Source organism: Rhodococcus sp. 66b, assembly GCF_002076325.1.
Lineage (GTDB): Bacteria > Actinomycetota > Actinomycetes > Mycobacteriales > Mycobacteriaceae > Rhodococcus_F > Rhodococcus_F erythropolis.
The window spans coordinates 288358-403700 of record NZ_MUZB01000001.1; the positions used below are offsets into that span (position 1 = coordinate 288358).

Annotated in this window: 108 protein-coding genes and 1 pseudogene (1 of these 109 running past the window's edge); 49 read left to right on the plus strand and 60 right to left on the minus strand. The window is 62.4% G+C overall.

What is annotated here, in order from left to right; translation table 11 throughout:
* Positions 1-149 precede the first annotated feature (149 nt).
* On the minus strand, positions 150-608 hold the full coding sequence (locus tag B0E55_RS01315; RefSeq protein WP_003945940.1) for a PaaI family thioesterase: 459 nt from the start codon (positions 606-608) through the stop codon (positions 150-152).
* 85 nt (positions 609-693) lie between these two features.
* On the opposite strand from B0E55_RS01315, the gene B0E55_RS01320 reads away from it, so the two are divergent.
* The 3 genes from B0E55_RS01320 (at position 694) to B0E55_RS01330 (ending at position 3124) form a co-directional block, all read left to right on the plus strand.
* Positions 694-1269, plus strand: a complete 576-nt coding sequence (locus B0E55_RS01320) for a TetR/AcrR family transcriptional regulator (RefSeq protein ID WP_007734151.1) — start codon at positions 694-696, stop codon at positions 1267-1269.
* A gap of 72 nt (positions 1270-1341) precedes the next feature.
* Positions 1342-1845: an SRPBCC family protein gene (locus tag B0E55_RS01325; RefSeq protein ID WP_046377947.1), complete on the plus strand. Its 504-nt coding sequence runs from the start codon at positions 1342-1344 to the stop codon at positions 1843-1845.
* 28 nt (positions 1846-1873) lie between these two features.
* Positions 1874-3124, plus strand: coding sequence for an NADH:flavin oxidoreductase/NADH oxidase family protein (locus tag B0E55_RS01330; RefSeq protein WP_080909050.1), 1251 nt, complete (start codon positions 1874-1876; stop codon positions 3122-3124).
* On the opposite strand, the gene B0E55_RS01335 is transcribed toward B0E55_RS01330, so the two are convergent.
* Both B0E55_RS01335 and ald read right to left on the minus strand, forming a co-directional pair.
* Positions 3125-4000 carry an aldo/keto reductase gene (locus tag B0E55_RS01335; protein WP_080908935.1) on the minus strand — a complete coding sequence of 292 codons (876 nt, stop codon included), beginning with the start codon at positions 3998-4000 and terminating at the stop codon, positions 3125-3127.
* A gap of 53 nt (positions 4001-4053) precedes the next feature.
* Positions 4054-5154, minus strand: a complete 1101-nt coding sequence (ald, locus tag B0E55_RS01340; protein ID WP_019746935.1) for an alanine dehydrogenase — start codon at positions 5152-5154, stop codon at positions 4054-4056.
* Positions 5155-5263: 109 nt separating this feature from the next.
* On the opposite strand from ald, the gene B0E55_RS01345 reads away from it, so the two are divergent.
* Positions 5264-5785, plus strand: coding sequence for an Lrp/AsnC family transcriptional regulator (locus tag B0E55_RS01345; protein WP_019746936.1), 522 nt, complete (start codon positions 5264-5266; stop codon positions 5783-5785).
* A 7-nt stretch (positions 5786-5792) separates the two neighbouring features.
* Here B0E55_RS01345 and B0E55_RS01350 read toward each other — a convergent pair whose 3' ends face one another.
* Genes B0E55_RS01350 through B0E55_RS01360 form a run of 3 tightly spaced genes read right to left on the minus strand, consistent with a single transcriptional unit; the run spans position 5793 to position 8200 of the window.
* Entirely contained in the window at positions 5793-6857 is a 1065-nt protein-coding gene (locus B0E55_RS01350; protein WP_080908936.1) for a maleylacetate reductase, read from the minus strand.
* 1 nt (position 6858) lies between these two features.
* Positions 6859-7647 (minus strand): pirin family protein, encoded by a 789-nt coding sequence (locus B0E55_RS01355; protein ID WP_080908937.1) that lies wholly within the window; start codon positions 7645-7647, stop codon positions 6859-6861.
* A gap of 37 nt (positions 7648-7684) precedes the next feature.
* On the minus strand, positions 7685-8200 hold the full coding sequence (locus B0E55_RS01360) for a VOC family protein (RefSeq protein ID WP_020906268.1): 516 nt from the start codon (positions 8198-8200) through the stop codon (positions 7685-7687).
* Between the two features lie 111 nt (positions 8201-8311).
* Between B0E55_RS01360 and B0E55_RS01365 the strand changes: the two genes are divergently transcribed.
* Together B0E55_RS01365 and B0E55_RS01370 are read left to right on the plus strand one after the other, a co-directional pair.
* Complete coding sequence (locus B0E55_RS01365; RefSeq protein ID WP_080908938.1) at positions 8312-8782, plus strand: MarR family winged helix-turn-helix transcriptional regulator; 471 nt, start codon at positions 8312-8314, stop codon at positions 8780-8782.
* A gap of 62 nt (positions 8783-8844) precedes the next feature.
* A complete protein-coding gene (locus tag B0E55_RS01370) occupies positions 8845-9663 on the plus strand; it encodes an HAD family hydrolase (RefSeq protein ID WP_020906270.1) in 819 nt (272 codons plus the stop codon).
* A 1-nt stretch (position 9664) separates the two neighbouring features.
* Here the strand turns inward: B0E55_RS01370 and B0E55_RS01375 are convergent, their stop codons facing one another.
* The 8 genes from B0E55_RS01375 to B0E55_RS01410 all read right to left on the minus strand — a co-directional run bounded on the left by B0E55_RS01375 (position 9665) and on the right by B0E55_RS01410 (position 18058).
* Complete coding sequence (locus B0E55_RS01375; protein WP_003945464.1) at positions 9665-10552, minus strand: alpha/beta fold hydrolase; 888 nt, start codon at positions 10550-10552, stop codon at positions 9665-9667.
* A gap of 225 nt (positions 10553-10777) precedes the next feature.
* Entirely contained in the window at positions 10778-11443 is a 666-nt protein-coding gene (locus tag B0E55_RS01380) for a hypothetical protein (RefSeq protein WP_080908939.1), read from the minus strand.
* A 122-nt stretch (positions 11444-11565) separates the two neighbouring features.
* Positions 11566-12330, minus strand: coding sequence for an SDR family NAD(P)-dependent oxidoreductase (locus B0E55_RS01385; protein WP_046379772.1), 765 nt, complete (start codon positions 12328-12330; stop codon positions 11566-11568).
* Between the two features lie 146 nt (positions 12331-12476).
* Positions 12477-13529, minus strand: a complete 1053-nt coding sequence (locus tag B0E55_RS01390) for an acyl-CoA dehydrogenase family protein (protein WP_080908940.1) — start codon at positions 13527-13529, stop codon at positions 12477-12479.
* Positions 13526-14491 carry an acyl-CoA dehydrogenase family protein gene (locus tag B0E55_RS01395; protein WP_020906274.1) on the minus strand — a complete coding sequence of 322 codons (966 nt, stop codon included), beginning with the start codon at positions 14489-14491 and terminating at the stop codon, positions 13526-13528. Before B0E55_RS01395 ends, B0E55_RS01390 begins: the two co-directional genes overlap by 4 nt.
* Positions 14488-15648, minus strand: coding sequence for an acyl-CoA dehydrogenase family protein (locus B0E55_RS01400; protein ID WP_007734181.1), 1161 nt, complete (start codon positions 15646-15648; stop codon positions 14488-14490). The genes B0E55_RS01395 and B0E55_RS01400 overlap by 4 nt, the downstream gene beginning before the upstream one ends.
* Positions 15648-16520, minus strand: a complete 873-nt coding sequence (locus B0E55_RS01405) for an enoyl-CoA hydratase (RefSeq protein ID WP_080908941.1) — start codon at positions 16518-16520, stop codon at positions 15648-15650. Before B0E55_RS01405 ends, B0E55_RS01400 begins: the two co-directional genes overlap by 1 nt.
* The gene (locus B0E55_RS01410; protein ID WP_080908942.1) at positions 16517-18058 is read right to left on the minus strand and encodes a FadD3 family acyl-CoA ligase; all 1542 of its coding nucleotides are present in this window, start codon (positions 18056-18058) and stop codon (positions 16517-16519) included. Before B0E55_RS01410 ends, B0E55_RS01405 begins: the two co-directional genes overlap by 4 nt.
* Before the next feature lie 55 nt (positions 18059-18113).
* On the opposite strand from B0E55_RS01410, the gene B0E55_RS01415 reads away from it, so the two are divergent.
* From B0E55_RS01415 to B0E55_RS01430, 4 genes are all read left to right on the plus strand, one after another.
* Positions 18114-19343, plus strand: coding sequence for an acyl-CoA dehydrogenase family protein (locus B0E55_RS01415; protein ID WP_080908943.1), 1230 nt, complete (start codon positions 18114-18116; stop codon positions 19341-19343).
* Complete coding sequence (locus B0E55_RS01420) at positions 19343-20155, plus strand: SDR family oxidoreductase (RefSeq protein WP_003945582.1); 813 nt, start codon at positions 19343-19345, stop codon at positions 20153-20155. The genes B0E55_RS01415 and B0E55_RS01420 overlap by 1 nt, the downstream gene beginning before the upstream one ends.
* 76 nt (positions 20156-20231) lie before the next feature.
* Positions 20232-20903 carry a TetR/AcrR family transcriptional regulator gene (locus B0E55_RS01425; protein WP_003945807.1) on the plus strand — a complete coding sequence of 224 codons (672 nt, stop codon included), beginning with the start codon at positions 20232-20234 and terminating at the stop codon, positions 20901-20903.
* Positions 20904-20914: 11 nt separating this feature from the next.
* Positions 20915-22063: an acetyl-CoA C-acetyltransferase gene (locus B0E55_RS01430; protein WP_003945727.1), complete on the plus strand. Its 1149-nt coding sequence runs from the start codon at positions 20915-20917 to the stop codon at positions 22061-22063.
* Between the two features lie 54 nt (positions 22064-22117).
* Here B0E55_RS01430 and B0E55_RS01435 read toward each other — a convergent pair whose 3' ends face one another.
* Both B0E55_RS01435 and B0E55_RS01440 read right to left on the minus strand, forming a co-directional pair.
* Positions 22118-22435: a DUF4333 domain-containing protein gene (locus B0E55_RS01435; protein WP_020906277.1), complete on the minus strand. Its 318-nt coding sequence runs from the start codon at positions 22433-22435 to the stop codon at positions 22118-22120.
* Between the two features lie 97 nt (positions 22436-22532).
* Entirely contained in the window at positions 22533-23933 is a 1401-nt protein-coding gene (locus tag B0E55_RS01440; protein ID WP_080908944.1) for a cytochrome P450, read from the minus strand.
* A gap of 95 nt (positions 23934-24028) precedes the next feature.
* Here B0E55_RS01440 and B0E55_RS01445 point away from each other — a divergent pair, with 95 nt between their 5' ends.
* Positions 24029-24616 carry a TetR/AcrR family transcriptional regulator gene (locus B0E55_RS01445; RefSeq protein WP_020906279.1) on the plus strand — a complete coding sequence of 196 codons (588 nt, stop codon included), beginning with the start codon at positions 24029-24031 and terminating at the stop codon, positions 24614-24616.
* Between the two features lie 47 nt (positions 24617-24663).
* On the opposite strand, the gene B0E55_RS01450 is transcribed toward B0E55_RS01445, so the two are convergent.
* Together B0E55_RS01450 and B0E55_RS01455 are read right to left on the minus strand one after the other, a co-directional pair.
* Positions 24664-25674 (minus strand): ABC transporter substrate-binding protein, encoded by a 1011-nt coding sequence (locus B0E55_RS01450; RefSeq protein WP_080908945.1) that lies wholly within the window; start codon positions 25672-25674, stop codon positions 24664-24666.
* A gap of 81 nt (positions 25675-25755) precedes the next feature.
* Positions 25756-26634 (minus strand): bile acid:sodium symporter family protein, encoded by an 879-nt coding sequence (locus B0E55_RS01455; RefSeq protein ID WP_020968475.1) that lies wholly within the window; start codon positions 26632-26634, stop codon positions 25756-25758.
* A 132-nt stretch (positions 26635-26766) separates the two neighbouring features.
* On the opposite strand from B0E55_RS01455, the gene B0E55_RS01460 reads away from it, so the two are divergent.
* The 3 genes from B0E55_RS01460 to B0E55_RS01470 are packed head-to-tail and all read left to right on the plus strand — an operon-like array spanning position 26767 to position 29001.
* Positions 26767-27039 (plus strand): DUF2277 domain-containing protein, encoded by a 273-nt coding sequence (locus B0E55_RS01460; protein ID WP_003945457.1) that lies wholly within the window; start codon positions 26767-26769, stop codon positions 27037-27039.
* A gap of 5 nt (positions 27040-27044) precedes the next feature.
* Positions 27045-28466, plus strand: coding sequence for an alpha/beta hydrolase (locus tag B0E55_RS01465; RefSeq protein WP_029254493.1), 1422 nt, complete (start codon positions 27045-27047; stop codon positions 28464-28466).
* Positions 28363-29001, plus strand: coding sequence for an NUDIX domain-containing protein (locus tag B0E55_RS01470; protein WP_241895981.1), 639 nt, complete (start codon positions 28363-28365; stop codon positions 28999-29001). The genes B0E55_RS01465 and B0E55_RS01470 overlap by 104 nt, the downstream gene beginning before the upstream one ends.
* 204 nt (positions 29002-29205) lie before the next feature.
* On the opposite strand, the pseudogene B0E55_RS01475 reads toward B0E55_RS01470, so the two are convergent.
* The 11 genes and pseudogenes from B0E55_RS01475 to B0E55_RS01525 form a co-directional block, all read right to left on the minus strand.
* Positions 29206-29532: pseudogene (locus B0E55_RS01475) on the minus strand (transglycosylase family protein); the annotation flags it as partial.
* A 483-nt stretch (positions 29533-30015) separates the two neighbouring features.
* Entirely contained in the window at positions 30016-30921 is a 906-nt protein-coding gene (locus tag B0E55_RS01480) for an oxygenase MpaB family protein (protein ID WP_080908946.1), read from the minus strand.
* Positions 30922-30945: 24 nt separating this feature from the next.
* Positions 30946-31503 carry a mce associated protein mas1a gene (locus tag B0E55_RS01485; RefSeq protein ID WP_080908947.1) on the minus strand — a complete coding sequence of 186 codons (558 nt, stop codon included), beginning with the start codon at positions 31501-31503 and terminating at the stop codon, positions 30946-30948.
* Positions 31490-32710 (minus strand): MlaD family protein, encoded by a 1221-nt coding sequence (locus B0E55_RS01490; protein ID WP_029254497.1) that lies wholly within the window; start codon positions 32708-32710, stop codon positions 31490-31492. Before B0E55_RS01490 ends, B0E55_RS01485 begins: the two co-directional genes overlap by 14 nt.
* A complete protein-coding gene (locus B0E55_RS01495; RefSeq protein WP_069147007.1) occupies positions 32707-33771 on the minus strand; it encodes an MCE family protein in 1065 nt (354 codons plus the stop codon). The genes B0E55_RS01490 and B0E55_RS01495 overlap by 4 nt, the downstream gene beginning before the upstream one ends.
* Positions 33768-34865 carry an MCE family protein gene (locus B0E55_RS01500; RefSeq protein ID WP_030534720.1) on the minus strand — a complete coding sequence of 366 codons (1098 nt, stop codon included), beginning with the start codon at positions 34863-34865 and terminating at the stop codon, positions 33768-33770. The genes B0E55_RS01495 and B0E55_RS01500 overlap by 4 nt, the downstream gene beginning before the upstream one ends.
* Entirely contained in the window at positions 34862-35917 is a 1056-nt protein-coding gene (locus tag B0E55_RS01505; RefSeq protein ID WP_080909051.1) for an MCE family protein, read from the minus strand. Before B0E55_RS01505 ends, B0E55_RS01500 begins: the two co-directional genes overlap by 4 nt.
* Positions 35917-36948: an MCE family protein gene (locus tag B0E55_RS01510; protein ID WP_020906290.1), complete on the minus strand. Its 1032-nt coding sequence runs from the start codon at positions 36946-36948 to the stop codon at positions 35917-35919. Before B0E55_RS01510 ends, B0E55_RS01505 begins: the two co-directional genes overlap by 1 nt.
* Positions 36945-38138 carry an MCE family protein gene (locus tag B0E55_RS01515; RefSeq protein ID WP_241895982.1) on the minus strand — a complete coding sequence of 398 codons (1194 nt, stop codon included), beginning with the start codon at positions 38136-38138 and terminating at the stop codon, positions 36945-36947. Before B0E55_RS01515 ends, B0E55_RS01510 begins: the two co-directional genes overlap by 4 nt.
* A gap of 33 nt (positions 38139-38171) precedes the next feature.
* The gene (locus B0E55_RS01520; RefSeq protein WP_003945491.1) at positions 38172-39029 is read right to left on the minus strand and encodes an MlaE family ABC transporter permease; all 858 of its coding nucleotides are present in this window, start codon (positions 39027-39029) and stop codon (positions 38172-38174) included.
* Positions 39029-39838, minus strand: a complete 810-nt coding sequence (locus tag B0E55_RS01525) for an MlaE family ABC transporter permease (RefSeq protein WP_019746964.1) — start codon at positions 39836-39838, stop codon at positions 39029-39031. The genes B0E55_RS01520 and B0E55_RS01525 overlap by 1 nt, the downstream gene beginning before the upstream one ends.
* Before the next feature lie 531 nt (positions 39839-40369).
* On the opposite strand from B0E55_RS01525, the gene B0E55_RS01530 reads away from it, so the two are divergent.
* Positions 40370-41644, plus strand: a complete 1275-nt coding sequence (locus B0E55_RS01530) for a TetR/AcrR family transcriptional regulator (protein WP_053062059.1) — start codon at positions 40370-40372, stop codon at positions 41642-41644.
* A gap of 68 nt (positions 41645-41712) precedes the next feature.
* Complete coding sequence (locus tag B0E55_RS01535; RefSeq protein WP_021332418.1) at positions 41713-42948, plus strand: winged helix-turn-helix domain-containing protein; 1236 nt, start codon at positions 41713-41715, stop codon at positions 42946-42948.
* Positions 42949-43170: 222 nt separating this feature from the next.
* On the opposite strand, the gene B0E55_RS01545 is transcribed toward B0E55_RS01535, so the two are convergent.
* A complete protein-coding gene (locus tag B0E55_RS01545) occupies positions 43171-44280 on the minus strand; it encodes a Rieske 2Fe-2S domain-containing protein (RefSeq protein WP_047889546.1) in 1110 nt (369 codons plus the stop codon).
* A gap of 323 nt (positions 44281-44603) precedes the next feature.
* Here B0E55_RS01545 and B0E55_RS01550 point away from each other — a divergent pair, with 323 nt between their 5' ends.
* Positions 44604-45284, plus strand: a complete 681-nt coding sequence (locus B0E55_RS01550) for an IclR family transcriptional regulator (protein WP_223257971.1) — start codon at positions 44604-44606, stop codon at positions 45282-45284.
* Between the two features lie 77 nt (positions 45285-45361).
* On the opposite strand, the gene B0E55_RS01555 is transcribed toward B0E55_RS01550, so the two are convergent.
* The 4 genes from B0E55_RS01555 to echA20 are packed head-to-tail and all read right to left on the minus strand — an operon-like array spanning position 45362 to position 48864.
* Positions 45362-46423: an NAD(P)H-dependent flavin oxidoreductase gene (locus B0E55_RS01555; protein ID WP_080908950.1), complete on the minus strand. Its 1062-nt coding sequence runs from the start codon at positions 46421-46423 to the stop codon at positions 45362-45364.
* On the minus strand, positions 46420-47175 hold the full coding sequence (locus tag B0E55_RS01560) for a CoA-transferase subunit beta (RefSeq protein ID WP_019746968.1): 756 nt from the start codon (positions 47173-47175) through the stop codon (positions 46420-46422). Before B0E55_RS01560 ends, B0E55_RS01555 begins: the two co-directional genes overlap by 4 nt.
* On the minus strand, positions 47172-48080 hold the full coding sequence (gene ipdA, locus B0E55_RS01565) for a cholesterol ring-cleaving hydrolase subunit IpdA (RefSeq protein WP_019746969.1): 909 nt from the start codon (positions 48078-48080) through the stop codon (positions 47172-47174). The genes B0E55_RS01560 and ipdA overlap by 4 nt, the downstream gene beginning before the upstream one ends.
* Positions 48081-48087: 7 nt before the next feature.
* On the minus strand, positions 48088-48864 hold the full coding sequence (gene echA20, locus B0E55_RS01570; RefSeq protein WP_003945611.1) for a (7aS)-7a-methyl-1,5-dioxo-2,3,5,6,7,7a-hexahydro-1H-indene-carboxyl-CoA hydrolase: 777 nt from the start codon (positions 48862-48864) through the stop codon (positions 48088-48090).
* Between the two features lie 102 nt (positions 48865-48966).
* Between echA20 and B0E55_RS01575 the strand changes: the two genes are divergently transcribed.
* Positions 48967-49881: an SDR family oxidoreductase gene (locus B0E55_RS01575; protein ID WP_020906294.1), complete on the plus strand. Its 915-nt coding sequence runs from the start codon at positions 48967-48969 to the stop codon at positions 49879-49881.
* Positions 49882-49948: 67 nt separating this feature from the next.
* Here B0E55_RS01575 and B0E55_RS01580 read toward each other — a convergent pair whose 3' ends face one another.
* The 4 genes from B0E55_RS01580 to B0E55_RS01595 form a co-directional block, all read right to left on the minus strand.
* A complete protein-coding gene (locus tag B0E55_RS01580) occupies positions 49949-50620 on the minus strand; it encodes a GNAT family N-acetyltransferase (RefSeq protein ID WP_019746972.1) in 672 nt (223 codons plus the stop codon).
* Between the two features lie 94 nt (positions 50621-50714).
* On the minus strand, positions 50715-51128 hold the full coding sequence (locus tag B0E55_RS01585) for a hypothetical protein (protein WP_021342917.1): 414 nt from the start codon (positions 51126-51128) through the stop codon (positions 50715-50717).
* 57 nt (positions 51129-51185) lie between these two features.
* Positions 51186-51674: a nitroreductase family deazaflavin-dependent oxidoreductase gene (locus B0E55_RS01590; protein ID WP_029254509.1), complete on the minus strand. Its 489-nt coding sequence runs from the start codon at positions 51672-51674 to the stop codon at positions 51186-51188.
* A gap of 1 nt (position 51675) precedes the next feature.
* A complete protein-coding gene (locus tag B0E55_RS01595) occupies positions 51676-52839 on the minus strand; it encodes a steroid 3-ketoacyl-CoA thiolase (RefSeq protein ID WP_019746975.1) in 1164 nt (387 codons plus the stop codon).
* Positions 52840-53013: 174 nt separating this feature from the next.
* On the opposite strand from B0E55_RS01595, the gene B0E55_RS01600 reads away from it, so the two are divergent.
* Positions 53014-54264, plus strand: a complete 1251-nt coding sequence (locus B0E55_RS01600) for a cytochrome P450 (protein ID WP_080908951.1) — start codon at positions 53014-53016, stop codon at positions 54262-54264.
* A gap of 194 nt (positions 54265-54458) precedes the next feature.
* Here the strand turns inward: B0E55_RS01600 and B0E55_RS01605 are convergent, their stop codons facing one another.
* The 6 genes from B0E55_RS01605 to B0E55_RS01630 form a co-directional block, all read right to left on the minus strand.
* Positions 54459-54839: a VOC family protein gene (locus B0E55_RS01605; RefSeq protein ID WP_020906296.1), complete on the minus strand. Its 381-nt coding sequence runs from the start codon at positions 54837-54839 to the stop codon at positions 54459-54461.
* A 173-nt stretch (positions 54840-55012) separates the two neighbouring features.
* Complete coding sequence (locus tag B0E55_RS01610; RefSeq protein ID WP_019746977.1) at positions 55013-55423, minus strand: nuclear transport factor 2 family protein; 411 nt, start codon at positions 55421-55423, stop codon at positions 55013-55015.
* 9 nt (positions 55424-55432) lie between these two features.
* Entirely contained in the window at positions 55433-56296 is an 864-nt protein-coding gene (locus tag B0E55_RS01615; RefSeq protein ID WP_019746978.1) for a TIGR03619 family F420-dependent LLM class oxidoreductase, read from the minus strand.
* Positions 56297-56331: 35 nt separating this feature from the next.
* Positions 56332-57513, minus strand: coding sequence for a thiolase domain-containing protein (locus B0E55_RS01620; RefSeq protein WP_080908952.1), 1182 nt, complete (start codon positions 57511-57513; stop codon positions 56332-56334).
* Positions 57513-58583: a thiolase domain-containing protein gene (locus B0E55_RS01625; RefSeq protein ID WP_003945801.1), complete on the minus strand. Its 1071-nt coding sequence runs from the start codon at positions 58581-58583 to the stop codon at positions 57513-57515. The genes B0E55_RS01620 and B0E55_RS01625 overlap by 1 nt, the downstream gene beginning before the upstream one ends.
* Before the next feature lie 10 nt (positions 58584-58593).
* The gene (locus B0E55_RS01630) at positions 58594-59571 is read right to left on the minus strand and encodes a Zn-ribbon domain-containing OB-fold protein (RefSeq protein ID WP_198538382.1); all 978 of its coding nucleotides are present in this window, start codon (positions 59569-59571) and stop codon (positions 58594-58596) included.
* A 73-nt stretch (positions 59572-59644) separates the two neighbouring features.
* On the opposite strand from B0E55_RS01630, the gene B0E55_RS01635 reads away from it, so the two are divergent.
* Both B0E55_RS01635 and B0E55_RS01640 read left to right on the plus strand, forming a co-directional pair.
* Positions 59645-60682: an LLM class F420-dependent oxidoreductase gene (locus tag B0E55_RS01635; protein ID WP_080908953.1), complete on the plus strand. Its 1038-nt coding sequence runs from the start codon at positions 59645-59647 to the stop codon at positions 60680-60682.
* 171 nt (positions 60683-60853) lie between these two features.
* A complete protein-coding gene (locus B0E55_RS01640) occupies positions 60854-61828 on the plus strand; it encodes a hypothetical protein (RefSeq protein WP_020968491.1) in 975 nt (324 codons plus the stop codon).
* A 123-nt stretch (positions 61829-61951) separates the two neighbouring features.
* Here B0E55_RS01640 and B0E55_RS01645 read toward each other — a convergent pair whose 3' ends face one another.
* Complete coding sequence (locus B0E55_RS01645) at positions 61952-62776, minus strand: crotonase/enoyl-CoA hydratase family protein (RefSeq protein WP_080908954.1); 825 nt, start codon at positions 62774-62776, stop codon at positions 61952-61954.
* A 79-nt stretch (positions 62777-62855) separates the two neighbouring features.
* On the opposite strand from B0E55_RS01645, the gene B0E55_RS01650 reads away from it, so the two are divergent.
* Positions 62856-64529 carry an acyl-CoA synthetase gene (locus tag B0E55_RS01650; RefSeq protein ID WP_080909053.1) on the plus strand — a complete coding sequence of 558 codons (1674 nt, stop codon included), beginning with the start codon at positions 62856-62858 and terminating at the stop codon, positions 64527-64529.
* Complete coding sequence (locus B0E55_RS01655; RefSeq protein WP_080908955.1) at positions 64529-65644, plus strand: NAD(P)H-dependent flavin oxidoreductase; 1116 nt, start codon at positions 64529-64531, stop codon at positions 65642-65644. Before B0E55_RS01650 ends, B0E55_RS01655 begins: the two co-directional genes overlap by 1 nt.
* Positions 65645-65699: 55 nt before the next feature.
* Here B0E55_RS01655 and B0E55_RS31810 read toward each other — a convergent pair whose 3' ends face one another.
* The 6 genes from B0E55_RS31810 to B0E55_RS01680 all read right to left on the minus strand — a co-directional run bounded on the left by B0E55_RS31810 (position 65700) and on the right by B0E55_RS01680 (position 72242).
* Positions 65700-65855: a hypothetical protein gene (locus tag B0E55_RS31810; RefSeq protein WP_019746984.1), complete on the minus strand. Its 156-nt coding sequence runs from the start codon at positions 65853-65855 to the stop codon at positions 65700-65702.
* 67 nt (positions 65856-65922) lie between these two features.
* The gene (locus B0E55_RS01660; RefSeq protein ID WP_024487763.1) at positions 65923-66660 is read right to left on the minus strand and encodes a FadR/GntR family transcriptional regulator; all 738 of its coding nucleotides are present in this window, start codon (positions 66658-66660) and stop codon (positions 65923-65925) included.
* Positions 66661-66720: 60 nt separating this feature from the next.
* Positions 66721-67539, minus strand: a complete 819-nt coding sequence (locus tag B0E55_RS01665) for an ABC transporter ATP-binding protein (RefSeq protein ID WP_020906302.1) — start codon at positions 67537-67539, stop codon at positions 66721-66723.
* Positions 67536-69614 (minus strand): dipeptide/oligopeptide/nickel ABC transporter permease/ATP-binding protein, encoded by a 2079-nt coding sequence (locus B0E55_RS01670; RefSeq protein WP_046377966.1) that lies wholly within the window; start codon positions 69612-69614, stop codon positions 67536-67538. Before B0E55_RS01670 ends, B0E55_RS01665 begins: the two co-directional genes overlap by 4 nt.
* Positions 69614-70573, minus strand: coding sequence for an ABC transporter permease (locus B0E55_RS01675; protein ID WP_020906304.1), 960 nt, complete (start codon positions 70571-70573; stop codon positions 69614-69616). The genes B0E55_RS01670 and B0E55_RS01675 overlap by 1 nt, the downstream gene beginning before the upstream one ends.
* A 43-nt stretch (positions 70574-70616) precedes the next feature.
* Positions 70617-72242 (minus strand): ABC transporter substrate-binding protein, encoded by a 1626-nt coding sequence (locus B0E55_RS01680; RefSeq protein WP_030534712.1) that lies wholly within the window; start codon positions 72240-72242, stop codon positions 70617-70619.
* A gap of 274 nt (positions 72243-72516) precedes the next feature.
* Between B0E55_RS01680 and B0E55_RS01685 the strand changes: the two genes are divergently transcribed.
* From B0E55_RS01685 to nagB, 9 genes are read left to right on the plus strand one after another with little or no spacing between them, the layout of a single operon-like run.
* Positions 72517-73575 (plus strand): Gfo/Idh/MocA family protein, encoded by a 1059-nt coding sequence (locus B0E55_RS01685; protein WP_030534711.1) that lies wholly within the window; start codon positions 72517-72519, stop codon positions 73573-73575.
* Complete coding sequence (locus tag B0E55_RS01690; protein WP_080908956.1) at positions 73572-74567, plus strand: Gfo/Idh/MocA family protein; 996 nt, start codon at positions 73572-73574, stop codon at positions 74565-74567. Before B0E55_RS01685 ends, B0E55_RS01690 begins: the two co-directional genes overlap by 4 nt.
* A complete protein-coding gene (locus B0E55_RS01695) occupies positions 74564-75622 on the plus strand; it encodes a Gfo/Idh/MocA family protein (protein WP_080908957.1) in 1059 nt (352 codons plus the stop codon). The genes B0E55_RS01690 and B0E55_RS01695 overlap by 4 nt, the downstream gene beginning before the upstream one ends.
* 46 nt (positions 75623-75668) lie before the next feature.
* Complete coding sequence (locus B0E55_RS01700; protein WP_080908958.1) at positions 75669-76598, plus strand: dihydrodipicolinate synthase family protein; 930 nt, start codon at positions 75669-75671, stop codon at positions 76596-76598.
* 1 nt (position 76599) lies between these two features.
* Positions 76600-77529, plus strand: coding sequence for an ROK family protein (locus B0E55_RS01705; protein ID WP_080908959.1), 930 nt, complete (start codon positions 76600-76602; stop codon positions 77527-77529).
* Positions 77526-78233: an N-acetylmannosamine-6-phosphate 2-epimerase gene (locus B0E55_RS01710; protein ID WP_047889266.1), complete on the plus strand. Its 708-nt coding sequence runs from the start codon at positions 77526-77528 to the stop codon at positions 78231-78233. The genes B0E55_RS01705 and B0E55_RS01710 overlap by 4 nt, the downstream gene beginning before the upstream one ends.
* Positions 78230-78922 carry an SGNH/GDSL hydrolase family protein gene (locus B0E55_RS01715; protein WP_046377970.1) on the plus strand — a complete coding sequence of 231 codons (693 nt, stop codon included), beginning with the start codon at positions 78230-78232 and terminating at the stop codon, positions 78920-78922. Before B0E55_RS01710 ends, B0E55_RS01715 begins: the two co-directional genes overlap by 4 nt.
* A complete protein-coding gene (locus B0E55_RS01720; RefSeq protein WP_029254522.1) occupies positions 78919-80103 on the plus strand; it encodes an N-acetylglucosamine-6-phosphate deacetylase in 1185 nt (394 codons plus the stop codon). The genes B0E55_RS01715 and B0E55_RS01720 overlap by 4 nt, the downstream gene beginning before the upstream one ends.
* An 11-nt stretch (positions 80104-80114) precedes the next feature.
* On the plus strand, positions 80115-80894 hold the full coding sequence (gene nagB, locus B0E55_RS01725; RefSeq protein ID WP_080908960.1) for a glucosamine-6-phosphate deaminase: 780 nt from the start codon (positions 80115-80117) through the stop codon (positions 80892-80894).
* Positions 80895-80903: 9 nt separating this feature from the next.
* Here nagB and B0E55_RS01730 read toward each other — a convergent pair whose 3' ends face one another.
* The 3 genes from B0E55_RS01730 to B0E55_RS01740 all read right to left on the minus strand — a co-directional run bounded on the left by B0E55_RS01730 (position 80904) and on the right by B0E55_RS01740 (position 84912).
* Positions 80904-82535 (minus strand): long-chain-fatty-acid--CoA ligase, encoded by a 1632-nt coding sequence (locus B0E55_RS01730; RefSeq protein WP_020906314.1) that lies wholly within the window; start codon positions 82533-82535, stop codon positions 80904-80906.
* Between the two features lie 61 nt (positions 82536-82596).
* Positions 82597-83718 carry an acyl-CoA dehydrogenase family protein gene (locus B0E55_RS01735; RefSeq protein ID WP_020968503.1) on the minus strand — a complete coding sequence of 374 codons (1122 nt, stop codon included), beginning with the start codon at positions 83716-83718 and terminating at the stop codon, positions 82597-82599.
* Between the two features lie 12 nt (positions 83719-83730).
* Positions 83731-84912: an acyl-CoA dehydrogenase family protein gene (locus B0E55_RS01740; protein ID WP_003945878.1), complete on the minus strand. Its 1182-nt coding sequence runs from the start codon at positions 84910-84912 to the stop codon at positions 83731-83733.
* 265 nt (positions 84913-85177) lie between these two features.
* Between B0E55_RS01740 and B0E55_RS01745 the strand changes: the two genes are divergently transcribed.
* From B0E55_RS01745 to B0E55_RS01800, 12 genes are all read left to right on the plus strand, one after another.
* The gene (locus B0E55_RS01745; RefSeq protein ID WP_007734330.1) at positions 85178-85369 is read left to right on the plus strand and encodes a ferredoxin; all 192 of its coding nucleotides are present in this window, start codon (positions 85178-85180) and stop codon (positions 85367-85369) included.
* Positions 85370-85478: 109 nt separating this feature from the next.
* Positions 85479-86396 (plus strand): 3-oxoacyl-ACP reductase, encoded by a 918-nt coding sequence (locus tag B0E55_RS01750; protein ID WP_007734334.1) that lies wholly within the window; start codon positions 85479-85481, stop codon positions 86394-86396.
* A gap of 502 nt (positions 86397-86898) precedes the next feature.
* A complete protein-coding gene (locus tag B0E55_RS01755; protein WP_003945687.1) occupies positions 86899-87663 on the plus strand; it encodes an MlaE family ABC transporter permease in 765 nt (254 codons plus the stop codon).
* A 64-nt stretch (positions 87664-87727) separates the two neighbouring features.
* The gene (locus tag B0E55_RS01760) at positions 87728-88579 is read left to right on the plus strand and encodes an MlaE family ABC transporter permease (RefSeq protein ID WP_003945759.1); all 852 of its coding nucleotides are present in this window, start codon (positions 87728-87730) and stop codon (positions 88577-88579) included.
* Positions 88580-88590: 11 nt separating this feature from the next.
* Positions 88591-89775: an MCE family protein gene (locus tag B0E55_RS01765; protein WP_003945815.1), complete on the plus strand. Its 1185-nt coding sequence runs from the start codon at positions 88591-88593 to the stop codon at positions 89773-89775.
* A complete protein-coding gene (locus tag B0E55_RS01770) occupies positions 89775-90794 on the plus strand; it encodes an MCE family protein (protein ID WP_019746999.1) in 1020 nt (339 codons plus the stop codon). Before B0E55_RS01765 ends, B0E55_RS01770 begins: the two co-directional genes overlap by 1 nt.
* A complete protein-coding gene (locus tag B0E55_RS01775; protein ID WP_021332433.1) occupies positions 90791-91849 on the plus strand; it encodes an MCE family protein in 1059 nt (352 codons plus the stop codon). Before B0E55_RS01770 ends, B0E55_RS01775 begins: the two co-directional genes overlap by 4 nt.
* The gene (locus B0E55_RS01780; RefSeq protein ID WP_019747000.1) at positions 91846-93150 is read left to right on the plus strand and encodes an MCE family protein; all 1305 of its coding nucleotides are present in this window, start codon (positions 91846-91848) and stop codon (positions 93148-93150) included. The genes B0E55_RS01775 and B0E55_RS01780 overlap by 4 nt, the downstream gene beginning before the upstream one ends.
* Entirely contained in the window at positions 93150-94397 is a 1248-nt protein-coding gene (locus B0E55_RS01785) for an MCE family protein (RefSeq protein ID WP_020968506.1), read from the plus strand. Before B0E55_RS01780 ends, B0E55_RS01785 begins: the two co-directional genes overlap by 1 nt.
* On the plus strand, positions 94394-95788 hold the full coding sequence (locus tag B0E55_RS01790) for an MCE family protein (RefSeq protein WP_019747002.1): 1395 nt from the start codon (positions 94394-94396) through the stop codon (positions 95786-95788). The genes B0E55_RS01785 and B0E55_RS01790 overlap by 4 nt, the downstream gene beginning before the upstream one ends.
* Positions 95788-96606: a hypothetical protein gene (locus B0E55_RS01795; RefSeq protein WP_080908961.1), complete on the plus strand. Its 819-nt coding sequence runs from the start codon at positions 95788-95790 to the stop codon at positions 96604-96606. Before B0E55_RS01790 ends, B0E55_RS01795 begins: the two co-directional genes overlap by 1 nt.
* The gene (locus B0E55_RS01800; RefSeq protein ID WP_019747004.1) at positions 96603-97136 is read left to right on the plus strand and encodes a twin-arginine translocation pathway signal; all 534 of its coding nucleotides are present in this window, start codon (positions 96603-96605) and stop codon (positions 97134-97136) included. Before B0E55_RS01795 ends, B0E55_RS01800 begins: the two co-directional genes overlap by 4 nt.
* A 65-nt stretch (positions 97137-97201) precedes the next feature.
* Here B0E55_RS01800 and B0E55_RS01805 read toward each other — a convergent pair whose 3' ends face one another.
* Both B0E55_RS01805 and B0E55_RS31815 read right to left on the minus strand, forming a co-directional pair.
* Complete coding sequence (locus tag B0E55_RS01805; protein WP_020906320.1) at positions 97202-98665, minus strand: alpha,alpha-trehalose-phosphate synthase (UDP-forming); 1464 nt, start codon at positions 98663-98665, stop codon at positions 97202-97204.
* Between the two features lie 103 nt (positions 98666-98768).
* Complete coding sequence (locus tag B0E55_RS31815) at positions 98769-98942, minus strand: hypothetical protein (protein WP_020968508.1); 174 nt, start codon at positions 98940-98942, stop codon at positions 98769-98771.
* A 156-nt stretch (positions 98943-99098) separates the two neighbouring features.
* Here B0E55_RS31815 and B0E55_RS01810 point away from each other — a divergent pair, with 156 nt between their 5' ends.
* Both B0E55_RS01810 and B0E55_RS01815 read left to right on the plus strand, forming a co-directional pair.
* A complete protein-coding gene (locus tag B0E55_RS01810; RefSeq protein WP_080908962.1) occupies positions 99099-100853 on the plus strand; it encodes an ABC transporter ATP-binding protein in 1755 nt (584 codons plus the stop codon).
* Between the two features lie 11 nt (positions 100854-100864).
* On the plus strand, positions 100865-102652 hold the full coding sequence (locus tag B0E55_RS01815; protein ID WP_443216801.1) for an ABC transporter ATP-binding protein: 1788 nt from the start codon (positions 100865-100867) through the stop codon (positions 102650-102652).
* Between the two features lie 44 nt (positions 102653-102696).
* Here B0E55_RS01815 and B0E55_RS01820 read toward each other — a convergent pair whose 3' ends face one another.
* Positions 102697-103632 carry a methionyl-tRNA formyltransferase gene (locus B0E55_RS01820; RefSeq protein ID WP_007734348.1) on the minus strand — a complete coding sequence of 312 codons (936 nt, stop codon included), beginning with the start codon at positions 103630-103632 and terminating at the stop codon, positions 102697-102699.
* Positions 103633-103742: 110 nt separating this feature from the next.
* On the opposite strand from B0E55_RS01820, the gene B0E55_RS01825 reads away from it, so the two are divergent.
* Positions 103743-104546, plus strand: a complete 804-nt coding sequence (locus tag B0E55_RS01825) for an alpha/beta fold hydrolase (RefSeq protein WP_020906324.1) — start codon at positions 103743-103745, stop codon at positions 104544-104546.
* Positions 104547-104605: 59 nt separating this feature from the next.
* On the opposite strand, the gene B0E55_RS01830 is transcribed toward B0E55_RS01825, so the two are convergent.
* The 3 genes from B0E55_RS01830 to B0E55_RS01840 all read right to left on the minus strand — a co-directional run bounded on the left by B0E55_RS01830 (position 104606) and on the right by B0E55_RS01840 (position 107641).
* Positions 104606-104875 (minus strand): metal-sensitive transcriptional regulator, encoded by a 270-nt coding sequence (locus B0E55_RS01830; RefSeq protein ID WP_007734349.1) that lies wholly within the window; start codon positions 104873-104875, stop codon positions 104606-104608.
* A 90-nt stretch (positions 104876-104965) separates the two neighbouring features.
* Positions 104966-105376 carry a DUF302 domain-containing protein gene (locus tag B0E55_RS01835; RefSeq protein ID WP_041815625.1) on the minus strand — a complete coding sequence of 137 codons (411 nt, stop codon included), beginning with the start codon at positions 105374-105376 and terminating at the stop codon, positions 104966-104968.
* A 117-nt stretch (positions 105377-105493) separates the two neighbouring features.
* The gene (locus B0E55_RS01840; protein ID WP_080908963.1) at positions 105494-107641 is read right to left on the minus strand and encodes an MMPL family transporter; all 2148 of its coding nucleotides are present in this window, start codon (positions 107639-107641) and stop codon (positions 105494-105496) included.
* Positions 107642-107802: 161 nt separating this feature from the next.
* On the opposite strand from B0E55_RS01840, the gene B0E55_RS01845 reads away from it, so the two are divergent.
* Positions 107803-108387, plus strand: coding sequence for a class I SAM-dependent methyltransferase (locus B0E55_RS01845; protein WP_070796441.1), 585 nt, complete (start codon positions 107803-107805; stop codon positions 108385-108387).
* Positions 108388-108488: 101 nt separating this feature from the next.
* Positions 108489-115343, plus strand: partial view of a non-ribosomal peptide synthetase gene (locus B0E55_RS01850; RefSeq protein ID WP_080908964.1) — the start only. 9840 nt of this gene lie beyond the right edge of the window; the window shows 6855 of its 16695 coding nt (coding positions 1-6855); the start codon lies at positions 108489-108491; its stop codon lies off the right edge, out of view.

Sequence of the window (115343 nt, forward strand, 5' to 3'; positions counted from 1 at the left end):
ACCGTCAGCGGTCGGGCCACCAGAGGTGCGCAGTGAGCAGGGTCACGAGCCGATCGTACATCGGTACTCGCACCCTGCTCACGTCGGGCGCGGCTACATTTTCGCCATCCTCCGTCGGCTCAGCGACATTTTCGCCATCCTCCGTCGGCTCAGCGGAAAATCATGCACGTCGTAGTTCCGTGCGCCACCAACTTGCCGTTCTTGTCCAAGACCTTGCCCTCTGCGGTCGCGGTACGCCCGCCCACGTGAATGACACTGCCGTGGGCTGTCAGTTCGTCACCGTCGAGAGGCACCGTGCGGATGTAGTTGAGCTTGAGTTCGAGGGTCGTGTAGCCGACGCCGGCCGGAAGCATCGTGTGTACCGCGCAGCCCATGACCGAGTCGAGCAGCGTTGCGCAGATTCCGCCGTGGACAGTGCCGAGCGGGTTGCTGAAATCGGCACGCGGGGTCAGGGCGAAGCTCACCGATCCCTCGTTGACCTCGCGCATCTCCATGCCGAGGAGGCGTCCGATGCTGGGGCGGTCGTTGACCTGCGTTCCCATCCAGCGGAGAAGTTCGAGGCCTGTCATCTGCGCCGGATCGACGGTTGCGGTTGTCTCGTCACTCATTGTTTCATCCCATCACTATGTAGGTCGTCATACATAACGTAGCGTATGAGTCGACAGGTGTACCGACGGCCGAAGGATCTGTGACATGGCAGAGCTGAGCTCACGTGATCGCATGATTCGTAGTGCGGTCGAACTGATCAGCCGCAACGGTGTCGATGCGACATCCTTCAGCGACGTCATCAAGCACAGCGGCGCGCCCCGTGGGTCGATTTACCATCACTTCCCCGGCGGCAAGACCGAGCTGATGGTCGAAGCCGTGCGCGCGGCTGGTGCGATCATCACCAGACGAATCAGCTCGGCTGCGGCCACCGGTTCCACTGCCGACGTGATCGAAGCGGTCGGAGACATCTGGCGACTCAATCTCACGCGCTCGGACTTCGCGATCGGCTGCCCGGTGATTGCCGGCGGGTTGGCACGCGCCAGTGAGCCAGAAGTCGCGGAAGTATCGGCTGAGGTCATGCTGGGATGGCAGAAGTTGATCGAATCGCAACTCGAAACTGCGGGTTATCCTGCAGTGCAAGCAAAGTCGATGGCAAACCTGACGATCACGTCGGTCGAAGGTGCAGTGGCGGTGTGCCAGACGACTCGAAGTATCGAGCCGCTCGAGCAGGTCATCGCTTCACTGCAGGGGCTCTCTCGTTCTGAGGCTTGGTCCCGCTGAGCCTTCGGGGGTTGACTTCGGCCATCAAGTATCCGTAACTTCATGTAACGGCTAATTAGGCAGGAGTAGGCGATGACACATTGGTTCGACCTCGAACCGGTCGGTGTGGATTTCTTCGACACGGCGCCGCATATCTTCACGTACTCGATCGACCTCGCCGCCGAACCTGATGTCGTCTGGGCCGGTCTGACCGCCGACGAGCCTTTGTCGTGGTGCCGACTGCTCACAAAAGTGCACTACACCTCGCCGCGCCCCTACGGCGTCGGCACGCGCCGAATCGCGGAGGTGGGCGGTGGTGCGATGCAGATGCGCGAAAAGTTCATCACCTGGGACGACGAAACGCGTCGGCACTCGTTTTACGTCGAACAGTCCAATGTCCCGCTGTTCCAATCCTTCGCGGAGGACTACCGCGTCGACGAGCTCGCAGTGGGTTCGAGATTGCAGTGGGATTTTGCATTCTCGCCGCGTCCGAAGCTGTCGCTCGCGGTGCGCGGCGGGCTACCGGTCAACTCACTGATCTTCTCGAGCTTCGTGCGCGATACCAAGCGGCACTTCGGTTCTGCGCCACGCCATTGACTTTCTTCCCTTCATGCGAGAGGCATCCATGACCACGCTCGGAGAATCGTTGACTTTGCCCTGTGGGCAGATACTGCGGAATCGCACGATGAAAGCTGCGCTCAGCGAGGCTCTGGGTGACCGGACTCATGGACCGTCCACTCGCTTGGAAACGCTGTACGGTCGTTGGGGCAGTGGCGGGTTCGGATTGCTCGTCACCGGCAATGTCATGGTCGATCGATCGCAGATCGCCGAACCGGGCAACGTCGTCGTCGACGACGATCGTGATGCCGAAGCGCTGACTGCCTGGGCCAAGACTGCCAAGAACGGCGGCGCCGAGATCTGGATGCAGCTGAACCACCCAGGGCGGCAATCCAACCCGATCGCCAGCAGAGGTCGACCGGTCGCACCGAGCGCGATTGCGCTGAAGATTCCGGGAATGGCGACGCCGCGAGAACTCTCGACTGCTGAGATCGAAGAGATCGTCGACAAGTTCGCGGAAACCGCTCGCGTCGCCGAGTCCTCCGGATTCGGAGGCGTGCAGATACATGCCGCGCACGGTTATCTTGTTGCGCAGTTCCTTTCGCCGTTGTCCAATCAGCGGACGGACGAGTGGGGTGGAGATCCCGAGCGTCGACGACGCTTTCTGATCGAAATCGTTCGGCGCATACGCTCTACCGTTGCTCCGGGATTCGCGGTGTCGGTCAAACTCAACTCGGCTGATTTCCAGCGCGGCGGATTCTCGGAAGACGAGTCGCGAGAAGTAGTACGCGCGCTGACCGAAGAGTCGGTCGACCTCATCGAGATCAGCGGTGGCAGTTACGAATCGCCGGCCATGATGGGTAAAGCGCAGAAGCAGAGCACTCGCGATCGAGAGGCATATTTCCTCGAGTATGCCGAGACGGTTCGAGCGATTGCCGGCGACATTCCCTTGGCGGTCACCGGCGGCTTCCGCTCGCGGTCGGCGATGGTCGAGGCACTCGCTTCCGGCGCGTGCGATGTTATCGGTCTCGGCCGGCCGACGATCACGATTCCCGACGCGGCAACCGTTCTCCTGGAATCGGATCGGGAACGATTGAACGTCCCGACTGTTGAGTTCGGAGCGCGGAAGTTGTTGGGGAAGGTTGCCGACATCTCGATGCTCGACGGTGCACTCGACCTGCAGTGGCACACTGATCAATTGCATCTGATGGGCGACGGCAACGAGCCGGATCCGGCTCGGCCGTGGTGGAAGACCCTCGGAACGATGGTGAGGCGAAACGGATTCGATGCGCTTCGCCCCACCAAACGAGCGGCTTGATCAGTTCGGTGCACCGATGTTGAGTTCATCGGGATGCGCGCCGACGCGGGTACCGTCGTCGAGAGTGTCGATTTCGCTCAGATCGAGATCAGTGAGTTCGAAGTCGAATACGTCGATGTTCTGAGCGATCCGGGCGTCATGCACTGATTTCGGGATGACGATCAGGCCGTTCTGCAGGTGCCAACGGATCAGGACCTGCGCGGCAGTCTTGCTGTGGCGGTCACCGATTCGAGTGATGATCGGCTCGGTGAGCAGCGTGTTGGGCTTCGATGCCTTACCCCAACCCGCGTTGCTGGTACCGCCGAGTGGGCTCCACGATTCGACCTTGATTCCGTGCTCGGCGGCCTTGTCGCGGATCGCGTGCTGCGTGAGGTGCGGATGCAGTTCCACTTGATCGACTGCCGGCAACAATCCGCCGCGATCGACGAGAAGCTGCAGATGATGCGGCTCGAAGTTGCACACCCCGATTGCCTTCGCGCGGCCCGATTCCGCGATCTTTTCGAGCGCGTCCCAAGTGCGGAGGAGTCGGTCGTTGTCCTGCAGTGGCCAGTGGATCAGATACAGATCGACGTAATCGACGCCCAGCTTGTCGATGCTGCTGTCGAAAGCCTTCAACGCCGGCTCGTAGCCCTGATCTGCATTCCACAGCTTCGTGGTGAGGAATATGTCCTCTCGCGCGACGGACGAGTTGGCGATACCTAGTCCGACGCCCTCTTCGTTCCCATATGCGGCAGCGGTGTCGATGTGCCGGTAGCCGGCGTCGTCGAGAGCGAACCGCACTGCATGCTCGGTTTCGTCGTTGGTGGCCTGCCAGACTCCGAGGCCGAGTTGCGGGATCGTGGTTCCGGAATTCAGCGTGATGTCAGGATTGCTCATGGATCAAGGCTAGCGATCTCGAGCTTTCCTTGCCTGGGTCAGAGCCGCCTGGGTCAGAGAGTCGTAGCCGAGTACCCGTGTGCCGCTGCAACACTGTCGGACAGGAGCAGGCCGTCGTGTGTGCTCAGTCCCGACCCCAGGCCGGGAACTGTCGCGACCGCGTCCTTCCACCCCTTGTCTGCCAATGCGACGACGTACGGAAGCGTCGCGTTGGTGAGCGCGTACGTCGACGTACGGGGGACGGCTCCGGGCATGTTCGCAACGCAGTAGAAGACCGAACCGTGAACCTGGTACGTCGGATCGGCGTGCGTGGTCGCGTGTGAATCCTCGAAGCAGCCGCCCTGGTCGATGGCGATGTCGACCAGGACAGAACCCGGCTTCATACGCGCCACCAGGCTGTTGGAGACGAGAGTCGGCGCCTTCGCCCCGGGGACCAGCACTGCGCCGATGACGAGGTCGGCGTCGAGTACTGCCTGTTCCAGTTCGAGGCTGTTGGACGTGATGGTCTTGACCTGGCCGTGGTACAGCTCGTCGATTTCCCGCAGGCGAGCGATCGACAGATCGAGAACGGTGACGTCGGCCTGCATGCCGTAGGCCACGGCGATGGCGTTCTTGCCGGAGACGCCAGCACCGATCACCACGACCTTGGCGGGGCGCACTCCGGGGACGCCGCCCATCAGCACTCCGCGTCCGCCGCCGTGACGCATCAAGTGGTAGGCGCCGGCCTGCGGCGCAAGGCGTCCGGCTACTTCGCTCATCGGTGCGAGAAGGGGCAGTGAACCGTCGGAACCGACAACGGTTTCGTAGGCGATGGAAGTGGTCTTCGAAGCCAGGAGTGCGTCGGTGCATTCCTTCGACGCCGCCAGGTGCAGGTAGGTGAAGAGCACCTGATCCTTACGGAGTCGCGAATACTCTTCTGCAATAGGTTCTTTGACCTTCAGGAGCAGATCTGCGTCTGTCCAGACCTGATCGGCGGACCCGAGGATCTGCGCGCCCGCGGCCTTGAAATCCTCGTCACTGAACGAGGAGCCGACGCCTGCGCCCGTTTCGATGACGACCTCGTGCCCTCGGCCGACCAGTTCGTGGACGCCTGCTGGGCTGATAGCCACGCGGTACTCGTGGTTTTTGATTTCGCGGGGGATTCCGACCTTCATGACACGGCTCCGAACTGAGTCTGTTGTTTCTTCGAATGGCAGGTGCCAAGCATGAAGTTTCGTCGTCAGATAGTGAAGAGAAGTGAAGATAATTCTCTAGGCTGTATTCATGGTGCGCGAAAGTTCAAAAATCGGTATTCAGACGGCCGCCTCGCCGAAGCATGTTCGGGCTGCCGTGAAGTTGGACGAGGTCGACCGGGTTCTGCTCGAAGAGCTGGCGAAAGACGCGAGGATTCCGAACAATGCGCTGGCCGCGATCGCGGGAATTGCGCCGTCGACATGCCTCGGCCGTGTGCGCGCCTTGGTGGACAACGGCGTGATCAGGGGATTTCACGCGGACATCGACCCCGCCGCTCTCGGAATGGATCTGCAGGCGATGATCGCAGTTCGACTGCAGGCCAACGCACGGTCGCACCTCAACCGGCTCGGCGACGATTTCGCCAAGCTGGACTCGGTGCTCAACGTGTACTTCGTTGCCGGTGTCGACGACTACATGCTGCACGTCGCAACGACGGATTCGGCGCAGTTGCGTGACTTCGTCGTCAACAATCTCTCGGCACATCCAGCGGTTGCTGCGACCGAGACGATTCTGATCTTCGAACACGTCAGGCCTCGAGGCGGTACTGCCTGATTAGTTCTCACCTGATGGCGGGTCGACGCCCGGACCAGGCGTTCTCGAGGAGTTCGCTCAGGCCCGGCGGGGTGATCTCACGCGGATTCGGATACGCGGCGGAGGTGGCGAGTTCGACTGCATTTTCGATTTGATCGTGACTCATTCCCAGTTCTCGCAGAGTGGTCGGTCCGCCGCACGCGGTGACGAGGTCGAAAACGCCGGTAGCGGCATCGGATGCGCCCAGAGCAGTCGCTATTCGCGACATCACATCCGGGACAGCAGGCGCGTTGAATGCCATCGCGTGGGGGAGGACAACGGTGTGGGTGGGAGCATGCGGCAAACCGAAGCTGCCACCGAGGGTGTGGCACAACTTGTGATGAGGCCCCATACCGACTGTGCCCAAGCAAGTTCCGGCCAACCAGGCCGCTTGCAGTAGTTCGGCCCTACCTTCCAGATTTTTCGGATCATCGACAATGCTCGGCAGCGCACGGGCGATCCCGGAGATCGCCTCGATCGCCATCGAGTCCGTGATCGGGTTGGACTCGATGGAGTACAACGCTTCAACCGCATGCGCCATCGCATTGACGGCGCTGGTGACGGTGGTATCCAGCGGCAGATCGAGAGTGAGGTCGACGTCGTAGATGACGGTTTCCGGTCTGATGTGGGGAGAGGAGCGAGTTGTCTTGCGTCCGTTCTCTGTTTCACCCAACACCGGAGTGACTTCTGATCCCGCGTACGTTGTCGGAACGACGATCTGATCGAACCCCGCTCGTAGTGCCAGTGCCTTGGACAACCCGGTTGCCGAACCGCCGCCGATCGCGACGACCGTGTCGACGTGATGGTTCTCGGCAAGTCTCAGCGCGGCTGTCGTGACTTCGATCGGAGTATGCATCACAGCGCCGTCGAAGCGGACCACCGCCATGTCGCCGAGAGATTCGGTCACGGCGGCGGCAACCGCGTCGAGTCGACGACTTGCCAGCACCATCACTCGGCTACGGCCGAGCCGCCGCACTTCTTCGGCGATCGTATCGATCATCCCTTGGCCGAAGACAATTCGAGCCGGTGAAGCGTCGTACGAGAAGGGCTTCATGTCATCCCTGCGAAACGGTGGCGTGCATTTCCCAGACGATGACCTCTGCCCCGGTATCGGAGCTGAGCTGCTGACCTCCACCGCCGGATACTCGCACCGCGTCACCTTGTTCGAGCACTCCGACGCCTTCCATGGCGGCCTGACCGTCGGCGACAAAAACATGCAGGAACGGTGCGTCCGGCAGGGTCACAGGTTGTCCGGGTTGCAGACGCGCAACGTGCATCGCGGCGTACTTGTTCTTGATCCGGATTGCCGAGTGATCGGCGTACGCGTCCATACCCGAGGCGACCGGAACCAACCCACCGGCAAGCAATTCGGCGTCGATCTCCAACTGCTCGTAACCAGGTGTGATCCCGGCTTCATCGGGGACGACCCACATCTGGATGAAGTGAACCGGGTCGCTGTGCTTGTCGGAATGCGCACCCGCCACGTCACCGAGTCGCCACGAATCGTTCTTCTCCGAATGCAGGATTCCCGTTCCAGCGCTCATCCGCTGGGCGAGACCGGGGTAGACGACGCCCGAATGCCCCATCGAATCCTGATGTACGAGAGAACCTCTCAGTACCCAGGTGACGATCTCCATGTCCTGGTGCGGGTGGGTGTCGAATCCCATTCCGGGCGTGACGATGTCGTCGTTGTTGACCAGGAGAAGACCGTGGTGAGTGTTCTTCGGGTCGTAGTGATTGCTGAACGAGAACGAGTGCTTCGAGTCCAGCCAGCCGGCATTGGACTTGAAGCGATCCCCGGATCGACGGATATCGAGGTTCGGCTGCGACAGAGTGGAGGTCATGGTGTGCCTTCCGAATGGTGTGGGGGAGAGCAAGTTTTCAGAGGACGTGATTGCCGTACATCTCGCCGAGAGGGTCGGCGATCAGCTCGAGTCGAGCGCCGTCGGGATCGCGGAAGTACAACGAGACCTCGCTGTGCTCGATCAGTTCGACGCCGGCCTCGGTCAGTTGGGTGCGCAGCTTCGCCCACTTGGCAGGTTCGACGCTGATCGCGATGTGGTGGAGGCCGCCGAGTACTTCTTGGTACGGGCCCACGTCGAGACCCGGGAAGTCGAAGAAGGCCAGAAGGTTGCCATTGCCGATGTCGAAGAAGAAGTGCGACGACCCGGGATAGTCACGGTTCTCGATCAACTCGGTGAGTGGGAATCCGAGGAGATCCTGGTAGAACTTCACGGTTCGTTCGACGTCACTGCTGATCAGGGCCGTATGGTGCAGGCCGCGTGCGGTCGATGCGGGTCGTTTGTCGGCGGGGAGCAGATGTCGATCCCTGATCTCGGCCCGGCGTTCCTCGAACTGCACTGCGTTGTCGAACTGCACTGCGTTGTTGTCGCTCATGGCGCCCGCCTCTCGGTTGAACCTTCTCTTCGAACAGGTAGTTGACTGATCAACTACATTGAGAATAGATCATTTGATTTCGTTGTCAACTACTTCGGATATGCTGGTGTCATGGAATCGACGCGGTGGTTGAGCGACACGGAGCAAACGGCCTGGCGGGCTTACCTGGACTCGACCCGACTGCTCCAGCGTGTTCTCGATCAGCAGTTGGTGCGAGACTCCGACATTTCCTTCACCGATTTCGAACTGCTGGTCGCCCTCGCCGAAGCGCCCGGGCGGCAACTGCGCATGAGTGAGCTCGCCGATGCTGTGATGGCTACACGAAGTGGTGTGACCAGGGCCGTCAATCGGTTGGTCGGTGCGGGGTGGGTGCGCCGGGTTGAGTGTGTCGACGACAAGAGGGGCGCCAATGCGGAGCTGACCGACTCGGGTGCCGACAAACTGGCGTCGGCAAGCCCGGCGCACGTAGCCGCAGTGCGGGAGAGCATGTTCGATCTGCTGAGCCCGCGAGATGTCGAGCGGCTCGGTGTGGTCTTCGGTGAGATGCGTCGGCACCTTCTCGAGACCCAGCCAGGTAATTGACAGAGCAACGGTCCACGTCACGTAGTTGGTGAGGGCTGCGAACGGACTGCCATCATGGTCCGGTGACCCGCATTCGTATGTTCGCAACCGACCTCGACGGCACCCTGCTGCGCTCCGACCGAACGATTTCGGCGCGCACCGCGCAGGCCATGGAGAACGCGCGGCTCGCCGGAATCGAAGTTGTGTGGGCGACGGCCCGCGCCCGGCATTCGGTACACACATTGGCGAACTCGTGCGGATTTCGCGGTAAAGCTGTGTGTGCCAACGGAGCTGTGATTCTCGACCTCGCCGACGGGACTCCGGAGATCGTCGACACCGTCTCGATCGAAATGTCCTTGGCTGCAACGGCGATGGAGCAAGTTCGCGCACTGGTTCCGGGCGTCGTGTTCGCGAACGTCGGACCCACTCAGTTCTTCGCCGAGCCGGAGTATGCCGCTCTGTGCGAATTCGCGGACCATCACCGGCACCTGCACGAGATGGTGCTCGCCGATACCCTGCCGCTGGACGTGGAGCCGATGGTCAAGATCGTGGCCCGGCATGCGGAAGTTCCCAGCGCCGACCTGTACCGAACAGCGGTCGCTGCGGGCATCGAGGGCGTGGAGTTGACCCACTCCGGCGCCCCGTACATGGAAATGGCTGCAGCGGGCGTCTCGAAGGCCAGCGCTCTCGCGCAGTTGTGCGCGATCGACGGCATCGACGCGTCGGAAGTGGCGGCAGCCGGTGACGCCTTCAATGACGTTGCCATGCTGACCTGGGCCGGAACAGCTCTGGCGCCGGCCAACGCCAGAACCGAGGTCATCGAGCTCGCCGACCGAATTTTGCCCACGAACGACGAGGACGGCGTGGCGAGCTATCTCGAAGAGTTGGTTGCGGGGCGCTAGTTCAGCTGCTGACGGCCTTGGGTCCGGTGCCGATACCGACTCCGCAGTCCGTCATGAATTCGGAGAAGACGCGGTCGAAGCGATCCGGGTAGTCAAGGTGCGGGAAATGTCCGGCGCGCTTGAAGATCTCCACCCGTCCCAGCGGTAGTTCGGCGCGAGCGTTCTCGGTGTGGGCGTTGGGGATGATGGTGTCTTCCTCACCCCACACCAGTAGTGCCTGCAGATTCTTGAAGTTGGCGAAATGCGGAGTGGCATTGACGGTTTGACCGTTGTAATTGATGACCGATCGTGCCGTCGCCAGAAATGCCTGACGTGTCGACGCGTCCGATACCGAAGCGAAGCTCTTACGGGCCTCGCTTGCGCTGGCACCGAGCTTGAACAGGCCGATCTTGTTGAAAAGTCCGAGCGCTTTGTCGGTCACGTCGGTCAGCGTCCTCGACGCGAGGACGGGAAGTACCAGTTCGCTGCCGGGCAGTGTCGCCGCGCGCAGGAGTGGGCTCACCTCGGGGCCGAGTCCACCGCTGGCCACCAGGCACAGCCGCTCCACCCGGTCGGGGAACAGATACAGCGTCTGCATCGCGATCCCACCACCGAGGGAGTGTCCGACCAGGGTGGCCGACGGAATGTCGAGGGCTTCGAGGAGGTCACGCACAGTGGCGGCGTGAGCACTGAGTGAATAGTCGCCGGCAGGCTTGTCCGACGCACCGTGTCCGAAGAGATCAGGGGCGATCACGCGGTAATGACGCGAGAGCGTCTCGATCTGCGGTTCCCAGTTGGAGTGCGCGCCCAGCAGGCCGTGAATGAGCACCACGACGGGGCCACTGCCTTGGTCGACGTATTTGAGCTGGTCGCCGTGCAATACAACCGTCTGTAATTGGTCGGTTGCCATGATTGAACCTTTCGGAGCCGCCAGTGTCTGTGGCTGCTCGCGTGTTGTCGGACCGCACCCGCCCCGACGCGGATCCACGGGTATTTGTGACCGGGAGTAACCCCAGTTCCCTCAGTATGCCCATCGAGGGGGTCGATGTCGTGGCCATCGGGCGTGTTGTGACGAACCGTGAGCCGTCGGCTGAGGGGAGACGTACAACTCACCGCCGCGTGTCGGTGCCGTTGATCAGGTGAAATCAACCAGTTTGCCGAAGGTGAGGTTGATGTCCCACGGTGTGACGCCCCACGTCTCGATCGCTGAAACCGCGAAGATTCCGGCAGCCTCGATGGTGTCCTGTGAGGCTGGTGCCGACACAGAAACGCCGGTTTGGTCGCTCGGAACCTCCGGCCAGACGCCTGTGCCCACCGGTGCGGGGGTTGCCTCCATGACTGCGTTGGCCAGGCCCGATTCGTCGACGGTCGTGAAGAGGCAGTTCGGCTCGTGCGGAGAATCCCACCCGCCGAGTTCCGCGAGCCAGAATTCGCCGCGTCCAGCAGCGGAGATCGCGATGGACGCGAGTACCGATTCGAGATCTTCCCAAGCGTCGCCGGTCGGGGCCGACGCCTCGGTGAGCTTGAACGGTGCGGCGAGGGCAGTGCTGTCCGGGGAAGTGAAGCGCGGCTGCACAGTGAGGGCCTGGGTCTGGGTATCCAGAAACGCAACTTCTCGGAACTTGTTGTCCGGCAGAGCAGTACGAGCTACGATGCCGCGTCCAAGCAGTGTGCCGAGAGCGGCGGGATCGTCGACGCTCCACAAGCGGGTCTCGTCCTCGGACCAGGTGCGAATCATTCCGCCGACGACAGGACTGATCAGCACGGGCTCGAGGTTTGTACTGCCTGTTGATTCGCTCACCGCTGGCTCCCCACCGCACGTCGTACCGTCGGACGGGTTCCGGGCGGCTAGACAAGTATGCCGCCTCGCTGCTGTGCGCCTTTATTAACCGCCGGGGGTTAATAAAGGCGCACAGCAGGGGATCACATATGCGTGCCGCCGTCGATGCGGATTTCCGTTCCGGTGACAAACGAGCCGTCCTCGGAAGCGAGCATCGCGATCACACCGGCGACCGCGGACGGGGGTGCGAAACCCTCACCGATTGCCGGGGCCAGCTTGCCGAGCAGCGTGAAGTCGATGTCGGCCGGGAAACCGGGATCGGACGTCATACCCGACGCGATGCTGCCGGGTGCGACGGCCACGGCGCGAAGACCCTGCTTGCTGTACTCGAGTGCAAGTGCGTGCGTAAAGGATTGGATTCCACCCTTCGACGCCGCATATGCCGTCATGTACGGGTGGGCGAAGGTCGCCGAAGTGGAACTGAAGTTGACCACGACACCTGCTCCGCTTTCGAGCAGTGCCGGGAGGGATTCCCTCGTCATGAGGAATGTTCCGGTGAGGTTGACCCCGATGACGGTGTTCCAGAAATCGAGTGTCATCTCGTGGGTGTGCGCGGAGCGCAGAATGCCCGCCGCATTGACCAGCACGTCGAGCCCGCCCAGAGCCTTGATCGCAGCGCCGACCTGTTCGCGAACAGACTCTTCGCTGGAGATGTCGACCTTCACCGTGGTGAGGCGATCGGAGTGGCCGGCGTCCTTCGCGGCGTTCAGCGTCTGTTCGAGGCCGGTCTCGGAAATGTCGGCGGCGGCGACGGTGCCTCCTTCTGCCAGGATGCGGGCAACGGTGGCCTGGCCGATTCCGGACCCTGCGCCGCTGATGAGGACGCGCTTGTCGTCGAATCGATTCACGAGAAAACTCCGGTCTGTGAGATGGACAGCTGTCTGGTGACCGATTCTGCGTGATCCAGCCGCATAAATCTGCGGTTCATTCCACTGACTGGGCAGCATCGGTGCTTGTTCGCCCGGGATTGCGAGCGAACAAGCACCGATGTGTCTTAGAGACCCGCGGCCTGAGCGAGGCTCGGCAGGTAGGTGCTCGGCTGTCCGAAGAGCTGAGCGCTGCCGTGTGCACGCTTGAAGTACAGCTGAGCGTCGTGCTCCCAGGTGATTGCGATTCCGCCGTGCAACTGAACTGCTTCGGAGGTGATCTGCTGCAAGGCTTCCGAGCAGTAGACCTTCGCCACTGCCGCGTCGTCCGCCGACTGCGTCGCCACGGCGGCGTACGTCATCGACCGCGCCGTCTCGACCAACGTGTACATGTCGGCCATCCGGTGCTTGAGGGCTTGGAAAGAACCGATCGCGCGACCGAACTGCTTGCGCGACTTGGTGTATTCCACGGTCTGTTCGACGATCGCTGCGGCCGCTCCGACCTGTTCAGCTGACAACGCGATCAGAACGACGGTTCGGATGCGATCGACCAGATCTTCGGACCACTCCAGGGGCCGACCACGAACACCGGAGAACGTGACCTCCGCCAGCGTTCGCGTCGGATCCATGGTGGGGACGCGTCGGCGGGAGACGCCCTCGGCCGCGGGATCTACTTCGTAGAAGCCGTCGGCCGTGAGAACGAGCAGGGTGTCAGCGACGTGTCCGTCGAGGACGTACGACGCCGTGCCGGTCAACGCATCCTCGGTTGCCTCGACGCCGTAGGTGCTCCAACCCGCAGCCCCTGCCCAGCACAGGGCGAGCGTGCTCTCTCCGGACGCGACACCGGGCAGCAGTCGCGAGCATGCGTCGTCGTCACCGGAAAGCAGCAGTGCCTGTGCGGCAAGAATCGCCGAACCCAGCATCGGTGAGGGGGTCAGCGTGCGGCCCAGTTCCTCCTGGACCACATGTACCTCGCCCAAACCTGCTCCGACGCCGTCGAACTCCTCCGGAATCGCCAGCGCGGCGACGCCGATCTGCTCGCACAGCTTGCTCCACAACGCGGCGTCGTAGCCGATCTCTGTGGTGATGGCAGCGCGGACGGCAGCGGAGTCGGAATGCTTGCTCAGGAGATCGCGTACCGACGCACGTAGTGCTGCCTGGTCTTCGGTGTCGATGCTCATGATGCAACCAGCGCTTCGACGACGCGCGCACGATGCTCGGACGGTGTGCCCCAGGCGGTGAGCAATGCTCGTACCTTGGTGAGCCACAGTGAGAGATCGTGTTCCATCGTGTAGCCGATGGCGCCGTGAACCTGGAGTCCGACGCGGGCGGCCTTGTAAGCAGCATCCCCGCACGCGACCTTGGCGGCGGAAATGTCACGCGAGGCGTCGGCCGACTGATCGCGAACCGACAGAGCGGCACCGTGGAGCAGGGGGCGAGCCATTTCGAGCGAAACGGCAACTTCTGCCAGGTGGTGCTTCATTGCCTGGAACTGTCCGATGACCTTGCCGAACTGCTTGCGCTGCTTCGCGTATTCGGTGGTGACCTCGAGCAGTGTCTGGCCGAGACCTTGCAACTGCGCGGCAGTGGCAAGAGCGCCCATGTCGAAGGCTGCGGAGAAGTCGGCGGAGCCCAGCGATTCGCCGGCGGAAACCTCGTAGAGCTTGCGGGAGAGATCCACCGATGCCTTGGCTTCGCCAGGGACGCCGAGTGAGACGGTGCCGTCCTGCGCGAGTAGAACCAGATCGACCGCATTGGCGTCGAGCGCGAACGGTGTGCGCGGGGGAGCGGCGACGGTTGCCAGCGAACCCTCGGCGAGAGCAGAGAGACGTTCCGGTGCAACGGAAGCCAGGAGCGTCGGTGCTACTGCGATGGTCTCGACGACCGGTCCGGGTACTGCGTGCCGACCGAGCTGTTCGAGTGCAACGACCAGGTCCACGGCGTCGGCGCCGAGTCCGTCGTGTTCTTCGGATATGACGAGGCCGTTGACGCCGGTCTCGGCAAGGCGCTGCCAGAGCTTCTTGCCCGGCTCGGTGTCACCGTCGTTCCACGAACGGATGACGGAGGGCATGTCGGACTTGGTCAGCAGTGCATCGATGCTTGCAGCGAAGTCCTGGTGGGAGGAGTCGAGCGCGAATCTCATCGGTCCGCCTTCGGTAGGCCGAGCAGACGCTCAGCGATGACGTTTTTCTGAATCTCGTTGGTGCCTGCGTAGATCGGGCCGGACAGGGAGAACAGGTATCCGTCCATCCAGTTGTCGGCCAGCTCGGCTTCAGGGCCCTGCAGTTCGAGAGCAGTCTCGTGGGTGGCGATATCCCACTCGGACCAGAAGACCTTGTTGATCGAGGACTCGGCGCCGAGTTGTCCACCGTCGGCGAGACGGGTGACGGTACCGAATGTGTTGAGCTGGTAGGCGCGAGCGCCGATCCAGGCGTCGGCAACCTGGTTACGCAGAGCGCTGTCGTCGGTTCGTCCGCTGGACTTGTACAGCTCGAGCAGTCGGTCGACGGTGGCGAGGAAGCGGCCGGGGCTGCGCAGCGAGAGACCACGCTCGTTGCTCGCGGTGCTCATCGCGACGCGCCAACCTTCGTTGACGTTGCCGATCACACCCGACTCACCAGGGTTGGCCGGGTCGTCCGGCACGAAGACGTCTTCGAGGAAGATCTCGGCGAAGCCGGGCTCGCCGTCGAGTTGATCGATCGGGCGAACGGTGACGCCCTTCGAGCGCAGGTCGAACATGAAATACGTGATGCCCTTGTGGCGCTGCGCATCCGGATCGGAGCGGAACAAGCCGAAGCCCCAGTCTGCGTAGCTTGCGCGTGAGCTCCACGTCTTCTGACCGTTGAGCAGCCAGCCCCCGTCGACCTTCTTCGCACTCGAACGCAGGCTCGCGAGGTCGGAACCGGATTCGGGCTCGGACCAGGCCTGGGCCCAGATGTCGTCGGCACGAGCCATGCGAGGCATGATGCGAGCCAACTGCTCGGCATTTGCATGCTCGAACAGTGTGGGAGCCAACAAGAAGATGCCGTTCTGGCTTACGCGGCCGGGCGCGCCCGAGCGGTAGTACTCCTCTTCGAAGATGACCCATTCGAGCAGGGACGCATCGCGTCCGCCGAGTTCCTTGGGCCAGGAGACGACGGCGTAGCCGGCGTCGGCGAGAGTGTGCTCCCACTGACGGTGCTCTTCGAAGCCTTCGGCGGTATCCATCGACTTCAGGGGAGTGGCGGGCACATTCGCCTCCAGGAACGAGCGGACCTCGTCACGGAATGCGGTTGTGGCGTCGTCGAATACGAGATCCACTAGTTTGTTCCTTCCTGCGGTGCGCGAGCACTGGCAGCCATGGCTTTGGCGTCGAGACCACCAAGCGAGTCTTTGCCGACCTCGGCGTTGTGAGCGTGAGCGAAGTGATGCAGACCGAAGACGGAGTCGATGCCGTTGCGCATCCCCATCTGATCCTCGCACTGGTTGACGGCCTTTTTGGTCAAAGCCAGTCCGAAGCGCGGCATCTCGGCGATACGTCCGGCGAGCTCGAACGTCTCCTTCTCGAGATCCTTGCGGGCGACGACGCGATTGACCATGCCGATTTCGTAGGCGCGTTGCGCGGTGAACCGATCGCCGGTGAAGAGCATTTCCTTCGCGAAACGTGAACCGACCATCCACGGGTGCGCGAAGTATTCGACGCCGGGGATGCCCATGCGGACAACGGGATCGGAGAAGAAGGCGTCGTCGGCCGCGACGATCATGTCGCAGATCCAGGCGAGCATGAGCCCACCGGCAATGCAGGCGCCTTGCACCATCGCGATGGTGGGCTTGGGGATCTCCCGCCAACGGCGGCACATGCCCAGATAGACCTCCATCTCGCGGGCGAAACGCTGGTCACCGCCTGGCTTGTCGACGTGATCCCACCACATGGTGGCCTTGTTCTCGTACTCGACGTGATGGTCGCGTCCCGGAGTTCCCAGGTCGTGTCCGGCGCTGAAGTGAGGTCCGTTGCCTGCCAGGACGATCACCTTCACGTCGTCGTCCTCGACGGCGCGCTGGAATGCCGCGTCGAGGGCGTACGTGACCACCGAGTTCTGGGCGTTGCGGTAGTCGGGTCGATTCAAGGTCACGACGGCGACCGAGTCACGAACCTCGTAGGTCACGACGTCGACTTCGAAGGGAACGGTCATGATTGTTCCTCGCGCAGAACCGTTTTGAGGACCTTGCCCGAAGGGTTACGGGGCAGATGATCTACGAAGCGCACCTCGCGGGGCACCTTGAAGCCTGCGATCTTCTCCTTGAGGAAAGCGATCACCGACTCTTCGGTGAGGCCGGCACCGTCGAGTTGGGCGATGTATACGCGGCCCACCTCTCCCATTCGGTGATCAGGGATGCCGATGGCAGCAGACTCGTGGACGCCGGGCAGGCGAGCCAACATGCCCTCGATCTCGGCCGGGTAGACGTTGAATCCGCCGCTGACGTACATGTCTTTCAGACGGTCGGTGATGTCGAGATAGCCACGCTCGTCGAGGGTTCCGACGTCTCCGGTGTGCAGCCAGCCGTCGGCGTCGATTGCCTTGGCGGTGGATTCGGGGTCGTCGAGGTATCCGAGCATGACGTTCGGTCCACGAAGCAGGATCTCACCCTGGTCACCGATCTTGACCTCGAAATCGGCTGTCGCGCGGCCGGAACTGGTGGAGACGGTGACCGGGTCGTCGTCGGTGCGGCACATGGTCGCGACCACTGCCTCGGTCAGACCGTATGCCGTGAGGACGGCGTCGAAAAGCTCTGCCTGCATGCGCTCGACGAGAGCAACCGGAACGGGTGCTGCGCCAGTGATCGCGATGCGGAGCGAGGACAGGTCGTATTCGCTGCGGCGGGGGTGATCGAGAATGGTCTGGTAGATCGTCGGGGCGCCAGGCAGGATGCTGATCTTTTCGCTGTTGACCAGGGCAAGAGTGTCGTCGATGTTGAAGACGGACACCGGCACGATCGTCGCGCCGTTCAGCAGGCAGACCAGGATTCCGGCCTTGTACCCGAAGGTGTGGAAGAACGGGCTGATGATGAGGAAGTTGTCGTCGGCGGTGACCTCGGCGCATTCACCCCACGACTTGGCGACAGCAATGGACTGACGATGCGCGGTGATCGCACCCTTGCTGCGTCCCGTGGTGCCGGAGGTGAAGAGGATGTCGCTGACGTCGTCTGGCTGCACCTTCGCAGCACGCGCATCGGCTTCGGTGCGGGCGGTGTCGGTGGCGAGCGCGAGGAAGTCCTCGAACTCGATGACGCCGTCACGGTCGTCGTCCCCGTCGATCGGTACCTGGATGACGGTCGGGATCGACAGGTCCGGGTTGGCGTCGAGCAACTGCTGATAGCGATCGGCCTTGAGGAACGTGCCGACGACCACCAAGGCCGCGGCGTCGACGCGCTCGATGATGTCGAGAGCTTCGGTGCCGGTGTATCGAGTGTTGATCGGGATGATGGCCGCGCCGGCATATTGAGCGCCGAGCAGGGCGATCACCCAGTGGTACGTGTTGGGCGACCAGATGACGACGCGATCGCCTGCCTTCACCCCACGGTTGATCAGCGCGCCGGCGAAATCGCGGACACGTTGATGTAGCTGTGCGAAGGTCAGTCGGGTGTCGCCATCGGCGATAGCCGCGCGCTCACCGAACTCCTCGGCGGCCCGGATGAGGGCTGATGGGATGGTTCTCGGTTGTTCGGTCACTGGACTCCTACCTGACACGCTACCTAGCAAGTGCTTGGTAGGTTATCTTACATATGTGGACCAGAGCGAGAGCCCGGACGGGCAGATGACGGACGACGAGTTTGCGGCCACGGTCGCGCAGTGGTTGGCCGAGAACTTGACGGGCAAATTTGCCCAGCTCAAGGGTAAGGGCGGCCCCGGCAGTGAGCACGAGTTCTTCGAGCAACGACTCGAGTGGGACAAGCACCTCGCAGCCGCAGGATGGACGTGCCTCGGGTGGCCGAAGGAGTTCGGCGGGCGGGGAGCAAGCATCTCTCAGCAGGTCATCTTCCATCAGGAGTACGCGAAGGCCGGTGCGCCCGCTCGCGTCAGCCACATCGGTGAAGAGTTGCTCGGCCCGACGCTGATCGCGTACGGAACCGACGAGCAGAAGCGCCGATTCCTTCCTGGCATCAACACGGTCAGCGAACTGTGGTCGCAGGGCTACTCCGAGCCTGGCGCCGGTTCAGACCTCGCGAACGTCTCCACCACCGCACGCCTCGAAGACGGCAAGTGGATCATCAACGGCCAGAAGGTGTGGACCTCACTGGCTCACGTCGCACAGTGGTGCTTCGTGGTCTGCCGCACCGAGGTGGGCTCCAAGCGTCATCAGGGCTTGAGCTTCCTGTTGGTCCCGTTGGATCAGCCTGGTGTGACAGTTCGGCCCATCCAGCAGCTCACCGGTACGTCGGAGTTCAACGAGGTCTTCTTCGACGACGCCGTCACCGACGCCGATCTGGTGGTGGGGGAACCTGGCGAGGGCTGGAAGATCGCGATGGGGCTGCTCACCTTCGAGCGCGGGGTATCGACGCTCGGACAGCAGATCGGATTCGCTCGCGAGCTCCAGGGCGTCGTCGACCTGGCGAAGGCCAATGGCAGTGACCAGGATCCGCACATTCGCGAGAAGATCGCTCGTGCCTGGGTCGGACTGCGCGTGATGCGCGCCCACGCGATGCGTACTCTCGACGCGGTCGACGCCGGAACCGGTGGCGGAGAAGCGTCCGTCGCAAAACTGTTGTGGGCCAACTGGCATCGTGACCTGGGACAGCTGGCGATGGACGTGCAGGGTGCGTCGTCGTTGGTTGCACCGTGGGCGGATTCCGAAGGCAATGCCTCGGACATCACCGACCCCGAGCATCTCGAACTCGACGAGTGGCAGCGCCTCTTCCTCTTCACCCGCGCCGACACGATTTACGGCGGCTCCAACGAAATTCAGCGCAACATCGTTTCCGAGCGCGTGCTCGGTCTTCCCCGAGAGGCTCGTTAATGTCTGACACCAAAGCCGCGTCCCCGCTTTCCGTTGCGCCCGAGGAAACCCCGGGCCACGGACTGCTCGCGGGCAAGAAGGCGATCATCACCGCCGCAGCCGGAACCGGCATCGGCTTCTCTACCGCGCGCCGGGTGCTTCTCGAGGGCGGCGACGTTCTCGTCTCCGACTTCCACGAGCGTCGGCTCGGCGAGACGGTGGAGAAGCTGAAGGCCGAGTTTCCCGGCCAGCAGGTCGAGTCCATCATCTGCGACGTCTCCAGCACCGAGCAGGTCGACGCGTTGTTCGTCGGCGCGGCCGAGAAGTTGGGACGCATCGACATCGTCGTCAACAACGCGGGCCTGGGCGGCGAGACACCCGTCGTCGACATGACGGACGATCAGTGGGATCGCGTTCTCGACATCACCCTCAACAGCACCTTCCGTTCGACGCGTGCCGCGCTGCGGTACTTCAAGAGCGTTCCCCACGGCGGTGTTCTGGTGAACAACGCGTCCGTTCTCGGTTGGCGGGCGCAGCATTCCCAGGCTCACTACGCCGCAGCCAAGGCGGGCGTCATGGCACTGACCCGGTGCAGCGCTATCGAAGCCGCGGAGTACGGAGTCCGTATCAACGCGGTCTCGCCCTCCATCGCGCGTCACGCGTTTTTGGCGAAGGTCACCAGTGAGGAACTGCTCGACCAGTTGGCTTCCGGTGAGGCCTACGGGCGCGCCGCGGAGGTCTGGGAGATCGCAACGGTCATCGCGATGCTCGCCAGCGATTACTCCACCTACATGACCGGCGAGATCGTCTCCGTTTCTTCGCAGAGGGCCTAGCGTCCCCGTGCGCGGTTAAGGAGTCCCCGGACTCGCTGACCGCGCACAGGGGAAGGCCCTGGATAGGATTGAATACATGACGCCACCTCGAAATTCCGACGAATCAAACGGCAAGTCCGGGCGCCGCGACGAGCTGCTCGAGATCGCGGCGGGGCTGTTCGCCGATCGCGGAGTGCGCGCGACGACCGTCCGCGACATCGCCGACGCCGCCGGGATACTGTCCGGCAGCCTGTATCACCATTTCGATTCCAAAGAGTCGATGGTCGACGAGATCCTGCACCAGTTCCTCGACGAACTCTTCGGAAAATACCGCGAGATCGTCGCGGCGGGGTTGGACAGTCGCGCGACGCTCGAAGCGCTGGTGGTGACCTCCTACGAGGCCATCGACGCCTCACATTCGGCCGTCGCGATCTACCAGGACGAGGTCAAGCACCTCGTCGGGAACGAGCGCTTCGCTTACCTGGCCGAGCGCAACACCGAATTCCGGGACCTCTGGGTCGGCGTCCTCGAAGCCGGCGTCGCGGACGGGACCTTCCGTTCCGACATCGACGTCGAGTTGGTCTTCCGATTCATGCGAGACACCGTGTGGGTCGCGGTTCGCTGGTACCGCCCGGGTGGATCCCTGTCGGCTCACGCCGTCGCGGCTCAATATCTCGCGATCGTGCTCGACGGGCTCTCCGATCCGGCTACAACTTCAGACGCTATTGCTGAATCAACTTCAAGAACTATTGCTGCACAACGAAACTAGGAGCTAACGCTATGTCCGAGGTTTACATCGTCGACGCCATTCGCACACCGATCGGCAAGAGGGGTGGCGCGCTGTCCGGCGTGCACCCCATCGATCTCGGTGCGCACGTCGTCAAGGCACTGGTCGAGCGCACCGGTATCGACCCCAGTGACGTCGACGACGTGATCTTCGGTTGCGTCGACGCCATCGGCGGCCAGGCCGGCAACATCGCCCGTATGTCCTGGCTCGCAGCGGGATTCCCGGAGCACGTTCCCGGGGTGACCGTTGACCGTCAGTGCGGTTCGAGCCAGCAGGCAGTGCACTTCGGCGCTCAGGCCATCCTGTCGGGCACCGCGGATCTGATCGTTGCCGGCGGCGTTCAGAACATGAGCCAGATTCCGATCTCGGCAGCGATGATCGTCGGTCAGCAGTACGGATTCGACACGCCGACTTCGGGTTCGGTCGGTTGGACCGAGCGCTACGGTGACCAGGAAGTCTCGCAGTTCAAGGGCGCCGAAATGATCGCCGAGAAGTGGGACATCAGCCGCGAAGAGCTCGAGAAGTGGGCCCTGCAGAGCCATGAGCGCGCCAAGGCTGCAATCGCCGCGGGTCGCTTCGACAACGAGATCGTTGCCATGGGCGACGCGACCGTCGACGAAGGACCCCGCGAGACCAGCCTCGAAAAGATGGCGACGCTCAAGGTTCTCGTCGAAGACGGCCGCATGACCGCAGCGGTGGCCAGCCAGATCTCCGACGGTGCGAGTGCGCTGCTGCTGGCGTCGGCGGAAGCGGTGGAGAAGTACAACCTCAAGCCCCGCGCCCGGATTCATCACCTCAGCGCCCGCGGCGACGACCCGATCTTCATGCTCAGTGCGCCGATTCCGGCCACGAAGCATGCTCTCGCGAAGGCCGGTCTGAGCATCGAGGACATCGACATCGTCGAGATCAACGAAGCTTTTGCCCCGGTCGTCCTGGCCTGGATCAAGGAGATCGGCGCAGATCCGGCCAAGGTCAACGTCAACGGCGGCGCGATCGCACTCGGTCACCCGCTCGGCGCGACCGGCACCAAGCTGATGGCGACACTGCTCAACGAACTCGAGCGCACCGGCGGTCGTTACGGCCTGCTGACCATCTGTGAAGGTGGCGGCACCGCGAACGCGACGATTATCGAGCGGCTCTGACGCCTTGCTGTGCGCCTTTATTAACCGCCGGCGGTTAATAAAGGCGCACAGCAGTTAGTTGTTCGGCACATCCGCAACCTTGATGTCGAAGTTCGCACTTTCACCGTCAACGCTGGTCACGGTAGCTGTGACGTCGTATTCGGTGCCCTGCTCGGTCAGGATGCAGGTGATCGATGCGCCGACTTCTGCGTCGAGGTTCTCCGGACACGTCACGTCGTCAGGTGGCTCGCCGATCTTCTCGGCGAGTTGAGTGGAGATCTGACTTGCGACTTCGGACTTGTCCACTTGCGGCGTCCCGACGCTTGCCGAGCAAGCTCCCGTGGCCAATGCCGCCGAGAGCAAGACGATTCCAACTGCAGGCCTCTTTGTCATGTGAACTCCCAGGGTGCGCCGGTGCTCGCTGCTGCCACCTCAGGGATTACCGCATTCGGGACTGTTCAACCGACTTACTCGACGCCGTTTGCCGAGCTCAGCGTCGGCGGACCGTCAAGTTGAAGCCTTCGGGCATCAGGGTGAGCCGTTCGGCCACCTTCAACTCGTAGTCCGGATCGGCTTCGATCGTATATTTTTGCAAGATGGTGCCCAACACGAGGACCGCTTCGTGAATGGCAAATTGTCTTCCGATGCAGGCGCGTTCACCTGTTCCGAACGGCTTGTACACGTGCGCCGGCCTGGCCTTGATGTTGGCAGGTAGGAAGCGATCCGGATCGAAAGCCTCGGGATCGTTGCCCCACACGGGATCGCGATGAAGTGACGGGATGAGCACGAGCATCCAATCGCCCTTCTTCATCGGATACGTGCCGACGAGCGTGGTGTCTTCGAGCGCCGCACGGCCGTAGGCGGGAGCGGTCGGCCACAGACGCAATGATTCGTCGAGGACGCGTCGTACGTATCGAAGTTTCGCGATCTTCTCGAAGGCGGGCTCTTCGCCCTCCCAGACCTTGTCGACCTCGGCTTGCGCCTTGGCCAGCACGTCAGGGTTTCGTGACAGGTAGTACAGCGCGAACGATAATGCGCCGGAGGTGGTTTCGTGTCCCGCGACGAGGAAGGTCACGACCTGATGGCGGATGTTCAGTTCGTCGATACGGTTGGGATCGTTTTCGCGTGCCGCCCGTAGCATCAGTTCGAGAAGATCTTCGGGCCCCGGTTCGGTACTTGTCCGCCGGGCACGGATCACCTCGTCCACAACCTCGGCCATGTACGCCTTGCGGACCTCGTCACGTTGATCGGCCCGACGTGCGAGGACTCGCCCCAGGGCCGTCGACTTCAAGAACGTCGTGCGTTGTGAATGGGAGAGAGCGCCGACCATCGCCTTGACGAACGGGTGCTGCTCTTCACGTTCGAAAGAGTCGAACGAGTAGCTGAATCCAGTGCGTCCGATGGTCTCCAACGTCAGCTTGGTCATGTCTGCGGAGATGTCGACGGGGGAGTCGCTGTCACGACTGTCCCAATGATCGACCAGCTCGCCGGCCACGTCGAGCATGGTGCGGTGGTACGAGCGCATCGCAGTCTGGCTGAACGCCGGGGCCAGGAGATTGTGCGCCTTGCCCCAGTTGGGTTCGTGGTTGTACGCAGTGAACAGTCCGTCGCCGCCGATTCCGCGGAGTGCTTTGACTCCAGGCGCAAGGTGCTTCGCGAACCGGGACTCGTCGGACAGTTCTGCCACCATGTCCGCGCCCGAGGCGAAGACGAAGCGATTTCCCAGGACATTTCTCTCGAAGATCGGGCCGAGTTCGCGCCCGATGCTCACGGAGTTCTGCAGCGGCGTCCGGATATTGATCCCGAGGACGTCCCCGAGGACTGGCAGGCGCCATGCCGGATGCGGAATCCGAGCATCGGTCGTCGCCTCTGGAGTGGTGTCGACGCTCATGGTGTGTCCCCCGGGTGAGATCGCTTACTGAATTGGTGTCTAGTACGCAAAGTACGCCTTACTGAATCGGTGTCAAGTAGTAATCTGACTTGTCTATGGTCGCACCACGAAAACGCCTGGACCGAGAGCAGCGGCGCACGCAGTTGCTCGACATCGGCGCGCAACTTTTTGCCGATCGTTCGTACGAGGACGTCTGGATCGAAGAGGTCGCCGAGATTGCGGGCGTCTCGCGCGGGTTGATGTACCACTACTTCCCGACCAAGCGAGACTTCTTCGCCGCAATCGTCGAGCGCGAATCGCAGCACCTGCTCGAGGTGACCGCACCGGACGCGACGCTACCGGTGCGCGAACAGGTGGCAGCCGGGTTGGACGCCTACTTCGCGTACGTGAAGTCGCACAGCAGGGGAGTGCGCGCCATCAACGTCGGGACGCTCTCGGCCGAGGCCGGTATCCGAGCGATCGTCGAACGCGAACTCGAACAGCAGCAGATTCGAATCCTCGACGCACTGGAATTCGAGGGTGAAAGAAGACAGATCGCTGCCGTCGCAGTTCGGGGATGGATCGCATTCGTCCGGGCTGTCTGCCTCGACTGGCTCGATCAACCTTCCATACCGCAGGAAGAGTTGAGAGTGATTTGTCTGCGGACCCTCTCCGGAGCGTTGGGCATCGACCTCGAAACGTGAAATGCCGACCGCGTGGGAGCGGCCGGCATTTCCACGGACAAGTCTGATCAGTCGAGCGTCGAATAGAGATCGTCCCAGCCCTTGGCTACGTACATGTTGGTGTAGATGGATCCGTAGTACGTACTGCCGCGCAGAACGGTGACGTTCCCGGCCTGCACAGCCGGAAGTCGTTGCCACAACTTGTTGTCCGAGAGCTGATCGAAGGTGGTGTCGCTGCTGTCGGTGACGGATACCATGAACGCGTCGCAATCGCGAAGGCGATCCATCTCCTCGATGCTCAGTCGCCCCTGATTGTCGAAACCGGTTGTGTTCAATGTTCTTCCACCGATGTCAGCGAGTGTCATGTCGGTGGGTTGGCGATTCTTCTTACCGGTTTCCTCCGACACGGGCAGGCTGTCGATGTAGATCGTGGCCTTGTCCGGACTGTAGGACAAACTCGCGACGGTCTTTCCCGCGATCGCCGAAGCGTGTCGAGAGCGGATGTCGGTGATCAGAGCGTCGTAATCGGTGATCAGGCGATCCATGGTGGGGGTTCGGCCCAACCAATCGGAGAGTCGGGTGAGATTTTCTCGCCACGTCTGCTTTGATTCGGTTGTCAGGACAGGAGCGATGGCTTGGAGTTTTGCAGCGGGCCAGTACTCGTTGTCGGCGTTGACGCAGATGATGAGATCGGGTGCGAGTCCGAGGATCTGCTCCAGATTGGGCTTGTCGCTGAGGTATTCGGCCGAACCGTCGACGGGAACCCACTCGGTGGCGGGCGAGATGTTGTATCCGAAGGCCGGTAGTTCCAGGGCAATGGCGAGCTCGAGGTCGGTGCGGGCGTCGACGGCCAAGACCCGCTTGGGGTTGGTCGGTATGTCGTAAGTTCCCAACGGTGTGGTGACGGTGCGCATTTGAGTGTCGTCAGATGTACCCGAACCGTCACTCGAACTGCAGGACGACAGAATTGTTGCCGCTGCTGCCATCCCGGCTCCGATGCCGAATTGGCGACGGGTCAGTGCGTCGACTAGCTCTTGCCAGGCGCGTTCGTCCAGCACGGTAGGTGTGGTGGTCAGCATTTTTCGATACCCTTCGGTCTGAGTCCGTATCGATCGTAGGGTCGGCGATACCAGATCACCTATATCGAAAACCGCCTGATATTAGTCGATTTCGGCCATTGTCCGTGACTTGCGGGTGATCGTTGCGCCGAAGGCGGCGGCGAGCGGGAACATGAGAACGCCGTACACCGCAGCCGGCACTGCCAATTGCACGTTGTTCAGGAGACTGACGGCGATGGTGATCGCCAACGTGCTGTTGTGGATGCCGATTTCCATGGAACTGGCGATTGCCTGACGATCCTCGATGCCGAATATCCGGGGAACGACGTAACCGATCGAGAGGCTCAGTAGGCAGAACAAGGCAGCGACGACGCCGATGTCGACGAGATAGTCCGCGATGTTCTCGCGCTCGGAAACAACCGTTCCGACGATCACCAGTGCCAGAACCACCGCGGATCCGATGCGGACGGGCTTGTCCATCCGCTCGGCAAAGGCGCTCGAGCGCAACCGAACCCACATTCCGAGGGCGACAGGAATCAATACGACGGCAAAGACCTGAAGCACCTTCGTGAACTGAAGCCCGAGAGTGCCGTCCGCGTCCTCGGGTTCGAAGTAACCCAACGCGAAGTTGGTGATCAGGGGGAGAGTGACCACCGCTATCACCGAATTGACCGCTGTCAGCGTCACATTGAGAGCAACATCGCCGCGGAACAGATGGCTGAACAGGTTTGCCGTCGTGCCGCCCGGTGATGCGGCGAGGAGCATCATGCCGACCGCGAGCAGTGGGTCGAGGTCGAACAACGTGACCAATCCGAAGGCCGCGGCCGGGAGCAACAACAACTGACAGATCAGGGCGATCGAAACGGCCTTCGGCGCTTTTGCCACGCGGGCGAAATCTCCGACCGTCAGGGAAAGCCCGAGGCCGAACATGATGATGGCGAGTGCGGCGGGTAGGCCGACGGAGGTGAGTGCAGAGTCCATGAGTTAGTGGCTACTTCCAGTCACTGGGGGAATTTCACTGAAACTACCGTGATGCCCGGATCTGCGTGGCAGTTTGGATACATTGGTGTATCGAACCGTGACGGCGTCGGTGAGCAGGGTTATCGTCGAATTATGTGCCGAAACATCACTGAACTTCGTGGACTCGAGCCCGCTGCTACGCCCGAGGAGATCGAGGCCGCCTCTCGCCAATACGTACGTAAGGTGAGTGGAATAGCCAAGGTGTCCGACGCGAACCGAGACGCCTTCGAACAGGCGGTGCGTGAGGTGACCGAAACGACGACGCGCCTGCTCAGCGCATTGCCGCCTCGCAGACAGCCACCTCAGACCGTCCCGCCGTTGCGTCGTCCGGAAGTACAGGCGCGGATCGCTGCTCGTTCGTCCTGACCCGAGTGGATCTCACAGATATCGACGTATGGGACGTCGAACCGTTGGATCAGCTGTCAGCTGGGCTGGAGGGCGTTCTGGTCGCTCATCGTGTCCGCGACATCCGGCGACGGCTGGATACGCTGCGCAAAGAGGCCGTCGCCGACGACTTGCATATTCGTCAGGACGGAACCGTTTCTGCCGTTGCGCCCATCGCCGACGGTCACCCGCTCCACGTGCATGCCCAGTTGCTCGAGGTCGCGGTGCGAGAACTGATCGGTGAGGCACTGCTGGTCAGCGCGGATCTTCATCATGCGTTGTCTCTGCGGTCTCAGGTCGGCACCGACCTCCGTGACAAAGCTGTGCGTGTGGGGGAGGAGTGGCGAGCGTTCAGCCCTGATCGGCAGCGTCAGATGTTGCGTCATGCACCCGGCCTGATCGCCAACCTCGATGGAATTCCTTCTGCGGTTCGCAGTCCGGCCAATCTCGATCGAATTCAATCGGAACGAGCACGGCTGCAAGATGATTCAGTCCGAATCTCGCAAGAACTCCACCGTGAGTTCTTCGGCGGCAGACTGAGTAACACAGGGGCGGGCCAGTGGTACGCCGAACGCAAACTCGAGGATCTGGACGCGCTCGACGAGTTGTTTCGCGCCGAACCTTGTCGACGGTTACTGCTCATGGACATGCGCTCGGGTGAACGCGGCTTCGCGGCAATCGCGATCGGTGATCCGGACACAGCGGATCACATCTCCGTGACGATTCCCGGATTGAACACCAACGTCAAGGACTCGATGCGCGGAATGGTCGGCGAGGCAACACGATTACGAGCCGAGGCGATGCGCCAACTCGAGCTGGCCGGCCGAAAGGAGAGCGTGGCCACCATCGCCTGGATCGGATACGACGCGCCACAGGTGATCGGGCCGGGAAAGTTCGACATCGGTCGGGCCAGCTTCGACGTAAGTCGATCGTCCAAAGCAGGCATAGCCGCCGACGCATTGGGTAGCTTCTTTCACGGTCTTCGTGCTGCGTCGGTCAACGACCGAGTCCATATCACCGCGTTGGGTCACTCCTACGGATCGCTTGCGACTTCTCTTGCGCTGCAACGCGGGGCAAGCGCAGCGGTCGACGACGTGGTGTTCTACGGTTCTCCCGGCGTGCGGGCCAAGGTGGAGTCGGACCTCGGTATCGCCGACCGCCACGTCTACGTCATGAAAGCGGAAGGCGACAGTATCGCGGGGTTCGGCCGTTTCGGTGGCGATCCGACGCGCACCGAGTTCCACCGATTGTCCACGGCCGAGGGGATCACCCCGGACGGTGTCAAGCACGAGCGGGCTTTCGGTCATGCGGAGTACGCGAGAACCGGGGACAACGGCGAACTGCGGATGTCGGGTTACAACCTCGCGGTTGTGGTTGCCGGACTGCCGGAGTTGGCCGTTGTGGCCTGACCTGCTGACTTGCTCTGCCGATTCATCGCACCCGGGGGGCGGGCTGACGGTCTGGTGTCCTCCGGGCGGAGGCTTGGAAGGAGACGAAACCCCGCCCGAGGCGCTCGCGCGCGAATTGGACGAGGAGATCGGCTTGCGTGACTACGGCGACGCCACCCATGTGTGGCATGAGGAGATCCGTGATCCGACGATATTGCCGGGTTGGGACGGTGCGATCAACGACTACTTCCTCGTGCCGGTAGCGGCCGCACAATGGTCGAGAAGTGTTCGGGCCACGCGATTTACCCGACCGGTTTGCACGCCTGGTCAAGGATGGATCACCGAGTTCGCTGGAACAGTTTGTTCGGGCACCATGAGGGCCGCGAGGCATCGCCGTATTCGAGCATTTCGGCATCGAAACACGGCTAAGCTGGGGTTATGGAGCACTACGTGCGCAAGGAGCCCATCCCGTACGCGTCTACGGCTGCGCCGGTCAGTTCTCACAACCGGTTGGCAAGGACGGCCCAAAAACTGTGGATGGCTCTCCGAGGGCTGATGCGTGATCGGAAGGCGAGTCAGTACACCTCGCTCGCACCGCGTCATCCCGACGGATCACGTACCGCCGTAATGTCTTTCAACAGCAGCGGCGGAGGGGCTGGATCGGGCGGGGCATGAAGGTCGCTAGTACGACGCTGCCCGGGGTCCGTCGAATTCTCGACGAACACCGGGCAGCGACGCACTACTTGGGCTGGGCTCAGCGGAGGTACTGTCCGCAAACCGGCCACGCGCCGGCACCCTGACCGGCAAGGACGTTTTCCGCGACGCGGACCTGTTCTGCCTGGCTGGCATTGGCGGCGCTGCCGGCTCCGCCGTAGGCTTCCCACGTGCTCTGGCTGAACTGGAGCCCGCCGTAGTAGCCGTTTCCGGTGTTCGCGGCCCAGTTGCCCGAAGATTCGCATTCTGCGACACCCGACCAGTCGTGGGTGGCTGCGGATGCGGTGCCGGCGCTCAGTCCGAGGGCTCCGGCTGCGAGGGCTCCGGCTGCGGCGACAGAGGCAAGGGCACGGGTAACAGTGGTCTTGGTCATTTTTGGTAAATCCTCTCGAGTCCCGCCGACGGAGGACGGTGACCGTCTCAGCTCCGCTCCCACCACTAGGAATGTTGTCGAGTCCGAACCGCGGGGTGGGACGGCGGTGGCGATTCGGTAATGCCCGGTTGATCGGGCTGTCACCAACCATAAGAGATGATTACGGATTGGTCACGGGTCGGCGTGTCGACGCATGTTTGTGCAACAGAAATGCATCAAAGAGTGTTTTCCCAGGTCGCGTGGCGATATGCCACCTCTCTTGGCGTTACATAATCGAGATAAAGTGTGATGCAAGTCACTGGAAATGCGTCTTGATGGCGTCGGTATGTGGCGAATGTGGCGCTCGATCGGCCGGTTTTGTCGATTTTCCGGCCCCAGTTCTGGTCACACAGGAGGCTGTGTCGAACCGCGATCTATTGTCGACCGACCGCCCCGATTTACCTGTGGGGCAGCAGAATTGAAAACGAATTACGCGCTGCTGGCTCAGACGAGATTCTTGCTCGTCTTAATCCGACGACGAATGTCGCGCATCTGTATGGTGTTGCCGGCCTGACGAACGGAGCGTGGGATGAACCTGTTGACGAACGACACGAAAATGAAGAGGTGTTCGAACCGGCGGCGGTCGTCTTCGGTCCACTCGAGGTCGAGTTGGTCGCGGTAGATCGGTGGAAGGAATCCGACCGTCAGGAACCGCAACAAGTTTCGGAATACCAGGCGTATCGGCCAAGCGATCATCTGTAGATTGACCAGGTCGATCAGATACTGCTTGGTGCGTTCGTCGATCACGACGCGTTCGCAACCGAGGTTCCAGTAGCGCTCGAAATCTGCGCGTGTGGCCGGCCACATCTCTTCGGTGACCTGCAGTGTCGTTCCCAAAGTTGATGCGGACTGATAGAACGACTCCGCCTGTTCTTCCGACATCTTGCCGTGCAACAACTGATGACTGTCTTCGAAACCGATGAACAGGCAAGCAGCAACCCATAATTGGAGTTCGCGATTGAAGGCGTTGTACTTGACCGGGCTGTTCGCATCCGACTTCACATGTCGGTGTACCGAATTCACGGCCTCGCGGTAGGCCTTTCGCTCTTCCGCGTTGCCCAGGATCGCGACCGTCAGGTACTGCGTTGTGGTTCGTGCGCGCTTCCACGGATGCGCTGTCAGAGCACCAGATTCGACCTTGCTCTCCATGACGCCGTACGCCACCTCGGGCCAACCGAGTTGCAGGATGACGTTGGCAGCGGCTCCGGCGAACGACCAGAAATCGAGTGCGTCGGTGATGTGTGCGGGTTTACGTGCCCACCGCCTACGCTCCGCCGTGATGGTGATGCGTGTCTGATCGGTTCGAAGAGACGACTCGGACTTTTCCGAATCCAGGTAGTGAGTGGGCATGGATCTTCCTCCGCGCGTGGTGAGTTACTTGGTCTCGACGTTGCTCACGAGCCACCGGTCGTCCGAGCGGACCAGGGACACGACCATGCGGTACTTCTGTGTGTTTCCCTCTGGCGCTGCGACATTCTTCGCTTGTTGGTCGACGAACACGAGCACCTTGGCCGACGAATTGTCCAGCGATTCGATGCCGACGTCTGTCGCCGTTGCGCTCGCCTGGCCTTGCCCCCCGGCGACGACTTCGCGCAGTGAATCGACCATCGTTCGGTAGGTGCCGGCAAACTCGTCGGTCGACATCGAGGCGATGCTGTCTTTGTTGGCATCGAGGTTCTGATAGTCGAAGGAGGACATGACGGTCGAGTAATCCCGCGCGGTGTCCAAAGCCTCCTGCCGCAGCGTGTCTTCCTGGTTCGCCGAGTACATCTGGAATCCGAGCACCACCAATGCTGCGACCAGCGCTACCGCTATGAGTGAGATCAGTGCGTTGCGTGGCTCCTTGAGGCGGCGAAGTAGCGACGGAGAAGTCGGATGTTCGGCCACCTCGGCTTCAGCCTCGTCGAGTAGTGCGTTGTCACCGTGTGCCATTTCCCAGTCCTTCCAACATCAATCTCCAGTAGTTCAGGGCGTCGACTCCGGTCGGGACGAGAATCGGATCTGCGACGACGGGCGGTCCGATCGGCGTACCGGGGACCGTCGAGTTCTGCAATCCGAGGTCGTTCGGGCGGGGAGCATTCTGTGCTCCGCGTTGGACGAGGTCGTCGGCGGGGGGACAGTACATCGCCAGACTTGGACTGGTGGGAGACAGATCGCCGACCTCACGCCGAGGGGTGTCGTAGTTACAGACCGGCCCCTGTGTGGCAACCAAGGCAAAGTCGGCGCGATCGCCTTTGACGATGGATGCCAGTTTGGCGAGACCTTCAGGAATCGTGACAAGTCCGGTTTCGAGGGCGTCTGTGCGGTCGGAGATGATCGGTGCGACAGTGACGAGATTGGCCAGGACCGCTCCGAAAGTGTTGTGGTACTTGTCGAACAACTGTTGAGCGCTGTTCAGGGCGGCGGGCGAATGATCGGTGAGGTAGATCAGTACCGGAGCGTTGGATTCGAGTTGTTCGGTGAAGTTCTTGGCAGCTGCCATTCCTCGGACGAACGAATCCGATTGTGTCGCCATGGAGTCCACCAACGTGGAGGTTCGCGACAGCAGCGCGGCGAGTTCGGCCGACTGGTCGTTCAACTGCGCGGACATGGTCCTACCGTTGTCGATCATCGTCGCCAAGCTCGGGCCGAGCCCGTTGAACGAATTCCCCAGTTCGGTCCCGATGTCGCTGATCGCTTGCGGATCAATCCCTTCCAGGACACCGGACGCCTGAAGCATCAACTGGCTCATCTGGACCGGTTGCTGATCCGCGGGCATGGCGATTTCGTCGCCGTCCCGAAGATACGGGCCGTGGTCTGTGTTGGGATAGATGTCGACATTCTGAATTCCGGCTGCGGTCCCCATCGTCACCTTGGCGACGCTGTCGGTAGGTATCTCGGTGTTGTCGTTGAGTGAGAGTTCCACCCGAGCCGAGCGGGTGCCTGCGTCGAGTTCGACTTCACTCACTTTCCCCACCTGTACGCCGCGATACGTGACGACCGTGCCCTTGGTCAGCCCGAAGGCGTCGGACATGTTGGCGTGCAGCCGGATTTGGCCACCGAAACCCTGAGGGCCGACCACGTAGACGATTCCGAAAGGGATTACCACAGCAGCGATCAGAGCGAACAGGACAAGTTGAACAAGCGCAAGGCGACTCAACGCAGACCTCCCTGAAGTAGATCGGTGAGAGTTCCCGCCGGTGCGATCGATTGACCGGCCATCCCGCCGCTCCAGAGCTTGTCGATCGTTCCCGGAATATCCAGGGCGCCGTCGAAAACGAGGTAGTCACCTTGGACTGCACTGGTGAAGTTCTCGAGCAATCCGTTCATATTCGCCAGTGTCTGACCGATCTCCGAGTTGAACGAATCCAGAGTCCCGACAACGGTCGACGCATCGTGCAGCATCGCGTCGAGGCCGTCGGGTGACGAGTCGAGGATGGTGTTTGCGTTGGTGGCGAGCTGAACGGTCGAGTTCAACAGGCTTGCAATCTGATCCTTCTGTCCCACGAGAATCGACACCACCTGTGGAACGGAATCGAGGTAGTTGTCGACGACGTCGCGTTGGCCGGCCAGTTGGGAGGAGACCCGGGCAGCGAGGTCGACGGCCTCGTCGAACTCGCTGCGGTGACTGCTTGCCTCTGCCATGAGTGAGGTCAGGGTGTCGGTCAGAGAACGAACTTCACCGGAGCGCCCGGAAAACGCGGTGTTCAGCTCGCGCACCACGGTGTCGAGTTGATCGATGCCGCTTCCGGTCAGAACCGTACCGAGCGTGGCAAGCGCACTTTCGACCTGCGGACCGATCTCGGTGCGAGACTCCGGAATTGTGTCGCCGTCGCTGAGCATCGAGCCGGACGGAACCTCCGGCACCAATAGTCTGATGAACGGGTTGCCCAGTGCGGACGGGAGTTCGACGGATGCTTCGACGTTGTCCGGCAACGGCGTCGCGGCGTCCAGACTCAGCGTCACATCGGCTCCGACGACGTCGGCGGACAGCGCGGATACTCGGCCAATGACTTTCTGGCCGCTGCGGACGTCTGCCCCCAACACCAGGCCGTCGGCGCCGGCCAGCTGCAGCGCCACGTTGTACGCATCACCGTCGGCCGAACGACCCAGGGGTAGGTCTTGAATGCCTGCGCTACAGCCGCCGAAGGCGAACACGGCCACAGAACCCACACCGATGATCACGATACCGGCGACTATTCGAACCGATTGCCGCGTCAATTGCCACCTCCGGGGACGGCTCCGCCGGAAATCGCAGAGGCGATTCCGAGCGGATCAGAAGTGCTGAGGGGGAAGGAAATCGGATTCGTGAACCCGGCTCCGGTACAGATCGGCAACTTGTAGGTGTCGCACAGCGGTTTCGCAACCGCGAACTGAGTCAATGCAGTCGAGACGTTGAGCCGAATGCGCCCGCGCTGATCAGGACCGATTGTCTGGGAGAGGTTCTGCATCATCAACGGCACCAGGTCCATGAACTCGGCGAGGCCGGGTTCTTTGGCAGCCAGAGTGTCACCGAGAACTCGCACGTTGTCGGCTATGGCACCGACATCATCGCCGTGAGTTGTCATGAAACTGTTCAACTGGTCGAAGACCACCTGCAGATCCTGCAGAGGCTGTGAGATGTCCATGTTCTGGTTCGCCCACTGATCGCCCAATGTGCCGAGGTCACCGACAAGTTCGTCGAGGCTGACCTGCCGTGCGTCCAGAGCATTCATCAAGGTGTTGAGATTGTCGACAAGGGCACCGATGTCTTCCGACCGAGCGCCGACAACTCCGGTTGCCGTGCTGAGGTTGCGAATTGCGGTGTTGAATTGATCGCCCTGTCCCCGCCATCCGGCAGCGCCGCGGCTCACGAGATCGCCGAGATTGCCCCCATCCCCGGCAAATGCGTCGGCCAAAGTGCTGACGCTTCCCATCAAGCCGTCGAAATCTATGGGGGAGTGGGCACGTTCGATCGGAATCTGGTCGCCGTCTTTCAGCGTCTCTCCGCCGGTGTAAGCCGGGCCGAGTTCGATGTGGCGATCGCTGATCACCGATGGATTGAGGACATAGGCCGAGGCGTCGGCGGGCAGGTCCACGGAGTTGGGCATCGACATCGCTACTCGAACAGAAGTTCCGCGAGGTTCCACCGACGTGACCGTCCCGACGCCGACTCCGAGGACCGTGACCTTGCTTCCCTCGTAGATTCCGCCGACGTAGCTGAAATCGGCGTAGACGGTCTTGGACTGATCCGTTCGTCCGAAGATGTACCAACCGGGGAGTGCAATCGCCAGGGTCACGACCAGCATGGCCGTGACGGCTTTTCGTGTATTCACTTGCAGCCCTCCATGATGCCGAGCGCGCAGAGCAGATTGTCCGGGATCACGGCGGCCGGCGCGTTGACGTCGGTCCAATTGCCGGTGCCGGTGGAATCGGTGACCGAACGCAGCGCGGAAGGAAGACGAGTCAACAGCAGGTCGATCTGATATGCGTTGTTCTTCAGCGTGGTGGTGACCTCGACGAGGTTGTCGGTCATGGCTCCGAACTCGTCCTGACGATCGACGAAAGTGGTGGAGAGCTTCGAGATGATGATTGTCAGGTTGTCGACCAGTTGAGTCAGTGCGTCCTTGCGCATCGCAAGAGTACGAACGATCGTCTGAGCATTGGCCGCAGTACCGACTATCGAATCGGTTTGTGCCGCAGCCATGTCCGACAGCTCGCGGGACATGATGAGAATCTGGTCGATCTGTTCACTGTTCTGCGCGAAAGCCGCCGAGGCGCCGCTGATTCCGGCCAGCGCCCGGCCCACCTGATCGGAATCAGTTGGAATCACCTCCGAAAGGGTGTTCATCATGGACTCCATCGCCTGTAGGTCGACGCCGGTGGCCGCAGTGGTGGCATCACTGCTGACGTCGTCGAGGCTGTACGGCACGGTAGTGCGGGAGAGCGGGATGACCCGCGCATCGGAGTCGTCGACCACTCCGGCCGGCACGATCTCCAGGTAGCGCTTGCCAAGGACCGTCTTGAGCCTGACAGTCGCCGTGCTCTGGTTTCCCAAAGGCTGGTCCTTGTCCAAGCGGAAGTTGACGACGACGTGGTCGCCGGCAAGGTCGATCGAATCCACTCGGCCCGCGGGAACGCCGGCCACGTAAACCGGATCGGTGTCGGAAAGCCCGCTGGCATTGGCCAACTCCGCTGTGTATGCCGACGTGCGTACGTTGTACCAGAGCTTCGGAATGCCCAAGGCGGCGCCGAGTCCCACCACCAGAACGAAGATTCCGAGACTACCCAGGGCGAGAGCGGTGCCGCTACCGCTGCGACGGCGATCCCCTTTGAACAGGAAGAGCATGATGCCGACGAACACGTCGATCAGCTTGACCAGGAACATCATGAGCACACCGGCGAATGTGTCGGACCGAAGATGTTGGCTTCCATGTCGCCTGCCTTCAGAGTGAAATTGCACAGATACAGGCTGATGAAACTTCCGTAACTTCCGATCCGGTTGGCGGCGTCGGCGAACTGGGGAAGGTTGGCGAGAAGTCTGTTGAACTCGTCGGTGCTCGCAATCCAACTCCCGGTGACACTTTCGAGTTGTTGCACGGTCTGACCGAATGCGCCGTTCGACCCGGCCATGATCTGAGCCAACGACGAGACAGTTCGGTTTCCCTGATCCAAGAGCGAGACCAGTTGATCGTTCTGCCCGACGACGGAAGTACTCAGATCGTTCAAACCGTCCAGCAGACCGACCAATTCGGGTTGACGTTCGTCGACGGAGGTGAGAAGAGTGTTCATGTTCGTGAGTAGTTGTGCGAAGACGTCCTGACGGTCGACAAGGCCGGAGCTCATGGTCGCGATCTGGTCGAGGAGGGTGGTCATCGCCTGGCCCTGGCCGTTGAAGGTTTCGACAAAACTTCGCGTGAGCGTGTTCACCTGCTCGGGCTGCAGCGCGGCGAACAACGGTTTGAACCCGTTCATCAGTGCCGTCAAGTTGATCGGCGGTGTTGTCTGCGCCAGCGGTATCGTGTCACCTGGTTCGAGCTGTCGTGCGGATACCGTTGTCGCGCTGTCGTCCTGCGTCAGTGCCAGATATCGAGCACCGAGCATGTCGCCGTAGCGCACGGCGGCACGGACATCCGACTCGAGGGAATATTGCGACTCGATTTCGACGTCGACGATCGCCTTGCTCGTGCCGCCGCCGTTGTCGGCAAACGCAACCGAGTCCACGCGGCCGATACGCACACCGGACATCGTGACCGGGTTACCCGGGTTGAGGCCTTCGACATCGGTGAACTCGAACGAATACGAATCGGTGCTTCCGCGAACCGGGACCGACAACGTGTTCGCCACGAACGACGCACAAGCGATGCCGGTGAGACAGAAGAGTGACAACCGAATTACCTGGCCAGGACGGACCTTCACGGGACGGTCACCTCATTTCCCCTGACCATCGGCCCCAACATCAGTGTTGTTGCCGGGTTGGGGGTGTCCGAGCGTTCCGGCGAGCCGCCCAGTAGTTGATCTTCGAGGTATCGCAGCGTGGCAGCTTCGGCTTCGCCGCCCACGACCGGGGCACTGACGGGTTGTGCAGGCGTCAGGTTGGAGCCTGAACACTGCGCGCCGCGCGAGTCCCCGTACTGCGGGCAATCATCGCCGGTGTATGGGAGCGGTTCGGCGAACGTGGCAACTGCTGTGATGTCGAACTTACCGGTGGCGAAGACCCGCGCGCCCGCGGCGCCGAACGTACTGGCATTGGCGAGGGTGGAACGCAGTCCTCCGGGATTGGCCGCGGTGGTTGCGAGTATCTTTCCGGCGGAATCGATCACAGTGATGATGTTTCGGTTGTTCTCCACGACAAAATCGTCGACGGTAGCGGCGAAGACTGCGGCCGCGCCGATCGAGGACTCGAGATTCGCTCTGTTGGCGACCATGTTGTTCGAGACGGTTGTGGCGGCTGCCAAGGTATCGAGAATGTCGGGGGTCGCGCGGTCCAACGCGTCGACGACCGACTTGAATTCGGGTGTCGATTCGAGGAATTGGTGTGCGGCGGGTGTCAGTGCGCCGGACGCGGCACTGAGATTGTCTATCGTGGTACCGATCTCGGCTCCGTTTCCGTCGAGTGCCTGGCCCAGCGCAGTCAGGGCTGTCTGCAACTTCTCGGGCTGCATCGCCGTGAGGACTCCCACCAATTTGGTGTACACGTCGTAGAGCGCAACGGCTTCGGGACCGTCGTCCATGTGGATCTCGTCTCCGTCCGACAGAGTCGTCTGGCCCTGCCCATTCGGACTGTCCACGAGCTGCATGTAGATGTCGCCGAAGAACGTGCGCGGAACGACGCGGGCTACCACGTCGGCGGGAATCTTCGACGCGTCATCGGTCTGAATCTGCAACTGCACAACGGATTCGGCGGTGCCTGATTCGATTTCGCCGATTCGGCCGACGTTGACGCCGTGGTACCGAACCGGAGCTTCACCGCTGATGAGACCGGCTGTGGCTGGAACAGAGACGAAGATGTCGGTGCTCTGCTCGAGGTTTCCCGAACCGCGTAGAACCATTGTCACAGCGGCGGCGACGGCTACCACTACGGCGATCGCGCCGCGAAGGGCGTACACGATCTTTGTGTGTGTAGTGAGTCTGTCCACGGCTCAGACCCCCATTCCCGGGATCTGGGGCACGAGGCCCCACAGCGCGAAAGTCATCAGTACGTCGAGGATTCCGATCGCGAGGATCGCAGTCCGAAGCGCGCGCCCGGCAGCCTGCCCGACGCCGGCCGGACCACCGGAGGCATAGTAGCCGTACGCGCAGTGAACCAGCGCGACAACAGCGGCGAACACCACGGCCTTGAGGCCCGAGTACAGGAGATCCTGCGGCGAGATCGCCAGATGGAAGAAGTAGTCGTAAGTACCTGCCGATGCACCGTTGAAGAACACGACGACCAGTCGGGTCGACAGGTAGCTGGCGAGCAGTCCGATCATGTAGATCGGGATGACGCAGATCATGGCAGCGATCACCCGCGTACCCGCGAGGAAGGGGATGGATCTGATCGCCATCGAGTCGAGGGCGTCGATCTCGTCCGAGATGCGCATAGCCCCGATCTGGGCAGTGAAACCCGTTCCGACCTTGGCAGCCAACGCGATAGCGACGACAACAGGGGCAAGCTCACGGGTGTTCGCGACCGCAGACAGCATGCCCGAGAGCGAGGTCATCCCGACGAGTTCGAGGCCCCGGTGAGTCTCGACGCCCAACATCATTGCCGCGGCGAGCGACATCGCGAAGACGATCCCGATGGTGCCGCCGCCGGACAGCAAGGAGTTCGTGCCGAAGCTGACCTCGCTGATCTGACCGAGTACGTGCTTGCGGTACTTGGTGAGCGCAAAAGGGATCGATGCGATGGTGCGGACGTAGAAAGTGACGTGCTGACCGAGGGAGACGAGGCCGTCGCCGGCGGTTCGCAGGGGTCTGCTCGCTTGACGGGCTCGAACACGGAGATCGACGAGCGACATCAGAATTCACCGACTGCCGGGACGATTACGGTGTACAACGCGGACAACACTGTGTTCACGATGAAGACGAGCGCGAACGCAATGACGACGGCCTCGTTGACTGCGTCGGCAACGCCGCGGGGGCCGCCTTTTGCATGGAGACCTTTGAAAGTGGCCACCAAAGTCGAAGCGAGGCCGAAGATCGCGGCTTTCACCAAAGCCATGACGAAGTCGGACGATCGACCGTATTGGCTGAACGTTGCCATGAACGTTCCGGCCGGAAGATGCTGCACGTAGATGTGGTACAGATAGCATGCGATCACTCCGCCGAAGGTCACCATCGAGCACAGTGCGAGGGAGACGATCACTGCCGCAACCAATCTCGGAGCTACCAGGCGTTCGATCACATCGATGCCCATCACTTCCATGGCATCGATCTCTTCGCGAATCTTTCGCGAACCAAGATCGGTGCAGATCGCCGACCCGGCAACACCGGCCATCATCAACGCGCACACCAGTGCTGCGGCCTGTCCGACGATGATGAATGCCACGACGGCGCCCGAGTAGCCACCGGCACCGATGCGGCCGGCCAGTTCGCCGACCGACACCGCGATGAAGACACCGATCGGAATCATGAGGAGCAGCGACGGACCAGTGCTGACGCGACCGATGAAGAGCGTCTGAGTGACCGTCTCGTGCAACGAGAGTCGCCTGCGGAGGATTGCCGTGAACAGGCCGAACAGTGCCTGCACCGAGAATCCGATCAGATAGCCCCCCTGCAACGCTACGTCTCGTACCGGGCCTTTCGGGGCTGGTAGCTCGTACGTCATCTAATTGAATTCCTTTGCAGATCAACATGGTTCAGCACGAAAGTCGAACTGTTCGGACGCTGGCGGTCGAGCGAACTGCTTGTGAAGCATCTCACACATATATGTGACGTGGCAAGCATTATGTGAACGAAAATTCTCGGGGGAGTTTTCGGTGTAACAGCGACGGTCAGCGTGTTGACGTGCCAATATGAGTTCTGTCGGGTGGTGTCCTCGGCTTAAGTTCATCGAAATTCCGGAAGCCGTCGTCCGATGTCCCGGTCGGGGAGAGGGGGCCGCTTCGAGCGGTGACCCTACCCCTGGTTTCGACCACAGGGCAAGGCTTTGTTAACGAGGATTCTCTCGAGTTTCAGTGTCGATGATCGGGGCGATGCAGTTGACGGCAACCTGGAGTTAGGGAAGCTAGCAGCGTATATAGAACGTGGCTACAGTGGAAATCTCGAAAGTCTCCGATGGCGGGAACCGATTATGATTATGCTCATTCGCAAAAGGATCGGTTTGGTGTTTGGTGGGGCTGAGAGAGGGGGTGCGCGAGTGAGCCCGAGACAGCAGTCTGTCGATGCGCAGACAGTTGACGAACAGACCTCGCGTGTAATCCTTCGAGCGGCGGGATCGGAGTCGGTCAAGCGACGTCCGAAGGACCGCAAGGCGAAGATCGCCGCTGCGGCTGCAATTGCGTTCAGCGAACGGGGATATCCTGCCGTAGGCGTCGAGGATATTGCGTCGTCCGTCGGTATTTCGGGTTCGGCACTCTATCGGCATTTTCCGAACAAGTATGCGATGTTCCGCCACGCGGCACTGGAATTGACCGACGCGCTCGAGAGTGCACTCGATGCGGTCTCCGTCGCCGCCGATGCAACTGACCGGGAGTGCCTACGCGAGGATTTGCTCGCTGTGATCCGAACGACGGTGCGTAATCGGCGCACAGCCGGGATCTACCGGTGGGAGAGTCGGTTTCTCGACGCTGCCGATCGGAAATCGGTCCGAGCTCAGGCAGCTGCTGTCAATCGCCGAGTTGCACTGCATCTTTCACGCTCCGAACCGCCGGCGAGTACTCGTGCCGAAACCATCCTCACCTCAGCGATGTTCAGCGTGATCGGCAGCATCACCGCTCACAATCTGATACTGCCCCAACGTCGGATGGAGCAAGTTCTTCTCGACGCTTGTCTGTCGATCGAACACGGTGGGAGTGCAATTACATCGCGGCGGTCGGAGCAAACTGTGTCGACGCGGTCGGTGACGACGAACAAGCGTGAACGTCTGCTGCAGGAAGCCGTGCGGCTCTTCGATTCTCGCGGTTACCACGACGTCAGTATCGAAGAGATCGCAGCCGCTGCGGGTTTGAACGCTTCCGGGATGTACCGCTACTTTCCGAGCAAAGCGGAACTTCTCGGGGCGGTGTTCTATCGAGCGGCAGACCGTCTGGACCTCGCGACGGCAGCAGTGTTCGAGTCTGCGACGTCGCCGGAGGAAGCGCTGCGCGCACTGTCGGCGATGTACGTGGAGTTGTCGTTTGCACAACATGAATTGATGTCGGTCTATTTTTCCGAGATGAACAACCTTCTGCCGGGACATCGAAGCGATCTGAAGAATCGGCAGAAGCTGTACGTGGTCGAGTGGGCGCGGATACTTCGCGAAATTCGCCCCGACCTTTCGGCGATAGAGGCGAAGTTCCTGGTTCACGCTGCTTTGAACCTGGTCCCCGACATCGGACGCTTGATGAAGTTCGATGTTGCAGCAGAAAACGCCTCCACACTTCAGACGTTCATGTCAGCAGTTCTCTTCGGCTGCCCGGCTTCGCCGCCCTGAACTTCTCGCCGCCCTGAACTTCTCGCCGCCCTGAAACTTGTCGGACGGCGTGCGTAGTGTGGTCGGCTATGAGCGAAGTCGTGTCTCTGGCAGCTGCCCGCCGAATAGCGCTCGCCGCTCAAGGGTTCGGCAAATCACACCCGGCAACGGTGACGCGGCGCAATCTGGTCAGCGTGATGGACCGGCTGCAGGTCTTGCAGATCGACTCGGTCAACGTTTTCGAACGCAGTCACTACCTGCCCGTTTATGCGCGACTGGGCGCCTACGACAAGTCCAGGCTTGATCAGCTGACCTTCTCCCCGGAGTCGGGGTACCTCGAATACTGGGGACACGAAGCGACGTTCCTGCCGGTGGACATGTGGCCACTCTTTCGTTGGCGCATGGACCAGTTTCGTGACAAAGCTTTGAGCGACAAGAACGGATGGGCGTCTGATCGGCGCGACTTCCTCGACTGGTTGCGCAACGAACTGCGTGAAAACGGTCCGATGGCGGCGAGCGAAGTCGAGCATGAAGCGAATACACGCCGCGGCCCGTGGTGGGGGTGGTCGGACGTGAAAGTCGGGCTGGAGACTCTGTTCCGGTGGGGCGAAGTGGTATCCGCGGGTCGCGCAGGATTCGAACGTCGATACGGCCTTGCCGAACACATGCTCGCGCCCGAGATCCTCGATGCGAGGATCGATCGATCGGACGCGATCCGTGAGCTGGTGCTGCGTGGTGTGAAGGCCCACGGACTCGGTACGCTCGACGATATCGCCGACTACTTTCGGCTGCCGAGCGCTGAGGCACGAATTGCCTTGCGTGAGATCGAAGACGCCGGCAATGTACGCAGTGTTTCCGTCGAGGGCTGGGAGCGTCGTGGCAAGCCTCGCGAGGTATGGATTGATCCACAGGCAAAGCGTCCAAGGTCGATCCGAACCGAGGCTCTGTTGTCGCCCTTCGATCCGGTAGTGTGGGCGCGCGATCGAGCGTTGCGGCTCTTCGACTTTCACTACCGGATCGAGATCTATACTCCCGCACACAAGCGGGTTCACGGCTACTATGTGCTCCCCGTGTTGATCGACGACAATATCTGCGCGCGAGTCGATCTCAAGAACGACCGACAGAACCGTCGGCTACTCGTGCGCGCTGCTTGGGCCGAGCCCACCGCCGATGCCGACACTGCACCGCGTCTGGCTGAGCTCCTTCGTAGAACCGCAATGTGGCAAGGCTGCGACACCGTAGTCGTGGAGAACAATGGAACATTGGCATCAGAGCTGGCCGCTGTGATGGCCGGCGACGAGGTGGATGCGGTGGGCGCGCGCTAGGTCAATCTGGAACGGTGAGTCTCCCGTCGACTGCAGCTCGGTTGATGGAATCTCTTAATGCCGAACAAGTTCCGGTGCGAATTTTCGGCGACGCCTTGTCTTCGCGATACTCCGAACACACGTTGTGCGGATCCGATCGCCATTGAGTCGAGGTATGTTGCCAGCTGTTCTTCTCGATGAGGACATATGTTCCACACCTCTCGCAGTCCACTGGTTCCATGGTCACTGCGCTGCTCCTGCACGGCGTGCGAGGTTGTCTGCAACCTCCTGTTTCCACACCTCGATGGGTTTGCTTGTATCCATCTCGAATTCGAAGCGATCGATCATCTCGGGCGTGACGTCGGCGACGTCGACGTAGAACTGTTCGTACCACCGCCTCAGTTGGTAGACCGGACCGTCCTCGGTGCAGAGTAGTGGGTTGTCGATGCGGGTCTTGTTCTTCCAGATCTCGATGTCCTGCTCGAATCCGACGCCGATGTAACCGATCATCGCGTCAACGGTTTGGTCCGCTATCCCGGCGGGAAGTTCCTCGGTCTTCTTGACGGTGATGCCGTACATCAGGACAAACTTGTTCGGGCTGACCGGATAGTGGCAGTTGATCAAAACCGAATCCACCTTGAACGTTTCGTACTGGTACACCAGATCATCGATCATGAACGACGGTCCGTGATAGGCGGCCACCGAGAAGTTCGAGACCAACTTCGGCACGTCGGGATCCGTCCAGGTCACGATGTCGTCGCGGTTGATACCGCTCTGCTCCTGGATGGCGACATGCCCCTCGAAGACGTTCTTGAAGTAAGTGGGAAACGAAAAGTGCACGTAGAAGAAGTGCGCCATGTCCACGACGTTGTCGACGATTTCTCGACAGTTGGTGTCGATGACGATTGACTTCCATACCCAATCGGTCCATTCGTGGTCCGGAGTCTTGATTATCGGTATGGCGACTTCGGCCGGAGGCGGATTGCCTTCGGGGTCATGCCAGACGAAGAGCAGTCCGTCTTGTTCGAGGGTGGTCCAGGCGCGGGTTTTGGCAAGCGGTGGAACGCGGCGTGCATAGGGGATCGCGGTGCATTTGCCGTTGCCGCCCCATCGCCAGTCGTGGAAGGGGCAGGCGACTGAATCGCCCTTGACCGTGCCCTGACTGAGGTCGCCGCCCATGTGACGGCAGTAGGCATCGAGGACCTTCAATTCGCCCTGGCTGTCGGCAAATACGACAAGCTTGGTGCCGAAGGCCTCGATCGGATGTGGGTTCCCGTCGTGGAAATCCGTTGCAAGTCCGAGGCAGTGCCATCCGCGGGCAAAACGTTCGGGAGCAGCGCCCTCGTCGATCATGCGGATCTCGTCGACTTCGCCGAGGTCCGTTGTGGTCGTCACGTCTGTGGTCAAAACGTCGTCCTTTGTTCAGTGATCTGTGTTGGCCACTGTGGTGAGGAGTTGGTCCAGGTTCAACGGGGGTAACCGGTGATCGGTATAGCTGCAGGTGGAGTGGCCAGGCAGGTTTGTCTCCCGCACGGTGGGAAATGCCCTGGCGGTTCGTCCGGTGAAGGCCCAGATTTGCAGTCAGCAGAGCACGCCCAGCGCTGTCCTCTCGACGGGCGGATCACCGAAACGGAGACGCCATGTCGGTCGGACCGATCACAGAAGAGCCCATCCCTATGTCAACCCTCGACAGGTTGGCGATGGTGGTGGATTGCTTTCGTGACACGCCGCGGTTGACGCTGGGCGAGGTGGCCCGTCGAACCGGGATTCCGCGATCATCCGTGCACAGGATGCTTCTGAAGCTAGTGAGGATGGATTGGCTTCGCAGAGAAGGCCTCGAGTACGAAATCGGCGACAAACTCGGCGATCTTGGGGCAATCTCGTTGTATCGAAACAAGTTCGAGAGGGTGGTGGTGCCGTTGTTGTACAACCTGCACCTCGTCACCAATCAGGCCGTACATCTCGGGGTCCTCGAGGGAAGCAACGTGCGATACCTTCAGAAGATCGGCAGCCAGGCGATACCTGACCTCCAGACAGGCGTCGGCTCTCGCATCCCGGCGCGATCCTCGGCAATCGGCAAGGCACTCTTGGCAGCGGGCCGCCGTTCGACGGTCGCGCAGCATTCCGCAATAGCCAACCATCGGTACGGTGTCGTATTCGGTACGTGTACTTCGGGTCTCGGCTGCATCGGTGTGCGGGTGGGTGCGCTGGGTGAAGCGGAAGTCGGTCTGTCGATCAGCGGCCCACTCGTTCGAGGCAAGATCGACGATCGACACGTTGCACCGGTACAGATGGCCGCGGTGGCAATCTCCCAGTATTTCGAGGTGCCGGGTGGTCGTCACCAGCAGACCGGTTAGCTCGGAAATGCGCAGAGTGCGCCTCCTCCGACTCCGCGTAAAGCGCAGTGGGGGAGACGCACTCGGATGAATCTGCGTCAGCGAAGAGCCGCGAGCGCGTCGATACGCTTGGCCGCGTCCTCCATGATGTTCTCGATCAGTTCCTTGCAGCTGGGCAGATCGTTGATCATTCCGACAACCTGACCCGAGGCAAGCACGCCGGCTTCCGTATTGCCCTCGACCAGACCGGCCTTGAGCAACATCGGGGTATTCGCCGCCATGATGATTTGCATCAGCGTGCGGTCACCCGAGCGCTTCATCGCGATTCCGTCCTTGGCGAGGGTTGACCACTTCATGCCGGTCATTGCCTTGAACTTCATGGCGTTCTTGGCGGCAGCGATCAAACCGGTTGCGTAGCTGGAACCTTCGAGGCTGTTGACCAGGTCGGTGTTGAGCACACGATGAGGCATGCCGTCGACCTTGCGTGAGACCGTCGTATCCGTCAGTCCACGCTTGAGGTATTCCTGCTTGACGGAGTCCGGCACCGAAGAGTCGCTGGTGAGCAAGAAACGCGTCCCCATGGCGACACCGGCAGCGCCGTACGCCAACGCTGCGGCCAGCCCGCGGCCGTCGAAGAATCCGCCACCGGCGATGACCGGAATATCGACCGCGTCGAGAACCGAGGGGAGAAGCAATGTCGTTGCCACACCGCCGGTGTGACCACCACCTTCGCCGCCCTGGACGATGACGGCGTCCGCGCCCCAAGATGCAACCTTGACCGCATGCTTCGCGGCACCGATCGACGGTACGACGACGATGCCGTGGTCCTTGAGCTTGGCGATCAGTTCCTTCTTGGGAGCCAAGGCAAACGACGCGACCTTGACGCCCTCACGGATCAGCAGGTCCGCGCGCTGCGGCGCGTCGGTGGCGTCGGCACGCATGTTGACACCGAACGGCTTGTCCGTGAGCTGCTTCGTCTTCTTGATCGCGTGCTCGAGCTCGTCGTAGGTCATCGTGGCCGAAGCCAGGATGCCGAGACCGCCCGCGTTGGCCGTCGCCGACGTCAGTGCTGGCCCGGAAACCCAGCCCATGCCTGTCTGCACGATCGGGTACTCGACACCGACCAGTTCGGTCAGTGCTGTCTTCAGAGTGGGGGTCATGCCGAGACCTCACGGTCCCGGAGGTTGCGCGGATCGAGGGTCTCGCGAATGAGGTGGAGCTCTTCGGCGGTGGGGTCACGGGTGATACCGGCCTCGGCGAGTCCGGCTACCTCGAACGAGGTGTTCTCGGCTACCTCTTCGGCGGTGACGCCGGGATGGAGGCTCAGCGCGCGGAAGGTGTTTCCCGGTCCACCGAAGTCGAAGACACCGAGGTTGGTGACAACGCGGGGGATGTTCAGGTACTTGTATGCCGGGTTCTCGGGATCGATCTGGTCGTAGCCGACACCGCACACCACGTCGACCTTGTCGACGAACACTCGCTTGGAGTGCTTGGGGACGAAGTAGCTCGTCGCGTGGTTGATGGTGTTGCCCGGGGCGCCGCGCACACCGAACATCTGACGCGTCGGCTGCTGAAGCGGGCCGAAGGCGGAGAGGTTCTGGTTGCCGTGGCGATCGAGCTGATTGGCGCCCATGACTACGTGGCGACGGCCCGAAGCGACGACGTCGAACACCTTACGGAAAGGCATCCATCCTTCGATGGGGCCCTTCGTTCCGACTGCCGGAGTGTCCTCGAGAATGAGGGCTTCACCATCGGTGATCAGCAGGTCGGGTTCGGTGGTGAGTCGAGCCAGGCGAGCGCCGATGGTGGACGACGTCGACATCGGGCTGGCCATGATTTCGCCTGCACCGGAGAAGATTTCAGCGCACGCAAGAACAACGTACTCTGCGCGGGTGACGGTGGATTCGCTCATTTTGCCTGCTCCCCTGCCTTTGATGAATCGGCAAACTTCTTTACTGCGGCTTGGTAGTCCTCTTCGCTGCCGGAGAGGAAGGTGTCGACGAACGTCTGCCACGACTCAGGGGTCTTGGCGGCCTCGGCGTAGTGACGCTGGAACTTCTCGTCGCGGCCGTAGCTTTCGCCGGCCAACGTGAAGTGGGCACCGTTCGGGGCCTCGACGACGGCGTCGACCATCATGCGGTTGAGCAGAAGATTCTGCAGTGGAACGGATTTGACCAGTTCCTCGGTCTCGACGATGCGTTCGACGGAGACGTAACGCTTTTCGGCGGCCATGCAGTACAGGTCGTCGAAGTACGGGTCGACACCGTTGTACGCGGCATTGCCGTGCTTGTCACCGAGATTGAGGTGAACGAACGACGCATCGAGGTTGAGTGCAGGCATCGCGATCAAGGTCTCGGAGCGGCCGTCGGCCTCGGGGTACGGGGAGGTGACGGTCTTGAGTTCGTCGCCCCAGAAGTTGCGAACGTCCGAACCCAGGCCCGCGCGGATCGGGAGGAAGGGGAGGCGAGCGGCAGCGGCTTCGAGGCCGCACTTGACCATTCCCTCGTCCATCTCGCGGACTTCGATCTCACCGGCGGTGCGCGCCTTGGCGAACCACGGATCGTAGAACGGTGCGGAGTCCAGGGACACGAAACCGTAGTACGCCTTCTTGACCTTGCCGGCCGAGCACAGCAGCCCGAGATCCGGTCCGCCGTAAGTGACCACGGTCAGGTCCTTGATGTCCGAACGCAGAATCGCACGCACGAAGGCCATCGGCTTGCGGCGAGATCCCCAGCCGCCCAAGCCGATCGTCATTCCGCTGCGGAGCTCGCCGACTACCTCGTCGAGCGACTTCGTCTTGTCACGCTTGCTAGCCATGTTTGTCTCAGCCTTCCTTCTGGGTTGCGTTCTCGCGCGGCTTGCCGGTGGCGACGAACTCGTCGCGGTGTTCGTCGGACACACCGAGGAGGTTGAGTTCGAAGGTGTAGCCCTGCTCGAGGCGGTAGCTGCCCTTGACGTCGACCGGGTCGATGCCGTTGATGGCTTCCTTGGCGCACCGGATGATGCGGGTGTCCTTCGCGGCGATCTTTGCGGCGATCTCGCGAGCGCACTCGTCGAGCTTCTCGCGCGGGACCACGTCGTAGACGCTGCCGAACTGTTTGAGTGTGTGGGCGTCGACGCTCTGTGCGGTGTAGTAGAGCGTGCGCATCATGTGTTGCGGCACCAGCCGTGAGAGGTGCGTGGCAGCGCCGAGTGCACCGCGGTCGACCTCGGGGAGGGAGAAGATCGCGTCGTCGGAAGCGACGATCACGTCCGCGTTGCCGACCAGTCCGATGCCACCGCCGACACAGAATCCGTTGACGGCCACGACGACGGGTACAGCGCAGTCGTAGACGGCTGCGAAGGCCGCGGCGCAACCGCGGTTGGCGGCGACCAGTGCGTCGAATCCCTCGGTCGCCTGCATCTCCTTGATGTCGACGCCGGCGTTGAATCCGCGTCCCTCGGCTCGCAGGATCACCACGTGAGTGTTGAGATCCTTGCCCGCGTCGAGGATGGCGTCGGCAAGCTCGAACCATCCCTTGGACGGGATTGCATTGACCGGCGCGTAGTCGATGGTGACCGTGGTGATGCCGGTTCCGTCGGAGGAGGTGCTGATGCCCATATCGGGATTCCTTACGTCTGTGTACCAAACCAAGCGATTGCTTGGTAAGTTAGCACACAAGCGGAGCCGACAAGCCCGAGCAGAGTGCATTAGGAGACAAATATGAGTGGATTGGTCGACGGACGCGTAGTCATCATCACCGGGGCTGGTCGCGGGATCGGACGTGCGCATGCCTTGGCGTTTGCTGCCGAGGGCGCCAAGGTCGTCGTCAACGACATCGGTGCGGGTGCCGACGGTTCCGAGACCGGTGAGAGTCCGGCCGAGCAGGTTGTCGCGGAGATCATCGCCGCCGGTGGCCAAGCAGTGGTCAACGGAGACGACGTCGCCGACTGGGCGGGCGCCGAGAATCTGATCAAGACCGCGATCGACACCTTCGGTGGCCTGGACGTACTCGTGAACAACGCGGGCTTCCTGCGGGACCGCATGCTGGTCGGCATGAGCGAAGGCGAGTGGGACGCGGTGATTCGCGTGCACCTCAAGGGGCACTTCGCGCCGCTGCGTCACGCTGCTGCCTACTGGCGCGCTGAGGCCAAGGCAGGCAAGACCGTCGACGCACGCATCATCAACACCAGTTCGGGTGCAGGACTGCAAGGTTCGATCGGCCAGGGTAACTACGCTGCGGCGAAGGCCGGTATCGCCGAGATGACCATCCAGGCCGCAGCCGAGCTCAAGAATTACGGCGTCAGTGTCAACGCGATCGCGCCTGCTGCGCGCACGCGCATGACCGTCGGCGCGGGTGGGGCGATGGCCGAGTCGATGGCAGCTCCCGAAGAGGGCTTCGATGCCATGGCGCCCGAGAACATCTCGCCGCTGGTCGTCTGGCTCGGTAGCGCCGAGTCCAAGGACGTCACGGGGCGGGTGTTCGAGGTCGAGGGCGGAAAGATCACCGTCGCGGAGGGCTGGCGTCACGGCCCGAGCGAGGACAAGGGTGACCGTTGGGACCCGAAGGAGATCGGGCCCGTCGTGGCAACGCTGTTGGAGAAGGCGGAGATTCCGACGCCGGTGTACGGAGCGTAGGGCCTCCGGCCCCGTGAGTGGTTAAGGAGTGCAGGGACTCCTTAACCACTCACAGGTGGTGTGCCGCCTACGCAGGCGCCCGAACCACCAACACGGTGCCGGGGAACTCTGCGGCGAGCTCGCGCCGCGAATGCTTCACGCAGGCTGTGCCGTAGCCCTTCTTGCGAGATTCCGGCGCGATCCAGATCGCCACGTTGACCTCTTGGCCGTCGAGTTCGCCGAATACCAGGCCGACGCTCTTCGAGCCGTCACCGGAGACGTCCTCGGCGACGAACCAGGCAGCGGTCTCGTCGTCGATCCGGCCGAGGCCACCGACGCGCTCAGCTTCGATCCGATCCTCGCTCCACGGCTTGCCGTCTTCGCCGAGCTGCTCGCCCGAACGAATCGTGAACAGCGACTTGTCTTCTGCGCTGTCGCTGAACGGACGCAGGGTGAAGTTCTGCCCGCTGCTCGCGGGACGATCGAGCGTCGTCCATTCAAGAGTGGCGTCGAGATTCTCCAGCTCGCCCTGGATGCGATCGCGCGCAGCCTTGGTGAGCGCACTGAACTTGAGGCTCAGAACTGCTTCGGCATTTGCTTCCGACGTGCCGAGCAGTTCTGCGACGGTGGTCAGTGCCTCCTGGTGGTCCTTGCTGTCGACCACTGCGTCCAGCACCTCGTGGCGACGCTCCAGCGCACGCACGAGGGCTGAGGTGATCTCGCGTCGGTCCAGGATTTGATCTTGAATATGCGTCGTCATATATGCGACTCCTTGCTGTGTTCGAGGCTCTGTCGAAACGCCGTGCGGACCGTACGAGTCAATAGTGCTCCAACTCGCTCGTTATGGCACGTGTTCAGCCTCCGGTGCGGCGAACGAGCCGTTCGTAGCGCTGGCGGGCAGCTTGAGTGCTGCCGAGCCCGAGTCCGAAGGCAATATCTTGCCAGGTCATGCCCCGTTCGCGGGCAATTCCGAGGAACAGCGCTTCCAGCTGTTCCATTTCGGCTCGGGCCTTGGGAATCAGAGTCAACGCAGCCATGACATCGGCGTCGTCGACCTCGGGTTCGTTCGGCTGCGGTGTGTCGGTGCCGCCGGCGAGACGAGCCACGACGCGCACCGCGCCGTAGGGCTCGAGCATCTCCGGATGGGATTGCCGCGCGCGCTGGCTTTGGGTCGCGCCGTGGCGCTCGCTGATCCGAAAGAGTCCGGCGTACTCGCGATGTGCGCGTTCGCGGCCGGAATCGATCGGTCTGAACTGGTCATCGGTCATGAACCCAGGCTGGCACGAACCCGGGTCGATGTAAACGTTTTGTTGTAAACAGTCCGTTTATTTCTTCAGTGGCTCGCACACGATGACGGGAATGATCCGGTCGGTCCAGGCCTGATAGTTGTCGAAATCCGGATACATCGCCGTCAACATCGGCCACAGCCGAGCGCGCTCGTCCTCGGTGGAGACGCGGGCTTTCATCGATCGGATCCGAGACTTGATCTGCACCGTCACCACCGGGTCCGCCTTGATGTTGAGGTACCACATCGGGTTCTTCGGAAGACCTCCTTGCGACGCCACCAGAATCACGTTCTCGCCGTCCTCGAGGAACAGCAACGGACTGATCCGCTCCTCGCCGGATTTGCGACCGGTGGTGGTGAGCAGGCAGATCGGCAGCCCGCGTGGGAACGCGCTGCCGACCCGCCACTTGCTACCCAGCCGCCCGTCGGTGGCGCGATACATGGCGACGTTTGCCTTCGACATCCACTTGATGATCTTGACCGTCGCCGGAGCGTCGAGTCCCTTGGGTTTAGCTGGGGGAGTAGTCATCTCAGATACGCTCGATGATGGTTCCGGTGGCCAGCGCGCCGCCGGCGCACATCGTGATCAGAGCCGTCGAGCCGTTGCGACGCTCGAGTTCGTGCAGTGCGGTGGTGATCAGTCGAGAGCCCGTGCTGCCGACCGGATGGCCGAGAGCGAGCGCGCCGCCGTTGACATTGACGTTGTCGAAGTCGGGTTCGTGAACCTGAGCCCAGGACAGTGCGACGGATGCGAATGCTTCGTTGATCTCGAACAGATCGAGGTCGCCGATCTTCATTCCGCTCTTCTCCAGGACACGGCTGGTTGCCTGCACCGGTCCGTCGAGGTGGAATTCCGGTTCCGAGCCGACCAGGGCCTGGGCGATGATGCGGGCTCGCGGCTTCAACCCGAGTGCGCGAGCCTTGTCCTCGTCCATGAGCAGGACTGCGGCCGCGCCGTCGGAGATCTGGGAAGACGTTCCGGCCGTGTGAATCCCGCCTTCGAGGACGGGCTTCAGTCGGGCTAGGGACTCGGCCGTCGTATCGCGCAGGCCCTGATCGCGATTGACGAGCTTGGTCTCGCCCGTGAGGTTTCCTTCCTTGTCGACCTGGGGCGCCGAAAGTTCGAGAACCTCGCGGTCGAAACGCCCTTCCTCCCAGGCCTGCTTGGCCAGCGCCTGCGAGCGGACGCCGAGGGCTTCGATGTCGTCACGGGTCAGTCCGCGACGACGAGCGATGCGTTCTGCAGCTTCGAACTGGTTGGGCATGTCGATGTCCCACGTCGCCGGCCGACGCGGTCCGGCCTGATCGCCGACGTTGGCGCCGAGGGGAACCTGGCTCATGGCTTCGATGCCGCAGGCGATGCCGGCGTCGATGGCGCCGGTGGCGATCAGTCCGGCGATCAGATGGTTCGCCTGCTGGGCCGAACCACACTGGCAGTCCACGGTGGTTGCCCCGGTCTGCCACGGAAGTCCGGCGTGCAGCCAGGCCGTGCGCGTGATGTTGTTGGACTGAGCGCCGGCCTGGGTGACGCAGCCGCCGATCACCTGCTCGATCAGCAACGGGTCGATTCCCGACCGGTCGAGAACGCCCTTTTGTGCCGCTCCGAGGATCTCGGCGGCGTGCAGACCGGCGAGCCAACCTCCGCGCTTGCCGATCGGTGTACGGACAGCCTCGACGATTACTGGTGTGCCCACAGCGGGCTCCTTTCCTTGTAATGAAAAAGTAGAACAGGTTCTCTGCGGGAAGCAAGACCTGTCGACGTTTCCTTTCCTAGTAAGCAGGCTTGTGTTTCAATGAGAGTAGAACGTGTTACACATCACGGATCCCCATCACCCCTGTGATGAAAAGGCTTAGGGCAGGAGACATCAGTGGCACAGCCCGCATTCCCCGAGGGAATCGACTTCACGGACCCCGACATCTACGCGGAACGCATGCCGTTCGAGGAGTTCGCCGAACTCCGGAAGACGGCCCCCGTGTGGTGGAATCCGCAGCCCCCGGAAATCGGTGGATTCCAGGACGAGGGCTTCTGGGTGGTCACCCGTCATGAAGAGGTCAAGGAAGTCTCGCAGCGAAGCGACATCTTCTCGACCCACGAGAACACTGCGATTCCTCGCTTCGCCGACGACATCCCGCGCGAGAACGTCGAGATGCAGCGATTCATCCTCATCAACAAGGACGCTCCGGAGCACACCAAGCTTCGCAAGCTGGTTTCGCGTGGATTCACCCCGCGAGCCATCAACAGCCTGCGCGAAGAACTGACCGAGCGCGCCGAAAAGATCGTCAAGACTGCGGCTGCCGGTGGTGCCGGAGACTTCGTGGTTCAGGTCGCGTCCGAACTTCCGCTGCAGGCAATCGCCGAGCTTCTCGGTGTGCCGCAGGAAGATCGAATGAAGCTCTTCGACTGGTCCAACCAGATGACGTCCTACGACGATCCTGAGTTCGACATCGACCCGCAGGCAGCGTCGATGGAGATTCTGGGATACGCGTACCAGATGGCGGATCAGCGCAAGAAGTGTCCCGCCGATGACATCGTCACCAAGCTCATCGAAGCTGACATCGACGGAAATGAGCTCTCCCCAGAGGAATTCGGCTTCTTCGTGATTCTGCTTGCGGTCGCGGGTAACGAGACCACTCGCAATGCCATCACACACGGCATGGTTGCCTTCCTCGACAATCCCGACCAGTGGGAGCTGTACAAGAAGGAACGCCCGAAGACTGCGGCCGACGAGATCGTTCGTTGGGCCACCCCGGTGACCTCTTTCCAGCGCACCGCGCTCGAAGACGCCGAACTCGGGGGACAGAAGATCAAGAAGGGCGATCGCGTCGTGATGATGTACGCGTCGGCCAACTTCGACGAAGACGTCTTCGAGAATCCCACGAAGTTCGACATCATGCGTGACCCCAATCCGCACCTCGGATTCGGCGGCACGGGTGCGCACTTCTGCATCGGCGCCAACTTGGCTCGTCTCGAAATCGATCTGATCTTCAACGCGATCGCCGATCACCTACCCGACATCACCAGGCTCGGCGATCCCCGTCGCCTGCGCTCGGGCTGGCTCAACGGCATCAAAGAGTTTCAGGTTGATTACAAGACATCGGGCTGCCCGGTCAAACACTGATCCGGACATATACTGACCTGGTAACCGGCGAGTAGGTTCTGTGTAGGTTTTCGGGAGTTGCCTCTGCACTCTCGAACACGCAGAACTACAGTAGACGTTCCGGGGGGCCACTAGTTGGCAACCTGGAACTGCGGCGGCGTCTGCGGGATCCCTCATCTCCCGTAGGCGCCGCCGTTTGTAGTTCAATCTCTAATTCAGCCGCCGTATGGCTTGGTGATCGCTTCCAGGAAATGTCCCGACGGGTCGAGGAAGTAGACCCCACGCCCACCGTCGTTGGTGTTGAAGCCGGTGCTCGACTGGCGCGGATCGGCCCAGTGATCAAGTTTCAACGCCTGTATCCGCTGGTAGATGCCGTCGAAGTCGTCTTCGGAGACGAGGAAAGCGTAGTGCTGAGACGCAACCTCGGCGCCCTCTTCCACCTGTGCGAAGTCCAGTGTCACCCCGTGCTCGAGTTCGACGCCGAGAAAGTAGCCGGCTTCGACCGGGCCTGGCAGACCGAACATGTGAGTGAAGAACCACGCAGACTCTTGGCGGTCTTTTGCGGCGATGATGGTGTGGTTGAACGAAATGGTCATGAGTGACCCCTTGCAGTACGACGCCTCCATGCCTGACGCAGTCCGTCATCGACACGCGACGTTGGCAACCAGGAAACCATTTCAGGGTTCTCGGTGCAAGTACGACAGGCTGATTCGAATACGACGAGAGCGGCCCCGGTCGATGACCGGGGCCGCTCTCGTACTGTGGGTTCTCAGGCTTTGCGTGCCGTCTTCATCGCACGGTCCACTTCCCAGAATGCTCGAAGTGACGCGATCTTGCCTGCGTCGTTCACGCGATAGACGAACACGCCCTCGGCGTCGATGATCGAGCCGCCGATGGTGGTCCGGATCTTGCCGATGTTGACGTTCTCGTTGCCGCACACCAGTGAATCGTCGATCAGAAACTCGAGCTTGTCCGCGGTCGCGATCGTCATGTCGTAGAACTTGGAGATCGCTTCGCGGCCGTGATGGCCTTTGCCCTCGGGATCGAATCCCGACGGCCCGACCGGATCCTCCACCCAACCGTCCTCGGCGAAGAGGTCCAGCCAGGCTTCCTTGTTCTTGCCACTCGCTGCGGCGCGCGAAGCGTTACCCGCGACGCGGGCGGGGTGTTCGTCAGTCATCGCGACTCCTCAGTTGATGTACTGCTCGGCGAACTTACGCATCGAATCCTGCTTTGCCTCCAGCGGGGCATCGAAGCCGATTCCGTCGAAAACCCAAGGTACGGTGATGATGTCCGTGACGCCGGCATCTTCGAGTTCTGCGTAACCGTCCTTGCCGAAACGGTCGATGCACACCGTCTGGATTTCGAACGGCTCGTTCTCGCGGCCGTACTCGGCGCGCAGTTCGCGTAGTCGTGCGATCACACCCACCAGGTCGTCGAACTTGATCATCGCCGAGGTCCAACCGTCGCCGACTCGCGCAGCACGCTTGAGTGCCACCTCGGTGTGGCCGCCGACGTAGAACGGAACCGGCTTGGTGGGAGCTGGACTCATCTGCAGGCGATCGAAATCGAAGAACTCGCCGTGATACTCGACCATCCCGCCGCCGAGAATAAGTTTGAGAACGTCGATCATCTCGTCCACTCGGGCGCCGCGACGCTTGTACGGAGCGCCGCACCACTCGAACTCTTCAGGAGCCCAACCGATTCCGACGCCGAAGCCGAAACGGTTGTTCGTCAATGCCGCTACAGATCCGACCTGCCGCGCGAGCAGGACCGGATTGCGGCTACCCAGCTTGAGCACCTGGGTGTAGAACTCGATCTTCTCGGTCACCGCGCCCATTGCAGCTGCGGCGATCAGCGGATCGACCCAGGGGGTCTCGGCATTCCACATCCGAGACCCGTCCGGGGTGTACGGGTAATCCGCCGCCTGCGTTTCCATGAAGAACAGTGAATCGGGGAGAGCGATCGACGAAAAGCCGCATTCTTCGGCCGTTTTGGCGATACCGGCTAACTGGTCCAAGGGGTTCATGGCAACCCCGACGGTGTACTTCATCTTCGGCCTCTTCCTGATCGGCGTGTGTGCTGCTGTTACGTGGTAGGACGTTCGGAGCCGACGACCCACATCGAGAAGTACTGCGAGCCACCGCCGTAGGCATGGCCGAGAGCCTTGCGCGCGTCGGCCACCTGGTGATCGCCGGCGCGGTGCATGACCTGCATCGCCGACTCGGCGAAACGGATCATCCCCGAGGCACCGATCGGGTTGGAAGAGAGAACACCGCCCGAGGCATTGACCGGGAGCTTGCCACCGATCGCGGTTTCGCCGGCCTCGGTCAGCTTCCATCCCTGGCCTTCCTCCGCGAAACCGAGGTTCTCGAGCCACATCGGCTCGAACCACGAGAACGGGACATAGATTTCGGCGCAGTCGATTTCGTTGAGCGGATCGGTGATTCCCGCGGACTTCCACAGCGCGGCCGCGGCGTCACGGCCGGCCTGCGGATTGACCTGATCGCGTCCGGCATAGAAGGTCGGCTCGGTGCGCATGGACGTCGCGTGGATCCACGCGACCGAACGACCCTCGGCCTCGACCTGTGCGGCCGCTTCCTCGTTGCCGATCACCAGAGCGCACGCGCCGTCCGAGGACGGGCAGGTCTCGTCGTAGCGGATCGGATCCCAGAGCATCTGAGATGCCTGCACCGATTCGAAGGTGATGTCCGGCTGCCGCAGGTGCGCATACGGATTGAGGCTGCCGTTGAGCCGATCCTTCACCGCGACGAGGTAGCCGATGTGCTCCGGTGCGCCCGATCGACGAATGTACGAACGGACGTGCGGGGCGAAGTATCCACCGGCGCCGGCGCCGACAGGCATGTTGAACGGTACCGGTGTGGACAGCGCCCACATGGCGTTCGACTCGGACTGCTTCTCCCAGGAAACCGTCAGAACGCGCTTGTGGACACCGGATTTGACCAGGCTGGAGGTGACGATAGCCGTCGAACCACCCACCGAGCCGGCAGTGTGAACACGCAGCAACGGCTTTCCGTTGGCGCCAAGAGCATCCGACATGGCGAGTTCGGGCATCATCGAACCCTCGAACAGGTCGGGGGCCTTTCCGATGACGACGGCGTCGATGTCGTCCCAGCCGACGTTGGCGTCGAGCATCGCGGCGTCGATGGCTTCACGAACCAAGCCCGCCATCGAGACATCATGACGCTTTGCGACGTAGTGAGTTTGGCCGGTGCCGAGCACGGCCGCGAGTTGAGGCGTTCCGGCCATCAGTTCCGTCCCTCCAAGACTGCTACCAGGTTCTGCTGCAGCACAGGGCCGCTTGTTGCATGGGCCAGAGCGCGATTCGCCTGACCGTCGAAGATTGCCTTGGCGGCGTGGCCGATTCGTTCCAGACCACCGGCGAACAGTGGGTTGCCGCTGAGTGGACCGCCGGACGGGTTGATCGTGGTGGCGTCGGTCAGGCCGATCGCTTCCTTCAAGATCAATTCCTGGTGAGTGAACGGCGCGTGCAGCTCGGCGACGTCGATGTTGCCGACCTCGCCGCCTGTTGCCGCCTTGGCTGCCGACGTTGTGGACGGCGACGTGGTCAGGTCACGTGCACCCAGGTTGGGGGAGTCGATGCGATGCTCGAGTCCGGTGATCCACGCCGGCCGCTCGCAGAGATCGCGGGCGCGGTTACCCGAGGCCAGGACGATTGCTGCCGCACCATCGGTGATGGGCGCACAATCGTGTGCGCGCAACGGATCTGCGAGGAACGGGCTGGCGAGTAGTGCCTCGATGTCGACCTCGCCTGCGAGCTGAGCCTTCGGATTACTCAGCGCGTGACGACGGCTACGAGCGGCAACCTCCGCCATGTCCTCTTGCGTCCACTTACCCGCGTCGAGTCCGAGTCGGGCTTGAAGTCCGGCGATCGAGACGGAGTCCGGCCACAGCGGAGTGACGAGGTACGGATCGAGCTGCATGGACAGGATCTTGCGCAGGTGCCCGGCGGAGGATTTGCCGAAGCCGTACACCAGCGCGGTCTCGACCTCGCCGGTCAAGATCTTGATCCACGCTTCGTAGAAGGCCCACGCAGCATCCATCTCGACGTGAGATTCGTTGATCGGCGGGACCGCTCCGATGGAGTCGATGGCCGAGATGAAGGAGAACGCTCGTCCGGCCAGGTAATCGGAAGATCCGGAGCACCAGAAGCCGATGTCGGACTTGGTGATTCCCAGATCGCTGTAGAGCTGCTGGAAGCACGGGACGAGCATCTCGACGCCGTTGGTGGTGCCGTTGGTTTCGCGGACGTGGGGTGCCTGAGCAAAGCCCACGACTGCGATGTCTGCAGAAGTCATTTCAGGAGCCTCACAGGTGGTGTTGGAAGGTGGAGTACTCGGCGTCGGGTTCACCTGTCGGCCGGAAGTATTCGATGTTCTCGAGGGTGTAACCCCACTCTTCGCGAGGCTTCCACTTGGCTTCGACGCGCATGCCCATGCGTACGTCCGCGGCATCACATTCGAGGATCAAGTGCAGGAACGGAATGTCGGCTCCGTCGAGAAGCACGTAGGCGGCCACGTAGGGCGGTTTGATTCGCTGCCCGAGGAACGGGACGTTGACGATGCAGAAGGTGGTGACAATTCCCTTGTCGGGCAGTTCGATCTGCTCGCTCGTCGGCTTCCCGTTGGTGGGATTCGCGCCGCGCGGTGGGATGTAGATCTTGTCTTCGGGTCCGCTGCGACCACCGATCAGTTTGCCTTCTGCGAGACCGCGGAGGTAGAAGCTCTCCTCGGCCGAAGCGGAATGCATGAAGTGCAGGTCGACAGGCGTCGTGATCATGGTGACAGGATCGGCGCTGGAATCGACTGTCGCGATTCCATTTTCGCTCTCACCTGGTTCGAAGCACTCGATGTCCTTGATCTGCCCGATCCGCTCCGACGCCCAGCGAGCACGAACCCGCAGGCCGGTGCTGATGTCGTCGGGGGAGTCGACGTCGACCGCGTGGAGCATGGACGTGTCCGCGCCGTCGAGCTTGATCAGGGCCCACGCGAAAGGCTTCGTCAGGGGTTGACCCTCGATGGGTTCGGGCATCCACGTCCAACTCACGACCGTTCCGCCGTCGGAGACTCCGACGAAGTCGGTCAGTGGTTCGGCCGTATCCGGATCGAATTCCGGTGGCGGCACGAAGACACGACCGTCCGACCCACGTGCGCCGATCACCTTGCGATCACGCAGGGCAGTCACGAACGCGCCGATGGTCGGTCCCGTCGATCTGGTGTAGTCGAAATGGAGATTCAATGGTGCGCTCAGGGGCTTGTCGGCCACCCCGCTCTTTCCGATGGTCACAAGATCGAGTAGAACAGGTTCTAGAGATTGTGGCAAGAGTCACTTCTGATCACCGGCAATGTGGAGGCCTGCGATGAAGCTTGGGTTGCAACTCGGATACTGGGGCGCACAGCCGCCGGCAAACGCCCCGGAACTGATCGAGGCCGCGGAAGGCGCGGGATTCGACGCGGTCTTCGCGGCGGAGTCGTGGGGCTCGGACGCCTTCACCCCGCTCGCCTGGTGGGGATCTCGGACCGAAAACGTCCGTCTCGGCACCTCCGTCGTACAGATTTCGGCGCGAACACCGACCAGCTGTGCCATGCACGCGCTCACTCTCGATCACCTCAACGGTGGGCGAACGATCCTCGGGCTCGGCGTATCCGGACCGCAGGTCGTCGAAGGTTGGTACGGCCAGCCATTCGAGAAGCCGCTCGCGCGCACCCGCGAATACGTCTCGATCGTGCGCCAGGTCCTCGCCCGTGAAGCGCCCGTCACCAGCCCCGGCCCCCACTACCCTCTGCCGTATGCGGGACCGGGCAGTTCGGGACTTGGCAAGCCGCTCAAGCCCATTACGCACCCGCTGCGTGCGGACATCCCGATCTGGCTCGGCGCCGAAGGGCCGAAGAACGTCGCGCTCGCCGGTGAAATCGCCGACGGGTGGCTGGCGATCTACTACACCCCGCGCCTGGCGCCGATGTACAACAAGTGGCTCGACGAAGGCTTCGCTCGCGCCGGGGCCCGTCGTAGCCGCGAAGACTTCGAGGTGGCCGCCACGTGCCAGGTCATCGTGACCGACGATCGTGCCGCGGCCATCGCCGCTCTCAAGCCGATGACCGCCCTCTACGTCGGCGGAATGGGCGCCCCGGAGTTGAACTTTCACGCACAGGTCTACAAGCGGATGGGCTACGAGAAGGAGGTCGACGAGATCGGTCGCCTCTTCATGTCGGGCCGCAAGGACGAAGCTGCTGCCGTCGTCCCCGACGAGATGGTCACCGAGACCATGATCATCGGCAACGTCGACGAGGTGCGCGCGGACGTGAAGCGTTGGGAGAAAGCCGGAGTCACGATGCTGCTGGTGACCTGCCGCGACGCCGACCATGTGCGAGAGCTCGCGGCCGCGGTGGGTGGTTGAGCGGGGCACCCCCTTTTTTCGAGCGGGACCCCCCTTTTTTCGAGCGAACGGCACGTTCAGCGCATCTGAGGCGCTCAACGCGCCTTTCGCTCGCCGAAAGTTATCCACAGGGCCGCCAAAACCCCAGGTCGCCGCCGGGGCCCGCGGTGCTACTCGAGTCATGCTGCGACCATGCGGCGTGGAATGTGGGGCGATGATCTGGACGCGATCTACCGCGTCAGTCGAAGCGGAGTGATCCGAACGGCCGAGTTGGCGCGATTGGGCGTCTCCAACTCCGCCGTGCACACCCGGTGTCGAGTGGGTGGACCCTGGCAGCGCATATTGCCAGGAGTGATCCTGCTCCGAAATGGTCAACCGACGCCGCGTCAACGATCGATCGCTGCGCTCATGTTGAGCGGTGACGAGTCTCTGCTGACGGGGCGATCTGCCATGTCGGAGTACGGATATCGGACGCACGCCGGGGATGTGCAGGTGCTCATCCCCATCGACCGTCGTGTTCAATCGGTTGGGTTCGTCACGGTGGAGCGCACTGTTCGACTGCCTGAGCCGGAGATTCGCAACGGTCTGCGCTGTGCGCCGCTGCCGAGGGCACTACTCGACGCTGCGAGGCGGTGCAGGGCCCTCGATCCCACACGGGCACTCATTGCCGAGGTCGTTCAGCGTGGCGACGTCTCGGTGCGCGAACTTGCGAAGGAACTCGAGGCGGGCAGCAGTCGGGGGTCCGCGCTACCTCGGGTCGTGTTGCGCGAAGTGAACGCGAACGTCCACTCGGTTCCGGAGGTTCACGCGCGAAAACTGTGGCAGCGGAGCGGGCTGCCGGAAATGTTGTTCAACCATGAGATCCGGGATGCTGACGGAGACTTCATCGCAATTCCGGACGGATGGATCGATTCGGTTGCCTTCGCGTGGGACATCGACTCCTTGGAATGGCATGCCGCGCCGACGGACTACAAGCGCACGGTGGAACGTCGGACGCGTATGCAGAATGCGGGAATCATCGTGTTGCCGACGGTGCCCAGTGCACTGCGAACGGACCCTGATCGTGTGATCGACGACCTGCGTGCGCACTACAGATTGGCGCAGTCACGTCCCCGGCCACAGGTGTTCGCGAGGTCGAGGTGGGTCAAATTGGACGAAACCGGCTGAGCGAAAGTGCCTTTCGGCGCACTGAAGGCGCCGAAAGGTACGTTCGCTCGAAAAGGGGGTGGGTGCACCGAGAGGGGCCGGGAAGGGGGGGGCTCAGGCAGGGGTGGGTCAGGCAACCCTGGGTCAGACACCCTTGAACTGGGGCGCCCGCTTCTCACCGAAGGCTCGCGGGCCCTCCTTGGCGTCCGCGCTCATGAACACCTTCATGCCCAGCTGCGCGTCGATCTGGAAGGCCTCTTCCTCGTGCATGCCCTCGGTGTCGCGGATGGTCTTGAGAATCGCCTGCACAGCGAGGGGGCCGTTTGCACTGATCAGGTCCGCGAGCTCCAGCGCCTTGTCGAGGGCCTGACCGTCCGGGACGACGTGGCCGATGAGCCCGATCTCCTTGGCCTCCGGAGCCTTGATGTGACGACCGGTGAGCAGGATGTCGGCTGCGATCGTGTACGGAATCTGTCGAACGAGACGCACCGCGGAACCGCCGAGCGGGAAGAGCCCCCACTTGGCTTCGGAGACGCCGAACTTGGCGCTCTCGCCCGCGACGCGGATGTCGGTGCCCTGCAGGATTTCGGTTCCACCGGCGATGGCTGCACCCTCGACCGCAGCGATCAGCGGCTTGGTCAACCGGCGACCCTTGAGGAGACCTTCGATCTTGGACATGTCGACGCCGCCGCCCGCGAAGGAATCTCCCGGAGGCTTGGCGGACATGTTCTTGAGGTCGGCGCCGGCGCAGAAGTCGCCGCCAGCTCCGGTGAGGATCGCGACGCGGATTTCGGGGTCGTTGTCGACCTGATCCCAGGCGTCGACCATGATCGCCATCATTTCGCCGGTGATGGCGTTCTTACGCTCGGGGCGATTCATGGTCACGATGAGAACGTGGCCGCGCTTCTCCACGAGGCAATGCGGCGCGGTTTCCGAAACGTCTGATTTTTCGGTCGTCGAAGTGGACACTGATGGCTCCTGGCGGGTCTGTGAGCTGGCTCTCAAATTGGGTCTTGCCAGAAACGGTAACACGTTCTACTTTGAACTCGTGGCCCTTAACATCGCAGACTTCGTAGAGCACGCAATCGACCTCGTTCCGGACCGCGTTGCGCTGGTCTCGGACAACCGCGAGATGACTTATGCGCAGTTGGAGGACCGAGCAAACCGCCTCGGTCACTACCTGCGTGAACATGGCGTTCAACCGGGTGACAAGGTCGGCATCTACTGCCGGAACGTCATCGAGGCGATCGAGGCCATGGTCGCCGTTTTCAAAATCCGGGCCGTGATGGTCAACATCAACTACCGGTACGTCGAGAACGAGTTGCAGTACATCTTCGACAACTCCGACATGGTTGCGCTCATTCACGAGCGCCGCTACTCGGACAAGGTCGCGAACGTCCTGCCGAACACTCCCAAGGTCAAGTCCGTCATTGTGGTCGAGGACGGCACCGATCTGGACTTCAGTGCTTTCGGCATCGGCTACGAGGACGCACTCGCGCAGAGTTCGGGTGAGCGTGATTTCGAAGAGCGCAGCAACGACGACATCTTCATGCTCTACACCGGCGGCACCACCGGAAGTCCCAAGGGCGTCATGTGGCGCCACGAGGACTGGTGGCGTGTTCTCGGCGGCGGCATCAACTTCGTCACCGGAGTTCCGGTCGAGGACGAGTACGAGATGGCGAAGATCGGCGCAGCCAACCCGAGCATGATCCGCTACCCGATCCCCCCGATGATTCACGGTGGTTCGCAGTCTGCGGTGTTCCACAGCCTCTTCGGCGGCGGAACCTGTTTGATGCACCCGGAATTCGACGCCCACGAGGTGTGGCAGAACATCGACAAGCACAAGGTCAACCTGATCTTCATCACGGGTGACGCGATGGGCCGTCCGATGCTCGACGCACTGATCGCCGGCAATCCGAAGACGGGTGAGCCGTACGATCTTTCGACGCTCTACGTGATGGCCAGCAGTGCTGCACTCTTCTCGCCGAGCATCCAGGAGCAGTTCCTCGAACTGTTGCCCAACCGCCTGCTGACCGACTCCATCGGAGCATCCGAGACCGGCTTCGGCGGACTGGCCGTGCTGAGCAAGGGTCAGAAGCACACTGGCGGTCCGACGGTCAAGATCGACGCCTCCACAACGGTTCTCGACGACGACGGCAACGAGGTCGAACCCGGATCGGGCAAGCGCGGCATGCTCGCGCGCAAGGGCAACATCCCGCTCGGCTACTACAAGGACGAGGTCAAGACGGCCGAAACCTTCCGCACCATCAATGGCGTTCGCTACTCGATCCCCGGCGACTATGCGCAGGTCGAAGCCGACGGCACGGTCACGATGCTCGGCCGCGGTTCGGTGTCCATCAACAGCGGCGGTGAGAAGGTTTACCCGGAAGAGGTCGAGGGCGCGTTGAAGGCGCACCCGGACATCTTCGACGTGCTGGTGGTCGGTATCCCCGACGAGCGCTTCGGTCAGCGGGTTGCCGCAGTGGTTCAGGTACGCGAAGGCACGTCGCCGACGTTGCACGACATCGCCACCGCAGCGCGCAAAGAGATTGCCGGATACAAGGTTCCGCGCAGTGTGTGGTTCGTCGACCAGATCAAGCGCAATCCGGCCGGCAAGCCCGACTACCGCTGGGCGAAGGCCGAAACGGAATCGCGCGAGGCTGACGATCACAACGGAAACGGCGCTCCTGTGGCGTCCGCAAACGAAAGCGTGGAAGCCTGATGCGTTCGGATCTCGCCGACAAGTTCGGCATCGAATACCCGATTTTCGGATTCACTCCTTCCGAGCATGTCGCGGCCGCGATCAGCCGCGCGGGCGGTCTGGGCGTGCTCGGTTGCGTCCGGTTCAACGATCCGGAAGAGCTCGAAGCCGCACTGACGTGGATGGACGAGAACACCGACGGTAAGCCGTACGGCGTCGACATCGTCATGCCTGCCAAGGTGCCGACCGAGGGCGGCGCCGTCGATCTCGACAAGCTGATTCCGGAGGAGCACCGCGCCTTCGTCAACCGCACGCTCGACGAGCTCGGTGTGCCGCCACTTTCCGACGACGTCGAGCATGCGACCGGCGTACTGGGATGGCTTCACTCGGTAGCGCGGTCTCACGTCGATGTTGCTCTGGGACACCGGATCGCGTTGATTGCGAATGCACTGGGATCGCCGCCGAAGGACGTCATCGATCAGGCACACGAGAAAGGCGTTCCGGTAGCAGCACTGGCCGGCGCCGTCGAGCATGCACGTCGTCACGTCGAGAACGGTGTCGACATCGTGATCGCGCAGGGCTACGAGGCCGGCGGTCACACCGGCGAAATTGCGTCGATGGTTCTCGTTCCGGAAATCGTTGATGCACTGGGCGATTCGGCGTCCGTACTGGCTGCCGGCGGTATCGGCAGCGGCCGTCAGGTGGCTGCTGCACTTGCACTCGGTGCGTCCGGAGTGTGGATGGGCTCGTACTGGCTCACCACGTCCGAATACAAACTCGGCAGTGCGTCGGGCGAAGGCCCTTCCGCTATTCAGCGTGCACTGTTGGGCGCGACGTCGGCCGACACCGTACGTTCGCGCATCTACTCGGGTAAGCCCGCTCGGTTGCTCAAGACCAAGTGGACGGAAGCCTGGTCGAACCCGGGAGCACCGGCGCCCTTGCCGATGCCGCTGCAGAACCTACTGGTCAGCGACGCTCATCAGAGAATCGCTGCATCGGAGAACCCGGAAGTTGTGGCAATGCCCGTCGGTCAGATCGTGGGACGGATGAACGAGATCCGACCGGTCGCCGAGGTCATGGCAGAGCTGGTGTCGGGGTTCGAGGACGCGCGAACCCGACTGGATTCGATGAAGTAGTAGATGACACGTACGTATGCCCTCGGCCGAGTTTCGGCCGAGGGCATACGTCGTTTCAGCCGGCGAGGTCGTCCGGTCCGACGCTGTCCGACAACCATTCTCCGCGGCTGAGGGCGCCGTCGTCGCGGCGACGTGCGATCACGAAAATGACCAGGGCGGCAGCGAGGACAACTGCGAGAACGCGCGAAGGCGTCAGGTTCGGGTTCTTCATACCCGTAATTTTGCCGGAAGAACGGGCGCGATGGTGAGACAGCGGAGCAAAATCACGCGTTTCGAAACTACTGCGCTTCGGAAGCATGAAGGCCGGCGATCCGCTCGCGCAGGCCACCGAAGTGCACATCGAGAGTGTGCGCCGCCTCGACGGCATCACCCGTACGGATCGCGTCGAGAATCGCACGATGCTTCGACGCGATGTCGATCAGTGGTGTATCCGAATGCCCGATAGCCTGCTGGATCTCGCTGTACACCTGCCAGAAGACGTCCATCAACTGAGCGAGGACCTGGTTGTCGAGCGGGGAGTACAGGCGGGAATGGAAGGTCGCGTCGATGTCGGAGAAGTTCTTCCCGGCGGCGGCACGGACCTCCATGCCGGTGACGAGTTCGTCGAGGTCGGCGTGGTCGGCCGACGTCATCTCGGCCATCGCCGCACCGATCAGTCCGGTCTCGAGTGCCTGACGAATGTCGACCAGTTCCATCGCCTCGTGCCCGGTGCCCTGCAACGACAACCGGCCACGGAAGGTCAGGCCGTCGGCGAGAGCGTCGAAGTTGCTCGGGGCGACGAACATTCCGAAACCGTGACGGATCTCGACGACGCCCAAGGCCTGCAGAACCTTGAGTGCCTCGCGGAGCGTGTTCCGGCCGATTCCCAACTCTTCGGACAGTTCGGCCTCGGTGGGCATCGGGTCGCCTGGGGAGAGTCTGCGTTCGAGGATCAAGTTCATGATGTCCGTCTGAAGTGCGCGCATGCGGTTTTGCGCGCTGAAACGAGCGCCCTGTGTGCCACTCCGGACAGACATCGATTCCCCTTTTCTGATACGAACGTCCTTCATCCTATGTCCGGTCATCCGCTCCATTGGTCAACCCACGTCAACGGTGCGTTGCAGGAGACTGGGCGCCGCGCCCAGCAGTTTGGCCGTGTACGCATCCGACGGGTTGTCGAATACTTCCTGGGCTGTCCCCTGCTCGACGATCCGCCCGGCGTTCATGACGACGATCGTGTCGGAGACATACCGCACCGTCTGGATGTCGTGCGAGATGAACACCATGCCGAGCCCCAACCGAGCCTTGATGTCGCTGAGCAGGTTCAGGATCTGCGCTCGCACCGAGACATCGAGAGCCGACGTAGGTTCGTCGGCCACGATGACGTCGGGCTCGAGCGCGAGCGCACGCGCGATCGCGACACGTTGACGCTGACCGCCGGAGATCTGGCTCGGGATGACTTCGAGCGCAGATTGGGGGAGTCCGACCAAACCGACCAGCTCGCGAACTCGGGCTGTTCGGCTCGCGCGGTTGCCGATGCCGTGGACGTCGAGCGGATCGGTGAGGATGTCGGCCACCGTCATTCGCGGATTGAGCGCGGTAGCCGGGTCCTGGAAGACGATCGAGATCGCCCGCCCGAACTCCTTGCGCACGCCCGCCGACCGGGTCAGAGCGCTTCGGCCGCGAAATACCACGTCGCCCGACGTCGGTTTCTGCAATCCGACCATGACTTTGGCCAGAGTGGACTTGCCGCAACCCGACTCGCCCACGATGCCGATCGTCGCCCCTCGTCGTACGGCGATACTGACATCGTTGACCGCGTGAACCGTGCCGGGTTTGAACAGTGATCCCGAACGGGTCTTGTGGACGACGTGAATGTTCTTCAGTTCCAGGATGGGTGCTTCAGCTGTAGTCATCGCACGCTCTCCAATTCCGATTCTGCGTGTGCGGGAGTCGCGGACTGGTTCGCGAAGAAATGCTCGGTCTCGCCGATCCGAACCATCTCGGGCTTTCGGTTTGGATCGGAATCCGGACGCAGGGAACGTTCGGCAAAACGGTCACCGGCGGCGAAGCTGCCTGGCGACGGTACGGTTCCCTGGATCTGGTGGAGCCGCGGAGCCTCGTCCTCGATGGAGAGAACGGCGCCGAGGAGGCCCTGGGTGTATTCGTGACGCGGATCGACGAGTAGATCGCTGGTGGGCGCAGACTCGACGACCTGACCGGCGTACATCACCGTGATCTTGTGAGCGAGTGAAGCAACGAGTGCAAGATCGTGGCTCACGAAAACCATGGCAAAGCCGAGCTTTTCCCGAAGATCGTTGAGCAAGTCCACGACCTGGGCCTGGACGGTGACGTCGAGAGCGGTGGTGGGCTCGTCCGCGACGATCAACCGCGGACTGCGGGTGAGCGACATGGCGATCAGAACGCGCTGACGCTGACCACCGGAAAGCTCGTGTGGGTAGCTGGAGAGAGTGCGCACCGGATCGAGTCCGACGAGTTCGAGCAGTTCCTCGGCTGTGCGGGTACCGCCGCGCTTCGTGAGCTGCTTGAACTGCGCGCGGATCAGCATCGCCGGGTTCAGAGAACTCAGCGCATCCTGGTAGATCATGGCCATGTCGTGCCCGCGCAGTTTGTTTCGCTCCCGGTTGTTCAGTTCGAGGACGTTGACGCCGTCGAACAGGATCTCGCCGGTCACCACTGCTGTCTTGGGCAGTAGACCCATGATCGCCAGCGAAGTGAGCGACTTTCCGCAACCGGACTCGCCGACCAGTGCCATAGTCTCGTTCGGGCGGACGGTGAAGCTCACGTTGTCGACGATCGCCGTGTCTCCGTAGCGTTCGGGGAACCGGATCGTGAGATTGCGGACCTCGAGGAGGGGCGCTGCATCGCCCTCGTACACAAGACGATCGGACCGAGACCGCTCGGTTTCCGCCAGGATCTTCAGGTGAGTTTCGAGAGGGGTCGGTTCGGCGGCCGGCTTCAGAACATCTTTCACGACGCTCGGGTCGGCGAAGTCGTCGATCAACTCCGGAGTGTTGGCGACCGATGCGGCTTCGTCCTCCAGAATGAGCTCGTTGGAGGTCTCCTCCGCTGCGGCGGTCTGCGCTGCTTGGAGTGCGGAGGGCGTCTTCTTGGTCTTCTTCAGACTCGGATCGGCCATCGCGTCCGTCAGGCCCTCGGCGAGCACGTTGAGGGAGAGCACCGTCAGAAGAATCAGCAGACCGGGGAACACCGTTGCCCACCAACCACCGAGAAGGACCATGTTCTTGCCGTCGGCGATCACCGATCCCCACGACGGATCCGGGGGACGGACACCTGCTCCGATGAACGACAGGCTGGCCTCCAGCACGATGGCGTCCGCGACCATGACAGTGCAGAAGACGAGAACCGGCGCAGCACAGTTGGCTACGACGTGCTTGACGACGATGTGTGAAGTTCTTGCGCCGATGACCTTTTCGGCCGCGACGTAGTCCTCACCGTACTGAGCGAGAACGTTCGCGCGAACGACGCGGGCCACCATCGGTGTGTAGAGGAACGCGATGGTGACGATCAGAACCGGAATCGAACCACCGAAGGCTGCGACGAGTACGGCAGCGAGCGCGATGCCCGGGAACGCCATGACCACGTCGAGCACTCGCATGATGGTCTCGTCGACGCCTTTTCGGCTCGTTGCGGCGACCGACCCGATGAGAGCACCGGCGCACAATGCGAGGAAGGTGGACCCGAGACCGATGGTCAACGACCAACGTCCGCCGTAGAGCAAGCGGCTGAACAGATCTCGGCCGAGACTGTCCTGACCGAACCAGTGATCGGCGCTGGGGCCCGCGGTACCCACCGCCTGTTCGAGCGGGGTGTACTGCGTGATCAGCGGCGCGAAGAGGCAGGCGAGCACGATGATCGCGAGAACCGCCATCGACAGCCAGGCCGAGAGGGGGAAGCGAGAGAAGGTGATGCCGGGTCGCGAAAGCTTTTCGGTGAGTTTTCTTCTCATCATGCTGCGCTCCGAAGTCGTGGATTGACGAGCAGGTAGAGGATGTCGACGGCGAGGTTGACGACGACGAAGCCGACCGCGATGACGATGACAACACCCTGAACTACTGCGGGGTCACCGTTGGTGACGCCGTTGATCATGAGCTGACCCATTCCGGGAAGACCGAAGATCTGCTCGATGACCACAGCGCCACCGAGGAGGTATCCGACCCGTAGACCCAGGACGGTGAGCGGGTTGATCAGTGCGTTACGCAAGACATTTCGCCCGATCACCACGTGATAGGGCAGGCCGCTGCCGATCGCGGTACGGACGTAGTCCTTGTCCAACTCCTCGACCATCGACGTGCGGATGATGCGCGTGAGTTGTGCTGCGACGGGCAGTGACAGGGACAGCGCCGGGAGCGCCATGTACCAGAGCCAGTCGGTGACGGAGTCGCTCGGATTGACGTAGCCACCGGTGGGGAACCATCCGAGTTGGACGGCCAGATACTGAATCATCAGCAGTGCCAACCAGAATGACGGTGCTGCCACACCACCGAGGGAGATCACTCGGATGACCTGATCCGGCCAACGATCGCGGAACAGTGCGCTGGTGACACCGAAGATCAGCGAGAGCACGATGGCGATCACCAGTCCGAGAACCGTGAGCTGAATGGTCAGTGGCAGAGCGGTGGAGATCGAATCCAACACCGGGGTACCGGAAATCAGGCTGTCACCCATATTGCCGCTGACCAGATCGGTCACGAAGTGAACGTATTGCAGCGGAAGCGGATCGAGCAGTCCGTTCTCTTCCTTGAACTGCTGCAACTGTTCCGCAGTCGGGTTGCCGCCGTTGAACGCCGCCGTTGCGGGATCGGTGGGCGCGAACTGCATCACGATGAAGACGAACGCGATGATGCCGAGGATCAGGGGGATCAGTATCAGTAATCGCCTGATCAGCATGGGGAGGACTCTTGCCATCGGGGAATCTCTCAGTTGTGGGAAACGGCCGAGCGGGCGGGTATCAGGCCGGCTTCGCCTGAAGCAGGTTGACGCCGGGGTACGGCAGCGGAGTGACGTCGGCGATCTTCTTCGGATCCCACGCAGTCAGGAGTTCCTGATGGAGAACCGGATAGTAGACAGCGTTTTCGGCGATCTGGTTCAGGTACGACTGCACAAGGGTGCTGCGCTTTGCCGGGTCTGTCTCGCGGGTGGCCTCGTCCATGGTGGCGTAGATCTTCTGTGCCTCGGGGGTGTCGTCCCACTTGGCGTAGGTCTTCGTCCACAGGCCGCCCTTGCTGTACGTGTAGCGCACGAGGAGGTCGACGTCGCTGCCGAATGCCTGTGGGTTGGACGTACCCGCAGCGATCTGGAACTTCTGGCCGCTGTTGAGCTTGCTCACCATGGCGCTGGTGTCCTGCGGTTCGAGCGTCGTGTTGAATCCGACTGCGTCCCAAGACTCTTTGATGGTCGGCAAGCAGTCGGCCAACCAGCTGACGTTGGTGGAGAGCAGCGTCAGGTCGAGGCCACTGACACCGGCGGCAGTGAGGAGCGAGCGGGCCTTGTCCGGATCGTACGAGTAGACGGTGGACGCTCGCGCGTAGTCGGGGTTGCGCTCGTACAGGTAGCTCGTGGCCGGTGCTGCCTTGCCGCCGAGGGCGATCTCGATCATCTTCGGGGTGTTGATCGCATAGAACATCGCCTGGCGAACACGAACGTCGTCGAACGGTGCCTGAGTGGTGTCGAAGAGCAGGTACATGAGGTTCATGCCCGGGTTGCCCTCGACGGTGCGCCCACCGGAGGTGAGGGTGGGGACGTTGGCGACGGGGATGTTGTCGGCGAGTTGTGCACCGGCATTGTTGCCCGAGACGCGCGCGATGCGTGAGGAGGTGTCGACGATGGAGAGCCAGTTCATGGTCGCGAAGTTGGCCGGGCGCGGCCCGTTGTACGCCTCGAACGCCTCGAAAGCTGTGTTGCTCTTGGGGGTGTGGCTCTTGAGCTTGTACGGACCGGAACCGACGACCAGCGCTCCGGACTTGGCCTCGTCCCAGTGGCCGTCGAAGACGTGCTTGGGCATGATCTTGGCGATCGAGAGACGCTGTGCGGCAGCGCTGAACGGGTAGTTGAAGTTCAGGGTCACCGTTTGGTCGTCGACCTTGGTGACGGACTGCAACCAGGAGGAGAAGAAGGAGCGGATCAGTACGTTCTGCTGTGGATCGAGGATGCGATCGAAGGTGAAGACGACGTCGTCCGAGGTGACCGGAGTGCCGTCGTGCCAGGTTGCGCCCTCGCGGATTTTCATGGTCCAGCTCGAGGCGGTGGCGTCGGTCGGGACGGCCTGTGCGAGCGCCGCATACGTCTCACCGGTGCCTGGATCGTTTTCGAGCAGTCCCTCGTAGACGTGGTTGACCGCTGCCATGAGGAAACCGGATGCAGTCTGCATCGGGTCGAAGCTCTGGTCGTTGCCGTATCCGATGGCGGTGGTCAGATCGCCGGTGCTCGCGGAACCGCCGACAACCGAGGTCGACGACGGGCCGCCGCCGCAGGCCGCGAGAGTCGCGGTGATACCTGCTGCAGCTCCCAGTAGCCCGGTGTACCGAAACAGGTCTCGGCGTGTGAACGCGGAGCTCAGTGGTCGTTCGTTCTTCAAGGCGGCCTCCAAGGCGGGGAGCGGGACATCAAGGGAGTGGATAGGGGATGTCCTATGTTCGACGTCCGATGTTGCGTAACTTACATTGTGGATCAGAAAGCGTCTAGAGAATCTTTGGAACTGGCGGTGTTGAACTTCGACGTTTCGTCGGTTTCGAACCAAAAATAGTGCTCTCAACTGCATAGATGAAGACTGTGTTACCGACGTCGAATTGACGACCGATGACGCTGGCCGTATAACATAGGACATCCCTCATCCAATCTTTGGAGACTTCATGACCCGATACAAAGTCGGTGTGGTCGGTTGCGGATTCTTCGGTAGTTCCCTCGCTCGCGAGCTGGCTGCCCATCCACGTTTCGAACTGGCGATGCTGTGCGACCGTGACTTCGAGCGGGCCAAGGACGTCGCCGCAGAGTTCTCGGCAACCCCGACAGACGATCACGACGCGGTGGCCGCTGACCCGGAGTTGGCCCTCGTTGTCGTCGCGACGCCCAATCACGCGCACGCCGAACCTGCCATCGCGGCACTCGAACACGGCAAGGCAGTTTTTGTCGAGAAGCCACTTGCCGTCGAACTGGTCGATGCGCAGAACATGATCGCGAGCGCCGACGCGAGCGGTTCGCCGTTGATGGTCGGGCACATCATGCGGATGATGCCGGGTGTACGACGTCTGGCGGACCTGCTGACGTCGGGGGAGCTCGGCGAGGTCGCTGCGATCGAAACGTCTCGCTCACGCTGGATCGACACCGACGGCGCAGATCCACAGTGGTGGAAGCTCGACAAGAGCCGAACGGGTGGAGAACTGACTCACGAGATTCACGAACTGGACCTGATGTGCTGGCTCGGCGGCGAGGTGACTGCCGTGTCGAGCATCGCCACCGCGGACGACGGCTTCCGCAACACAGTGGTGTCGTTCGCCGGCGGCGCGATCGGCAGACACACCATCTCGACGCGTTCACACACTTCTTCGTGGGAGCTGACGGTCGATGCCGCCGAAGGCTCGGTCCACGCGGACTTCCACACCGGCCGGGTCAGCCGACTGCGCGGGGGACGGGTCGAAGAGTCGTGGCCGATCTTCGACGTCGACGCCGAGAATCAATCGTTGATCGACTCTGCGAGCAGGACGCAGAAGTACAACTCGGGTAACGGAGGATCCCCGCTGTGGATGCAGGCTGCGATTCGCCACGAAATCGACGAGATGGCAGCAGTTCTCGACGGCAAGGCTGACTCCGGCTCACCGTTGACATACGCACGTGAACGCGCACTCGTCGTCGCCGAACAGGTGCGACTCGGTGGCGGGGAACCGGCGGCGCTGTCGGGAAGTGCGAAGTGACCGTGCGTGTAGCCGTCATCGGCAGCGGCGCAATCGCGCGGGACCACGTCAGCGCTTTGGCGCGCATCCCGTCGGTCGAAGTCGCCTACGTATTCGGCAGTGACTTGGACCGTGCCGCATCGGTCGCGGCATTGGCGCCGGGCGCGAAGGCCAGTACTGATCTGGCGAAGATTCTCGCAGACCCGAGCGTGCACGCGGTCAACGTCGTCGGGGCCACTCCGGACCACGCGCCCGTGACGATAGCCGCAGGCCGCGCGGGAAAGCATGTGCACGTGGAGAAGCCCGCAGCGCTGACAGTCGCGGACTTCGACGCGATGGTCGAGGCCACCGAAGGTGGCGGCACCTCACTGATGGTCGGACAGACCGTACGATTCCAGCCGTCGATCACCTCGATCGGAAACTCGGTTGCACAAGGCGCCATCGGCGACCCCCGGTTGATCCACCTCAGTTGGTACACCGGCCACGTCTGGCCAGGGGGCTGGCGAGGCTGGCAACACGACAAGGAACGCTCGGGTGGTCACCCCGTTCACAACGGAACCCACGCTCTCGATCTGGTGACGTGGCTGATCGGTCGTCGTCCGATCCGTGTGTTCGCTCGTAGTTTCCCCACCTTCGCGGCGGGGATGCCCGTGCACGACAGCTTCCATCTGACCGTTCGCTTCGAGGACGGATCGCTGGCGCTCATCGAATTGGCTTACGCTCTACCACAATCGGGAAAGATGGTGCGCCGGATCGTGGTGTCGGGGACGTCCGGCACGCTCGCGCACGACACCGGCGACGACCCAGGCCTGATGACGGATACGACAAACGCGCCGCCGTCGTCGATCGAAGATGCGATGGCGCATCAGATGCGCCACTGGATCGCCACTCTCGACGGTTCCGCGACCCCGATAGTCGAGAACTGGCAGGTACGTGCAGCTCTCGCGACTGCCATCGCTGCACAACAGTCACTCGACACCGGCCGCGCGATCTCGATCGGAGAACACCAATGACCGGCACCGGTTCGATCCGCGTCGGATTTGTCAGCGGCGTAAGGCATGCCGGCTCCTATGCGGACCTGTTGCGCTCCGATCCTCGAGTGAGCTTGATCGGGGCCTCCGACGAATCCTCGGTCCACGATTGGATTCGTGAGGACGGAATCGCGATGGCAAAGGCCGCAGACATCGAGTGGATCGACGAACTCGGCGAGCTGCTCGACCCCGAACGGATAGACCTGGCGATCATCTGCAGTGAGCCGACCAGGCATGCACGGCTTGCGATTGCCGCACTGAACGCGGGACTCGACGTCCTGGTGGACAAGCCGGTGGGTATCGACGAGTCGGAGGCCGCGGCGGTCGAGGAAGCGGCACGGTCGAACGGGCGAATCTGTACGGTGGTGAACCGCACTCATTCACCTGCGCTCCGGCGACTGCGCCGCTGGATCGATGCCGGAAACCTCGGACTGCCGCGCCACGTGGACATCGAGTTCCTTGCAAGCGGAACACATTTCGCGACGTCCGTCGAGCGTCCCGAACTGGTGGTGGATCCCGCGTTGTCCGGCGGGGGAGAAGTAGTGAACTTCGCCGGTTACGCCGCCGACTACCTCAGATACCTCACCGGCCTGGACGTCACCGAGGTGTACGCCGAGACGAGCACACTCTACGGCGGGGCCCACCAGCAGTTCGGAGTCGAAGACACGGCGTTGATCTCGCTCGCCCTGGAAAACGGCGTCACCGCGACGGTGACCGTCGGAAGAATCCCCGCAGCACCGGGTTTCGGCGCGAATACCGCGACGGTTCGGGTCCTCGGCTCCCACGGATACGCGAGTTCCGACGACGACAAACCCGCGGTGACCCACTTCGCATCCTCGGGAGACGTGACCGCACTACCCATCGGCGGCTTCGGTTCGGACAACGCGGTGTCGAGCTTTCTCTCTCACGTGCTCGATCGACTTCCCACACGGACCGAACCCGACTACACCGTGGCAGACGCCCGCGCGTCGATGCGCGTGATCGATGCTGCCTATCTGTCCGCCTCGAGCGGTCAGCCGGTCTCCGTTTCTCCCTGACAGCCGCACCCACAACTCAATCCGACAACCAACATATGGAGACCCCATGAGCACGGAAACCACCACCTTCAGCGGAATCGTCCCGCCGATCGTCACACCACTGACGCTCGAGGGCGAGGTCGACACCACGTCGCTCGAACGCCTGCTCTCACTGCAGCTCGAAGCCGGAGTCGACGGCTTGTTCGTCCTCGGTTCCTCGGGTGAGGTCGGTTACCTCACCGACGCTCAGCGCGCCCAGGTGGTGCAGACGGCCATCGGTCACGTCGGCGGCCAGGTACCGGTCCTCGTCGGAGTGAACGACATGACCACCAACCGGGTCATCGCCGTCGCCGAGCAGGCGCGCGAGGCTGGTGCGGATGCCATCGTCGCGACGGCGCCGTTCTACGCGATCACCGACGCAGCCGAGACGGCAACGCATTTCCGCTCCATCCACGCCGCAGTGGATCTTCCGTTGTTCGCCTACGACGTCCCGGTTCGTGTCCACAGCAAGCTCAGCCCGGCAATGCTGGTCGAGCTCGGTCGCGAGGGAGTCATCGCCGGCGTGAAGGATTCGAGCGGCGACGACGTCAGTTTCCGTATGTTGCTCCGTCAGTCGGCCGGGCTCGAAAACTTCGCCGTCTTCACCGGGCACGAGGTAGTCGTCGACGGATGCCTGCTGATGGGTGCTTCGGGCGCTGTGCCCGGCCTGGCGAACGTGGACCCGCACGGCTACGTGCGACTGTGGCGCGCTGCGCAGGCAGGAGACTGGGCGGCGGCGAAGGCCGAGCAGGATCGACTCACCGATCTGTTCTCCATCGTCGAGGCACCGACACCGGGTCGCGTCAGTGCCGGTGCCGCGGGTCTGGGCGCATTCAAGACGGCTCTGGCCCTGCGCGGCGTCATCACCGGCAACACGATGTGCGCCCCGATGCTTTCGCTCGACGAGTCCGAGACCGCAACGATCAAGGTCGTTCTGGAACAGGCGGGGCTCCTCTGACATGACATCTGGGCAGAAGCGATGGATCGGCATCGACATCGGCGGCACCAAAGTGGCTGCTGCGGTGGTGACGTCCGACGGAGACGTGATCGACACGGTTCGTGCGGCAACACCGACGGCTGGTAGGGAGGCTGTTCTCGAGACCGCCACCGCGTTGGTCGACCGTCTGAGGGCGAATCACCCGGTAGCCGGAATCGGAGTCGGTGCACCGGGAATCATCGATCGGGTGCGTGGCCGCGTCGTCTTCGCCTCCGACATTCTGTCCGGATGGAGTGGCGCCGAGGTTCGCGGAGAACTCGAGGCGCACTCGGGTCTACCGGTGACGGTGGACAACGACGTGCGCGCGATGGCCCACGGCGAGAACATGATCGGCGCCGGTCGCGGTCGAAGCTCTGCACTGTTCGTCTCGATCGGTACTGGAATCGGTGGCGCGTTGACCGTGGGCGGACAGCTGTATCACGGCGCCCACGGAACAGCCGGCGAGCTCGCGCATCTGCTGGTTCCGGTCTCCGGGGCGATAGGTTGCGGTTGCGGTAGAACCGATCACCTCGAGGCAGTCGCCTCTGGCCCGGCGATGGAGGCCGAGTACGCAGCGCGGGCGGGTGTGCCCACTCAACCGTTGCAGAAGGTGGTGGCACTCATGCGCTCCGGCGACCCGATCGCCCGTGCCGTGGTCACCGACGCCGGTACTCTGCTCGGCCGAGTCCTGGCCGGCGTCGCCACCGCATTCGATCCCGAGGTGATCGTCATCGGCGGCGGCGCAGCCCAGATCGGAGCCGACCTCTTGTCGCCGCTGACGTCCGCTTTCCGGGTGGAAGCGATGGGTCCCATTGCCGAAACCGCCATTCTTCCTGCCCGTTTGGGCACCGATGCGCCGCTCGTCGGAGCTGCGCTCCTGGCCGCCGCAACACGAATCGAGGTAACACCGTGACTGTCGAAGAACTGCTCACGATCATCAGCGGGAAGCTGATCGTGTCCTGTCAGGCCGGACACGGCCATGCCCTGCGCGACACCGGGACCATCGAGAGGATGGCCCGCGCCGCGGTCGACGGCGGTGCAGTGGCGATCCGCTGCGGCGGTGTGGGCGGAACCCCGGATGTCGCCGCAGTCGTGTCGGCAGTGAAGGTACCGGTGATCGGTTTGACGAAGATCGGCTCGGAGGGCGTGTTCATCACGCCGACAAGGGAATCAGCCCTCGAAGTCGTGGATTCGGGTGCGCAGATCGTGGCTGCCGACGCCACCCTGCGACCTCGTCCGGACGGGCTGACCTTTGCCGACACCGTCGACGCGGTCCATGATCGCGGCGGCCTCGTCATGGCTGATTGTGGAACACTCGAGGACGGCATCGCTGCCGCCGCGGCGGGCGCCGACATCATCTCCAGCACACTGGCGGGATATACCGAGAACAGCCGACGCCTGGCCGGCCCGGATCTGGAGCTGATCTCGGAACTGCGGCAGGCACTTCCAGATGTAGTCCTCATCGCCGAGGGGCGATACCACAGCCCGGAGGATGCGGCACGCGCCATCGCCCTGGGTGCAGACTCGGTGGTTGTCGGAACCGCAATCACGGATCCGGCGTTCATCACGTCGAAATTTGCAGCCGCAGTATCGGGCGCCGAAGGGCAGAGGGTGTGACCCCGACGTCGAAGGCTTTGAAGTCCAAGACTGCTGAACGGATTCGACTGGAGACTTTGCTCGTAGACTCGTCGACGCCGATCCGGTGGGTCTTCACCGGCGACAGCATCACTCAGGGATTGACGCACACCGACGGTCATCGAAGTTACGTCGAACACTGCGCCGAGCGCGTCCGTGGTGAACTTTCCTTGTTCAACCACGTCCTTGTCAACACCGGGGTGAGCGGCAATCGATCCTCCGATGTGCGTGCAGGTTTCGCACACCGCATCGAAGTGTTCGAACCCTCGGTGGTGTTGATCATGCTCGGTACGAATGACGCATTGAATGGCGAAGAAGGACTGGAGCGGTTTCGAGACGACCTCTCGGACATGATTTTCCGGACGCGAGCGATCGGTGCGGTGCCGATCCTGCAGACGCCGCCACCGATCGACGTCGAGAATGCGCCCACCAGAGCGGGATTGGTTCAGTACGTCGAGGTCGTGCGGCAGGTTGCCGCCTCGACGCGTGCGGTGTTCGTCGACCACTACGCGCAGTGGACGGCCGATTCTCCCGAGGGTCCACCGCCGGCTCTCCTGGCTGACGCGTTCCATCCGAACGAACAAGGGCACTACGTGCTCGCGGACGCCGTGCTCCGTGAGTTGTCGATCGCGGATGCCGAAGTTCCCGTTGTACCGCAGGTGATGTCGTGACACTTCGTGGACAAATTCTGCGTGGACAATTGGTGACCGGTGGTCGATTGCTCTCGGACGGGGTTGTCGAGATCTCCGGTGATCGTGTGGTGTGGGCCGGACCCGCGTCGCAGCGAACCGACCCGTTACCCGAACGGGCAGCTGCGGGAACAACGATCATTCCGGGTTTGGTCGACGTTCACTGCCACGGCGCCGGCGGATTCGGTTTCCCCGAGGCAGACGAGTTCGGATCCACCGTGGCTGCCGATCACCATCGGACGAACGGCACGACCTCGGTGATCGGCTCGCTCGTCTCCGCGCCGCCGCAGATCCTGCGCAGTCGCATCGAGCTCCTGGCAGGACTGGTGGACGAGGGCACGCTGGCCGGAATTCACCTGGAAGGTCCATTCCTTTCGGTACTTCGTTGTGGCGCCCAGGATCCCGACAGCATTCTCGACGGCGACCCGGCTCTGCTCGAGTCGCTGCTCGAAGCCGGCCGTGGGCGCATTCGCTCGATGACGATCGCTCCGGAGACAGCACACTTCGACGAACTTGCCTCATTGCTGGAGCGTCACGGTGCCGTCGTGAGTATCGGACACACCGATGCGTCCAACCCGATTGCGACACGTTCGATCGCACACTCGGCGCATGCACCGCTCAGTGCCACTCACCTGTTCAACGGTATGGCGCCGATGCATCACCGTGCTCCCGGCGCAGTGGCGGCATGTCTTGCCGCGGCTGCGAAAGGACAGATGGTGGTCGAGTTGGTCGGGGACGGAGTACATCTGGCCGACGAGACGGTAGCGACGGTGTTCGATCTTGTCGGTCCGCATCAGATCGCGTTGGTTTCCGACGCGATGGCTGCCGCCGGAATGCCCGACGGCCGTTACCCGCTCGGGCCTCTCGACGTCGACGTGGTCGGTGGCGTGGCGCGATTGGCCGGCCAGGGGGAAACGGCCATTGCCGGCGGGACGAGTCGGTTGATGGACATAGTCCGCCGGGCTGTCAATCACGCCGGCGTCGATCTGCTTTCGGCTGTCATCGCAGCGACGGCAACGCCTGCTTCGCTGATGGGGCTGGCCGGAATGGTCGGCGATCTCGTGCCGGGTTGCCGCGCCGATCTGATCGTCACCGGTCCAGAACTCGAAACCCGCGCCGTCATGGCCGCTGGGAACTGGCTCATGAACTACACCGAAAGCTGAGGAATCAACCGATGGAAATTGTCATTGTCGACAGTGCGGATGCGGCCGGCACCGTTGTTGCCGACATCTTCGAACACGCGGTGCATTCAGGTTCAAGGACTTTGGGCCTGGCGACGGGGTCTTCACCGCTCTCTGTCTACCGCGAACTCGCGCGCCGTCACCGCGAGGACGGGTTTAGTTTTGCCGGCGTGCAGGCGTTCCTGTTGGACGAATACGTCGGCCTGCCGGAAGGCCACCCGGAGTCGTATGCCCAGGTGATCCGCACCGAGCTGGTGAATCACCTGGACCTGGACGCGGCAAGGGTATTCAGCCCCGACGGCACCGCGCCGGATCCATTTGCCGCCGCGGCAGCCTACGACCGGGCGATTGCGTCGAATGGTCCGGTGGACGTACAACTTCTGGGCATCGGCGGCAACGGTCACATCGGTTTCAACGAACCGACGTCCTCGCTGAATTCGAGGACCCGGGTCAAGACGCTGACGGAACAGACTCGAACCGACAACGCCCGATTCTTCGAGAGTCCGGACGAGGTACCACGGCATGTGATCACCCAGGGCCTCGGAACTATCTGCGAAGCAAATCATCTGGTGATGATCGCGACCGGCGAGCACAAGGCCGCTGCGATTGCCGCTGCCGTCGAGGGGCCTCTGGCCGCGGTGTGCCCGGCATCGGTTCTCCAACTGCATCCGCACGCGACGGTGGTGATCGACGATGCAGCGGCATCACAGCTTCGGCTCACCGAGTTCTACAAAACGGTGTCTGCGCACAAACCGCTTGCTCAGCACTACTGAGATATCGGGCTAGACGGGCTCTCGCGTCTTCTCGAGGCCGAGTGCCATTTCGGGAGTGAGTAATTGGAAGTCGGATTCTCCGCGCCGGCGGATCCACACCGGATCGGATGTGTTCCATCGTTCGGCGCTCTGCGTTCGAGTGACCACCTTGAACGTCGCCGTTCTAGGGAACTCACTGCACACGCGGATCAAGGTCGGTTTCTGCTTCGGCCCGAGTTCCGGCCGGGAATCGATGTATTCGGCTACGGCTGCCGGGTCGAAGTTGTCGACGTCGCCGACCGGAATCACCGACGCCATGACGCGGTCGCCGACATCGCTGTCGGGGACTGCGTACACGGACACCTGCGCGAAGCCCGGGTAACCGACGAGCGAGCGTTCGATGGGTGCGGCGCCGATGTTCTCGCCGTCCACTCGTAGCCAACCGGAACTGCGTCCCGCGAAGTAGACGTAGCCGTCGACGTCGGTGTACGCCAGATCGCCGCTCCAGTACTGGCCGTTGCGCATTCGCTCGGCGTCGGCTTCCGGGTTCTTGTAGTACCCGGCGAATGTGCCTGGGCCGGTGACGTTGACCAGTTCACCGGTTGCCTCGTCGGCATTGGTGATCCGGCCGTCAGCGTCGAAGACTGCAGGCGGGCATGGGGCTCCGGTCTCGGGATCGAGGATCTTGACCCCGTCCGGGAGAAGTCCGAGGGCGCCGGTCCTCGGCACCGGCGCCGCGGAAATCGAAATGCCGCCCTCGGTGGAACCGAACCCGTCGATGACGCGGGCATCGAAGCGCCGGACGAAGGTGGCGACGGCGGGCGCCGAACCCTCGTTGCCGTACATGATCTTCAAGGTGTTCTCCCGCTCGTTCGGCACCTCGGGGGTGGAAGCGATGAAGGACAACGGCTTTCCGACGTAGTTGGAGTACGTGATTCCGTACTTGTGAACGTCGGGCAGAAAACCCGAAGCGGAGAACTTGCGGCGCATGGCAATTCCCGCACGAGCGTGCAGCGCGACCGTCCACGCCGCCATCATGGCGTTGGAATGGAACATGGGCATCGCCATGTAGACGACGTCGTCGGCGCCGAGCCCGAAACGATCGGCAAGCATGACTCCGGGAGAGGCCAACTTGTGGTGCGTGCACCGAACCGCTTTGGGATCACCGCTTGTACCGGAAGTGAAAATGAGCATCAACAGATCGTCGGGCTGCGCCGTCGACGCGTAGGCCGGCGTATCGGCGAAGGGCGCCAACAATTGCGTCCAGGCCGGAGAATCCACGTTGATCACCCGGACGTCACCGAGATCGACGTCGTCGAGTAGATGTGCCTGGTTGTTCTCGGTGAAGATGACCTGGCAGTCGGAGAGTTGGATGTCTCGCGCCAATGCCGGGCCGCGCCTGGTCGTGTTCAGTCCGGCAGCAACCGAACCCGAGAACGATGCTGCGCCGAGCAATAGTGAGAATTCGGGGACGTTCTCCATCAGAAGACCGAAATGCCGGGGGCGCGTTCGATCGAGCAGCGTGTCCAGCAGCGCTGCTCGATCGAACGAGCCTTGAATGTGCTCGCGCCAGGTGATGACCTGGTCCTCGAAACGGATACCGCGGTCGTCGATCTCGCTGACTCCGAGGAGTAGATCGGAAACAGTGGGGCTCTGACTCATAGCTGCATCATCATCGATTCGTCTCGGACCAGGTCATGGATTTCCACTCGGTGGGACGCACTCAGGCAGGAACTGCGGCAAGTTCCTTACCCAGTGCGCGAAGCTGATCTGTTGCGTTGCCGAGCAGGAACTCGTGATGCTTGGCCGCGAGGAAGTAGCGGTGAACCGGATGGTCCTCGTCCAGACCAACACCGCCGTGAACGTGAACAGCGGTGTGCCCGACGCGGTGTCCCGCATCTGCAGCCCAGAACTTGGCCGTCTGCACGGCCCCGTCGGACGGAAGTCCTTCGCTCAGACGCCACGCTGCGGCCCAGAGAGTCAGGCGAACGCCTTTGACGTCGATGTATCCGTCGGCGAGGCGCTGGGCCACGGCCTGGAAACTACCGATCGGACGGCCGAACTGCACACGCTCGGTGGCGTATTCGGCGGTCAGCTTCAGCGCTTGATCGAGCACCCCGTACTGGTAGGCGCTGGAACCGAGCTGAATTCGTTCGACGATCCACGCCGCGATGTCGGATCCTTGGGCAACCGAGCCGAGAACACGATCGGCCGGGATCTGCACCGAATCGAACTCGACCAGGGCCGCACTCGAGAAATCCGTGGTCGATTGCCTGGTAATGCTCACGCCCGCGTCCGACGGTTCGACGAGGAAGACCGCAACACCGTCCTCGGTGATGGCGGGGACGAGGAACAGATCTGCGAGCGGAGCACTGTCGACGGTGATCTTTGCTCCGTCGATGCGCCAACCATCGGCGGTCTTCTCGGCACGCGTGATCGGGTGCGCCGGGTCGTCGTTGTATTCCTCGGCGAGGGCCGCGGTGAGTATCTTCTCACCGGCAGCGGCAGCGCTTGCCCAGTCGTCGCGCTGCTTGTCCGAGCCGAATTCGGCTATCGCTGCGGCGGACCCGACGATGGACGTCAGGAACGGAACAGCTGCGACGCCGCGGCCGAGTTCGGCCAGGATGCTGCACTGCTCGAGGACACCGAATCCGTCGCCGCCCACCGATTCCGGAAGGGCCGCACCGAGAACGCCGGCCGAAGCCAGAGCGTTCCACAAGAGGGCGTCGAAACGGTCTTCGGCGGCGTCGAGTTCACGAAGGCGGTCGTTGGTGACCAGTTCGGTGACGACGGATCGTGTCAGTCCGGACAGGTCCTGCTGGGCCTCGGTAAGGGTGAATTCCATGATCGTTGGTCCTTATCGCTTCGATGCGGGAAGCCGCAGAGCTGTCATGCCGATGATGTCGCGTTGCACTTCGTTGGTACCGCCGCCGAACGTCAGGATCAGCGAAGAACGATGCATGCGTTCGATGCGTCCGCGTAGAAGAGCGCCGGGGGAGTTCTGCCTGATCGTGGCGGAGGATCCGAGGATCTCCATCAGCAAGCGGTAAGCCTCGGTGGCGAATTCGGTACCGAACACCTTGTTGGCCGACGCCGCTTCGGGACCGGGAGCGTGATCGGTTGCGGAGGCGATTTCCCAGTTCATCAACTTCAGGTACTCGGCCTTGGCATGCACGCGAGCCAGATTGATCTGCACCCATTCCTGGTCGATCATGCGTCGGCCGTCGGGCAGCTTGGTGTTCTGTGCCCACTCGCGGACCTCACGCTGCGCGGTCAGAATCGGTCCGGCCGAGGTGAGGGCAACACGCTCGTGGTTGAGCTGATTGGTGATCAGTGCCCAGCCGCCGTGTTCCTGGCCGACTATCGACGACGCCGGGACCCGTACGTCCTGGTAGTAAGTGGCGCTGGTGTCGGGGCCGGCCATGGTGTGAACCGGGGTGTAGGAGAAGCCTTCTGCGGTGGTCGGGACGATCAGCATGCTGATTCCCTTGTGCTTCTTGGCTTCCGGATCGGTTCGGCACGCCAACCACACGTAGTCGGCGTACTGGATCAGGCTCGTCCACATCTTCTGCCCGTTGATGACGTAATCGTCACCGTCACGGACGGCCGACGTGCGCAGAGACGCCAGGTCGGTGCCGGCCTCGGGCTCGGAGTAACCGATCGCGAAGTGGAGCTCACCGCGGGAGATCTTGGGCAGGAAGAAGGCCTTCTGCTCGTCCGTCCCGAAATGCATGATTGTCGGCGCTACGGAATTGATCGTCAGGAACGGCACGGGCGCACCGGCAATGGCAGCTTCGTCGGTGAAGATCAGCTGGTCCATCGCGGAGCGTTCCTGTCCGCCGTACTCTTTCGGCCAACCCAGCGTGAGCCAGCCGTCCTGGCCCATCTGCGCGACGACTTCGCGGTACACATTGCCTTCGCCGTACTCACCCGTCGTGGCAGCGAGTGCTTCACGCCGCTCGGGAGTCATCAGTTGTGCGAAGTAGGCACGCAACTCCTCCTGGAGCTGTTGCTGCTCAGGGGTGTAGGTGATGTGCATGGTTACCTCTCCATAGAGATACGAATCAAAGCGCCAACCATTCGATTGACACAGGTTCTATCGATGCGTACATCGGCGACAAGGGACGCTCTCGCCGTCTCCGGCGGATCGTTCGACGTCCGTTCTCGGTACTTTTTCGAATCATTGCACACGACTGAAACAGGTTCTAGTGTTATCGCCAGGAACGGTGTGCGGCACAGCCCTGCGGCACTCGTTTCGTATCCGTGTTCGTGCCAGTAGTTGTGAGTAGAGAAGAGGAATCGCCATGGAGGTCAGGGTTGATCTGGACCGTTGCGAGGCAAACGGTGTGTGCGTGGGGATCGCCCCCGATATTTTCGACCTCGACGACAACGAGGAGCTCGTGATCAGTTCCGTGCGTCCGCCGGAGGATCGTTGGGAAGATGTCCGTTCCGCGATCGCTCAGTGCCCGCGTGCGGCGCTGACCGAACATCCGTGACGATGGTTGCCCAAAACAAGAACACGTTCTAAAGTTGCGAACTCGTGGGTCACGGCAATCGAGCCGGGTAACTCGACACACGACCGCAGAGAACCGGGAGAGCGCTTCGATGAATGCTGTGAACAGCCCAGAAACCAGTCTCGAAGGCAAGGTCGCCATCGTGACCGGTGCCGGATCGGGGCTCGGAAAGTTCGAGGCCATCGGTCTGGCGAAGGCCGGTGCGTCGTTGGTCGTCAACGATCTGGCCCCGAACGAGGCCGTCGAAGCAACGCTCGAGGAGATCCGCGGTCTCGGCGCCAAAGTCGAATTCGTGGCAGGCAACGTCGGTGAGCGTTCTACCGCCGACGCACTGATGGAAGCAGCGCAGGGGCAGTTCGGCAGTGTCGATATTGTCGTCAACAATGCCGGCGTCGTGCGCGACCGGATGCTGTTCAACATGTCCGACGAAGACTGGGATCTGGTACTCGAAGTTCATCTTCGCGGCCATTTCCTCCTGTGCCGCAACGCCGCTGCCTACTGGCGGGCGAAATCCAAGGAAGCCGGGGCGCCGGTGTACGGGCGCATCGTCAACACTTCTTCGGAGGCGGGCCTTCTCGGACCGGAAGGGCAGCCCAACTACGGCGCTGCAAAAGCCGGAATCACGGCGCTGACGTTGTCGGCCGCACGTGGGCTCTCGCGCTACGGCGTTCGGGCCAACGCGATCTGCCCGCGGGCACGGACGTCGATGACCGAAGGTGTGTTCGGCGACGCGCCGGCGGACGGCATCGATCCACTCTCGCCCGAGCATGTGGCGTCGCTCGTCTCGTATCTGGCGTCACCGGCGGCCGACGCCGTCAATGGTCAGGTATTCGTGGTGTACGGACCGATGGTTGCGCTGATGGCGGCGCCCGTCGTCGAGCAGCGGTTCGACGCAGAGGGAGATTCCTGGTCGCCGGAAACGCTGTCCGCGGTGATGGGTGACTACTTCGCCGACCGTGACCCGGCAAAGATGTTCTCGGCATCGGCGGCCCTGCGCGCGTTGGGCTGATCGACGGGGCTGATTCTCGGGTGCGCGACACGTAGAACCGTTGTTCACACTTAGACGGTCTACGTGTCCACTTCCTGGTAGAAATAGCGTGTTCACGAGTCGGTGGGCGCGGCACTCTGCCTGCGTTCTACAACGAGACCAACGGTCTCGAAAAAACTAGACTGTGTTCCAATTTTGCATTCCTGTGAACGATGCGATATTCGATCGACGTGCCCGGTCAAGGCTGGCACGGCAGCAGGGTCTCGATCCTGCGCCGATAAGCGCAGATCATTCAAAAGTATTAATTTCCAGGATATTTCGGCGAAAATCCCACCGAATAGGGATGCTTCCCATGGTCCGAACCTTCGGGTTTCGGATCGGCGCCGTGAGGCTACTTCTTAGAGTTGGACACTTGTTTTTGACAGGTGAACACGTTCTAGTTAATATGACCTGAGTCACAAGCTGTCGGGGGCTGGACTATGAGAACAGACAGTACTGCGGCAACCAAGGACGAGGAGGGCGAATGGTAGACCTCGTCGAGGTGCCATTACGAGCGGTCGGTGGCTTCTTTCAGATGTCCGCCCAAACCTTGAGGGCAGTCTTCTCCCGCCCCTTCCAGCGTCAAGAGTTCATCGATCAGGCCTGGTTCGTGGCGCGAGTCTCGATGGTGCCGACGGTGCTGGTCGCAATCCCGTTCACGGTGCTGGTCAGTTTCACCATCAACATTCTCTTGCGCGAGATCGGTGCAGCCGACCTCAGTGGTGCCGGAGCTGCGCTCGGTACCGTCACACAGGTCGGCCCCATCGTCACCGTGCTGATCGTCGCCGGCGCCGGCGCAACCGCCATCTGCGCGGACCTCTCGGCCAGAACCATTCGCGAAGAGATCGACGCCATGAAGGTGCTCGGTATCAATCCGATCCACCGGTTGGTCGTTCCCCGGGTGCTCGCGTCGACGGGAGTGGCGCTGCTCCTCAACGGACTGGTCTGCACCATCGGCATCCTCGGCGGTTTCGTCTTCTCCGTGTTCATCCAGGACGTGAATCCCGGCGCCTTCGTCAACGGCATCACACTGCTCACCGGATTCGGTGAGCTCATGCTCTCCATGGTCAAAGCAGGACTGTTCGGCATGATCGCCGGCCTGGTTGCGGCCTACCTCGGACTCAACGTCAAGGGCGGCGCCAAGAGCGTCGGTGACGCGGTCAACCAGACCGTCGTGTTCGCGTTCATGGCGCTCTTCGTCGTCAACGTGCTCATCACGACCATCGGTATCAAGTTGACGGCCGGATGAGGCACACGGCAGTCGGAGAGATCGAAGTGGACAGAACGACGAACGACGGACGGGAGGAGATCTGATGGCGTTGGCCGCAGCGGGACGCTTCCCGCGCACACGTCGACAGATCGGCTCGATCTCTCGCAGTATCGACAGCATCGGTGATCAAGCGCTGTTCTTCGCGAAGGCTCTCGGTCACGCTCCCAAGGCGCTGATGCGTTATCCGCGTGAAACTCTGCGACTGATCGCCGAGATCAGCATGGGCACCGGTGCTCTCGCCGTCATCGGTGGCACCGTCGTGATCGTCGGATTCCTGACGCTGTTCACCGGTGGCACCATCGCCGTTCAGGGCTACAGCTCGCTGGGCAACATCGGTGTCGAAGCACTGACGGGCTTCTTCGCCGCCTTCATCAACGTTCGCATCGCAGCGCCGGTCATCGCCGGAATCGGCCTCGCCGCGACCATCGGCGCCGGCTCCACCGCGCAGCTCGGTGCGATGCGCGTCTCCGAAGAGATCGACGCCCTGGAGACGATGGCGATCCCGTCGATTCCGTATCTGGTCAGCACCCGCGTCATGGCCGGCATGATCGCGATCATCCCGCTGTACTCCCTGGCGGTGATCGCGTCGTTCGTCGCCAGCCGCTTTGCGACGGTGTTCCTCTACAACCAGTCCGGCGGCGTGTACGACCACTACTTCACGACCTTCCTGATACCCACGGACATACTGTGGTCGTTCGCCCAGGCGATAGTCATGGCGCTGGCCGTCATGCTCATCCACACCTACTACGGCTTCAACGCAACCGGTGGCCCGGTCGGCGTCGGTGTCGCGGTGGGTAACGCAGTGCGCGCCTCGTTGATCGCGGTCGTCACGGTCACCCTGCTCATCTCACTCGCCATCTACGGCGGGTCCGGCAACTTCAACCTGTCGGGATAGGCGGGCAAGCGATGACCGTACCCAGATGGCACAAGAAGTTGGCCGCAGCCGGCCTGGTCCTCGGACTCGTGGCGATCGTCGCCGTTGCTCTCACCATGTTCTCGGGTGGGTTCACCAAGAGCACGCCCATCACCGTGACGTCCACGCGTGCAGGCCTGGTCATGGAACCGAATGCCAAGGTGAAGCTTCGCGGAGTGCAGGTCGGCCGCGTCGAATCGATCTCCCTCGTCGGCGACCAGGCAAACCTGAAGTTGGCGATGGATCCGGGCCAGATGTCGAAGATTCCGTCGAACGCCCGGGTGGAAATCAAGACCACCACGGTGTTCGGTGCGAAGTACGTCAACATCGTGATTCCCGACGATCCGTCGACCCAGCCGATCCAGGAGGGTGCTGTCATCGCCTCGGACAGCGTCACCGTCGAGTTCAACAGTGTCTTCGAACATCTTTCGGACGTACTCGCGAAGATCGAACCGGAAAAGCTCAACGCCACACTCGGCGCGATCTCCACTGCACTCAACGGGCGCGGCGAGTCGCTGGGTGAGGTTCTCGAGCTCGGTGACACCTATCTGAAGAAGATGAATCCGGTTCTGCCGCAGCTCCAGGAAGACTTGGTCGGCGCCGCCGATGTCACCAACCTGTACGCCGACGTGGCACCGGATCTGATGCGCATCCTCGACAACGCCACCGCGACAAGCGGATCGATCGTGGCGGAGCAGGCAAACCTCGACCTGCTGTTGCTGAACGTCACCGGCCTCGCGGACACCGGCAACGCGTTGTTGACCGACAACGAGCAGAACCTGACCACCGCCCTCGACACTCTGACCGCGACGACGACCCTGCTCGACAAGTACTCGTCGGGTCTGACGTGCTTCATCGTCGGGTTGAACGACGGCCGGATCAAGTTCGAGCCACTGGCAGGCACCGGGGACAAGGCGGCACTGATGCTGAGTGCGAGCTTCATGTACGGCGCCGAGGCGTACCAGAACCCGCAATCTCTCCCCAAGGTCGCGGCCTCCGGTGGACCCAATTGTTATGGTCTGCCCGAATTCGATCCGAAGGTCGACGGGCATGCCCCGTTCGCAGTCACCAACACCGGCAACGTGCCTTTCGTTCCCAACACCGAACTGCGCGTCACCGTGCCGACCATTTTCCAGTATCTCTTCGGTGACTCCTACGAGCAGGAAGACGGGAAGTGATGAGACCGACCACGGTCAAGCTGCTGATTTTCACCGTCGTCATGGCGGTCATCTTCGCCGGACTGGCGATCGTCTTCAGTCAGGTGCGCTTCAGCAGCAGCAACGGATTTCACGCCACGTTCTCGGACGTCTCGGGACTCAAGTCCGGCGACAAGGTACGTATCGCCGGTGTTCCGGTCGGGTCGGTCACCGGAGTGTCCATCGGTGACTCCAACCAGGCCGAGGTCGAGTTCGACGTCGATACCAAGTACTCACTGATGAAGAGCACCAAAGCGACTGTGCGCTACGAGAACCTGGTGGGCGACCGCTACATGGAACTGCTCGAGGGCGCTGGTTCCACCGAGACGCTTTCGTCAGGTGGATCGATTCCAGTCGACCAGACGTCGCCCGCGCTCGATCTGGATCTGCTGCTCGGCGGATTCAAGCCGCTGCTTCGCTCTCTCGACCCCCAGCAGGTCAACGACCTCTCCGGGGCCCTGCTCCAAGTACTCCAAGGCCAGGGTGGAACATTGGTTTCGCTTCTGGGAAACACCAGTTCGTTCACCAGCACGTTGGCGGACCGAGATCAGCTGATCGGGGACGTCATCACCAACCTCAACGACGTACTCGGCACGATCAACGACAAGGGTGATCAGTTCTCCACCACGATCGATCAGCTCCAGCAGTTGGTCAGTGGATTGGCGAAGGACAGTGGCCCGATCGGTAATTCGATCACCGAGATCGCCGGCGCGACCGGAGATCTCGCATCGCTGCTGCAGGCGACACGTCCGGACATCCAGACCCTGATCGGGGAGACCAACCGAACGATGACGCAGCTGGACCTGGGCAAGGACGACATCAATACCGCTCTCGGTCGTCTGCCGTCCGACTACCGGAAGCTGATCCGAGTGGGCACGTACGGAGCGTTCTTCCAGTTCTATCTGTGCGCCAACACTTTCAAGTTCTCCGGACCTGACGGAACGACGATCATCTTGCCCACGGCAGTCCAGGACACGGGAAGGTGCGCAAAAGTCTCATGACCCCTACCCGTGAACGCAATCCGGTACAGATCGGTGTCATCGGTCTCGTCCTGGCGGTGGCAACCGTGGGTGCCACGCTTCAATACGATCAACTCCAGTTCATCAACGGCGGCATTCGCTACTCGGCGTATTTCCAGGATGCCGGCGGCCTGGTCGCCGGCGACAATGTGACCATGGCCGGAGTGAATGTCGGCAAGGTCAGCGACGTCGAACTCGACGACCAGAAGGTACTGGTCACCTTCACCGTTCAGGACGGCGTCGCCCTGGGCGAGCAGACCGCGGCCGACATCAAGACCAACACGGTTCTCGGCCGAAAGTCGTTGGCGGTGCGGCCGGAAGGATCCGGACTGCTGCGCACGGACACGCCGATTCCTATCGAGCGCACCAACTCCCCGTACTCGCTCAACGACGCGCTCGGCGACCTCGGTACCACGGTGTCCGAACTCGACACGGACCAGATCAACGATTCGCTCAACGCTATCTCGGACACGCTGGCCGATACTCCGCCCGAACTGCGCACCGCGTTGGACGGAATGACGCGGCTTTCGCAGAGCATCAACTCACGCGACGAGAGCCTGCTCCAATTGCTCTCGCGGGCCGAAGATGTCACCAAGATCCTCTCCGACAGAAGCGGTCAGATCGATTCGTTGCTGGTTGACGGCAACAAGCTGTTTGCCGAACTCAGCTTGCGGCGTGACGCGATCAGCGAACTGATCGTCAACACCGGCGCAGTCTCACGTCAACTGTCAGCGCTTGTGCAGGAGAACGAGGCTCAGATGGGGCCGACCCTCGAGAAGCTGAATTCGGTCGCCGAGGTTCTTCAGCAGAACAAGGACAACATCGCCGGGGCGCTCGACGGCCTCGGACCGTACATCACCGCGCTCGGCGAGACCGTGGCCAGCGGCCCGTTCTTCGATGCCTTCATCATCAACATTCTGCCGAGTAACTGGTGGAAGACCTTGGTGGACACCAGCGTCGCGCCCGAGCAGGTTCCGGGCGACCTGGAAGACTTCTTCCCCGGCATTCCACCGACGATCAGGGGGCCGGGAGAATGACCGAGACCATGACTTCACAGGATTCACAGGGCTCCACCAACCCACGCAAGAAGTGGGTGCTGATCGGAGCGGGCGTGCTGGTCGCGCTGCTCGTGGCGGGTGCGGCCTACCTCTTCATCCCTGGCCTGGGCAAGACCAAGATCTCCGCGCACTTCGTCTCGACGACAGGTCTCTACGAGGGCGACGTCGTGCGAGTGCTCGGTGTCAACGTCGGCAAGGTGACGAAGATCGAACCGCGTGATCGGGACACGTACGTCGAGATGAAGATCGACTCGAGCGTCGACGTTCCGGCAGATGCCAAGGCGCTCATCGTTGCTCAAAGCCTCGTGTCCGCACGCTTCGTGCAATTGACCCCCGTGTACTCCGGCGGGGAACAGATGCCCAATGGCGGCGAGATCCCGATCGAGCGCACCGCCGTTCCTGTGGAGTGGGACGAGATCAAGACCGAACTGACCAAACTGTCTGACGCACTCGGACCGGAGGGTCTGGACGATCAGGGTTCCCTCGGCCGATTCATCGACACCGTGGGAACGAACCTCGACGGTAACGGTGAGTCCATTCGGTCGACGTTGCGCGAACTCTCGGCCACGATGCACACGCTGTCCGAAGGCCGGACCGATTTGTTCTCCACCATTCGGAACCTGCAGGCGTTTGTCACTGCGTTGTCCTCGAGCAACGAGCAGATCGTGCAGTTCAGCGGTCACCTCGCTTCGGTGACAAGCGTTCTCGCAAGCAGTTCCGACGAGTTGGGCACCGCCCTCAGCGATCTCGACCTGGCGGTGGGCGACGTTCAGCGGTTCGTCAAGGACAACAGCGAGGGACTGAGCGAATCGGTCGCGCGTCTGGCCGATGCCACCCAGGTACTGACGGACAAGCGCCCGGAGATCGAGCAGGTTCTGCACTCCGGACCGACGTCGCTTGCCAACTTCTATCAGATCTACAAACCGGCTCAGGGCAGCATGACCGGCGCAATTGCACTGAGTAACTTCAAGAATCCAATCCAGTGGATCTGTGGTTCCATCGAAGGCATCGACAGTGGTAACTCCCAGAACAGTGCCGACCTGTGTAAGCAGTACCTCGGGCCGGTGCTCAGCACGATGATCGGCAACTACCCCGGATTCCTGTTCAACCCGGTCGCGGGCGTGCAGGCTTTCCCGGATCAGATCGTCTACACCGAACCGGGATTGGAAGCGGCAAGTCAGAATCAGCCGGAAACTGTCGCAGGACCGATGTCAGGTGCTCCCATGACGAGTGTTCCCAAGGATCTCGCCGAACTCTTCAACATGGGCGGAGGGAACTGATGCGGGTAGCTCGCAAGACCACGGTTGCCGTGTTGGCCACGGCAGTGGCACTCGGCGCCAGCGGTTGTGAATGGAACGGTCTCAACTCTGTGCCGATGCCAGGAACTCAGGGCCGGGGCGAAGGCGCATACGAGGTCCAGATCGAGATGCCGAACGTGACTACCCTGTCGCAGAATTCGCCCGTTCGGGTGGATGACGTTGCAGTGGGAAGCGTTTCGAACATCGAGGTTCAGGGCTGGCACGCTCTGGTGACGGTGTCGCTGAATCCCGAGGTTCAGTTGCCTGCCAACGCGACGGCGAAAATCGGCCAGACCAGCTTGCTCGGCTCTCAGCACATCGAGTTGGCACCGCCGGTTGGAGAAGAGCCCGAGGGCCGCCTCGAAGCCGGTGACTTGATTCCCATCGAGCGGGCGGGCGCTTACCCGACGACGGAACAGACGCTGTCGTCTCTGTCGGTTGTTCTCAACGGCGGCGGTCTCGCTCAGGTTCAGGACATCACGAAGGAACTCAACGCCGCTCTCGGTGGGCGTGAAGATTCCGTTCGAGACCTCCTGCCTCAGCTCGATCAGCTGGTCGGAAGTCTGGACAAGCAACGAGGCGACATCGTTTCGGCGATGGAAGGACTCGATCGACTGTCCTCGACCGTCCAGGCACAGCACGACACCTTGAACAAAGCGCTCGAAGGTATTCCGCCGGCACTCGAGGTTCTTGTCGCTCAGCGTCAGGACATCACCAACGCGTTGACCTCCCTCGGTGGTCTCAGCGAGGTGGCGAGCCGTGTCATCCAGGAGAGCGGCGACGATTTCGCGACCAATGTTCGGGCTCTTTCGCCGACTCTGAAGGCCTTGGCGGATTCGGGTAACGCTCTCACTCAAGTTCTCGGAGTCCTCTTGACGTTCCCGTTCCCACAGAACGGAATCGACAACGTCATCCGCGGTGACTACGCCAACCTGGCGATGACCATCGACATCTCGCTGCCCCGACTCGACGCGAACTTCCTCACCGGAACTCCGTTGGCAGGAACACTCTCCGGCCCGGAAGGTGTGTTGGGTAAGCAGGCCGGGCTCGCCGGACAGACAGGCAACCCGTTGAGCGATCCGCTCAAGCCTGCCGCACCGCCGGCTCAAGCTCCCGCCGGACAGGCTCCCGCTGCGCAGGCCCCGGCAGCGGATCCGAATACCATTCAGATTCCGGGACTTCCGCCGATCAACATTCCAGGACTTCCTCAGGGGGCACCGGCACCATGATGCTCACAAAGTTCGTCCGTATCCAGCTCACCATCTTCGCCGTCTTGACGGTCGTCGGTTTGATCGTGATGGCCACTCAGTACGTGCGTGTTCCGGCGATGGTCGGTATCGGCCGTTACGACGTCACTGTCGAATTGCCCGCCACCGGTGGGCTGTACAAGAACTCGAACGTCACCTACCGCGGTCAGACCATCGGTGTCGTGAACGCGGTGGAGCTCTCGGAGACGGGTGTGAATGCGCGACTGTCTCTCGAGAGTGGCGTCAAGGTTCCGTCGGACGTCGATGCTGCGGTCAAGAGTGTGTCGGCGATCGGCGAGCAGTTCGTCGACCTGATTCCGCACACCGACAGCTCCGGAGCGATCGTCGTCGACGGGCATCTGGAAAACGGATCGGTGATTCCCGAAGACCGAACCAGCATTCCGCAGGATGTCGGCGCGATGCTCGATCAGGCAGATCTGTTGCTGCAGAGCATTTCCGACACCAAGCTCAAGACCGTCATCGACGAATCCTTCAAGGCGTTCAACGGTGCCGGCCCGGATCTGCAGAAGCTGATCGACTCGGCTCGGCTGTTCGTCGAGGAGGCGAACAACAACTCCGACGCGACCAAGACGCTGATCGAGCAGGCCGGTCCACTCCTGGACACTCAGGTGGTCAGCAGCGACGCCATCCGTTCCTGGACAAGCAATCTGGTGACGTTCACCGACCAGCTCCGAGCCAGCGACCCTGATCTGCGTGCCGTCATCCAGAAGGGTCCGGCCGCAGCGGCGGAGGCGAATGCTCTTCTGCAAGACATGCAGCCGACATTGCCGATTCTTCTGGCGAACCTCGTGTCCGTCGGACAGGTCGGCGTGATCTACAACAACGCGATCGAGCAGATTCTGGTCATCTACCCGCCGCTGGCCGCAGCGCTGGTCACGGTGGCAGGCTCCGGCCCGGCTGCGGATGGTGCACTGGTGGACTTCCACATGGAGGTCAACGACCCGCCGCCGTGCACTACAGGATTCCTGCCCGCAGAGCAGTGGCGCAGTCCGAAGGACGAATCACCGATCGAGACGCCGTCGGATCTCTTCTGCCAGGTTGCCCAGGATTCGCCGATCGCCGTGCGCGGCGCGAGAAACCTTCCCTGCGAGGAGTATCCGGGACGTCGTGCGCCGACGGTCGAACAGTGCCGTTCCGGCTACGTACCGATGGGCACGAACCCGCAATCCGGGCCTCCGGAACCGATTACCGCGACCCCGAGCTCGTACACGTCGACGCCTTCGGTCTCGGCTCGTCGGTACGATCCGATTACAGGCACGTACATCGGGCCGGACGGAAGGACGTACTCGCAACCGAACCTCGGTGGCGGCGACGTCAGTCTCGAACAGTTCATGAAGGGTCAGCAGGGTTGATGACAGACGAAGATCCACAGGCCGGGCAGCGGGTGCGCCGTCGCGCGTCCCGCAGCGCCGGACCCACGGGTGCGGATGCAGACGCTGCCGCGGTAGTAGTGCCCACCGAAAAGAAGTCGGCCGAACAGAAGCCAGCCGAGCAGAAGCCAGCCGAGCAGAAGGCGGCTGAGCAGAAGGCGGCTGAGCAGAAGGCGGCGGCGCCAGTTGCTTTGGGCAAGCCCGATACTCCACCTGAGAAGGTCGTCAGCGGCGATCAGGTCGCGACCAAGACTGAGCCGACCGGTACCGCCGAAACCCCCGCAGAAACTGCTGTGGACACCCCTGTTCGTCCGAAGCCCAAGGCCGGGCTGGTAGTCGGGATCGCCGTTGCTTCGGTGATCGCTGTTGCTCTTGCGGCCCTGACGGTGTTTCTTCTCGTCGACCGGAACAAGGCGTCCAATGCCGACGAGGACCGAGCGCGCTACGTGGCCGGTGCCCGGACCACCGCACTGAATCTGACGACACTGCACGCGGATACAGCGGCTGCCGACCTCGACAAGTTCCTCGCCGGCACCACCGACGAGTTCAAGTCGCAGTTCGACGGACGCAAGGATTCGTTTGTCAACGTCCTCGGGCAGGCCGGAGTTCAGACCGACGGCGAGGTACTCGAAGCCGGGTTCGAGAAGTCCGACGGCGATTGCGGGACTTCATTGGTCGCCGTGCGTGCGATGCAGAAGAACGGCGACGAAGCGCCCGCTGAACGCAACTACCGACTCCGAATCACCATGTGCGACGTCGACGGGCAGTTGCTTGCCTCGAATGTGGAGTTTGTGCCATGACCCCAGAAGTAATCCCCGAGACGTCCAAGCCCAAGCGCGTCTCACCGCTCGCCATCGTTCTGTGCGTCATCAGTGCAGTGGCCATCGCGTTGGCGGCAGTGTCGGCGTATCTCTACTTCGGTCCGGGTGGAACGCGTGACATCGCGGCGATCGATCAGACCAGAGACGAAGTGGCACAGGCCTCTTCCGATCAGGCGGTTGCGATGTTCCAGTACGACTACAACAACGTCGACCAGCAGTTGCACGCGGCCACAGACGGTTTGACGGGCGATTTCCAGGGCACGTTCACCAACCTGATCGAATCGGTGATCATTCCGGGAGCCAAGGAAAAGTCGCTGACCGTTCAGGTAGTCGTCCAGGGTGCCGCGGTTCTCGACGCGGAGGCGGACAGCGCGACGACGATGCTGTTCCTCAATCAGATCACTACGTCTTCGGAATCACCCGAAGCCGTCGCCAGTGGTAGTCGCGTCAAGATGAGTCTGGAGAAGCAGGACGGGCGTTGGCTCGTGAACAACGTCCAACCCTTCTGATTATCTGAAACAGGCTGGGGCCGCGGAGATTAACTCTCCGCGGCCCCAGCCTTTGTGCACTGTCCTCAGTGGTCTTGTGCTTCGGCCGGGGCGATCAGCGCCGGACCTGCGGCACCGCCGTGCGCGAGCGCGTCGAGGAACGAGCGTGCCCAGCGGTCGACGTCGTGGGTCAGGACCTGACGCCGTAGCGCACGCATGTGGCGTCGGCCGTCCTCTCGCGGTTGATTGAGGGCCTTCTCCATCGAATCCTTGACGTCGTCGAGGTCGTGGGGATTGCACAGGAAAGCCTGACGGAGTTCTGCTGCAGCGCCGGTGAATTCGCTGAGCAGCAATGCGCCGCCCAGATCACTGCGGCAGGCGACGTACTCCTTGGCGACCAGGTTCATACCGTCACGCAGCGGCGTGACCAGCATGAGGTCGGCAGCGACGAAGAACGCGACCAGTTCGTCGCGGGGGATCGGCCGATGGATGTAGTGGACGACGGGGCGACCGACTTCGCTGAACTCGCCGTTGATCCGGGAGACCTTCTGCTCGATGTCTCCGCGCATCTGTACGTAGCTTTCGACGCGTTCGCGGCTCGGGGTCGCCAACTGCACCATGACCGTGTCGGCGGGATCGATGCGCTTCTCCATGAGAAGTTCGTGGAGTGCGGCGAGCCTGACGTCGATGCCCTTGGTGTAGTCGAGGCGGTCCACGCCCAGCATGATGTGCTTGGGGTTTCCGAGTTCTTTGCGAATCTGCTTGGCGCGGTCTCGAATTGCCTTGGTGCGTGATAGCTCGTCGAGCTTGCCGGAGTCGATGGAGATGGGGAATGCACCGACGCGGACGCTACGGAAACCTACTTGCACCACACCGAGTTTGGAGCGGACGCCGACGGTTCCGCGTGAAGTCTGCTGTCCGGCAAGGCGTCTGGCCAGATAGAGGAAATTCTGTGCGCCACCCGGAAGGTGGAAGCCGATGAGGTCGGCGCCGAGGAGGCCTTCGACGATCTCGGTGCGCCACGGCATCTGCATGAACAGCTCGACCGGGGGAAACGGAATGTGCAGGAAGAATCCGATGGTGAGGTCGGGGCGCAGCATCCGCAGCATCTTCGGTACCAACTGCAGCTGGTAGTCCTGGATCCAGACGGTTGCGCCCTGAGCCGCTGCCTTGGAAGTGGCTTCGGCGAACCGCCGATTCACCTCGACGTAGGCGTTCCACCATTCGCGGTGGTACTCGGGTTTGACGATGACGTCGTGATAGAGCGGCCAGAGGGTGGCGTTGGAGAACCCCTCGTAGTACTCGTTGATCTCCTCGGCGCTCAGCGGCACGGGGTAGAGCTCGAGTCCGTCTTCGACGATGGGGTCGAGATCGGCGTCGGGCACGCCCGCCCAGCCCACCCACGCGCCCTGATTGCTGCGCAGGATCGGCTCGAGAGCGGTGACCAGTCCACCGGGGCTTCGCTTCCAGCGGGTGGTGCCGTCGGGAAGCCGTTCCAAGTCGACGGGCAGGCGGTTCGCTACGACGACGAACTCAGCCTGCCCGGACACGGTGTCACCGGTCGAAGAAGCAAGTGCGCTGTCAGAAAGGGTTGAACTGGTCGAATCCGGACTGACAGGCACGTGGTTCCTTCTCGGTCGGTGAGGGAAAGATTCAGTCGAGCTTGGCGGCGGGAGAGATACCGAGCATCGAGAGCAGCATCCTGCACTCGTCGGCATCCTCCGCGTATGCAGCGACAACGTGCTGCGCCATGCGCGCTGTTTCCTCGGCGACGGTCTCGATTTCCTCGTCCGCGATCTCGGTTTCGACGGTCGTGTTCTCAGCCATCATGTTCCTCTCGTGCTTGCCTGCACGGCGCAAGCAATGTTTCTTACTCGCGACTCTATGAGAACTGGGCGTGTCGACGCTAGTTGCTCATGTATTAGGGTCGACTTACTTATCTCTGTACTCAACTTTATCGCTTCCATCGATGCTTGGAGTTCCATGAGTTCGACCCCCTCGAGTGTGACCGTCGACTCGGACGAGCCGGATAGTGGCAATCACAGCGGTGCTGCGATTTTGCGACGCGTCCTCGTCCGCAACCGTCGCCCGCTCGCTATCGGCACGGTTCTGGTCTGTCTGCACCAACTGACCGAGACGGCGGTGCCGATCTCCATCGGTGTGATCATCGACCGTGCGGTGGAGACTTCGGACACCACGGCCCTGATCGTCTCCATCGTCGGTCTCGCGGCTCTGTTTCTCGTTCTGACGGCCGCGTGGCGCTTCGGTGCACGCTTCATCGTCACCGCGATGCAGCAGGAGGCTCATCGCCTCCGGCTCGAGGTGGCGCACCGCGTCCTCGATCCGCGTGGGGTGCGCACCGATCTGCGTTCAGGTGAACTGCTGACTGTTTCGACATCGGACGCCGAGCAGACTTCGTGGATCGCGGACATCGTCCCGCGCGCGGCTGCGGCCCTGACGGCTGCGGTCGCGTCGGCCGTGGCGTTGGTGTGGATCGACCTCTGGCTGGGATTGGCCGTTCTGATCGGAACGCCGGTCATTCTCGGTCTGCTGCAATTGGCGGCGCCGCTCATCACGTCGAGGGCCACCGGTCAGCAGGCGTCGATCGCGCGGGCGTCGGCGATGGCTACCGATCTGGTCAGCGGATTGCGTCCACTGCGCGGTATCGGTGGTGAGAAGACCGCGTCGGCTCGCTATCGCACAGTCAGCCGTCAGGCTCTCGCGTCGACGATCGGCACGGCCAAGGCGACCGGTATCTACACCGGCGTTGCCGCGACCGTCAGTGCGTTGCTCGCGGTCGGTGTTGCGGGCTTCGCCGGATACTTCGCTTTGCAGGGCCGGATCACGGTCGGTGAACTGATCACCGTGGTGGGGCTTGCGCAGTTCATCATCGAACCGCTCGGATTGCTTGCGTCCATTCCCGGATACTTCGCGGTGGCGCGGGCGTCGTCGGATCGACTGGCGTTGGTCTTGGACGCGGAGCCACTGCGGGGCGCGGGTTCGCAGACCGAACTCGAAGGCACCGACCTGACCCTCGACGGAGTCGAGTACAAGTCGCTCAAGGGCATCGACTTGCACCTGCCTGCGGGAGAACTGCTGGGCGTCGTGGCTTACCAGCCGCAGGACGCCGACGCTCTTGTCGCGGTCCTGTCCGGTCAGCTGGCTCAGGGCGCGTATCGCGGAGTGGTGAGGGTTGGCGGAATCAGCCTGTCCGACATGGACTTGCGATTGGCGCGTCGGACGGTGTTGGTGGAGCCGCACATCACCGATCTGTTCTCCGGGTCCCTCGCCTCGAACGTCACTGCGGGCGCCGGTGACGCCGCTGCTCTCGACATCCAGAGCGCTCTGGCGGCGTCGGCAGCGGCGGATGTCGTCGACGCACATCCGGACGGTCTCGACCTCGAAGTGACCGATCGAGGCGCCAGTTTGTCGGGAGGTCAGCGACAACGCGTCGCCCTCGCGCGCGCCTTGGTGGCACAGGCACCCGTGATGGTCCTGCACGATCCGACTACGGCAGTGGACGCGGTGACCGAGGCGTCGATCGCCGAAGGAATCGCAGAACTGCGGCACGAGGGTGCCGGTGGCATCCACACGACGGTATTGATCACCAGCAGCCCCGCCTTGCTGGCTGTGACGGATCGAGTGATCGTCTTGAACGACGGAGTGATTGCCTCGATCGGCACACATTCCGAACTCTCTCGCGGCGACGCGAACTACCGAGGAGCGGTGCTGCGGTGACGGCCACGGACATGACAACCGATATGCCGGCCGGGGAGAACGCCGAGAAGGTGACCGAGCGCGAACTGTTGCCGATCGCGAGTGGTCGCCAGACCTGGAAGTGGTTGCGAGCAGCGCTGGCCGAACACCGGATGCAGAGCCTGTTGGTCCTGATCGTCGCGGCTTCGGCGTCGGCGATGGCCTTGGTGCCGATTTACGTATTCGGTGTCCTGGTCGACCGGGTCCGGGACAACGCGCCCACGTCGACGATCGTCGGGGTGGTCGTGATCATCGCCGCCGCCGCAATCGTGGGCGGTGTGTTCACCGGTGTGGCCGCCTATCTGATCAAGCGACTCGGCGAGACGATTCTGGCGGACCTGCGCGAGCGAACCGTGGACCGGGCACTGCGCCTGCCGATCCAGACCGTCGAGAAGGTCGGCAAGGGCGATCTGCTCTCACGAGTCGGCGACGACGTGTCGGTGATCGCCAAGGCCGTGTCCGACGTGGTTCCCGGCATGATCGCAGCAGTTCTGCTCGTGGCTCTGAGCATGGTGACCATGCTGGGACTCGACTGGCGCCTCGGCCTCGCCGGAATGGTCGCGCTGCCGATGTACGCGCTGGCGCTCAAGTGGTACCTGCCGCGATCGGCTCCCATTTACGCTGCCGAGCGGGTAGCGATGGGCGCTCGTTCACAAGCGCTCATCAGCAGCCTCCAGGGTGCCAAGACGGTCCGCGCGTACAGCCTCGAGAAGGAACACCTCGGTCAGATAGATGCGGCGTCGGCAAAAGCGCGTGATCTGGCCGTCGGCGTGTTCGGCCTGTTCACGAGGTTCGCCGGTCGCGGTAACCGCGCCGAATTCGTGGGCTTGTCCATGATTCTCGTCGTCGGATTCCTGCTGGTCCGTGAGGACGTCGTGACAGTCGGCCAGACGACGACTGCTGCTCTGCTGTTCCATCGCCTGTTCAACCCGATCGGCTCGCTGCTTTACACCTTCGACGAAGTGCAGTCGGCCGGCGCCAGCCTCGCGCGACTGGTCGGCGTCGTCGAGATCGAGGAAACGGAGCCTTCGACGGATGCAGGTTCCGTTCCGGCCGACGGTTCGCTGCGTCTGGACGACATTCGGCACAGCTACGACGGTGGCCATGAGGTTCTCCACGGAGTGACTCTCACCTTGCGAGCGGGGGAGCGCGTGGCGCTCGTCGGTTCGACCGGAGCCGGAAAAACGACGCTTGCGGCGATCGCTGCCGGTTCGATCACTCCGACGTCGGGGCGGGTGTCGATCGGTGGTGTCCCGCTTGCCGACCTCGACGACCTACGACGCCACATCGCGATCGTGAGTCAGGAGGTCCATGTTTTTGCCGGGCCCCTGATCGAGGATCTGAGGTTGGCCGCTCCCGAATCCTCGGACGAGGACGTAGCCGCGGCGCTGCGGACGGTCGGCGCGTACGAGTGGGTGGAGGCTCTCGACGAGGGAATGCTGACCGTCGTGGGCGAAGGCGGGCACGAGATGACGGCGGCACAGGCGCAGCAGTTGGCTTTGGCGCGACTGGTGTTGGCCGACCCGGCCGTCGCGGTACTGGACGAAGCAACAGCGGAGGCGGGTAGCGCCGGAGCACGGGAACTGGAAGCGACTGCCGAAGCCGCTACGGAGGGCCGCACCACTCTGGTTGTTGCACACCGGCTTACACAGGCCGCGGGCGCCGACCGAGTGATCGTGCTCGAACACGGACAGATCGTAGAAGAAGGCCCGCACCGCGAACTGGTGTCCGCGGGCGGGCGTTACGCACAACTGTGGGCGGCCTGGGAAGGTCGCGACTGAGGGGTTTGTACTGGGGTTTGTACTGAGGGGGTCTGATCAGACGATCAGGTTAGGTACCCGCCGCCGTGGGGGAAGAACTCGGCGGCGGTGTACTCGCTGCCGTCGTCGAGTCGGACGCGCTCGATCCGCAGTCCCTTGTTCTTGCCCGACCATGCGTCGGGGCCCGCGACGATCACCATGCCGTCGTCTTCCTGGATGAACACTCGGCCGGGGGTTCCTCCGTAGTGCCCGCGTGAGACGGACGCCTTCAGGATGCGGATGCGCTGGCCCTTGAACTCCGCGAAAGCGTTGGGGTACGGATCGGACTGTGCCCGGACGAAACGCTCGATGACCTCGGCCGGCCAGGACCAGTCGACGTGGCTGTCCTGTGGTGCACGCTTGTGGAAGAACGTGGCCTGCGATCGGTCCTGCGGCGTCCAGTCGGTCCGCCCGGACGCGATCAGATCCAGGGCGTCGAGTGTGATGGGGCCGATCATGTCGATCGTGCGGTGGAACAGATCGGTGACGGTGTCGGTCGGGCCGACCGTTGTCGAACGCTGCAGCACAATGTCGCCCGCATCGAGTTCCTCGTCCATCAGGTGCGCCGTGAGGCCGACTTCTTCTTCGCCGTTGATCAGAGCCCAGATGAGCGGGGAGAATCCCGTGTACTTGGGTAGCAGCGAATCGTGGATGTTGAGGGTGCCGTACTTAGGTGCGTCGAAGACCTCCGCCGGCAGCCAGGTACGCCAGTTGTTGGCGACGATGATGTCGGGAGCTGCTTCGGCCAGCGCGGCCTTGAAGGCGTCGTCAGGCTTGTTCGCCACGTGAACGGGTACACCGTTCTCGGCCGCCAGATCTGCAACCGAGTCCGCCCACATCTGTTCGTAGACGTGCTCACTCTTCGGGTGTGTGATTGCCAGCACGACCTCGTGATCGGAGTCGATCAAGGCCTGCAGGGTACGGTGGCCCCAGGTTTGGTATCCGAGCGTAGCGACTCTCAACGGGGGTCCTCCTGGACGAGCATGGGCTGGGGTTGCGGTCACACGACCGCCCATCAGCTTAGGCTATCCAACCAAAATTGTTGATCACACGTACGAGGAGGAAGGCTGACATGACGGTCGCCACAATCAACGGAATCCCCATCAATTACCAGGTCAAGGGTGATGGAGATCTGGTGGTGCTCATCATGGGGACCGGCAGCCCCGGCCGCGTCTGGGATCTGCACCAGACCCCGGCGCTGGTGGCCGCCGGCTACCGAGTCTGCACCTTCGACAACCGCGGAATCGCACCGTCCGGCGAGAGCCTCGGCGGCATCACGATGCCCGACATGGTTGCGGACACCGCCGGACTGATCGAGCACCTCGGTGGCGGCCCCGCCCATGTCATCGGAACCTCGATGGGCGCCCGGGTGGCGCAGGAACTGACGCTCGCCAGGCCCGATCTGGTTCGCAAAGCAGTGTTCCTCGCCGGCCACGCCCGGATGGATCATTTCCAGCAGGTCCTGACCGAGGGTGAGCGCCAGTTGTTCGACAGTGGCGTCGCTCTGCCGGCCAAATACCGTGCCGCAGTGACCGCGGTGATGAACCTTTCGCCGGCCACGCTGGCAGACGATCACTCCGCGCGCGACTGGATGGATATCTTCGAGTTCACCGGCGGCGCAACGTCACCGGGTGTTCGCGCGCAGCTCGGTATGGACCGCGCCTTCGATCGACGGGGCGCGTACAAGTCGATCATGCGCCCGTGCCTGTCCGTCGCTTTCGCCGACGACCGCATGATCCCGCCCTACCTCTCCCGCGAGGTGGCGGACTGCATCGCGACGGCGTCGTTCGAAGAGATTCCCGACGCCGGACACTACGGGTACCTCGAGCGTCCGGAGGCCGTGAACAAGGTGCTGATCGACTTCCTGGCGAAGTAGTTTTCCGCATGCGAGAAAGGGCCTGACCTGCTGACTGCAGGTCAGGCCCTTCTCATATTTCAGGCCAGTGCCAGGAACAGCTTCTCGAGTTCGGCCTCGGTCATCGGTTCCTGACCTTCCGCGCTGTCACCGCTCAGGCATTCACGCAGCCCGGAAGCGACGATCTTGAACCCTGCTCGGTCCAGCGCCTTCGACACGGCTGCGAGCTGCGTCACGACGTCCTTGCAGTCGCGGCCGTTCTCGATCATCGAGATGACCCCGGCAAGTTGGCCGTGAGCACGCCGCAGTCTGTTCAGTACGAGCGCAATGCTCTCTTCGTCGCCGGTCATGGTGGCCCCTTCTCGAGTGTTCGTGCTGCGACCGAGGGTACCCCTGGGGGCATGTCACTGCTTGATCCAGTGTTTGATCCGGCTGCGGTGTCAGATCAACGAGTCGACGGCTGCCCGCAACTTGACGGCGGCGTCGGCCGCCACGGACTCCAGGCCTGGTTCGCCGGAAACCTGAACCATGAGAGCGGGATTCATCGCTTCGACGAAGAACGAATTCTCGGTAGTCGTATCTTCGCGGACGACAACGTTGCACGGCAGCAGGAGGCCGATCTGACGATCCACCGAAACTGCCCGATGGGCCAACGGCGGGTTACAGGCACCCAGGATCAGGTACTTTTCCATGTCCTCGTCCAGCTTCGCCTTGAGTGTTGCCTGCATGTCGATCTCGGTCAGGATGCCGAAGCCCAGCTCGGCGAGAGCAGCACGAGTTCGGGTGACGACGTCGTCGAAAGTTCCGGTGACCTTGGTTGCGATCGCTATCGGTTCTGTGGGTGTTGTCATTGCCCGCTCCTTGTCGTTGGCTTCGGTGCCATTGGCTTCGATGTCGTTGGCTACGATTTCTCTTGTCTCCATCATACCCCTGGGGGTATCAAGAAGACAGTGATGTCGGGTACACGGTCAGCCATGCGAGAAGCTGATGTTCGGCAGGACGCGTCGTAACCATGCCGGCGCCCACCAGGCTGCCCGGCCGCTGAGGCGCAGGAGAACGGGCAGCAGCACCAAGCGGACGAGCACTGCGTCCAGGAGGACAGCTACACCTAGAATGATGCCCATTTCCTTGGGTGGCAAGGGATCTGCGAGCGCAAAAGTGAAGAAGACCGCAACCATCACCGCTGCTGCCGCCGCAATGACCCGACCCGAATGTGCGAGGCCGTCGATGTGTGCGGTCTCGGGGTCACCTGTGCGTTCGTAGTGCTCCTTGGCGCTCGAGAGCAGGAACACGGTGTAGTCCATCGCGATGGCAAAGATCATGGCGAAGAAGAAGACCGGACCCCACCCGTTGAGAAACCCCTGGGGATCGAAGCCGAGCAGGCCTGCTCCGTGGCCGTCCTGGAAAATCAACTTCGCGATTCCGAATGCGGCCCCAGTGGACAGCAGGCTGACCAGCGTGCCGATCAAGGCAATCAAAGGTGCCTGGAGGGCGATCAGCAGCAACAGGAATCCGAGCGTCAGAATCACGACCACCACGAAGGGAAGGTAGTCGTCGAGCGCCTGCTGAAGGTCGAGATTTTCAGCCGGAGCGCCGCCGACGAGCGCCGATTCCGGCAGTTGCGACCGAAGGTCGGCAAGGATGGTTTCCATCGCAGGATCTGACGGGTCGACGGTGGGAACTGCTTGCAGCATAACCAGATCGGATCCGTCGGCCGCTTGTTGCGTCGGGGTGATCATTGCGACGCCATCCACGCTCATGGCAAGACGCGAGGTGTCGGCTGCATCGTCGGCGGACGTGACGATCTGCAGCATTCCGGGTGCCCCGTCACCGAACTGCTGCTGCACCAATTCGTATCCCTGTCGAACCGGGGCGTCCTCGGGAACCACGGCGATGGAGGGCATTGCAACCTTCAGTCCGAAGACCGGAACGACGAGGGCGATAAGGACGATCACGGCGCCGATGCCGAAAGGCCACGGGTGCTTGTGCAGCAGTGATGCCCAAGCTGCGAACATCGGGGAGCGGTGCTGCTGGCGCTTTGCATACGGTAGTGAACCGCCGTTGACCTTGGCGCCGATCCGGCCGAGCACGGCAGGTAGCAGGGTGAGTGTTGCGGCGAGAACGAAGATCACAGCGAGCATGATTCCGACAGCCATCGTGCGTACGGCCGGGGCTGGAACGATGAGCACCGCAGACAAGCTGACCAGAACTGTGAGGCCGGAGAGGACAACAGCTTTGCCGGCGGTGTCCATCGTTTGAGCCACGGCGGCCCGCGGATCCGGATCGGTTCGCAGTGCTTCCCGGAACCTGGCGACGAGGAAGAGTGCGTAGTCGATCCCGAGCGCCAGAGCGAACATCATCGCGAAGTTCATGGCCCACACGGAAATCGGCGTGATCTCGTTGAGGATCACAAGCCCGCCCGCCGAAGCGACCAGACCTGCGAGTGTCAGAAGCAGTGGGAGTCCTGCGGCAACCAGGGAGCCGAAGGCCAACACCATGATCGCGAGAGTGACGGGCCACGACATCATTTCGGCCTTGATCATCGCTTCGTGATTGGCCTTGTTGAAATCGCTCCACAAAGCCGACGCGCCGGTGGGGTACACCTCGATGGTGTCCGTGGACAATGCAGTGAGTTCCTTGCCGAGTTCGTCTACCGCACTGACCATCTCGTCGGTACTTGCGTTGGCGCCCGCGATCATGATGCCGGTATGTCCGTCCGGGCTGATGGTCATGCCGGCCTGCGGGGCGACCACTTCGCTGAAACGAGGGTCCGCGGAGAAGATTTCCGTTGCCGCCGCCAGCGTTTGCTGCATCGACGGATCGGTGATGGGCAGAGAATTCGAGTGAACGACCACCTGCACTGCAGCGGAGGAGTTTCCACCGAAATGCTGCTCGGCCAACTCGCGAACCTGCACTGATTCGGATCCGTTTGCCTGCCAACCTGCGCCGGCGAGGGAGGTGAAGACGCTGGGCGCTGCGGCGCCGAGTGCGACCAACGCGATCAACCAGACGCCGATGACGAGGCGGGTGTGCGCCGCCATCGATCGACCGAGGCGCGCGAGTATGCCGTCGGATTGGGCGGGTGGGTCCGCGGTGACTGTTCTGGTCGCTGACATCTTCGCTCCTGATACGGGTGGGGGTATTCCTGACCGTCACCTGTATACCCCCAGGGGTATGCATCTGTCACGTTTGAGGGTTCTCTATGCTGCTCGTTGCACCGTCTGATCGGAGACAGTGGAACGAACCGCGGTGAAACGAACCACGAGGAGCAGTGATCATGGACGCACACGACTGGGACGAGCGATACCGAGCGGTGACGGAGCCGTGGGGAATCGACCCGGCGGGAACCGTTGCAACACGAATTGCCGACCTGAAGCCGGGCACTGCGATCGATCTGGCCTGCGGCGACGGCCGTCACGCGCGGTGGATGGCCGGGCAAGGGTGGTCGGTGACTGCCGTCGACTACTCGTCGGTGGCGATAGATCTGGCACGGGAGAGTGACTTGGACAAGGCTGTCGACTGGCAGGTCGGCGACGCGACCACGTGGCAACCGGAAGGGGTAGTTGACCTGGTGTTGGTCAGCTTTCTTCACCTCGAGGTCGACGAGCTGGCCGACACGCTCAAACGCGTCGGGGAGTGGCTGACGCCAGGCGGGCGCGTCCTCTATTTGGGGCATTCGATCGAGAACTTCCACCGTGGTGTGGGCGGCCCACCCGAACCGACCATTCTGCCCGGTATTTCCGATCTCGCTCGCGCCGCGGAGGGATCGAGGGTCTACGCCCTCGAACATGTCGTTCGGCCGCAGGACGGTAAGACGGCAATCGACGTTTTGCTCGAATTCGGTCCGTGGGAACAGGTCTGACCAGGGCGGGAGCGCACCTTCACGTTCCTGGGTAGCCTACCCTAAACTTGCGAGGGTGTTCGTCGTTCGATGAGCATGAACGACGATGATCGGATTTCTCGATGTCTGACCACTCTCAGGTAGCTCACCCGTCTGTATCGGGCGGTGGCGATCTGGACGCAACGCTCCCGGCGACGGCCGCTCAGCGTGAGGTGTGGGTTGCTCAGAACGTCGATCCGAGCAGTCCGGTGTACAACATCGGACTTGTCGTCGAGGTCGACGGGACGATCGACGTCGAGCGCGCGGCAGCGGCGATCAAGGCCACAGTCGGGCGCGTCGAAGCGCTGTTCGTGCACTTTCGGGTGGATGCTGACAACCAGCTGATCCAGGTGCCGATTCCGGATGCGCGCTGGGACGTGGAAATTCTCGACCTTCGCGCCGAGGCGGATCCCGATTCGACTGCGCAGTCGTGGATGGACACCGATATGGCTCGGGTCTTCGGTGCGGACGATCTGCTGTTCCGCCAGGTGCTTCTGCGAACTGCTGACGACCGAGTCATCTGGTATCAGCGCTATCACCACAGCGTGGTCGACGGGTACGGCATCTCGCTCATCGTCGCCGACGTAGCCGAGCGGTACGACGATCCGAACCTCGAGACTGCGGCGCCGGTGTGGTCGCTCGATGCGGTGGTGGCGGCCGATCTGGAATACCGGAACTCTCCGCGGTTCCAGCTCGACCGTCAGTACTGGGTCGAACGAGTTGAATCAGGACCGGAAGCAACGCGGATTCTGCATGGGCAGGTGGATGATTCGCTGCCGTCGATCGCGGCGATGCTCACGCTCGACGTCGATCGTGCAGCGCAGCTCTATCGCTATGCCGCCGACGCCGGGATTCGGCGAACTCGCCTGCCCATGGCTGCGCTGATCGCGTACATTGCACGAACCACCGGACAGCACGACGTTGTCGTCTCGGTGCCGATGGCCGCTCGGGTGGGTCGCGACATGCGGCGCACTCCCTCGATGGCGTCGACGATTCTGCCGCTCGGTATTCGAGTCGAACGCTCGGAAACCATCGGCCAGTTGGCAACTCGTCTCGACACCGCCTTGATCTCGATACTCAAGCACGGGCGGTACCGGGGCGAGGATCTCGCACGCGACGTGCGAGCAATCGATCCCGACCGCCAGGTCTTCGGTCCCGGCATCAACTCGATGATGTTCGAACACACACTCACCTTCGGCGGCTGCCCGGTGCGCGTGCGTAATTCGGTGACCGGTCGGGTCAGTGACCTGGATCTGAGCGTGCGCGGTGGTCAGGACGGGGAACCGATCGAGATCGACGTCCGCGCCCCGGCCGGATTCGACAGGGAGTTGGCCGATCACACCGCCAGAATCGAACAGTTCCTCGATCGATTCGTGGCCGAGCCGCAGCTTCCGATCTCGGCACTCGACCCCATGTCGCCCGCGGAGCGTGAACTCGTTCTCCATGGGTGGAACGACACCGCAGAACCGCAGCCCGTGACGACGGTGCCGGATTTGTTGCGCAGCAGCTTCTCGGCCGATCGGGGCGCTGTCGCCGTGGTCGACGGCGATATCCGGCTGACCTACGGCGAGCTCGAAAGTCGGGTATCGCAGCTCGCCGCGCACTTGATCTCGCGCGGCGTCGCACCCGAAAGCGTTGTGGCGATCGGCCTTCCGAGATCCGCCGAGATGGTGGTGGGGTTGTTGGCCGTCATGTGCGCCGGCGGCGCCTTCGTGCCACTGGATCCGTCCTGGCCCGCAGAGCGCCGCGAATCGGTACTCACCGATGCCGGTGCCACATTGGTGCTCACCTCGGACGGCGTAGACGACTCCGTATTGGTCGATCTCTCCGCGTGGGCATACGAGGACGGGCCTTCGGACCTGTCCGAGATAATGACCTCTGGCATACGTATTCACGGTGCCCAACTCGCGTACGTCATCTTCACGTCCGGTTCGACCGGACGTCCGAAGGGCGCCATGATCCGCCACGAGGCAATCTGCGCAAGGTTGCTGTGGCAGCGGGAGCGGATTCTCGGGTTCGGGTCCGGCGATGCCTCTCTGTTCAAAGCCCCACTCTCGTTCGACATCTCGATCAACGAGATCCTGCTCCCGCTCGTCTCCGGCGGTCGATTGGTGATCGCGAAGCCAGAGGGGGAACGCGACCCGCAATACCTGCTCGACCTGATTGCCGGAGAATCGGTCACTTTTGTCTACTTGGTTTCGTCGATGCTCGACATCCTTCTGGATCTGGCGAACGGGACCGATCAGCTCGATTCGTTGAAGCACGTGTGGTGCGGCGGTGAGGTTCTCACGCCTGAACTCTTCGATCGGTTCCGTGCCCAACTGTCCACGACGCTGTATCACGGCTACGGGCCGGCGGAAGCGACTATCGGTGTCTCCCATGTGATCTACCGCGAGGACGCGGAACGAATTGCCACATCCATCGGGCGCCCGAACCCCAACACTCGCCTGTACGTGTTGGACGGTGACCTGCAGCCGGTTCCGGTCGGCACCGGCGGCGAACTCTACGCAGCGGGCTTCTTACTGGGGCGCGGATATGTGGGCGCGTCGGCGTTGACCGCGTCTCGTTTTCTTGCAGATCCCTTTGTTTCCGGTGATTTGGCCGGATCCCGGATGTATCGCACCGGTGACTTGGCTCGATGGACCGCCGACGGCACCCTCGACTTCCTGGGGCGCACGGACAATCAGGTGAAGATTCGTGGCATGCGCCTAGAACTCGAAGACGTCGAAGCCGCCGTGATCTCACACCCCGGAGTGCGCCACGTGGCAGTTCTGGTGCGTCAAGCACCCACAGGTGCAAAGTATCTCGCCGCGTACGTGAGTGCAGCGTCGGGGACGAACCTTGCGGTCGACTCACAGGACATTCGCGAGTGGGCGGCGAGCAAGCTGCCCGACTACATGGTCCCGACCACCGTCACTGTCCTCGACGAGTTTCCGCTCACGGCCAACGGCAAACTCGACCGTCGAGCCCTTCCTGAGCCCGATCTCGCCGAACTGAGTGCACACGTCGCCGCGAGAAACGAAGTCGAACAACAATTCTGCACGTTGATCGCGTCGGCGGTAGGTCTCGAATCGGTTGGCGTGACCGACGATTTCTTTGCACTGGGCGGTGACAGCATCGTCGCGATCTCGCTCGTGACCGCGGCTCGTGCAGCCGGTTTGTCGATCAGTCCACGCGAGGTGTTTCAGCTGCGCACCGCCGAGGCGATGGCGCGCGCCCAATCCGGCCGAACGGCTGAGATCGTCGATCATTCGGACGAACCGATCGGCCACGTAGCCACGACGCCCATCGCTGCCAGGGCCCTCGGGACGCTGGACGTAGCACGAACCTTCCATCAGCGAGCGCTGATTCAGACTCCGTCAGCTTTGACGTCCGAGCATGTCGAGGCGGCGCTCGATGCCCTGGTGGCACGCCACGATGGACTTCGTGCGAAGTTGACTTCCGAAGGATCGCTGCTTGTTCCGGCCACCAACGAATTGGCTGTGGTCTTCGAGACCCGTGCACTACCGGTGCCGCTCGAAGAATGCGGACCGCTGATCGTCGCCGAGACCGAGCGAGCCGTCAGGCGTCTGAACCCGGCAGACGGCACGATGGTCAGTGCTGTTCTTTTCACCACTGCGACCGGTCCCGGAAGACTGTTGCTTGTCATCCACCACGCGGTCGTCGACGGTGTCTCCTGGCGCATCATCCTCGAAGACCTTGCGCGCGCGGGTATCGCAGCGATACAAGGCGACGAACCCTCACTCGCTCCGGTCGGCACGTCGGTGAGAAGGTACGCCGAACTCGTTTCGGAGGCGGTCGGAGCCGGGCGACTGGACTCGGAGATCGAGTTCTGGGACTCGGTGACTTCCGCACAACAGTCACCTCTCGGCCGTCGGGCACTCGACCCGGCAGTTGACCTCGCGCGCACCGCCGCGGCGCGATCGATCACCCTGCCTCCGGAATTCGCCGATCGGTTGTTGGGCAGTGTCCCAAGGGCATTCGGGGCCGACGTGAGCGAAGTGCTGATCACCGCATTGGCCGTTGCGCTGACCAAGTGGAGCGGTGCCGCATCGGTGACGATCGACTTGGAAGGGCACGGACGCGACGAAGACATCGTTCGCGGTGACGGCGCTGCGCACGTCGACCTGACACGTACTGTCGGATGGTTCACCACGGTATTCCCGGTTGCACTCGAAATCGATACAGCCGCTCCGGATCTCGAAGCGAGCGGTGAGTTGGCGGTGGTTCTCAAGAGCGTCAAGGAGCAACTTCGACGCGTCCCGAACGCAGGCTTCGGGTACGGCGCATTGCGATACCTCGGCAGCTCGGATCAGTTGCGTAGCGTCGCAGCACCCGAGGTGGTGCTCAACTATCTGGGGCGCACTGCAGTTGCAGAGGGGGACTGGTTCCCGGTGTCGATGGACGGCGCTGCCGATCCGTCCATGCCGTTGGGTCACGCGTTGTCTGTCGACGTCGTAGCCGAGGAAGCGGCCGGTGGGCCACGACTGAGGGCCACTCTGACCTGGGCGTCGAATATCTTCCTGCGTAGCGACATCGACAGGTTTGCGCGGTTGTGGCTGGACTCGCTCAAGGCCGTGTCCGGGCTCGCAGCCTTCGGCGGCGCGACACCGTCCGACTACCCTCTGGTGGCGCTCACTCAGGCGGATGTGGACGGGTTGCCGAAGGCAGAAGAGATTCTCCCGCTCACTCCGTTGCAGGAAGGGATCTACTTCCATTCGGCTTTTGCCGATCCGGGGGCTGATCAGTATGTCGTGCAACAGGTCGTGGAGCTGACCGGCGCCGTGGACAGCGCGGCTCTGCGCCGTGCGCTGCAATCCGTCGTGGATCGACACGAGGCGCTGCGCACCGGATTCTCGGTCCTGGGCGACGGCCGGGTCGTGCAGGTGGTGCACCCGAGCGTCGTCGTGGAGATGGCAGTAGTCACGGATGCCGGCGCCGACGTGGATGAACTGCTTTCCGCCGACCGCGCGCGCGGGTTCGACCTCGCGCAGCCGCCGCTCGTCCGTTACACACTGCTCCGTGCCTCTTCGGAGAAGTACCTTCTGCTGCAGTCGATTCACCATGCGGTTGCAGACGGATGGTCGGTCCCGGTGATGCTGCGGGAGCTGATGGCGTCGTACAGCGTTGGCGATTCCGGCGTGGTGCTCCCGAGTCCGGCGCCGTACCGCAGCTACCTCGAATGGTTGGCCGGCCACGATCACGAGGCTTCGGCAGCGGTGTGGAGAAAAGCACTGAACTCTCCCGGGCCCGCGGTCGAACTTCCCGCGCCGAGCGCGGGCAGCAGCGGTGTCCATGCTACCCGAGTCGGGCTGTCCGACAGTGATACTCGCGCGCTGTCGACCACCGGACGCTCCTACGGTTTGACGCTGAGCACGCTCGTGCACGGCGCCTGGGGACTGGTGCTCGGCCGAATGACCGGCCGAACAGACGTGCTGTTCGGATCAACCGTATCGGGACGCGGTGGAGACCTGCCCGGCATCGAGTCCATGGTGGGCTTGTTCATCAACACTGTGCCGGCTCGGTTGCGGTTCGATCCGGCAGAGACAGCCGCGCAAGCACTTTCTCGTTGGCAGAGGGAACAATCGGAACTACTCGACCATCAGTACCTGGGGCTACCGGAACTGCGGCGGACCGGCGGACTGGAGCAGAACTTCGAATCACTGGTCGTGTTCGAGAACTATCCACTCGGTGACACGGCAATCGCTGATCCGACGAACTCGGTGAGACTGACGGGAATTCGATTCGACGAGCGACCGGCCTACCCGCTGACCCTGATCGTCGTCCCCGGCGATCAATTGGCGTTGGAGCTCAAGTACGACACTGCTCAGGTGGACGGCGATGCCGCTGCGTCGCTGGCCGAAGCTCTCGCAGTCGTGCTCGTAGAACTCTCTCGCGATCTCGACCAGGTCATCGGCCGGATCGCGCTGGCACCCGCACAGCCGGGGAGCATCGGCAGTGCCTTGGATCGGCCGCGCGCAACGCTGACCGAGCTGCTGCAGGATCAAGCCGGGCGTACGCCCGAAGCCACCGCAGTGATCTTCCGTGAAGAGTCGCTGACCTACGCCGAACTTCACTCTCGCGCTGATCGTTTTGCGCATCTGCTGCACGAACGTGGCGTCGGACGCGAATCATTGGTGGCGGTTGCCTTGCCGCGCTCGGTCGATCTGATGGTTGCGATACTCGGCATCGGGAAGGCCGGGGGAGCATACGTTCCGCTCGACACCGGCTATCCGGCGGAGCGGCTGACGTACATGCTGGACGACGCCGATCCGGTGTGCGTCGTGGTGTCGGAAGATTCTTCACTCGATTCGGGTTCGGTTCCGCGGGTGACGGTATCGGAGTCCGCGCAGTTCCCAGCCGAACCGCTGAGTGTCCCAGGATCGCCCGCGGATGCCGCGTACATGATCTACACCTCGGGTTCGACCGGTCGTCCCAAAGGCGTTGTGGTCACCAACGAGGGTGTGGTCAACCGATTGCTCTGGGCACAGCAGATACGTCCGCTGGACTTCTCCGACCGGATGCTGCAGAAGACCCCGTCGAGTTTCGACGTCTCCGTCCCCGAATTCTTCTGGCCGTTCCTGGTGGGGGCAACTCTGGTGATGGCCGAGCCGGACGGGCACAAGGATCCGGGCTATCTGGCCGACGTCATCGTCGAACATTCCGTAACCCGAGTGCATTTTGTTCCGTCGATGCTCGAAGTGTTTCTTGCGGAGCCGAAAGCAGCACTGTGCTCTTCCCTCGAGATCGTCAACTGCAGCGGTGAGGCACTGCCCGTTCACGTTGCGCGCAAGGTTGCCGAGATCCTGCCGAACGTTCTGGTGGACAACCTCTACGGCCCCACCGAGGCTGCCGTCGACGTCAGTTGGCAGCCATCGGTGCAGGACACTCCGGCAGACGCGGTGAGTGTCCCGATCGGCGCACCCGCCGTCAATACC

Coding starts and splice junctions, on each gene's coding strand:
- B0E55_RS01315 (WP_003945940.1), bottom strand. CDS start 608: ATGAGTGACGAGACAACCGCAACCGTCGATCCGGCGCAGATGACAGGC.
- B0E55_RS01320 (WP_007734151.1), top strand. CDS start 694: ATGGCAGAGCTGAGCTCACGTGATCGCATGATTCGTAGTGCGGTCGAA.
- B0E55_RS01325 (WP_046377947.1), top strand. CDS start 1,342: ATGACACATTGGTTCGACCTCGAACCGGTCGGTGTGGATTTCTTCGAC.
- B0E55_RS01330 (WP_080909050.1), top strand. CDS start 1,874: ATGACCACGCTCGGAGAATCGTTGACTTTGCCCTGTGGGCAGATACTG.
- B0E55_RS01335 (WP_080908935.1), bottom strand. CDS start 4,000: ATGAGCAATCCTGACATCACGCTGAATTCCGGAACCACGATCCCGCAA.
- ald (WP_019746935.1), bottom strand. CDS start 5,154: ATGAAGGTCGGAATCCCCCGCGAAATCAAAAACCACGAGTACCGCGTG.
- B0E55_RS01345 (WP_019746936.1), top strand. CDS start 5,264: ATGGTGCGCGAAAGTTCAAAAATCGGTATTCAGACGGCCGCCTCGCCG.
- B0E55_RS01350 (WP_080908936.1), bottom strand. CDS start 6,857: ATGAAGCCCTTCTCGTACGACGCTTCACCGGCTCGAATTGTCTTCGGC.
- B0E55_RS01355 (WP_080908937.1), bottom strand. CDS start 7,647: ATGACCTCCACTCTGTCGCAGCCGAACCTCGATATCCGTCGATCCGGG.
- B0E55_RS01360 (WP_020906268.1), bottom strand. CDS start 8,200: ATGAGCGACAACAACGCAGTGCAGTTCGACAACGCAGTGCAGTTCGAG.
- B0E55_RS01365 (WP_080908938.1), top strand. CDS start 8,312: ATGGAATCGACGCGGTGGTTGAGCGACACGGAGCAAACGGCCTGGCGG.
- B0E55_RS01375 (WP_003945464.1), bottom strand. CDS start 10,552: ATGGCAACCGACCAATTACAGACGGTTGTATTGCACGGCGACCAGCTC.
- B0E55_RS01390 (WP_080908940.1), bottom strand. CDS start 13,529: ATGAGCATCGACACCGAAGACCAGGCAGCACTACGTGCGTCGGTACGC.
- B0E55_RS01395 (WP_020906274.1), bottom strand. CDS start 14,491: ATGAGATTCGCGCTCGACTCCTCCCACCAGGACTTCGCTGCAAGCATC.
- B0E55_RS01405 (WP_080908941.1), bottom strand. CDS start 16,520: ATGACCGTTCCCTTCGAAGTCGACGTCGTGACCTACGAGGTTCGTGAC.
- B0E55_RS01420 (WP_003945582.1), top strand. CDS start 19,343: ATGTCTGACACCAAAGCCGCGTCCCCGCTTTCCGTTGCGCCCGAGGAA.
- B0E55_RS01425 (WP_003945807.1), top strand. CDS start 20,232: ATGACGCCACCTCGAAATTCCGACGAATCAAACGGCAAGTCCGGGCGC.
- B0E55_RS01430 (WP_003945727.1), top strand. CDS start 20,915: ATGTCCGAGGTTTACATCGTCGACGCCATTCGCACACCGATCGGCAAG.
- B0E55_RS01435 (WP_020906277.1), bottom strand. CDS start 22,435: ATGACAAAGAGGCCTGCAGTTGGAATCGTCTTGCTCTCGGCGGCATTG.
- B0E55_RS01440 (WP_080908944.1), bottom strand. CDS start 23,933: ATGAGCGTCGACACCACTCCAGAGGCGACGACCGATGCTCGGATTCCG.
- B0E55_RS01445 (WP_020906279.1), top strand. CDS start 24,029: ATGGTCGCACCACGAAAACGCCTGGACCGAGAGCAGCGGCGCACGCAG.
- B0E55_RS01450 (WP_080908945.1), bottom strand. CDS start 25,674: ATGCTGACCACCACACCTACCGTGCTGGACGAACGCGCCTGGCAAGAG.
- B0E55_RS01455 (WP_020968475.1), bottom strand. CDS start 26,634: ATGGACTCTGCACTCACCTCCGTCGGCCTACCCGCCGCACTCGCCATC.
- B0E55_RS01460 (WP_003945457.1), top strand. CDS start 26,767: ATGTGCCGAAACATCACTGAACTTCGTGGACTCGAGCCCGCTGCTACG.
- B0E55_RS01470 (WP_241895981.1), top strand. CDS start 28,363: ATGCGGAGTACGCGAGAACCGGGGACAACGGCGAACTGCGGATGTCGG.
- B0E55_RS01480 (WP_080908946.1), bottom strand. CDS start 30,921: ATGCCCACTCACTACCTGGATTCGGAAAAGTCCGAGTCGTCTCTTCGA.
- B0E55_RS01485 (WP_080908947.1), bottom strand. CDS start 31,503: ATGGCACACGGTGACAACGCACTACTCGACGAGGCTGAAGCCGAGGTG.
- B0E55_RS01505 (WP_080909051.1), bottom strand. CDS start 35,917: ATGTTCCTGGTCAAGCTGATCGACGTGTTCGTCGGCATCATGCTCTTC.
- B0E55_RS01520 (WP_003945491.1), bottom strand. CDS start 39,029: ATGTCGCTCGTCGATCTCCGTGTTCGAGCCCGTCAAGCGAGCAGACCC.
- B0E55_RS01525 (WP_019746964.1), bottom strand. CDS start 39,838: ATGACGTACGAGCTACCAGCCCCGAAAGGCCCGGTACGAGACGTAGCG.
- B0E55_RS01535 (WP_021332418.1), top strand. CDS start 41,713: ATGAGCGAAGTCGTGTCTCTGGCAGCTGCCCGCCGAATAGCGCTCGCC.
- B0E55_RS01545 (WP_047889546.1), bottom strand. CDS start 44,280: ATGATCGACGAGGGCGCTGCTCCCGAACGTTTTGCCCGCGGATGGCAC.
- B0E55_RS01550 (WP_223257971.1), top strand. CDS start 44,604: ATGTCAACCCTCGACAGGTTGGCGATGGTGGTGGATTGCTTTCGTGAC.
- B0E55_RS01555 (WP_080908950.1), bottom strand. CDS start 46,423: ATGACCCCCACTCTGAAGACAGCACTGACCGAACTGGTCGGTGTCGAG.
- B0E55_RS01560 (WP_019746968.1), bottom strand. CDS start 47,175: ATGAGCGAATCCACCGTCACCCGCGCAGAGTACGTTGTTCTTGCGTGC.
- ipdA (WP_019746969.1), bottom strand. CDS start 48,080: ATGGCTAGCAAGCGTGACAAGACGAAGTCGCTCGACGAGGTAGTCGGC.
- echA20 (WP_003945611.1), bottom strand. CDS start 48,864: ATGGGCATCAGCACCTCCTCCGACGGAACCGGCATCACCACGGTCACC.
- B0E55_RS01575 (WP_020906294.1), top strand. CDS start 48,967: ATGAGTGGATTGGTCGACGGACGCGTAGTCATCATCACCGGGGCTGGT.
- B0E55_RS01580 (WP_019746972.1), bottom strand. CDS start 50,620: ATGACGACGCATATTCAAGATCAAATCCTGGACCGACGCGAGATCACC.
- B0E55_RS01585 (WP_021342917.1), bottom strand. CDS start 51,128: ATGACCGATGACCAGTTCAGACCGATCGATTCCGGCCGCGAACGCGCA.
- B0E55_RS01590 (WP_029254509.1), bottom strand. CDS start 51,674: ATGACTACTCCCCCAGCTAAACCCAAGGGACTCGACGCTCCGGCGACG.
- B0E55_RS01605 (WP_020906296.1), bottom strand. CDS start 54,839: ATGACCATTTCGTTCAACCACACCATCATCGCCGCAAAAGACCGCCAA.
- B0E55_RS01610 (WP_019746977.1), bottom strand. CDS start 55,423: ATGACTGACGAACACCCCGCCCGCGTCGCGGGTAACGCTTCGCGCGCC.
- B0E55_RS01615 (WP_019746978.1), bottom strand. CDS start 56,296: ATGAAGTACACCGTCGGGGTTGCCATGAACCCCTTGGACCAGTTAGCC.
- B0E55_RS01620 (WP_080908952.1), bottom strand. CDS start 57,513: ATGGCCGGAACGCCTCAACTCGCGGCCGTGCTCGGCACCGGCCAAACT.
- B0E55_RS01625 (WP_003945801.1), bottom strand. CDS start 58,583: ATGACTTCTGCAGACATCGCAGTCGTGGGCTTTGCTCAGGCACCCCAC.
- B0E55_RS01635 (WP_080908953.1), top strand. CDS start 59,645: ATGAAGCTTGGGTTGCAACTCGGATACTGGGGCGCACAGCCGCCGGCA.
- B0E55_RS01640 (WP_020968491.1), top strand. CDS start 60,854: ATGCGGCGTGGAATGTGGGGCGATGATCTGGACGCGATCTACCGCGTC.
- B0E55_RS01655 (WP_080908955.1), top strand. CDS start 64,529: ATGCGTTCGGATCTCGCCGACAAGTTCGGCATCGAATACCCGATTTTC.
- B0E55_RS31810 (WP_019746984.1), bottom strand. CDS start 65,855: ATGAAGAACCCGAACCTGACGCCTTCGCGCGTTCTCGCAGTTGTCCTC.
- B0E55_RS01660 (WP_024487763.1), bottom strand. CDS start 66,660: ATGTCTGTCCGGAGTGGCACACAGGGCGCTCGTTTCAGCGCGCAAAAC.
- B0E55_RS01665 (WP_020906302.1), bottom strand. CDS start 67,539: ATGACTACAGCTGAAGCACCCATCCTGGAACTGAAGAACATTCACGTC.
- B0E55_RS01670 (WP_046377966.1), bottom strand. CDS start 69,614: ATGAGAAGAAAACTCACCGAAAAGCTTTCGCGACCCGGCATCACCTTC.
- B0E55_RS01675 (WP_020906304.1), bottom strand. CDS start 70,573: ATGGCAAGAGTCCTCCCCATGCTGATCAGGCGATTACTGATACTGATC.
- B0E55_RS01685 (WP_030534711.1), top strand. CDS start 72,517: ATGACCCGATACAAAGTCGGTGTGGTCGGTTGCGGATTCTTCGGTAGT.
- B0E55_RS01695 (WP_080908957.1), top strand. CDS start 74,564: ATGACCGGCACCGGTTCGATCCGCGTCGGATTTGTCAGCGGCGTAAGG.
- B0E55_RS01700 (WP_080908958.1), top strand. CDS start 75,669: ATGAGCACGGAAACCACCACCTTCAGCGGAATCGTCCCGCCGATCGTC.
- B0E55_RS01705 (WP_080908959.1), top strand. CDS start 76,600: ATGACATCTGGGCAGAAGCGATGGATCGGCATCGACATCGGCGGCACC.
- nagB (WP_080908960.1), top strand. CDS start 80,115: ATGGAAATTGTCATTGTCGACAGTGCGGATGCGGCCGGCACCGTTGTT.
- B0E55_RS01730 (WP_020906314.1), bottom strand. CDS start 82,535: ATGAGTCAGAGCCCCACTGTTTCCGATCTACTCCTCGGAGTCAGCGAG.
- B0E55_RS01735 (WP_020968503.1), bottom strand. CDS start 83,718: ATGGAATTCACCCTTACCGAGGCCCAGCAGGACCTGTCCGGACTGACA.
- B0E55_RS01740 (WP_003945878.1), bottom strand. CDS start 84,912: ATGCACATCACCTACACCCCTGAGCAGCAACAGCTCCAGGAGGAGTTG.
- B0E55_RS01745 (WP_007734330.1), top strand. CDS start 85,178: ATGGAGGTCAGGGTTGATCTGGACCGTTGCGAGGCAAACGGTGTGTGC.
- B0E55_RS01750 (WP_007734334.1), top strand. CDS start 85,479: ATGAATGCTGTGAACAGCCCAGAAACCAGTCTCGAAGGCAAGGTCGCC.
- B0E55_RS01755 (WP_003945687.1), top strand. CDS start 86,899: ATGGTAGACCTCGTCGAGGTGCCATTACGAGCGGTCGGTGGCTTCTTT.
- B0E55_RS01760 (WP_003945759.1), top strand. CDS start 87,728: ATGGCGTTGGCCGCAGCGGGACGCTTCCCGCGCACACGTCGACAGATC.
- B0E55_RS01765 (WP_003945815.1), top strand. CDS start 88,591: ATGACCGTACCCAGATGGCACAAGAAGTTGGCCGCAGCCGGCCTGGTC.
- B0E55_RS01770 (WP_019746999.1), top strand. CDS start 89,775: ATGAGACCGACCACGGTCAAGCTGCTGATTTTCACCGTCGTCATGGCG.
- B0E55_RS01775 (WP_021332433.1), top strand. CDS start 90,791: ATGACCCCTACCCGTGAACGCAATCCGGTACAGATCGGTGTCATCGGT.
- B0E55_RS01780 (WP_019747000.1), top strand. CDS start 91,846: ATGACCGAGACCATGACTTCACAGGATTCACAGGGCTCCACCAACCCA.
- B0E55_RS01785 (WP_020968506.1), top strand. CDS start 93,150: ATGCGGGTAGCTCGCAAGACCACGGTTGCCGTGTTGGCCACGGCAGTG.
- B0E55_RS01790 (WP_019747002.1), top strand. CDS start 94,394: ATGATGCTCACAAAGTTCGTCCGTATCCAGCTCACCATCTTCGCCGTC.
- B0E55_RS01795 (WP_080908961.1), top strand. CDS start 95,788: ATGACAGACGAAGATCCACAGGCCGGGCAGCGGGTGCGCCGTCGCGCG.
- B0E55_RS01800 (WP_019747004.1), top strand. CDS start 96,603: ATGACCCCAGAAGTAATCCCCGAGACGTCCAAGCCCAAGCGCGTCTCA.
- B0E55_RS31815 (WP_020968508.1), bottom strand. CDS start 98,942: ATGGCTGAGAACACGACCGTCGAAACCGAGATCGCGGACGAGGAAATC.
- B0E55_RS01810 (WP_080908962.1), top strand. CDS start 99,099: ATGAGTTCGACCCCCTCGAGTGTGACCGTCGACTCGGACGAGCCGGAT.
- B0E55_RS01815 (WP_443216801.1), top strand. CDS start 100,865: ATGACAACCGATATGCCGGCCGGGGAGAACGCCGAGAAGGTGACCGAG.
- B0E55_RS01825 (WP_020906324.1), top strand. CDS start 103,743: ATGACGGTCGCCACAATCAACGGAATCCCCATCAATTACCAGGTCAAG.
- B0E55_RS01830 (WP_007734349.1), bottom strand. CDS start 104,875: ATGACCGGCGACGAAGAGAGCATTGCGCTCGTACTGAACAGACTGCGG.
- B0E55_RS01835 (WP_041815625.1), bottom strand. CDS start 105,376: ATGACAACACCCACAGAACCGATAGCGATCGCAACCAAGGTCACCGGA.
- B0E55_RS01840 (WP_080908963.1), bottom strand. CDS start 107,641: ATGTCAGCGACCAGAACAGTCACCGCGGACCCACCCGCCCAATCCGAC.
- B0E55_RS01845 (WP_070796441.1), top strand. CDS start 107,803: ATGGACGCACACGACTGGGACGAGCGATACCGAGCGGTGACGGAGCCG.